This window comes from Paenibacillus sp. G2S3, assembly GCF_030123105.1.
Classification (GTDB): Bacteria; Bacillota; Bacilli; order Paenibacillales; family Paenibacillaceae; genus Paenibacillus_AQ.
Genome location: NZ_CP126095.1, coordinates 173,015 through 288,357 on the forward strand (window position 1 = coordinate 173,015; position 115,343 = coordinate 288,357).

Sequence of the window (115,343 nt, forward strand, 5' to 3'; positions counted from 1 at the left end):
ACTGGCAGGCCTTAATGTGCTCGTGGTAGATGATATGACCCCATACCGGACTCGTAAAGTAAGAATTCTAAACGGAGCTCATACCGCGTTGACCCCAGTAGCGTATTTGTACGGAATTGATACGGTTGCCGAGGCAATTGAGCACGAAGAGGTTGGGGCGTACGTAAAGTCCTTAATCTACGATGAGATCATTCCGACGCTGGATATTCCGGTAGAGGAATTGAATTCTTTTGCAGACGCGGTATTGGAAAGGTTCCTGAACCCTTATGTGCAGCATTACTTGATGAGCATCTCCCTTAATTCTATCTCGAAATTTAAGACAAGAGATCTGCCTTCTTTATTGCAATATGTAGAGTCCAAAGGACAATTACCCGAGAAGCTTGTTTTCTCATTGAGTGCATTAATTGCCTTCTATAAAGGACGTAGAGGGGAAGAAGAGATTCAGCTAGCGGATGATGCGGATATTTTGGAATGGTTCGCTTCCTTGTGGGCAGGATGGGATGGCACAGACACTGGGTTACGCGCACTGGCTGTTGAGGTATTAGCGGCGACAAATCGCTGGGGCTGTGATCTAAATGAAGTGGCTGGACTTACTGACAAGGTGACAGAAGGGCTCATTGCGATTGAGAGAACAGGTATGAAGCAAGCGCTGCAAGCGTACGTGAAGAGACCTGCACACAATTAATTCACAGGAGGTGGATAACAATATGATCAAGACTATAAAAGAGGTACTGCAGATCAACGAAGCTGATAACGTAGCAGTTGCACTTAAAGACTATCAAGCAGGCGACACCATTGTGATTGGTTCAAAAGAGATTAAAATTACGGAAGATATTGCTAGAGGTCATAAAATTGCACTAACCAGCATTAGCGAAGGCGAGAATGTGTTGAAATATGGTTATCCGATCGGTCATGCTAAAGCGCCTATTGCACCGGGAGAGTGGGTGCATACCCATAATACGAAGACAAAGCTAACAGGGGTAGAGGAATATACTTTTGAGCAGAAGCTGACACCAGATCCTTTTAAAGCAGAGAATTTGACCTTTAAAGGGTATCGTCGCTTTGACGGATCTGTAGGTATCCGCAATGAGCTATGGATCGTCCCTACGGTTGGTTGTGTAAATGGAGTGGCGGAGCAGATCATCAATATTTTTAAAGCAGAGGTTGGTGATATCACTCCGTTCGATAACGTGCTCGTACTGAAGCATAACTATGGTTGCTCCCAGCTGGGCGATGATCATGACAACACTCGTACAATACTTGCTAACGCGGTTAAACACCCGAATGCGGGCGCCGTACTTGTGCTCGGACTAGGTTGTGAGAATAACAATTTGCATATTTTTAAAGACATGCTGGGTAGTTACGATGAGGATCGAGTACGTTTTCTTGTCTCCCAAGAGGTTGGGAACGAGATTGAAGAAGGCGTAAAGCTGCTGAAGGAACTCTACAATAACGTACAGAGCGATCAACGGGAAGAAGTCTCACTCTCTGAGCTGAAGATTGGTCTGAAGTGTGGAGGCTCGGATGGTCTGTCCGGGATTACTGCGAATCCGCTTCTTGGACGTCTGTCTGACTATATGGCCGCCCAAGGCGGCACAACTGTACTCACTGAAGTGCCTGAAATGTTTGGTGCCGAAAAAATTCTGATGGAACGTGCTGCAGACGAAGCTATTTTCCACAAAATTGTTGATCTTATCAACGACTTCAAACAGTATTTCATGGACTATAAACAGCCAGTATATGAAAATCCTTCTCCAGGCAATAAAGCGGGTGGGATTACTACGCTCGAGGATAAATCTCTGGGTTGCACTCAAAAATCCGGTAATTCTACGGTAATGGATGTACTCAAGTACGGAGAGCTTATCACTAACAAAGGACTAAATCTTCTTAACGCGCCAGGAAATGATCTTGTGGCTTCGTCCGCACTTGCTGCCGCTGGCTGCCAATTGGTGATCTTTACGACCGGACGGGGTACGCCTTTTGGTACATTCGTGCCAACGATGAAGGTATCGACGAATACGCCTTTGTATGAAGGGAAACGTCATTGGATTGATTTTAATGCGGGCGTGTTGGTCGAAGACGGTTCTCCAGATGAGGTCCTGCGTGAATTCATTAACTACATTATCAGCGTGGCTAGTGGCGAATGGGTTAATAATGAGAAGAATAATTTCCGCGAGATTTCCATATTCAAAACAGGTGTAACGTTATAATAAAAGATTAATTACGAATCAGGCTGTCCCTTATGCTTTTTAAGCGTAGGGGGCAGTTTTTTTAATTTCACAGTATACATAATCCATCTTTAAAAGAACGACCCGTGCTTTCTTCTAATTTAGTGACTGCAATCACAATCGCCTTGTACGGCCTATGCTAATCTGTTGTTGAGAATAGTTCTCACATAAAAGGAGTAGAGTCCAATGGAAAAAATGCTGCGAATGGATGAGTCTATCTTCGAGATGGTATCACGGCATCCAGAGGTCGTTGAGATTATGGTAGAGCTGGGCTTTAAGGACATTGCTAAGCCAGGCATGCTGCAGACCGCTGGCCGTTTCATGACCTTATCCAAAGGAATCAAATTGAAGAAAATGGATCTCGGTACCGTGAAGTTAGCCTTTGAACTAAAAGGCTTCGAGATTATGAAATAAAGGAATCTATCATCAAAATTTCATTAAGGAGAGAGCAATAATGAGTGAACTGATAAATAACCGCGAGGTCAATGCACCGGAGCAGACCCGTCGCCAGGCCATGCTCAAAGAGATTATTAAAGAACTGCATGCAGGCAAAAGCGTTGAAGAGGTTAAGGCACGTTTCGAAGAAGCTGTAGGCGATGTTACCGTTGCGGAAATCTCTGCAATGGAGCATTCGTTAATGACTGAAGAGGGAATTCCAGTATCTGAAGTACAGCGGCTTTGTTCGGTGCATACAGCAATTTTCAAGGGCTCTATTGAACAAATTCACCGCTCCTCGAAGCCTGAAGAACAACCCGGCCACCCAGTCCACACCTTCAAGCTAGAAAACCGTGAGATTGAAAGACTTGTGAACTTCCGTTTAGATTTACATGCTACTAAATTCCAGAAGAATGACAGCGAGGAGCTGATCTTTAAGCTGCTGGAGGATTTTAGCTTACTGCTGGATTTAGATAAACACTACAGTCGAAAAGAAAATCTGTTGTTCCCTTACCTTGAAAAATACGGCATTTATGGACCAACCAAGGTAATGTGGGGCGTGGATGATCATATCCGTCGTATGATTAAAGAGGCAAAAGCAGCGCTCAGCAGCTACAGCGGAAATGTAGCAGATATTGGGGTTCAACTTACGGAGATCATCAAGGAAGTTAATGAAATGATCTTTAAGGAAGAGAATATACTGCTGCCTATGGCGCTGGATAAATTGACGGAAGACGAATGGGTCAAAATCGCTCGCGAGAGCGACGAGATTGGGTTCTGTCTAACGGCGCCGGAACAGGAGTGGATACCCGAACGTGCCGCCGAGCCGGAAGGTGCAGCATTGCAGGGTGAAGCAGTGGGAGCTGCTCCGCAAGAAGGGTTCATACGTTTTGAGACAGGGCTGTTGTCACTGCATCAGCTGGAGACCGTGCTCAATCACCTGCCGGTAGATCTGACATTCATTGATGAGAATGATGTCGTGCGATATTTTTCACACGGGAAGGAACGTATCTTTGCCCGAACTACGGCAGTTATCGGCCGTACGGTACAGAACTGTCATCCTCCGCAAAGTGTACATGTGGTAGAGAAGCTTTTGGAAGATTTTAAGGCAGGTCTTAAGGATGCTGAAGACTTCTGGATTGCCATCAAGGATAAATTCATCTATATCCGTTATTTTGCTGTCCGCGACGAGACTGGCCGGTATATGGGTACGCTGGAGTTTACGCAAAATATCGCTCCAATCCGTGCATTAGAAGGACAAAAGCGTATTTTATCAGAATAAATGCGTGTTTTGGGTTATTTTCCAAATAATAATATAGGTAGAAGACTCTCTTACTTAGCGTAAGAGGGTCTTTTTAGAATATAATAGAGTATAGTATTAAAATAAGGAATTCCCGGGTGTGTTGTCTTTCCTTGACCACAGAGGGGGCTTCTATTATAGTTGGTACTTAGGATTAACTATTTTAGTATAAAAAAAGGTGGCTTGTTACATGTCTGAGAATATCTACGTTGGCGTGGATTTGGGTGGAACTGCAATTAAGGTTGGAATCTGCAATGCTGAGGGAACGCTACTGCACACTTATGAGGGACCCACAGGAACTGCAGAAGGTGTTGATACTGTTATCGATAATATCGAGAAGTATGTACGCCAAATTGTGGAGGATTCCCCGTACTCTTGGGATCAGCTTGCAGGTGTAGGAGCGGGCGTAGCAGGGTTCACAAATATTCGTGAAGGAATCATTATCCTTGCGCCCAACATAGGATTTAAAGATGTGCCGATTCGCTCCATTTTGGAAGATCGCTGGAACAAGCCTGTCAAAATAGACAATGATGCGAACGTGGCTGCACTGGGTGAAGCCTGGAGTGGTGCAGGACGCGGGATTGAAAACTGTGTCTGCTATACGCTTGGAACAGGTGTGGGTGGCGGAATCATTATTAATGGAAAAATTTATCAAGGTTTTGCAGGTCTAGCCGGTGAGCTTGGTCATATTACTGTAGTGCCGGATCTGGAAGCTATTCAATGTGGTTGCGGCAATATGGGATGTCTGGAAACCGTTTCCTCCGCTACGGGAATTATTCGTATGGCTAATGATGCAGTAGCACGTGGTGATCGTACTTCCCTCTCTATGGTAGAGAAGATTGCTGCGAAGGAAGTCTTTGATGCGGCTAAGGCTGGCGATGAAGTAGCCATTCGCATAGTAAACCGTGCAGCATACTATCTGGGTAAATCTATGGCTTCTGTTGCAGCCGTGCTTAACCCTGAGGTCTTCATTGTTGGTGGTGGTGTGTCTAAGGCTGGAGACATTCTATTTGACGAAGTTCGTCGTGTGTTTGCAAAGCTCGCACCAGCTCCGCTTCAGACTGGTGTTACGATCATTCCTGCGGAGCTTGGTAACGATGCAGGTATTGTTGGTGCAGCAGGCCTTCTGCTTCGTTCTTAAAAGATAGGGAGTATTCATATACTAATTTAGGGAGGGGACGCTTTAATGACCGAATTGGACAATACTCCAACGGCTGGAGCCACCCTGATCATTATTACCGGAATGTCAGGTGCGGGTAAGACAATTGCTGTGCAGAGTCTGGAAGACCTAGGGTTCTTCTGTGTCGATAATTTGCCGCCGGTGCTGATCCCTAAGTTTGCAGAACTGATTGAGCAGTCGAAGGGTAAGATCGCCAAGGTAGCTCTTGTGATTGACCTACGCGGTAGGGAATTCTTCACTGCTTTGTCCGAATCTCTAGCCTATATCAAAGATGAGTCAACCATTGGCTGTGAAATCTTGTTCTTGGATGCTACGGATTCGGTACTTGTGCAGCGTTACAAGGAAAGCCGGCGTCATCATCCTCTAGCACCTAAGGGGCTTCCGCTTGATGGTATCAAGCTGGAACGTAAAATGCTTGAGGAATTAAAGAATTCAGCCACATTATGTCTGGATACTAGCAGTATGAAACCAGTGCAGCTCAAGGAGAAGATCGTTTCTCGGTTCTCGCATTTAGGAAAAAGTACGCTTTCCGTCAATATTACATCGTTCGGATTTAAGTATGGGATTCCTATTGATGCAGACCTCGTCTTCGATGTTCGCTTTTTGCCTAACCCACATTATGTGGATCACCTGCGGCCCAAAACAGGTCAGGACAGTGATGTCTATGACTATGTAATGAAGTGGCCTGAAACACAGGTGTTCCTGACCAAACTGCTCGATATGCTTCATTTCTTAATACCGCAATATCGTAGGGAAGGTAAGTCCCAGATTATTATCGGCATTGGCTGTACAGGCGGGAAACACCGTTCAGTAGCCATTTCTGAATATTTGGGTAAAATGCTGGGCGTCAGCGAAACGGAATCCGTAGCCGTGAGTCATCGGGATTCCGAGCGTGATCGGCACTAATGAGAGAAGGGGTCCATAGTGGCTGAAGAACAAAGACAGCGTCCACGTATCGTCGTTATGGGCGGTGGTACGGGGCTATCTGTCATGCTTCGCGGCTTAAAAGAAAAGCCGCTAGATATTACAGCTATAGTTACGGTGGCGGATGATGGAGGAAGCTCGGGCATTTTGCGCAGTGAACTGCAAATGCCGCCTCCTGGGGATATCCGCAACGTATTAACGGCTATGGCTGATGTGGAGCCGCTCATGGCGGATATTATGAGATATCGTTTCAACACGGGTGAAGGCTTGGCAGGCCACAGTCTTGGTAATCTAATCCTTGCTGCACTCACAGATATATCTGGCGATTTTGTCACAGCTGTTCGCGAGCTCAGCCGATTATTCGCTGTTCGCGGACGGGTATTGCCCGCTGCGGGGGATGCCGTTGTGCTGCGTGCAGAAATGTCGGATGGCACGATTATCACGGGCGAGTCTAAGATACCGGAAGCCGGCGGGATCATCAAAAGGGTATCTTTGGAGCCTGCTGATGTGGAACCGTTGCCTGAAGCGCTTGAAGCGATTCGAAATGCGGATGCGATTCTTTTGGGCCCAGGGAGTCTATATACGAGTATTCTTCCGAACCTACTTGTTCCGAAGCTAGCAGAAGCGGTTGTATCTTCTGATGCAATCAAAATCTTTGTCTGCAATGTAATGACGCAGCCTGGTGAGACAGATAATTATTCCGTGAATGACCATCTACAAGCCGTTTATGATCATATTGGGATTCATTTATTTGATTATATTATTGTGAATGATGGCGAAATTCCAGAGCAGGTGCAGACGAAGTACGCTGAGAAGGGTGCACGTCCGGTACAGCTCGACAAGGATGTATTAGAAGGTAGTAGTTATAAAGTCATAGCAGATAAGCTAGTGTTATTCCGAACTTATTTAAGACATGATACCGATAAGCTTAGTCATCATATCTATCAGCTTGTGCAAGATTGGATAAACAGAAACCCTAGGGTATAACATAAAATATAAGAAAGTATAAGTTTTACACCTATACTTTCTTATATTTCTCGCTTAAACGCTTACCGTCCTCAAAAGGACACCGAAGGCGTTTATGCTTGTATATATGAATGACGTACTTATTTCAGAAAGAGGTGAGACCCTTGTCTTTTGCGGCCCTTACCAAAAAAGAGCTGACGATGGTGGAGAGTGAGCCTTGTTGTGAGAAGGCGGAAATGTCAGCGCTTATCCGTATGAATGGATCTGTGCAGCTTTCAAGCAAAAAGGTTATTCTCGACATTTCGACGGAGAACGCCGCGATTGCAAGGCGGGTATATTCTTTACTTAAGAAATATTACCAGGTCCATATTGAGCTACTCGTGCGTAAAAAAATGCGTTTGAAGAAAAATAACGTTTATATCGTAAGGATCCCTAGCCGCGTACAGGAGATCTTAAATGATCTCAGAATTGTATCCGAAGGATTTATTTTTACCGACGGTATTGATAAAGAGATTGTTGGGAATAACTGCTGTAAGCGTGCTTATTTGCGTGGTGCCTTTCTGGCGGGTGGATCGGTTAATAATCCAGAGGGTTCCTCTTACCACTTGGAGATTTCCTCGATGTATGAGGAGCATTGTAAGGCGCTGGTCGATCTGGCTGGTGAATTTCACCTAAACGCACGCTGCATTGAACGTAAAAAAGGGTTCATTCTATACATTAAAGAAGGCGAGAAGATTATCGAATTCTTAAGTCTGATCGGAGCGCATCAAGCGTTGTTCAAATTTGAGGATGTAAGAATTATGCGTGATATGCGTAATTCCGTGAATCGGATCGTGAACTGCGAGACCGCGAACCTCAATAAAACAATAAGTGCCGCGGTGCGGCAGATTGAGAATATCAAACTGCTGCAGCGAGAAGTGGGACTGGAGAGCCTACCGGATAAACTGCGAGAAGTTGCAGAAATTCGAATGGCACATCCAGATATCAACCTTAAAGAGGTTGGTGAAATGCTGAAAGGTACGGTTAGTAAGTCCGGAGTAAATCATCGACTTCGTAAGATTGATGAACTGGCGGACAAGGTTCGAGGCGGCTAGTCACTTTTTTTCTAGTGTGGTTTACGTTATAATGATATAATAATATAAAATTAATGTGAAATTTTTGGGGAGAACTCAATTAGGGGGTAAGCGTTTCATGACAAAGCACCCGGTAGTTGTTCGGTTGAAGACAGGGCTACACGCTCGACCGGCAGCATTGTTTGTGCAAGAAGCTAACAAGTTTTCGTCGGAGATTTTCGTGGAAAAAGACGATAAAAAAGTAAACGCCAAAAGTATTATGGGTATTATGAGCCTAGCGATCAGTTCCGGCACGGAGATCTATATCAGCGCGGATGGTGCAGACGCGGATCAAGCTGTAAACGCTTTGACAAGTCTTGTCAGCAAAGAAGAGCTTGAGAACCAATAATCTTTTGAAATGACTTTTTATTGCATGACTAAAAAGCCCCTAGGGGCTTTTTTTAATACCAAAAAATAGATTTAGACGTGCAACATTTACCAAAAAGACTCGTCTAGAGGATAATAACAAATCACAAAGGATGAAAGGGGCTGGCAAATATGAAAGGTTTAGTTAAGAAGATTGGTTCAGTGTTGATTGTAGGGAGTTTGTTAATTGGAGGGATTAGCATGAGTGGCGTCTTCCAAGGTCCTGCAAAGGCTTACGCAGATGAAGTGCAGAAGAATGTTGTTAGTGTAGTAGGTAAAGGCGAATTGTCCATCAAGCCGGATATTGTATACTTGTCCATTGGTGTGGATACTACAGCTGCAACCGCGCAAGAAGCGCAAAAAACTAATGCTGCCAAAATTCAAAAGATCACCACTCTATTGAAAGGTACATGGAAAATCGCAGATAAGGATATTCAAAGTACACAGTTTTATGTGCAACCTAACTATAGCTATAGCGAAAAAGATGGACAGCAAGTGAAAGGATACAACGCCAATCATACGCTGTTAGTGTCTTATCGAGATCTGACCAAGGTTGGTGAATTGCTGGACGCTGCATCTGCGGCAGGGGCAAATAATATCGGAAATGCACGTTTTTCCGTGGAAGATACTTCTGCTTTTGAAGCTCAGGTGATTGAAAAGGCGATGGCGAACGCGGATGCTAAAGCAGGAGCTATTGCTAAGTCAGCTAAACGTAGCTTGGGTCAAGTAATCACGGTCAGCCAAAATGATGGCAATGTCACTCCGGTTTATTTTGAACAGAATCTAAAAATGGAAATGGCTGCAGCAGATGCTGGTGCAAGCACATCCGTTCAACCGGGAGTAGTTAAAGTTACAACACAGCTGAGCGTAATGTATGAATTGAAATAGTAGCAGAACAAGATGAAAGCAGGAGAGGTGATCTTCCACTAGTAATAGTGGGGGCGCCTCTTTTTTTGTGTAAATTCTCCAAGATTAGGTTTAATAAACTGGAAAGGAGTGGGAAAACAAGATGATGAATATTTCAAAAGAAACAGTACGCAAATGGGGCATAGGTTTGATGTCGGCGGGTTTATTGCTTGGTGGAGGATTATTGCCTGATGTTACTAGTTATGCAGCATCTGATCTGTCGCAGAGTAAGCCAATTGCTTCAAGTATAGCTTTAAAGGCAAACGGGAAGATTTCGAAGCAGCTAGGTATTTTGCAGGAAGGGAAGGTCTGGGTTCCGATCACTTTTATGCGAGATGTGCTGCAATTACCGCTTACTTATGATAAAAAAGAAAATGCATACACGATAGGAAAGGGAACGACTAAGACCAAGTTAACGTTATCTAGCTATGGTACTTCTATTTGGGTGAACAATTATTACATTCGAGAGTATGAAGGAAAGCTAATCAACAATCGCCTCTATGTTCCATCTGGTCTATTAAATGATTATTTGGGCTATAAAGTGGATTGGAGTCAGGGCTCTAGTAAGTTGAACGTGGTGAACAGACCACAGAATGCGTTGACGGTAACCACTGAAACCTATGCTAAGGATCGAAAAGAGGCTTTGATCCAGCTTGATTATCCGAAGATCAGTGGATTAAGCAATTCCAATGCACAGCAGGCCATGAATGATATTTTGAAAGAAAGTGCCATGAGATTCGCTGCAGGCGCAGAGAAGGATATCTCTAATCGATCCGGGTCAGAGCCCAAGTATACCTATGATATAGATTATGTGGTGACCTACAATCAGAATGGTGTGATCAGTTTGGTGATGTCACTTTATAGCGATACGGGCGGCGCTCATGGTATGACCTATCGTGAGGCTTTTACCTTTTCGCTCAGGGATGGCAAGCGTCTATTGCTGGGTGATCTGTTTGGTGCTAATCCAAACTACAAAAAAGAGTTGAACGCTAAGCTGAACAAGCTGATAAAAGCGGAGGAAAGCTATTTGGGGGGATTCAACGGATTGAATACGGAAAAGTATTTTTATCTGAAGGATGATCAGGTCGTTCTGTTCTTCCAATTGTATGAATACACAGCTTACGCTGCAGGGTTCCCGGAATATTCCTTTACTTTCAAAGAACTGTTGCCGGAAGGCGGCAGCCCATTTGCTGCTGTAAAATAAATAGAGAAGTCGTAACCGCTAGTGTCAGCACTGGACATCACCCCCTTACCAGAATCACCTCGAATTCATATGCTAAATGGAGTAACTAGTTTATGAACGGGGGAGAGCTATGAGCTATCAATACACTGCAATTGGCGATTCCTTGACGACTGGATTTGGCGCTCTGCCAGGTAACGGTTTTGTACCGGTGTACCGTAGAATGGCGGAAGGGAGACTGCGTTCTAATGTAGCCTCCACGAATTTGGGCGTGAATGGATTGACTACTTCTGAATTGGAACAGCGGCTACGCGGAAGCTCTATGACTCGTGAAGCCATTCGAGCAGCCGATATTATCACTCTATCCATTGGTGGTAATGATTTAATTCATGCTGCGAAGGCTGCAGCTAGACAACCTGAAAATTTATCCAAAGAGCTGCGAAGATCATTGCAAGAATGCAAACAGAATTTTGCTGCAATTATGAGTATCCTCTTCCAATTGAAGTCGGGAACGCGTAGACCTTATATCATTCGAATTGTGGGATTGTATAATCCCTATCCTCAGGTAGTAGGTGCTACAGAGTGGGTACGGCAATTTAACCGCTATGCCTCACAGTACAGTAGCCGAGTATGTGGATTTGCTTCTATTTATAATGAGTTTGCAGGAAACGAGAGGGGCCTTTTATCGATTGACCACTTACATCCTAATGGCCGAGGCTACCGTGTGATTGCTGAGAAACTGGATGCGCTTGGTTATGGTGGTTTGTATTAATTGAGATTCGTATGAAGTAGTGGTCTGAAAAGTAAAGAGGCTGTGCGCTAACCATCAAGTGGATAGGGCACAGCCTCTTTGTGTTGTTGTTTTATAGCTTACACACCGCTAGGCAGTGTCTTCTCGATGACTTTATCAACGATACCGTAAGCTGCCGCGTCTGCAGCAGTCATGAAGTAATCACGATCTGTATCCTTCTCAATACGTTCTAGCGGTTGACCCGTACGTTCTGCAAGAATACGATTCAACTTATCACGCAATTTCAGGATACGACGGGCACGGATTTCAATATCCGTTGCTTGACCTTGAGCACCACCCAAAGGCTGGTGAATCATGATCTCACTGTTAGGCAGCGCGAAGCGTTTGCCTTTAGCGCCAGCGTTAAGTAGGAAAGCTCCCATAGAAGCTGCCATACCCACACAGATGGTGGAAACGTCCGGTTTAATGTACTGCATTGTATCAAAAATAGCCATACCTGCAGTAATGGAACCGCCGGGGCTATTCACGTAAAGGTGAATGTCCTTCTCCGGATCTTCGGCAGCCAAGAACAGCATTTGTGCGATGATAGAATTGGCTACCACGTCATTAACCTCCGTTCCAAGGAAAATGATGCGGTCCTTCAGCAGGCGGGAATAGATGTCATAAGCGCGCTCACCGCGGTTGCTCTGTTCTACTACCATAGGAATATAACTCACGTGGAAAACCTCCTTGATATTGGTTCTTCAAATGTATTCATTTTTACTCTTGCCGTATTACCCACATGATAAACAAATTCAAACAAAAAGTCAAAGAAAGTCAAACTTATATTCAAAAAAAAGAGCCGACACGCGGCTCTTTGGTTAAGTAGTAGTATAGGCGCTACTAAATTATGTACAAAAGTGAAATTAATGGCGCGCCCGCCAAGAATCGAACTTGGATCTCAGGCTTCGGAGGCCTACGTCATATCCATTGGACCACGGGCGCAACAAAAATGATTATAATACAATTTCTGTGCAATTGCAATGGACAGGATGAAACGACGCTATCGTCCTTTATTAACGACAACCGTTTCTCGTAGAAATATAAGGATGATATATAACGTGAAACCTATAATTTCTTATATTTTTAATAATACTGTACACGGGCTCTATCCCTTGTCTTCAAGGTGGACAAGCGTACATTGTCTTTCACTCAGTGATAGAATCTGGATTGTTAATGACAGGTTTTAGGAGCTGAACCTCTTTCCCGATCTTAGAAATGTATAAGAAGACAAGCGCTTGAGAATTCTACTCTCGGAAGACTTGCACTTCGAGCAATATTTGGTTAGAATATGAGTGGGACTTAAAAAGTTTACCCGGGACATTTTGAGACCATGAACAAGGGAATAGAGGAAGACGAAGTTGCAGGAGTGAAAGTATGCGTAATTTATTAGATATCCAAAAGCAGCTTCTGCCTGATCTCATGGAAACCCTTAAGAGACGGTACACGATTCTTCATCAGATCATGCTGTCCGATATAATTGGGCGCAGAACGCTTGCCGCTTCGCTTGATATGACTGAGCGGGTGCTGCGTGCCGAGACGGATCTTCTGAAATCGCAAGGGCTCATTGAGATCGAGAGCGTTGGTATGCGTATTAGCGCTGCTGGGCGTAGACTGCTTGATTTGCTAGAGCCGGTCGTTAAGAGCCTGTTTGGTCTGGATGAGCTGGAAGAGAAAATTCGGGCAACGTATGGTCTGGATAAAGTTATTGTGGTGCCGGGTGATTGTGAGTCGTCGCCGTTCACCAAACGTGAGCTTGGCCGAGCAGGCGCAAAAGCGCTGCTCAGTGTACTTCGTACAGATGATATTGTTGCTGTCACAGGTGGATCAACGCTTGCCGATATGGCTGATCAACTGACACCGCCGTTATCCCTTTCCTATAAGAACGCTTGGTTTGTTCCGGCGCGTGGTGGATTAGGAGAGAGTATGGAGATTCAAGCCAATACGATTGCCTCAACAATGGCAAAACGGGTTGGAGCGAATTATCGGTTGCTGCATTTACCTGATTTACTTAGTGGGGATGCGTACCAGTCATTAGCACTTGACTCTAATATTGGAGAGATTGTACAAATCATCCGCAGTTCGCGTATTATTGTACATGGGATTGGGGATGCCATTGAAATGACTCGCCGCCGCAAGCTGGATGAGGCAACTGTCTCAGAAATCCAGGGTGAGGGAGCCGTGGCTGAATCCTTTGGGTATTACTTTAACGAAGATGGTCAGGTTGTCCATACGATGCTTACGATGGGGCTACGTCTAGAAGATATTGTTCGGACGGAGACAGTCATCGGTATTGCTGGAGGTAAACCAAAGGCCAAAGCCATTCATGCCATGCTGCGTTTCGGACAGGAGAATATTCTCGTCACAGACGAGGCTGCTGCTGTGGAAATCGGCAAGGAAATTGATAATCAGTTACAGATATCCTCGTAACTCACTAGAACATATATCTTGCATTATACTTAACATTGTTGTCATGACAGGCTTCACGGTCTGTTTTGAATAAATAAAACGAATTCTAGGAGGAACTATTCAATGAGTGTAAAAGTTGGAATTAACGGATTTGGACGTATTGGACGCCTTGCTTTCCGCCGTATTCAAAATGTAGAAGGTATCGAAGTGGTAGCAATCAACGACTTGACTGACGCTAAGATGCTTGCTCATTTGCTTAAATATGATACAACTCAAGGTAAATTCCAAGGTGATGTTGAAGTGCATGATGGCTTCTTCAAAGTCAATGGTAAAGAAGTTAAGGTTCTTGCTAACCGCAACCCTGAAGAATTGCCATGGGGCGACCTAGGCGTTGATATCGTACTTGAGTGCACAGGTTTCTTCACAACTAAAGAAGCAGCTGAAAAACACTTGAAAGGTGGAGCTAAGAAAGTAGTTATCTCCGCTCCGGCTACTGGCGACATGAAAACTGTCGTTTACAACGTTAACGATGACATTCTTGATGGCACTGAGACTGTTATTTCCGGCGCATCTTGCACAACTAACTGCCTAGCTCCAATGGCAAAAGTACTGAACGACAAGTTCGGTATCATTGAAGGCTTGATGACTACAATTCATGCTTACACTGGCGACCAAAATACTTTGGATGCTCCACACTCTAAAGGTGACTTCAGACGTGCTCGTGCAGCAGCTGAGAACATCATTCCTAACACTACTGGTGCTGCTAAAGCAATCGGTCTTGTTATTCCAGAACTTAAGGGTAAATTGGATGGTGCAGCTCAACGTGTTCCAGTTGCAACTGGTTCCCTGACTGAGCTTGTAACTGTTCTTGATAAGAGCGTTACTGTTGAAGAAATCAACGCAGCTATGAAAGCAGCTTCCGATCCAGACACTTATGGTTACACTGAAGATGAAATCGTATCTTCCGACATCAAAGGTATGACTTTCGGATCCCTGTTTGATGCTACACAAACTAAAGTATTGACTGTTGGCGACAAACAACTGGTTAAGACTGTTGCTTGGTATGACAATGAAATGTCCTACACTGCACAATTGGTTCGTACTTTGGAGAAATTCGCTAAAATCGCTAAGTAATTGACTTGATATAAGTAACATCTATAGAGCGGAAACAGAAGTTCCTTGTTTCCGCTCTTTCTAAATGTATTTCTTGTTTCCTGCTAGAAACAACTTTGGGTGTGGAGGAATTAATCATGAACAAAAAGAGCGTCCGTGATGTAGAAGTAAAGGGTAAACGCGTATTTGTACGCGTGGATTTCAACGTACCTGTAGAAGACGGTAAGATTACTGATGATACTCGTATTCGCGAAACCCTTCCGACCATTAAATATTTGATCGAGAACGGTGCAAAGATCATTCTTGCGAGTCACATGGGTCGTCCTAAAGGCCAATTCGTAGATTCTATGCGTTTGACTACTGCTGCTGAACGTCTGTCCGAGCTTCTCGGCAAACCAGTAGCTAAAGCTGACGAAGCTGTTGGCGAAGCTGTAAAAGCAAAAATTGCTGAGCTAGGCGAAGGCGACGTACTTGTACTTGAGAATGTTCGTTTCTACCCAGGCGAAGAAAAGAACGATCCTGAATTGGCTAAACAATTCGCTGAACTGGCTGATTTGTTCGTCAATGATGCGTTTGGTGCGGCTCACCGTGCACATGCATCGACTGAAGGTATCGCTCATTTCCTACCAGCTGTATCCGGTCTTTTGATGGAGAAAGAATTGACCGTTCTTGGTAAAGCTCTTACTAACCCAGAACGTCCTTTCACTGCGATCATCGGTGGTTCGAAGGTTAAAGACAAGATTGATGTTATTGATAACTTGTTGTCTTTGGCTGATAACGTCCTGATCGGCGGTGGATTGTCTTATACATTCACTAAAGCACAAGGCTTTGAAATCGGTAAATCACTTGTAGATAACGACAAACTTGACGTTGCTCTTGGATTCATCGAAAAAGCTAAAGCACTTGGCAAAAACTTCATGCTTCCTGTTGATGTTGTTGTTGCTGATAAATTCGGTGCTGATGCTAACACTAAGGTTGTTAATTTCAATGAAATCCCAGAAGACTGGGAAGGACTTGATATCGGTCCTAAGACTCGTGAACTTTATGCCGATATTATCAAAAACTCCAAGCTGGTTGTCTGGAATGGACCTATGGGCGTATTCGAAATTGATAAATTCGCTGAAGGTACACTTGCAGTAGCAAAAGCTTGTGCAACTACTGAAGGTTACACTGTTATTGGCGGCGGAGATTCCGCAGCAGCAGCAGAAAAATTCCACCTGGCTGACCAAATGGATCACATCTCCACTGGTGGCGGTGCATCCCTTGAGTTCATGGAAGGCAAGGCGCTTCCTGGCGTAGAAGCACTGAACGACAAGTAAGACGTATAGAAGGAGGCAACTAAATTCATGAGAACACCAATTATTGCGGGTAACTGGAAGATGTTCAAAACAGTTCCTGAAGCAGAAAGCTTTATTGCTGATATCAAAGGCAAAGCAGAAGTAGAAGGCGTTGAGACTGTAATCTGCGCTCCATTTACTAACCTGCCTGCACTTGTAGCAGCTGCAAAAGGTACAGACATCAAGATTGGCGCACAGAACCTACACTTTGAAGATAACGGTGCTTACACAGGAGAAATCAGTGGTGTAATGCTTAGCGATCTCGGCGTAGACTATGTAATCATTGGTCACTCAGAGCGTCGTGCTTATTTTGGCGAAACAGATGAAATCGTGAATAAGAAAATGCATGCTGCATTCCGTCACGGTATCACTCCAATCGTATGTGTTGGCGAAAAGCTCGAAGAGCGTGAAGCTGATCAAACTAAAGCAGTATGTAAAGTACAAACTGAAGCTGCATTCCAAGGACTTAGTGCCGAGCAAGCAGCAAAAGTTGTCATTGCATACGAACCTATCTGGGCTATTGGCACAGGTAAATCTTCCACTTCCCAAGATGCTAACGAAGTTATTGCTTACATCCGCAGTCTTGTTAAAGATTTGTATGATGCAGCAACAGCTGAAGCTGTTCGTATTCAATACGGCGGCAGCGTGAAGCCTGAGAATGTAACTGAGTACATGGGCCAAAGCGACATCGATGGTGCGCTTGTTGGCGGTGCCAGCTTGCAGCCTGCTTCCTTCGTTCAATTGGTTGAGGGGGCGAAGTAAGATGTCAGCTCCAAGACCTGTAGCTTTGATCATCATGGATGGTTTCGGTTTGCGTGGAACATCTGAAGGCAACGCCGTTGCTCAAGCTAACAAACCTAACTACGACCGTTACTTGAAACAATATCCTAATACTACCCTTACTGCTTGTGGTGAAGCTGTTGGTCTTCCAGAAGGCCAAATGGGCAACTCTGAAGTAGGGCACTTAAATATTGGTGCAGGACGGATTGTATACCAGGATTTGACTCGTATCGATAAATCGATCCGTGAGGGCGAATTCTTCGATAATGAGACACTGGTAGCCGCAGTTAGAAATGCTAAGAACACAGGTAAAAAGCTTCATCTTTACGCGCTTGTATCCGACGGAGGGGTACATAGCCATATTAACCACCTGTTTGCTATGCTTGATCTGGCTAAGAAAGAAGATATGCATGAAGTGTATATCCATGCTTTCATGGATGGTCGGGACGTACCTCCAGATAGTGGTAAAAAGTTTGTTCAAGATCTGGTAGCTAAGATTGAAGAAGTTGGAGTAGGTACAATTGCAACGGTATCCGGGCGTTATTACGCAATGGACCGTGACAAACGTTGGGATCGTGTAGAGAAAGCCTACCGCGCTATGGTTTATGGCGAAGGTCCAAAATACACTGACGCTCTGCAAGCTATCACTGCTTCTTATTCAAATTCCGTGTTCGATGAATTCGTTGAGCCTAGCGTGATTGTAGACAGTGAAGGCAAGCCGGTGACTCAGGTAGAGAGCGGCGATTCCGTCGTGTTCCTCAACTTCCGTCCTGACCGTGCTATTCAATTGTCACAAGTGTTCACGAATCAAGATTTCCGCGGTTTCGACCGGGGTCCTTTGTTCCCGCAAGATTTGCACTTCGTATGCCTGACTACTTTCAGCGAAACGGTACAAGGTTATGTAGCCTATTCACCGAAGAACCTGGACAACACATTGGGTGAAGTACTTGTGCAACAAAACAAGAAGCAACTGCGCATCGCGGAAACTGAGAAGTATCCGCACGTAACGTTCTTCTTCAGTGGTGGACGTGATGAGGAACTTCCAGGAGAAACTCGTATCTTGATCAACTCTCCTAAAGTGGCAACCTATGATCTTCAACCTGAGATGAGTGCATACGAAGTGGCTGCAGCCTGCGTAGCAGAAATCGAAGCGGAAAGACAGGATGCTATTATACTTAACTTTGCTAACCCTGATATGGTTGGGCACTCCGGTATGCTGGAGCCAACAATCAAGGCTGTAGAGGTAACGGATGAGTGTGTAGGTAAAGTAGTGGACGCAGTTGTTGCCAAGGGTGGCGTTGCGATCATTATCGCCGATCACGGTAATGCAGACATGGTATTTGATGAGAACGGTCGTCCGTTCACAGCTCATACCACTAACCCGGTTCCATTCATCCTTACGGATGAAAATGTTGTATTGCGCGATCGCGGTATCCTTGCTGATGTAGCACCAACCATTCTGGATCTGATGGGACTTCCGCAACCTGCGGAAATGACCGGTCAATCTATGATCGCTAGTCGCAAATAAGGAAACAATACCTAAGATTAAGCTTTAACAATCAAAACCAAAACATTGTTTAAAGGAGATTAACTAAAATGACTATTATTTCTGATGTATATGCTCGCGAAGTCCTTGACTCCCGTGGTAACCCTACTGTTGAGGTTGACGTTTATCTTGAATCCGGTGCTAAAGGCCGCGCTATCGTTCCTTCCGGCGCTTCCACTGGTGCTCATGAAGCTGTAGAGCTTCGTGATGGTGACAAATCCCGTTACATGGGTAAAGGCGTTCTGAAAGCTGTTGAGAACGTAAATGAAATCATCGCTCCAGAAGTTATCGGTATGGACGCTCTTGACCAAGTGGGCATCGACAAATTGATGATCACTTTGGACGGAACTCATAACAAAGGCAAATTGGGCGCTAACGCAATCCTAGCTGTATCCATGGCAGTAGCTCGTGCAGCAGCAGCAGCATTGGATATTCCTTTGTACGTATACCTGGGCGGATTCAACGCTAAAACTCTTCCAGTACCAATGATGAACATCATCAACGGTGGTGAGCATGCGGACAACAACATCGACGTTCAAGAGTTCATGGTTCTTCCTGTAGGAGCTCCAAGCTTCAAAGAAGCTCTTCGCACAGGTGCTGAAATCTTCCACAACTTGAAATCCGTACTTCAATCCAAAGGCCTTAACACAGCTGTAGGTGACGAAGGTGGTTTTGCTCCGAACCTTGGTTCGAATGAAGAAGCAATCACTACAATTATCGAAGCTATCGAAAAAGCTGGTTACAAACCAGGCGTTGACGTATTCTTGGGTATGGATGTTGCTTCCACTGAGTTCTACAAAGATGGTAAATACACACTTGCTGGCGAAGGTAAATCTTACACTTCCGCTGAGTATGTTGACCTTCTTGCTTCATGGGTTGAGAAATACCCAATTATCACAATCGAAGACGGTATGTCCGAAGACGACTGGGATGGTTGGAAATTGCTTACTGAAAAATTGGGCGACAAAGTTCAATTGGTTGGTGACGACTTGTTCGTTACAAACACTGAGCGTCTTGCAACAGGTATCGAAAAAGGTATCGGTAACTCCATCTTGGTTAAAGTTAACCAAATTGGTACATTGACTGAAACTTTCGATGCTATCGAAATGGCTAAACGTGCTGGTTACACAGCAGTTATCTCTCACCGTTCCGGTGAATCTGAAGATAGCACAATCGCTGACATCGCTGTTGCGACTAACGCTGGTCAAATCAAAACAGGTGCTCCTTCCCGTACAGACCGTGTTGCTAAATACAACCAATTGCTTCGCATCGAAGACGAGTTGGGTGAATTGGCTCAATACAACGGCCTGAAATCCTTCTACAACCTTAAAAGATAATCTGCTTTTATAGCAGAGTACGAAGACCCGCCATTATGGTGGGTCTTTTTTAAAATGTGTGTTTATCCTAATCTTTCAAGAAAAGCTACGACTTAACAGTCTAGGCGGTTGTATTACCGGCACTGCTATGATAAAATAAGAATACTGTTTATGTATCGTGATAACCTCAATTACCATAGATAGTGATGCTTAGGCGTAGGAGGTGGAAGTGAATGGATATCTTTTTGAAAGTTGTGCTCCTGATTTTTTCCGTCGGTCTTATTGCGGTCGTTCTTCTGCAAAAGGGGAAAAGCGCGGGTCTTTCCGGTGCCATCTCCGGCGGTGCTGAGCATCTCTTTGGTAAAACAAAAGCTCGTGGTATGGAACTCGTACTACAACGTGTAACAGTTGGACTTGCTGCAGGATTCTTCATTATGGCGATTCTAGCTGCTGTCTTCATTGACTAAAGTACCTACAGTAAGCCCTCGCTCTGTTCTGAATGAATGGAGCGAAGGCTTTTTTGTTATAATTAAAAGGGGATAAAGCACCTGTAGGTGCTTTTCTTTGCATAGTAGAAAGAATTAGATTCGATATGGTAGACCCGTTATAGACTGACTTTTTCTTCGTTGTGAATGAAATTTTGTACTGCGTTTACCTTTGGATGACAGTAACAGGGATGCGCAGGATTGATTTCGTGTATACTAGGGTATGAAGTAGGTAAAGGTAAAATTTACTTGGCATTACTACAGAGCAGGACAAGACATACATATTTGCCAGCGGCTTGGAGCCGCGGAGGGCTGGGGTGACGAACATGATAACACAAGAAATATTACTCGATTTCATGCGGGAGACTGCATATAAACCAATGACTTATGAAGAGCTGGTTAGTCATTTTGCTCTAGAAGATAGCACAGGGTTTAAAAAGTTCGAGGAACTACTCATTGATTTAGAGCAGGACGGAAGAATTGTACTAACTCGTAATGCACGTTATGGCGTGCCGGAACGGATGGATTTACTGCGAGGCCGGTTACAGGCTCATGCGAAAGGCTTCGCTTTTCTTATCCCGGATGATCGTGATCATCCTGACGTGTATATCCATGCGAATGATCTTAAGGGAGCTATGAATGGTGATATCGTCCTTATCCGTATTACCTCTAAAAGTCCGTCCGGCGGACGTATGGAAGGCGAAGTTGAACGTATTGTAAAACGTGGCGTATTGCAGACGGTAGGGGTGTTCCAAAACCTGGAGACCTATGGCTTTGTGCTGCCTGATGATAAACGGATTAACCGCGATATTTTTATTCCGAAGCAATCCTTTATGGGGGCTGTAGACGGTCAAAAGGTCGTTGTACGCATCGTAAATTATCCAGAAGGCCGATCAGCGGCAGAAGGTGAAATTATTGAGATTCTAGGACATAAGGATGATCCGGGAGTTGATATTTTATCTATCATTCGTAAACATCAGCTGCCAGAGGCATTTCCGGCTGAAGTGATGAACGAAGCGGACAACGCTCCGGATTCAATTACAGAAGAGGAAATTGCGGAGCAGGGACGACGCGATTTGCGCGGACTAAACATTGTCACGATTGATGGCGAAGATGCTAAGGACCTGGATGATGCGGTTAATGTTCAGCGACTGGAGAACGGACATTACAAGCTAGGCGTGCATATTGCGGATGTAGGTTATTATGTGCGTGAGAGCTCTGAGCTCGATAAAGAAGCTTATGATCGGGGCTGTAGTGTGTACTTGGTGGATAGGGTGATTCCGATGCTGCCTCACCGTTTGTCTAACGGGATTTGTAGTTTAAATCCGCAGGTAGACCGCTTAACGATGTCCTGTGAGATGGAATTTAATGAACAAATGAAGGTCGTGAAGCACGATGTCTTTACAAGTGTGATTCGCACCAAGGAAAGAATGACTTATTCCAATGTCCGCAAAATTTTGGAGGATGAAGACGCTGAATTGCTGGAGCGCTATAGTCCATTAATTGATGATTTCCGTCTTATGAAAGAATTGGCGATGAAGCTGCGTGATGCACGGATGCGGCGGGGCGCGGTTGATTTTGACTTTGAAGAAAGCAAAATCATCGTAGATGAGAACGGTAAAGCTGTAGATATTGTGAAGCGTGAGCGTTCTGTAGCTGAGCAGATTATCGAGGAGTTCATGCTCGCGGCGAATGAAACGGTTGCTGAGCATTTCCATTGGTTGAAGGTTCCGTTCCTTTACCGGATTCACGAAGATCCGGACCCTGAGAAGCTACAGAATTTTATGGCTTTTGCGGCCAATTTCGGATATCACGTGAAGGGCCGTGGCAATTCGGTTCATCCACGTGCTTTGCAGGATCTGTTGGAGCAAATCCAAGGGACTAAAGAACAGACCGTTATTAGCACAATGATGCTGCGTTCCATGAAGCAGGCGAAATATGATGCGGAGAGCACAGGCCATTTCGGACTCGCTGCAGAATACTATTCCCACTTTACTTCTCCGATTCGCCGTTACCCCGATCTGGTCATTCACCGTGTAATGCGTGAAGTGATTGAGAATGGAGGGGCGCTGAGCCAGAAACGACATGATTATTTGGCTGGTCGGATGCCTGACATTGCTCAGCAGTCCTCGGAACGTGAGCGTTTGGCAGTAGAAGCAGAACGCGATACAGAGCAGCTGAAGAAAGCTGAATACATGCAGGATAAAGTAGGCGAGGAATTCGAGGCAATGGTCAGCAGTGTGACCAGCTTCGGAATGTTCATCGAGCTGGACAATACCGTCGAAGGCCTTATTCGTCTCAGTGCGATGAGCGACGATTATTATCACTTCGACGAGGCCCATATGGCGCTCATTGGCGAGCGCACATCGCGGGTGTTCCGCATTGGCGACGAGGTTAAGATTCGAGTCGCCAAGGTAAATATGGATGACCACACGATCGATTTCGAGTTGGTCGACATGAAACCACGCGCGCCAGGTGAACATCGCGGCGGTGGTTTTGGAGGCGGCCGCGGTGGCAAAGGCGGCCGTCCAGGTGGCGGCGGCTTCAAGGCGCCAGCCGGGGGTAAAGGCGGCGGCGCGGGCAGCAAGGGCCGCGGCGGTAAAGGCAAGCCCGGCGCTGCTGTAGGCGCGGGCAAGGGTAAGCCGGGCGCTGGTGTGCGCGCCGGTGAAGGGCCGCGCGAAGCGGCCGGTGTTGGTGCACCGGGCGGACGCGGAAAGCGGAAGCGCGGGCGTGATGCCGGCGAGGATGCGAGCCGGGTAGTTGCGGCGCCGGGCGCCGAGCGCGGAGGCGAAGCTGGCGGCAACGCAGGCGCGCCACGTGAGCGCAGCGGCGGGCGAGGCCGCGGTGGAGACAACGGCGGTGCCGGTGGTGGACGCGGCATCAGCTTCGGCTTTGGCTCCGGCAAAGGCGGATATGGCGCTCCTGCGTCTGACTCTTCCGGCGGCGAAGTTCGCGGCCTGGACGGCAGCACGAAGTTCCGTAGCCGTGAGGATCGCGGGGGTAACTTTGGCGGTGGAGAAGGCCATGGCGGCGCTCCAACAGGTAAAGGTCGCCGGAAAAAGAAGAACAAAAGCGGAGTGTTCATCGGTCAATCCGTAACACCGGGCAACGTTCAGACGTCGGAACAAGCCACTTCCAAGCGTAGTGACACTACCGGCAGCAATCCAGACGGTCCTCCTCGTAAGAGAAAGAAAAAATAAATAAACGTTATTGGCCTACGTTTCGTAGCTCTATGACGCAAATTTAAGCACCGCCCCCTTTACTGGGGGCGGTGCTTTTTTCATTATTTTTCGCTGCTCAAGTGTGAAATTCTCGTTTCTGAACGAGACTATTGGTTGCCACAAGTTTGTTGAGTAATAGTCAGAAGAAGCTTTGTGCTAGCGTCGTTTTGTAACTATGACACTTGGATTGGAGCAAAGTAACCAGCGCTATCACGATGCTTATTTTTTAATTGCATAATGTGCAACTAAAGTTCCGGCGTCTCAGTAGAGGTTGAGGTTAATTGCACTTTGTACATCTAAATCTGATCAGTATCTTCAAAACGGCATGATTTCGAGTTTTTAACTGCATAAAGTACAACTAAACGACCATCGAGCGTCTAAATATGTTGAATAGATGTATAAAGTACAATTATATAGCTATAGCGTTAGCGTCTGGGTAGAGATTGATTAGAAAAGGTTAAAGGCGATTGGGGATGGGCATTATCGCAGCTTAAACTTATATTTATACATTAAATGTAATTATATATAACTATTGGGTTAACTTACTGACAAACAGTTGTCAAAATGGATGAGAAAGGAATGCCTGATCCTTCCTTGCGCTCAATCGATTCCATTTGTTACAATATAGATCAGACGTTCGATGACTATGTCGTTTAAGATTAGAGAGACATGGTTACTTTAACTTATGAATATGATTCAAGGAGTGATTCTCATGGGTAAAAAAGCAGACGGGAAAGTACTTGCCCAGAACAAAAAAGCTTCCCATGATTATTTTATCGAGGATACTTATGAAGCTGGCTTGGTGCTGACAGGAACAGAGATCAAGTCGCTGCGTAATGGCCGCGCTAATATTGGAGATGCTTTTGCTACGATCCGTAATGGCGAGATTCAGATTCACAACATGCATATCAGTCCTTTTGAACAAGGTAATCGTGCTAACCCTACTGACCCGACACGCACGCGTAAATTGCTGATGCACAAGGAGCAAATTCATAAACTGCTGGGCTTGTCCAAGCGAGATGGATTTACAATTGTGCCACTTAAGGTTTATGTGCGAAATGGCTATGCGAAGCTATTGATTGGTCTTGGTAAAGGTAAGAAAGAGTACGATAAACGTGATTCTGCTGCTAAGCGTGATGCTCAGCGTGATATCCAGCGTGTATTGCGTGAGAAGCAAAAGATCGCCAGATAATCTAGGTGTAGCAGACGATTCAAATGAGTTCCAGTTTCAACCTTCAATTCCTTTAACCCACGTGTTAAAGTATTGATAAATGTGCTATACTGAGTAAGTAAGATTATTGCTTCATTACAGACTTCTTGAAGAAGAAGCTGTGGATTGGATCTCTCTTGCTTGGAAGATCCGCTTGATCCGAAGCGCCCTTTTTAATGAGGGGCCGTTCTTGGATTCGACGGGGGTAGTTCGAGCATGAGTAGCGAGTAGTGGGGACGCGTCCGCTTCATCAACGCTAAAGCCTATTAAACGGCAAACAACAAAACAACTACGCTTTCGCAGCCTAAGAAACTGCGCGCGTGCTTCTACCCTGCATCGCCCATGTGACAGGGATAGGGGCTAACAAGTAGTGGGATACGCCGTCTGGTCTCCGCCTGGGGTCAACGGAAGAAGATAATCAGGCTGACCCAACGTATAGCCGGTTACGGGGCGATACTCGGGTGACATCAAAACTGTGACTACACTCGTAGAAGCTTATGTGCCGTTATCTTCGGACAGGGGTTCGACTCCCCTCGGCTCCATAAGAAAAACCCGCTAAAATAGCGGGTTTTTTGCTGTTTAGTGGTTGAATTGTAGACCGAATGTAGACAAGGAATTATGGGGAACTAAAAGTGTTCATTATTGTAGACATGCTGTTTACATCTAAAATTAGATCATTCACTTTAAAGTTAATTATTAGTGGCACATTTTCCGAAACTACATCTATAAGAGCTCGAACTGATATAAGATTATGGCATTAAGCATCCAAAAACAAAAATATTCGGAGGAATTACTATCATGAGCTTTACTATTGATTATGTTAAAAACAAAAACAGAATTATTGTAACATCGGACGGTATGGAAGTTGAGGATGCCCTTGCGTACGCGGAACAATTTCCGAAAGTATTGAAGAAAACTAAGCGAGGATTCACAGGTATGACTGTAATTATTGGTGGCCTGGTATTTAAGCAAGAAGTGTTGGCAATTCTTGCTCCAACTGGTGAAGATGCTGTGAAAGCTGGAATGTCTACAAAACATAAATGGGTGTATGTTGCACCTACCTCGTTCTACAAAACGCAAATGCATCGTATGTTTAAAGATATTGCAAACTTGTACGAATCGATAGAAGAAGCTGAAGCGTATCTTGATTCTGCGGGGAATTAGCAACTTCTAAAAATTAAAAAAACTTTATGTGAACCTTCTGGCTGGTTAGAATGCTTCTAGGGTGACATCAAAACTGTGACTACACTCGTAGAAGCTTATGTGCCGTTATCTTCGGACAGGGGTTCGACACCCCTCGGCCCCATATGGAGTATCAGTGAAAGACACCTTGAAGGGTGTCTTTTTCATATTTTCAGAGTATGATCTGGACTATGCGTGGCGGTTCAAAGAAACTGAGTATCGTGCTAGATCCAGTATCTTTCGTTTATGGAATTAAAGATTGTAGTGTAGAAGGCATGCTCGTCCCGTAATCAAAGATGATAAGCTTTGGAAATGCTATTCATTCAGTCTTTGAGTTGATAAGACCAAAAAAATTTAAAGTTCTATATAAGGATAAAAATGGCAAACATAGGACAGGAGGAGTTAATAGGGAGATATAAATGAAAACCAGTATACTTATGCTATAATTTAATAAAGTGTTTCTGTGCTTTTAGAATAATTGGATAAAGGATGCATTGACCAACCATGTATGAGAATCAGACTTCTATGCACCATAAGCTGTTTATTATCGGCGCAGGTGCTGCCGGACTAATGGCCGCTGTTACTGCGCGTGATATGGGTATCGATACTGCCATTCTGGAGGGTAACGACCGGATTGGAAAGAAGATATTAATGACAGGTGATGGCCGCTGTAACATTACGAATGAATCCACTGCAACGGGTACGGATGAAGCAATCGCTTTATCGCGCAAGTATCACAGTAATCAGGCCGGATTTCCACTTGCGGTATTGCAGCAATTTGGCATCCGTCAGACCATAGATTTTTTCTCCTTTCTTGGGCTTCCGCTTACAAGATTGAAGGAGGGCTTGATGTATCCAATGTCGCTGCAGGCAGCAGCGGTGCTGGATATTTTCCAGCTTGCGCTGGAGGATCGGAATGTTCCGGTATACCTCAATAACAAAGTGTTGGATGTTACTGTTTCGAAGAATCATCCGCGCTTCAAGATAAAATGCCAAACGGAGACAGAGGAGGAGGTTGTTTATACTAGCGACTATCTACTTCTATCTGCGGGTGGCCTTGCCGGTCCAAATGCGGGAAAAGAACCTCCTGGGTATACACTTGCCGAACGTCTGGGACACACCCTAATTGAGCCTTTGCCGGCCATTGTGCAATTGAAGCTGCAATATCCGAACATGAGGGCACTGTCCACTATCAAATCTCAGGGACAAGCTCATATCATTGTGAACGGTAAAGTCATCTGCAGTGAACAGGGCGAAATTGCCTTCACGGATTATGGTATTACCGGCCCGCCAATTCTTCAGCTAAGCAGGAAGGCTGCGTATCATCTTGCAAGAGGAGAACAGGTAACATTGTCGGTTGATCTGATGCCGGGCCGCACGGAGGAAGAGTTAGTTGAGTTTTTAGAAAGGCTCTGGGAGACCTTTAGACACCGGACTGTGGCGGATTGCCTTGTTGGCATCTTCAATAAGAAGCTTGTTTCTGTCCTACTAAAAGAGACTGGCTTAGATCAACAGCCAGAGCTGCTTTGCCAGGATCTATCGATGAAAACCAAGGGGAAATTTTATCGAATCTTGAAGCGTTGGGAATTTAAAGTGACGGATACCAATGGCTTTACGAATGCGCAAGTGACAGCCGGCGGCATTGATACGTCGGAACTCATCGAAGGAACGCTGGAATCCAAGCTGGTGCCTGGGCTGTATTTGGCTGGCGAAGTGATGGATGTCGACGGAGATTTCGGCGGCTATAACCTGCAATGGGCCTGGAGTTCCGGATATGTGGCCGCGATGGCGCTAGCTAAGTCAATTCAATAAATTTATTAGGAAAAGGGATGCATCAATTAACATGTATAAGGATCAGACTTCTAAGCACCACGAGCTGTTCATTATCGGTGGGGGTGCTGCAGGTCTAATGGCTGCAGTTACAGCGAGGGATCAAGGTATTGATACAGCAATTATTGAAAGCAATGACCGGCTTGGGAAGAAAATAATAACGACGGGTAACGGGCGTTGCAACATTACGAACCAATCCACCGCCACTGGTACGGATGAAGCGGCCGCTTTATCACGCAAGTATCACAGTAATCAGGAAGGATTCCCAATACATGTATTGCGGCAATTCGGTGTCCGCCAAACGATCGAATTTTTCTCCTCGCTCGGGCTTCCTTTTGTAAGCTTGGAGAATGGCCGGATGTATCCGATGTCGCTGCAGGCGGCTTCGGTGCCGGGTGTATTTAAGCTGGCGCTGGAGGATCGGAATGTTCCCGTATATTATAAACATAAAGTGTTGGATGTTACCGTTTCGGAGGGACATCCGCGGTTCGCGATAACCTGCCAGACGGAGACAGAGGAACAGGTTGTGTATACCAGCGACTATCTTTTTCTATGTGCAGGCGGCCTTACCGCTCCCAAAACGGGAACGGACGGCTCCGGTTATACGCTTGTCCAACGTCTGGGGCACACCCTGATCAACCCGGTGCCAGGCATTGTACAATTGAAGCTGGATTATCCGTATTTGAAGGAACTATCGGGCATCAAATTTGAGGGAGAGGGCCATGTTATCGTAAACAATGAAGTCATCCGCACTGAGTCTGGTGAGATTCTTTTTACGGACTATGGTATCTCGGGCCCGCCCATACTTCAGCTCAGCAGAAAGGCTGCGTATAATCTCGGAATAGGAGAATCGGTGACATTGTCGGTTGATTTAATGCCGGAGCGCACGGAGGAAGAGTTAATTGATTTTCTGGAGATCCACTGGGGGATCTTCGGACACCGGACGGTTGCCGATTCTTTTGTGGGCATCGTCAGCAAGAAACTGATTCCAGTTCTGCTGAAGGAGGCTGGAATTGATCAACAGCCGCACTTGCTTTGTATGGATTTATCATGGAAAACCAAGAAAATATTTTATCGAATCTTGAAACGTTGGGAATTTAAAGTGACCGATACCAACAGCTTCACGAATGCACAAACAACAGCCGGTGGCATCGATACGACGGAGCTAATCGAAGGAACGTTAGAATCTAAGTTAGTCCCTGGGCTGTATTTGGCAGGTGAAGTGATGGATGTCGATGGAGATTGCGGCGGCTATAACCTGCAATGGGCCTGGAGCTCCGGCTATGCTGCCGCGATGGCGCTTGCTAAACGACGTGTTAGCGCCACGTAAAAGGATAGATGGTTGCTGACTCTTGGCATGTTGCGGTGGAAATACTTGCATGCCCTAGAACACACGGCGGCTAATGGATTTGCCATGCCACGCCTCGGTTCCATATGGAGTAAATAAAAGACACCTTGAGAGGTGTCTTTTTTCAATTAATTCTTATTCCAATATTGCCAGACTGCTGCCCTTGTTGCATTCGCTGAAAGGCTTGAATGGTGTCTTGTAAGGGATACACACTGTCAATGATAGGGCGTATCGAGTGAAATTCCATAAATTCAAGCATCGCAATAAACTCTTCACTGCTTCCCATTGAGGTGCCGATGATACTGATTTGGGGGTAAAATATGGATCGTGCAGCTATTTCTATTCGATCTCCTGAGCTTGCTCCAAACGTAACAATCCGGCCATTTGGCTTAATGATATCAAAGTACTGTTGGAACGTAGCTGGCCCGATACTGTCCAAGATGAGATCCATTGTTTCTCCTTTCATACTTTCCTTCCAATTACTATGACTGTCAAAGGCATGATCTGCCCCATGTGCAAGAGCAAGTTGCCTTTTTGATTCACTTCGTGATGTGACACTGACTCGTGCACCCGCTGCTGAAGCCATAAGCATGGCATAAGTTGCCACACCGCCACCAATACCTGGAATAAGGATATGTTCGCCTTGCTGTAAGCGACCTCTCGTAAACAAAGCCCGATAGGCTGTCAAAGCAGACAAGGGCAACACGCCCGCTTCTTCCCAAGATAAATAAGCTGGCTTGCTGATGGCATTTTGCGCAGGGATGATGATAGACTCGGCAAATGTACCATTTGAAGGGCCGCCCACTATGGCCGGAACGTTCGGGACATCATGGGTGATTTCCCATCCGATACACGGATTAATAATTACATCGGTACCTACAGTAAGGGATGTTACGCCTTCACCTACCGCTTCAATTATACCCGCGCCATCGGAACCCATAATCAGGGGAGCATCCTTATTTATTCGATCTGCCATGAGAAATAAGTCTCGATGATTTAACCCTGCGGTTTTCAGCCTTACTTTTACTTCGCCGAAGCCTGGCTCTTTTTCAACAACGTCTTCATATGTCAAGCTCTTCAAGCCGTTCATCCCAGCATGTACGATTGCTTTCATTCTAACGCCTCCAGTCATTCTTATTTCGATGAATCTACCTTGAATTGTACAGAGTGGGAATCATACAGTAAAATGAACAAAACTGAATGTGAGTATCATAAATGATCATACCAAGCAGGTGACATAGAAATGGAAAGTGGAGATTTAAGAATATTTCAAGCTGTAGCTCGAGAGGGGAGCATAACCAAGGCTGCGCAAATGTTGAACTATGTACAGTCTAATGTGACGACTCGAATTCAGTATCTTGAGGCTCAGTTGAAAACCCCCCTTTTTCGGAGATCCAATCGAGGAATGATATTAACTCCGGCTGGCGAGAATTTACTGGGATATGCGGATAAAATACTGACTCTGATGGACGAAGCTGTGAAAACTACACAATACTCGGACCATCCTGCAGGGCCTCTTCGGATAGGTTCCATTGAAGCGACTGCAGTCATTCATCTGACTCCTCTATTGGCCGAGTATCAATCACGATATCCGGATGTTAATGTATCGCTCACTACGGGTGTGACACATGCGCTCTTACAAAAGGTGTTGGATTACGAGCTAGATGGAGCGTTTGTCTATGGTCCTATTGATAATCCAGATATAGAACATATCGCGGCTTTTGAAGAGGAGCTGGTGTTGATCTCTGAGCCGGGAAAAAGCGAAATGTATGAGTTACTCATGAAGCCGATGTTGTTCTTTGACGTTGGCTGTACGCACCGGGCAAAAGCAGAAAGCTTTCTGAGAGGCACTGGCCTGACCAATTATCAGATTATGGAGTTTGGCACATTAGCAGTTATTCTAGATGGGGTTTCTTCTGGACTTGGTGTGTCTATGCTGCCACAATCATCGATTGCCAAGGCGGAAGAAAGGGGCATCATCGCTTCCCACCGCTTGCCTGAAGAGTACCGAGATTTGCAGGTATGGTTTGTGCATAGACATGACTCGATATACTCAAGCGCGTTGACAAGGTTAATCCAATTAGTTGAAACAAAGTAATAATAGTTAATTCGCAACGATCGATAGCATCGAATGTTAGTGCTATTACCCTTTCATCAAACAACTAAGTAACACACAGCAGGAGGAAATGATGAATTTTATAAAAGATCAACTAGCAGGATACGGTGTAAGCGAACAAATGACAGGTTATCTTTCGAATATTATCATGGTCTTATTTATAGCACTACTCTCTATATTGGCCAATTTTTTAGTCAAAAAAATCGTGTTGAAGACAATTATTCATATCATCAATAACAATCGTTATACGTGGGATAATATCATTTTGGAGAAAAAAGTATTCCATAAGCTGTCGCATCTCGCACCAGCCTTCATCATCTATTACTCTGCGTCTATCTTTCCGCTATATCAGGCTTTTATTGAAAAATTGGCCTTAACTTATATGATTATCGTAACTATCACGGTGTTTAATGCACTACTTAACGCCATCGATGCTATTTATCGCTCGTTTGAGATCTCCAAGATTAGACCGATCAAGGGGTACATTCAGGTAGCAAAGATTATTCTATTTATCATTGGTGCTATTGTGGTGATCTCTAACCTCATTGGTCAGAATCCTCTGATTATTCTTAGTGGGTTAGGTGCCTTATCCGCTGTTTTTATGCTAATTTTCAAAGACTCTATATTGGGATTGGTGGCAGGTGTTCAATTATCATCGAATGATATGGTGCATGTAGGTGACTGGATCGAAATGCCTAAATATAATGCGGATGGTGATGTAATTGACATTACATTAAATACGGTAAAGGTTATGAATTTCGATAAAACAATTACCATGATTCCTAGCTACGCCCTCATTTCAGACTCGTTCAAAAATTGGAGGGGCATGCAAGTATCTGGCGGCAGAAGGATTAAACGAAGCGTCCATATCGATACAAGCAGCATATGCTTTTGTACAAAAGAAATGCTGGAGGAATTCCAGAAGATTCACTACCTTACCGATTTTATAAAGACAAGATTAAATGAAATTAACGTCTATAATATTGAACATCAAATCAATACCGAGAGTAAAGTAAACGGAAGACATCTTACGAATGTGGGTGTATTCAGAGAATATATCCATGAATATCTGAGGAATCATCCTAAAATTCATAAGGATATGACGCTGATTGTCAGACAGTTAGCACCAGAGGATAATGGACTGCCCTTAGAAATCTACGCGTTTAGCAATGATATTAACTGGGTGGTGTATGAATCGGTTCAGGCGGATATCTTTGATCACATTTTTTCGGTCATGCCGACATTTGGACTTCGTGCTTTTCAAAATCCAACTGGCCATGATATCGTCCATCTAAAAGAGCGTGCGCAATTTTCGCGAGAATATTGAGATACAACGGAGATAAGCTGAAGCGATTGTAAGGGGAGCACCCCCTCTTGCCTCCACCATCCTACACACCATCCGCCCGAGGATGGTGTGTTTGTATTTGCTAGTAATGCATTCCGTATACTTTCAGCGAACTTTCAGTTCCATATAAGCTTTGTTTAAGAATAGAAAGGTAAACTAAGCGTGTATTAAAATCTATTGAAAGGAAGTGATATAGTATGCTGAAGCGTACAATGTCTCTTATGCTTGTCTTAATCCTGGCAATGACTAGTGTAGTGGGGGTTGCTTCTGCTAGTACAACCACCAAGGAAACGGTTATTAATCTTTCGGATACAGCAGTAACCGTTGATGGACAGAAGGCGTCAACGAGTTCATCTGCTGCTGTGTATACGGGTGCTAGTATTGTGTATTATGAGGACGGACATGACAGTAGCTATGGAGAAGGTACAGACTCAGATGCGCACAGTGTGGAGGAAGCAGCTAAGCATACAGTTGTGACTATTACCAAGCCTGGCGTTTATCGTGTATCGGGCAAGCTATCGAAAGGACAGCTTGCAATTGATCTTGGAGAGGATGCGGCTTCTGACCCTACAGCAGTCGTGACACTTATTCTAGATGGAGCAGATATTACGAGTACAGTTGCTCCGGCAGTTATTTTCTACAATGTGTATGAACCATACACCAATACAGAGGACACAAAAGGAATTGTCGAGCTTAGCCAGGCAGGCGCACAGGTTATATTAGCAGATGGCTCTGTCAACACTATAAACGGCTCTTATGTGGCACGAATTTATAAAGAGGGTACAACGAAAAAACTGCATAAATATGATGGAGCCTTCTATTCTAAAATGTCCATGAACATTTCTGGAGAAGCTAAAGGAACAGGAGAGCTACATATTACTGCTGCAAACGAAGGGCTCGATTCTGAGCTGCATTTGGCTCTCAATGGCGGAAAGATTTATATTGAAGCCCAGGATGATGGAATCAATACGAATGAGGATGGAATATCGGTTACTAGTATCAATGGTGGATATCTACACGTGAATGCAGGTCTTGGAGCAGAAGGTGATGGGATTGACTCCAATGGCTACTTAACGATTAACGGAGGAACTATTGTTACTATGGCTAACGACCGTAGTCCTGACGGCGGTATCGATGCAGATAAGGATATTACCATTAATGGAGGTACAGTGCTTGCACTAGGAACGCGTAATGATGCGACTTCTTCTACATCCAAACAGCCGTTTATGGAGCTTTCTTTTGCTACGACACAAGCGAAGGGAAGTATAATTTCATTAAAAGACTTGGCAGGAAATGAATTGCTAAGTCATACTTCAGAAAAAAACTTTCAAAGCGTAACCTTCTCATCTGCTGACCTCAAGCTCAATACTGAATATCAGCTTTACATTAATGGAGTACAGCAGCAATATACAGGAAACTCATTTGGCATGATGGGTGGCGGCTTTGGTGGCAATCGCCCTACCGGTGATAACGGTCAAGGTACTCCTCCAACAGGAGAGCGTCCTACGACTGGTGAAAAACCAGAAGGTGGTTTTAATCCAAATGGACAAAACACAACAGACACAACAGTAAGCGGTGAAGGTTCTACGGCATTCAAAATAACGGAAGCTATTCATAGCTTTTCAGGTATTTCCGAGGCAATAAATAATAGTGGCAAAACAAAAGTTACCTTTACTGTCAACGAAGGTGCTGGCATTCAAAGTGTAGCTTCTGGGAAAAGTGTTGTATTGAACGGAGTTACAGCAAGTGCAGATGTTCCTGAGAGTGATATTCAGCTAACAGTAACGGACGTACCTTCAGAGAACTATTCCGAAACGTATCTTTTATCTGAGCTGAAAGATGATTTTTCCAAAATCATGCCTGAGGAGGATGGGCAATACCGTCTTACTATTGCGGTAGCATCCTCTAATGAAACCTACACTGGGGTATCACAATGGCAATTTGCAATTGGTATGCTGCCCTTCACGGATGTGAAGTCAAACGACGCTTCTTATAATGCCATTAAGACTTTATATGAAAAGGGAATTATGATTGGAACGAGCTCGAATCAATTTTCACCAAATTCACCAGTAACACGTGCAACTGCGATTACAACTCTGGGCAGACTTCTTAATATAGAGCAAGCTCAATCTAATGCCTTCAATGATGTTGTGAAAAATAGCTGGTATAGTGGATATGTTGGTTGGGCAGTGGAAAATGGACTTGTTATTGGCGATGGAAAAGGTAATTTCATGCCAAACGCTAATCTGACTGCTGAGCAGATGAAAGCTGTTATATCGAGATATGTAGAACTGAATGGATTAAAAATTGCGGTAGACGAGCTTTTTCCAAATACTCTTACGGGTACAATGACTCGCGCAGATCTTGCGTCTCTATTAAGCAAGCTACTATAGATATGGATAAAAACAAAAGACACCCTTTGAGGTGTCTTTTTCATTTCTAATGAAAGTTCCCGGTTTCATTTTCCGTGAATTTGCCATCGCTGTCATGCTGAGCTTGTTTGCGGCGATCATTACGGGCTTGTTGCTGCTGTTGGGCTTCCAGGCTGTTTACGGGCGTGGCTTCCAGTTCTTTTACTGTATTGATTAGATTCTTATCTGGTTGATTTGCACTCAATTGATAATTCCTCCTTGATTGTCTAATGGTTGTGAGTTTTATTATGCGCTGGCCACTATGGAGCTATTCGTATTGTATTTTCGCATGAGCCTAGGATGCATTGCTGAGAGTACGGGTGTATCAATGTTCTGTCCTATAATCATTAACTCAGAAAGCAGTCAGCTGACGGAGATATGAGAAAATGATTGTTTCGGAACTGATTTCTGTTCTGATATGTTGAGGATGTTTTAGTTCCATAAAATGTAATATTTTTAGGAGGTGAAAAGAGAAACTTTATATTTTATTGCAAGCGGTTACAATTCTATCTGCAACAAATTAGAATCAGGAGGGAATAAAATGAAAAAAAGTATTGCCAAGGTAATCAGTATTGGTGTGTTGTTTTCTCTTGCACTTTCTTTGATAGCAGGTGGATGGACAAATACAGTAGTACATGCTGCTGGTCTTTCGATAACAGGCAGTGGAGGCTGGAATGAAGCGGCATATGTGGAATGGTCACCTGTAAGTAATGCGACAGGATATAACGTATATGTTAAACAGGCAAGCGCATCAGATTCGGGATATCAACAGATTAATAATGAATTGATCCGCAAATATTCTTCCTATTGGAGAGCGGATGCTGTAGGGCTTGCAGCTGGAAGTTATGTAATGAAGGTTGAAGCTACCCTGTCAGGGGGAGGAATGGCAAGTGCGGTATCAAATACGCTATCCGTAACGTCGTATGATCGATCAGGATTTTCTTTTTCAGCAAGCTCGCCATATGGTACAGGTTCAGGTGCTTATAATGAGAATGGAACCCTCAAGAATGGTGCTCAAGTGCTGTATATAACATCTCAGAATGCGAATACCGTAACACTTGATGTGAAAATCAACAGCTCAGGCGCTCTACAAACAGGCGTTGGTCTGGGTAGCATCTTGGCTCTGAGACAAAAGGGTTATGATACAACCCCACTTGCCATCCGAATTATCGGTAAAGTTACAGCTGCTGATCTGAGTGGACAGCTTAACGGCAGTGGATATCTTGAAGTTAAAGGTAAAAACAATTATTCGGAAATGAATATTACAATCGAAGGTATCGGAAAAGATGCTTATGCATACGGTTGGGGATTGCTTCTTAGATATGTTGGTAATTTGGAAGTAAGAAATCTGGGTGTCATGTTATTTCCTGACGATGGTATTTCAATGGATACAGGCAATGCGAATGTATGGGTGCATAATAATGATATCTTCTATGGATCTGCAGGGAGCGATACGGACCAAGCCAAAGGCGACGGATCTACGGATCTCAAAAAAGGATCAACGTATATTACCATCTCGTACAACCACTACTTTGATTCCGGAAAAGCTGCTCTAGTCGGACTTAGTGAGTCTGCAGAATTCTTTGTTACCTTCCACCATAACTGGTTCGATCATTCGGACTCCCGTCATCCGCGGATCAGAGTGGCTTCTGTTCATGTCTATAATAACTTCTATGATGGAGTCTCGAAATATGGTGTCGGCGTTACAACCGGAGCTTCGGCCTTTGTGGAATCCAATGTTTTTAGAAATACTAAAGACCCAATGCTTAGTTCCTTACAGGGTACAGATGCTTTAGGTGAGGGTACGTTCTCGGGTGAAAATGGAGGTATGATTAAAGCTTATAACAATCTAATTGTTGATGCTTCAAGTCTTATCTATGCTAACTCCAATACAGGGACGGCCCCTGCTAATGCAACCTCATTTGATGCCTACTTAGCCTCGTCGAGAAATGAAACCGTCCCAACCTCATACAAAGCATTAAAGGGCGGAACAGCCTACAATAACTTCGATACAAACGTCCAAACCGGAGTGAACGTATCGAATATTGACAACGTAAGCAATGTAGAACAGGTTGTTACGGCAAAAGCCGGACGTCTAAATGGCGGAGACTTCACATGGGAATTTAATGATTCAGTGGATGACGCATCGTATGCGCTGAATACTGTACTGATGTCTGCAATCAGAAGCTACACAACGGGGCTCGTCTCTGTAGGGGGCAATTTAAACCCAACGAGCCCTACGCCGACTCCATCAGCAACACCTGTGCCAACAGCGACTCCATCTCCAACAATAACACCAACACCTGTACCGACAGCGGGAGCAACCGTTCATAACTTTACCACTGATGGAACAACGAGCAGCTTCTTCAATATCCAAGGAAATCTCTCAACAAGCAAGGGAACTGTGACATATCAGGGGTTAACCCTAACTCAATGTCTAAAAATCGAGAGTGCAACCAGTATTCAGTTCACAGCTGCCAAAGCTTCAAACCTAACCCTAGTGTTCAATACAGAAGGAACTAAAATCAAAGTGGATGGAACAAGTTATCCTATAACGAATGGCATTGCCACTGTCTCCTTTGCGGCGGGCGCACATACCATTACGAAGGATAGTACGGCAAATCTGTATTATATGAAGTTGGAATAGAGGATAAAGTGTATTATACCAAGGGGACCATTCATGAGTATGATATAGCAGAAAAAAAGCGAAATTGTGCAGGAGAGTGTTGCGAGAAGAATTGAGGCTTACGAAGAGCTTTTAAGTAGAGAAGAAGAATCAAGCCGTGAGCATCTTTTCGATGATCCACACGGTTGATTCTTTTTTTATTACAAAATGATTCAATGGAGGCAGCTCTTGAAGATGAACCCACAACTGCTACGAGATTTCCCATTCTTCGAACACCTTGACGATGAGTATTTAGCTGAAATTTCCAAGTTATGTAGCGAACGTACTTATATAAAAGGAGAGTCAATTTTTTTGAAGGTGATTTCTTTGGAGCAAGTGAAGCCGATGACGCAGGAGCTTTATTGTGAAGGCTGCGGGTCAATGTCTCCTCAGGGGACCCGTTACTGTGCACGCTGTGGCCGGGCATTAAGGATAAAATGATAATTAATTCTAACGTAGAGCCAAAAGCTCCATTCCAAGAAGAATGGAGCTTGTTTGCGTGTTCATTTAGAAGCATGTAAAGGATTGGATGGACTGCAAGCTCAATCCTGTATACACCCAAAATCTTCCGTTCCACTGAAATCCTGCAACTGAGGTGCGCCCTACGAAAACCGGGTAAAACCAGAATTGATTTCTATTTACGAGCCAAACGTACGTATTACGAAACAAACAGCCAGCAATTGCTCCCGGGTCGACAGCAAGGGGCGAGACTGCAGATTGCTGAGGGATGAGTTCCGGGGGAGGTGAACTGGGTGCCGTGAGTCCCGGTTGCCCTGGTTGTCCTGGTTGCCCGGGTTGCCCTGGCAATCCTGGGAAGCCTGGGAATCCTGAGGGGCTTGGCGGTGGTAAAAATGACATGATCTTGTCACTCCTTAATGGATAGGCTAAAACATTGTATGTAGGAGCGGAGAAAAGTGAATGGGCGCATCGAATATTCTCATAATACATTTCGCGGAGGGATGAAATTTTTCATGTGGAAGCTCTGCTTAGTCAATAGTGAGTGGAATTTAAGGATTGGAAAGAGGCAAAGAAATCATGAATGTGAGGGGATAGTTCATTGCAAGAACGAGTGGCTCCGGAAGAATAGAGGACAGGAACAACTGAATCCCTCACATTCAACGCATTGAGGATATTATTTCCTCTATAAATTAAGCGCATGAAGAAACCATGGAGGTTATAATAGATACAAAGAAGAACCGATGCTTAATAACCAACAGTACAATAGACCCCGTATCTTACGATGGGTGGGGTCTATTTTTTTTGGCATAAGGCAGTTATGAGAAAGCTGAGAAGTCGGTATTATTGAAAGGTGATTTAAATGTTAAAAGCTTATGGTTGGCTCACTTTTTGTGTAGTCGTATGGGGTAGCAATTTTGTGTTTGGAAAGATCTTAGTTGAGGACTTTTCCCCTGGTCTATTAACTTCACTGAGACTTTTATTTATAGTGTTATGTCTAGTTGGAATAACGGCTTACAAAAAGAATTTTAAGCTGGTGAGTAAATCGGATGTATTACTAATTTTATTTCTAGGTATTATTGGTGTGTTTATTAATCAATGGTCCTTTTTTAAAGGGCTGCAAACAGCTGATCCAACAACATCTGCAATCATTTTAGCTATGACTCCTATTTTAACGGGTTTGTTAGCGGCAATTTTTTTAAAGGAAAGATTAACGATCCGTATGTTGATGGGATCCACTCTAGCGATCATAGGCATTTATTTTGTCGTTGTAAAAGGTGGATCGTCCTCTTTGCAATTTGATAAAGGACTACTGTGGATTGTTGTAACGATGATAACCTTCGCAATTATGATTATTATGACTAGGGTACTCTCGCAAAGAATAGATCCGCTCACGATTACTGTATATTCGAATCTGGTGGGCTTAATTGTATCGATCCCGTTTGCCTTTATGCTAGATACACCTTTACGAATGAGCTCGAATATTACGGATTGGACTCTTCTGATCGGAACCGCCGTTGTTGTACACGGCATAGCCACACTGATTTGGAATAACAACATTCGACATGTTGATGCTTCAAAAGCATCTGTATTATCTAATTTAGAGCCTTTTGTAGCTATGATCATGGGATTGATATTACTGCACAAACCCATTACAGGTGTAGAAATATTAGGGTCGCTGTTCATTCTAGCAGGAGTTATGCTATCTACGTATCAACGAAAAATACGATATAAGCAAACACTGGGCTGATTTTCTAAGTCTTTTGATGTTCTGAAGTTAATCAAGCAAATAAAACCATTTTATGGTATGTTTTTTGCGATGGATGTTATAACTTGGGAGCTGCATAAGGATGATAGGGAATACGACAGGGAAAGAACGGACGATATTTGATCATATCGGAAATACGATCAAGACGGAAGATCGAGAGATTCGAATTCTTGCCAAGTATGAGGAACCGCTGGTTGTCTTGCTAGGAAATGTGCTTAGCGATGAGGAATGCAATGAGCTAATTGAATATTCTAGGGAACGTTTGCAACGTTCAAGGATAGGCGAAGACCATGCGGTTAATTCAATTAGAACGAGCAGTGGTGTGTTCTGTGAGGAGAATGAGACGGTTACAAGAATTGAGAAACGATTCTCTCAAATTATGAATATTCCTATCGAGCATGGTGATGGCCTGCAAGTTCTGCAGTATATCCCTGGCCAAGAGTATCTACCCCATCATGATTTCTTCACACAAACGAGTCGAGCAAGTAGCAATAATCGAATTAGTACACTTGTGATGTATTTGAATGATGTGGAGGAAGGTGGAGAAACAGCTTTCCCTATGCTTAATTTAACAGTGAGTCCTAACAAAGGTATGGCGGTCTACTTTGAATATTTTTACGATAATCATGAATTAAACGATTCCACCTTGCATGCAGGTACACCAGTGATCAAAGGCGAAAAGTGGGTTGCAACGATGTGGATGAGAAGACAAGTCCTTCGCTCATCATAGAGGTATGAACATGTACTAAGTTCCACATGGAGTATCAGAAAAGACACCTTAAAGGGTGTCTTTTTTCGTTTAACTGCTATGTCTACTCTACCAAAACACCATTAATGAACGTCATAGTTTTATCTTTGAATTCAAGGATAAACTTGTTTGGAAAATCCAGATCGGTTTGAATCTCCGTCCCCAACATAACTTTTTTTCCTACATCATCAAAGGGATTGTGAATCAAGCCTCTAGGGGTATATCTTGTTTCGGAACCGATCACATTATTATTTTCATCGCGGATAAATTTACTTTTCCCTGAGAACACCAAGTCCTTGCCATTTTCCAAAGTTAGATGAATCTCCAGACGAGTCTTTGTCTTCTGATAATCGATGCTCACATCTTTAGAGGATATAGGGAAACCAATCACAAAAAGTCCAATAAGAGCTGCCGCCAGTATGATTACCGATAAGATGGAAAGAACGATAATCTTTATATTTGTTGTTTTCACCTTTTTAAAATAATTAAGTTTATTAACCTCTTCTTTATCAACAATAGGCACAATTAGATCTGCTGTTGCGGTCATTTCTTTATATGACTGAAGGCAGCTTTCGCAAGTTTGCAGATGTTTCTCAATCTCTTCGTTGCTATGTAAAGAGGTTAGCTTTTCGATATAGGAGGGCAATAAATCTTGAATAATCTCGCATTTCATGAAGATCTTCCTTTCATTAATTTTTGTTTTCCACGGTAAAAGGTAACTCTTGCCCAGGTCTCATCTCTTCCGAGAATTTCGCCAATTTCCCGAAAGCTGAATTCTCCGGTCAAACGCAGATACAATACTTCCTTGGTATTAGGATCAAGTAAATGAAGCTGTTTAAATAACTCCATTTTGTCTTGAGCTAAAATGAACTCAGTTTCTGTTGAATTTTCGTTAGAAAAAGGAGGGTCTTCTAATTCACAAGTTTTCCTTTTGTTCTGCTTGTCCAGTTCCTGATACCACACATGCTTAGCAATCTGACAAAGCCATACATATACTTTACAGGTTCCATCATATTTGTGTATGGACTTTATAGCTCTATAAAAGGTCTCTTGGGTGATTTCTTCTGCCAGTATATGATTATGACAAAAACTAAATACGAATTTATATACTTGGGTTGAATATTCCCTGTATAATTCCTCGTTGTCCTGCATCCGTTCACCTCCTCAAGTTATATATCCTTAAAATGCTATAAACGTTACAGCCTATAGTAAAAAGAACGGACATCATTGGATGTCCGTTCTTTCGTTCGTTCTTTCTATTTTCCACTTGGCAGTAGTTTATTCAATAAGATCGCTGCTAATGAAGCAGCTAGAATAGGTGAGCCTAATAAATATTGCACGAATGAAGGTAAGGAATGCAAGTAGTCGCCAGGAATGAGTACCAAAGCTAATGTGATAATCATCGGTATTGCGATAATATACATTTCTTTTTCGCCAATCGTTACATTCTTCATCACCTGCACACCATTAATTGCGATGATCCCGCACACGATAGCGAAGACGCCGCCAATTACAGCGGATGGAATGGAAGAGATCAGAGCAGCTAATTTACCAGAACAACCGAAGAGGACAAACCATCCTCCTACAGCGAGGAAAACTCGACGGCTGGCTACACCTGTGATGGAGATAATACCGGCATTGGTTGAATAGCCTGTAACAGGCGTCGATCCGAGAGCAGAAGCGATAAGACAGCCAATCCCCTCACCAATAACCCCTTTGTTAATATTTTCGTCTGTTAAAGGCTTATTGATTACGTTGCTGACAGCAAACCAGGTACCTGTTGTTTCAGCTAGCAGTACGAGATAAATAATGACCATGGTGATAATAGCAGAAAAGTTGAAAGAGAATCCGAAATCTACAAAAGCGATACGCGGCATGCTAAACCAGTTCGCTTTGCTAATCGCTGAGAAATCTAACACACCCATCATATTAGCAGAAATACATCCAACTACTAATGCCATCATGACGGAAATAATTCGGAAGATCGAACCCTTATTACGGAACATAGAACCGAGAATTACGAATAAAAGGAGTGTACCCGCTGAAATAAGGGCTAACAAAACGTTCTGATTGATTGAAGCGCCTGAAGCTCCATAGATATTGTCTCTTATAGCAACAGGTAATAAAGAAAGACCAACTATGAATATGATCGTACCACCTACAATGGGTGGGATAAAGTTCTTAACGATTTTATTAAAGATCCCGACATAGCCCAAAATAATAACTAGAACCGCACCGATTAAGCTGGCACCTAACACGGAGCTCCAACCCAGCTCCCCGCCGCCACTAGCGGCATAAATACTGACAATCGCACCAAGCGGAACATAAGATGGACCTTGCGCGATAGGAAGCTTCATACAGAAATAAGTCTGCACAATCGTTGCAAGTCCAGCAGCAATAAATGTGGATTGAATTAACGCGCTTGACTGATTCGGTTGTAAGCCGATTAACATGGCAATCAGGAAAGGAACCACATAAACGTCCATTGCCAAAACATGTTGAAAGCCTAGGATGATGGATTTACTGAATGATACTTTTTCATCGGGATGAACGGTTAATAGTTGTGACTTTAATGGCGCTTGATCCTGCACGTTTGCTTGTGTTTCCACTCAGATGCCCACCTTATATTTTCTAGTTTTATCGATCCTTAACGTGAATGAACCCTTTCACCCTGTACCCAGACTTCACGGATATTCTCAGGTCGAGCTAGATACATCATTTTTTGAAACACGTCCTCTAAATCTTCATTTCCATCAAAGAGTGGCAATCTAGCCGATGGTATTTTCGTATCAATAATTTGTACATCCCATGCATAGTTTTCTTGGATACGACCGATAGGTAAGCTTAGACTTTCACCACCGCCAGCAGTAGCAAGATAGAAGGATTCATCAATCGTAATCCGTGATCCTAGTAATCCGCGTTCTTGTGCAGGAAGGGAAGGATTAACGCCATCCTCTAGCATTCTTGAAGACATTACAGCCTGTCTTATGTTATCGAAGAGACTAGGTGAAAAACCTCCGGAAATATCAGACCCTAAGCCAATCTCCACACCCTTGGAGTGGAAATGAGCGATAGGGATGACACTATTGGCAAAATAAGCGTTCGATATCGGACAATGCGCAATAGCCGTTCCTGTCTCCGCAAATAAAGCTACATCGTCTTCCTCTAAAAAATTGCAATGTGCCATTACAGATTTATCACGGAGCAGACCGAAATCATGTAAGGCAAAAGCATCGTTCTTCTGGAATCGTTCTTGTACATATCCGTGCGCCCAATCACTTTCACTACAGTGCGATTGAATATGAGTATCATATTTGGCGGCTAAGTCTCCTAAACCTTGCAAAGCCTCATTTGTACAGCTAGGAATGAACCTAGGTGTCACTACTGGATAAACGCCTTGCTTAGTAGATTTGGCGAGTTCTTTTACCGCTAGGATAAATTCTTCCGTATCTTTAAGGGCGGTGTCAGTGTCAGTGTCGCGATAATTTTCTGGATTTCCTTGAGGATCGTCCATTACCACTTTTCCAACGAGTCCGCGTTGCCCTTTATACGCACAGATTTGGGCTAATAATAAACTGGCTTCCTTATGCACCGTTGCAAAATAAAGTGCTGTAGTGGTTCCGTTTGCGAGTAAGGTATCAACCACATCATCGTAGACTTTTTTGGCAAAATCCAGGTCTGAAAATTTAGACTCCAATGGGAAGGTGTACGTATTTAACCAATCATAGAGTGGAATATCTAATGCAGTTCCAGATTGAGCCCACTGCGGGGCGTGAACATGCAAGTCGATAAAGCCAGGCAAAAAATACTGGCCTTCAGCTAATCGATGGAAGTTGTCTTGGTCTTGATAAGTATCTAATAGAGGCTGATAGTCGGGCTCTTCTGGTGAAACGATCTTTTCTATCATTCCATCTGTATTAATGCAGTAGAGGTGGTCTTTTAAAATTTGAATTTCCTTCGGTGATTTGCTTGAAAATGAAGTGCCTAGGAATATTTGCATATATTCAGTCATTATATCCACCTTAATGTTCGTCTTTTGGTGTTCTTTTGTTATTATAATCTGTAAAAAATGATAAGTCCATACCTAAAGTCGAACAAAGACGGACGTTGGGCGTTAAGTTATGCTCTAAATAGATCGAAAGGTATGAGTATACATACTCTCTTCGGCAAGCTAATTTAGACACTTCGAGGATAATGTCCTTTTTCGCCTGTTATCCTTACGTAAAATGTATGCGGTTACTTACTTATGCTATAATACTTGTAGATTAATTAGGTTACGCGTTTAAGAAAAATGGGTTAGGAGTGTTACTGAAATGAGAAGATATAACATTTGGCGTCCGATCATGCTAATTATTGTCGCGCTGCTTACGAGAAGCTTGGTTACTAACTTATGTATTTTGTTTGGTATGCAGACTGAAGTAGCGAGTAGTATAGGTACGCTGGGCATGGTTATCGCCGGTTTAGTGATGTATAATCGCATGAACATTCGTCGTCGAAAGTAACGAAACTTAGAGTCGAAAATTAGATCCTGGTGGTTTGTCTGACGAGAAGTTTGATCAAATTTTCACAAATAGTAAACCAGTTATCTTCGCTTTCCACGTATGAATGGCGACATCGATTTAAAGCATATTGTAATGAGTGGAGTAAAGTAGAGGACATCTTGGGGTGTCTTTTATTTTTGTTTTACGGTTGTTTGAATATCGACCATTCTAACCAGTGGAAATGGCTCCCGCATACTCCTATTCATGCAAATTATTACCTTTGACAGAATGAATACGATTTCATATAATATGTGTAACCGGTTACCGAAGGTTTGAAAATTATAAAATCACATCTTGTATCCCAACGTATGGAAAGTAGGTCTCTTGATTTGACGACAATTTATGACGTTGCAAAATATGCAAAGGTTTCAGTAGCTACGGTCTCTAGAGTCCTGAATAATCAAGGTTACGTGGGAGCGGATAGTCGGGCAAAAGTGGAACAGGCAATAGAAGCTTTAAATTATAGTCCCAATGCCGTAGCTAGGAGTCTCTATAAAAAGCAGTCGAAATCTATTGGCTTTATTATTCCAGACATTACAAATCCGTTTTTTCCACAATTATTTAGAGCTGTTGAAAAAACGCTAATTAGTCAAGGGTATTCTGCTTTGTTGTTCAATAGTGATGACCAATTGGACCGTGTCTCTGATTTTATTGAAACGATGAAAACAGGATATGCAGCTGGTCTTATTATCGTATCTGACAAGATTAAGGAAGAACATTTAGCAAAGTTATCGATGCCAATTGTCGCGATCGATAGAATTATCAGTGACAATATTCCATCTATTACAGTCAACAATTATAAGAATGCTCGCGAGGCGGTAAGCTACCTAGTTCAGCAAGGCTGCTCAAAGATTGCTCATGTAAAGGGACCAGATGGTGTTTACACCTCTGAAGAACGGCTCCGCGGCTATTGCGATGAAACATCTGCGCAAGGATTATCACAAATTATAGCGTATGGTAATTATGAATTAATGACTTCGTTTCAGGCCATCATAGATTTATTAGCTGAGAATCCAGACATTGATGGGATTTTCGCAGGAAATGACATAATGGCCGTGGGTATCATAAAAGCTTTAGCCAAACTAAGAATTAAAATTCCAAAACAAATTAAAGTCATTGGCTTTGATGGAATCGAATGGGGTACAACAATTACTCCTGAACTAACCACCATGGAGCAACCGATTGAGCAGATTGGTATTAAAAGCGGTGAACTACTGCTTGATATTATTGAGGGGAATACCAAAGGCCCACAACACTTTAGTTTTGATGCAAAACTTATTGTAAGGGATTCAACATAAAAGGAGACAAAAATAATGATTACAGTAATTGGTAGTTTGAATATGGATTTCACATCTATTGTAGATCGATATCCGGGACTTGGCGAAACCGTTATCGGCCGGGAATTTCATCATCAATTTGGTGGTAAAGGAGCAAATCAAGCGGTAGCGGCTTCTAGATTGGGCGGCTCGGTTCATATGATTGGCCGTGTAGGTGGGGATAGTTTTGGTGAACAATACTTGTCGCACCTTAAAGAAGAATCTATTTTTTTCAAGAATGTGGAACCGGTTACACATTCATCTACAGGAGTTTCATCCGTCATTATTTCAGAAGGGGATAATTTAATTATTGTTGTTCCGGGAGCTAACTACGAGCTGACCCCCCAAGACATTGAAGCTTGTAGAGAGCAGATCGAGAATAGCGATGTAGTTGTACTTCAATTAGAAATTCCGATGAATAGTGTTGAGAAGGCTTTAGAGATTGCTTCCAATAAAGGGATAACTACGATACTTAACCCTGCTCCATATCATGAGTTTCCATCCGAATGGTGGCCAATGATAACATATCTGACTCCGAATGAGCATGAAGCAGAACTGCTTATGAAGTCCCCTGGTTTCCGCGAAGAGTACAAAGAAAAGCTAATTATCACAAACGGAAAAGATGGAATTGCTTATTACAAAAATGGGGAAAGTACTTTTATCAAAGCTCCAAAGGTTCAAGCAGTAGATACTACGGGTGCAGGGGATACATTTAATGGCGCCTTAAGCTATTTTCTTGATAAAGGGTATGACTTTCATGATGCTTGTTATCATGCGACTTATGCAGCCAGCCTTTCTGTAACGAAATTTGGTGCTCAAGGAGGGATGCCCTCATTAGAAGAGCTGAAACAATTCATGGACTGAGGGTATACAAGGAGGCGATTCTTGAATGCTTAGGAAAGAACCAAACGCATTAACACCCCAGATGTATGCTGAGCTACGCCAAAAAGTCGATTTCCAAGAATATTCATTAGAAGATGTTGCACAGGCATTAGAAAAAACGCTATTTTCAGTTGTTATATTTGATGATGATAAACCAATTGGAATTGGTCGAATTGTAGGAGACGATAGAATTGTGTTCTTCATTAAGGATGTAGTAGTTGATCCTGAGTACCAGAAACAATCGATAGGTTATACTATCATGCATTCCTTAATGACTTACATTCAGGAAAAAGCGTGTGAGAATGCCTATATAGGTTTAATGGCTACTCCGAATACGGAGAAATTCTACGAGAAATTCGGATTTATTCAACGTCCTAATAAGGATTTTGGCCACGGAATGGTTAAATTTGTGAATTGATTATATAAAATTGAGAACCAATTGGAGGATGAATTATATGTTGAAAAGACCGATTATTATTGATACTGATCCTGGGATTGATGATGCAGTCGCCATAGCCATTGCTTTGTACAGTGAAGAGCTTGATGTCAAGCTGATCACAACTGTAGCAGGGAATGTAGGAGTAGACAAAGTAACAAATAATGCATTAAAGCTGCTGAAATATTATAAAAAGGAAGTTCCGGTTGCTATGGGAGCGGCTTCCCCGCTGATTAAACCACTGAAAGATGCTAGTAATGTGCACGGTGTTAGCGGAATGGAAGGTTTTGATTTTGAAGAGCCTACAAATGATCTTCTGCTTGAAGATAATGCGGTCAACGCAATGTATAAAGTGATTAAAGAAAGTACAACCCCGATTACGCTGGTTCCGATTGGACCGCTTACTAATATCGCGTTACTGTTTAAAATTTACCCAGAAGTGAAAAATAACATTCAAGAAATCGTTCTAATGGGGGGATCAGCTACAAGAGGGAATATGGGTGTAATGTCTGAATTTAATATTCATGTGGATCCGGAAGCTGCGAAAATTGTTTTTGATAGTGGACTTCCGATTGTTATGGCTGGTTTAGACGTTGGATGGAAAGCGCTTGTATTACCAGAGGACTCTGCTCAATTAGAAAATATGAACGATGTCGGAAAAATGATCCACAGCCTCTTTAAGCGGTACCGTGGCGGCAGTATGAAGACGGGATTGAAAATGTATGATAGCTGTGCAATTGCCTATTTGTTAAAGCCAGAAATGTTTGAAACGGTTGATACCCACGTGGATATAGAACTGAACGGTAGTATGACAGCAGGAACTACAATTGTTGATTTGAAGGGATATTTAGGTAAGCCTAATAATGCCAAAGTATGTCTTGATATCGATCAACAATTATTTCGAGAATGGCTACTAGATAGCTTGAGAAAATGTAACTAAAGAATTAACCAACTAACCAATTAGATGGGGGACACTGTGATGGACATAATCATGTACGGCTCAGCGATTCTGGCGATTTTTATTATTGTATATATGTTAATTAAGCAAATGGATATTAAAATTACACTATTCTTTATCGGTATTGTACTAATGTTCATTGCGATACTAATGGGTAATGGAATTAGTGCTAAAGGTTTTGAATCTTCGGGTGCGCTATGGTTAGATCCATTAGTAGCCATTGCAGACCAGTTTAAATCGTCACTCACTTCTGCTGGTTTCATCATTCTTATTCTTGGTGGATATACAGCATACATGTCCTATATTAATGCGAATGATGTGACCGTCAATGTATTAACGAAACCACTGGGCAAAATTAAATCGGTATATATTCTTGTGCCTGTGGTTTTCTTACTAGGAAATCTGTTGTCTCTTGTTATACCTAGTGCCTCAAATCTAGCTATAATTTTACTTGCAACCTTATTCCCTGTATTGAAAAAAGCAGGAATGACAACGTTATCCGCAGCAGCGATCATTGCTACATCCGCGACTATCGTACCAACCCCAATGGGTGGGGATAACGTTGCAGTAGCAACTGAATTAGCACAGTATGCTAACTATGCCGGTATGACCGTAACTGATTATGTATTCCGTTACCATGCGTTAGTGTCCATCCCTACTTTATTAGTAATGGCTGTTGTACATTATTTCTGGCAAAAACGTATGGATAAAAAGATGGGTGTCGACACAGAACATGCAGAAGTTGAATTAAAGGATGTTAAGCTAGTGGAAGGTGGAAAACTGTTTACAACGGTTTACGCTTTGTTGCCAGTGCTTCCTATTCTGTTTCTAATCGTAGTATTTATACTTCAATCTGCCTCCAGTATGACTATCAATATAAGCGTTGAGGTAGTAGCCTTATTATCTTTCGCTATTGCAATTGTTTGTGAATTAATCCGTAAAAAGAATACAAAGCAAGTGTTGGATGGTACAGAGCATTTCTTTAAAGGTATGGGCAGCGCAGTTCCAATTGTTGTTCTGTTGGTTGCGGCATCTGTATTCGTTACAGGCTTGAAATCGATTGGACTTATCGAATCCTTGGAAACAGCGATGACTGGTATTCACGGCTCCAGCCTTGGATTTATTCTTCCACTCATTCTCGTTGGTTTGACTGCACTAATCGTTATTTTGAGTGGTAGCGGTACGGCGCTCTTCTATTCGATGATTCCTCTATTGGTTCCTCTCGCTAATGCTGCGGGTATTAACCCAATTGCAGTTACAGTACCAATGGGTCTTGCAGGTAACCTGTTTAGAGCGGTATCTCCAGTCGCGGCCGTTGTTCTTATTGTAGCTGGCTCCGTTAAGAAGAATCCGATTGAGATTGTAAAACGCACATCAGTACCAATGATTGTAGGTGTAGTATTTATGTTCATCCTTTCCATGATCGTATTTTTGTAATCAGGAATTCCGGTGTAGCATAGGTGCTGCTATTCAGTTCCATTGAGTGTTCAGAAGGGGATGTCCAATAGTCATTTTTCATGGCTATTAGGACATCCCCTTTTGCTATTTTTCATACGTTAAGTTGGAATTCCTTATGTTGCTGTTGAATTTTTTGGCGTTTGGATGATACGAAATCTGTAACTATACTCCCATAGATTGTGGTAATATATTACAATTAGATCATTACCATATGGGAGGTATGTGAGTGAAACATAAATGGATGAACTCGCCGTACACCTTTGCTTTAGGGATGTTTGCGATGATGGTTCCCAGTCAGGCTTTTAGTTCTTTTTACAGTTATTTTTATGTGGAGAAATTGGGCTTGGGCATTGGACTTGCTACACTGGCCAGAACAATCTTTCTGATCTGGGATGCGGTGAATAATCCGCTGTTTGGATACTGGTCAGACCGCACAAATACCCGCTATGGTCGGCGTAGACCCTGGGTGTTCGGCTCGATTCCGTTATTTATGCTGGCGTTTGTGCTAGTGTTTTCCCCACCGGGCGGATTATCGGAGAATGGACTTTTCACTTGGTTTTTAGTGACACTTATTTTCTATGAGGCCGTGGCTACGGTCTTGTGGGTGAACTATGGTGCACTGCTTCCAGAGCTTTTCCGTGGAGATCGTATTCGGGCAAAAGCCTCTGCGATTCAGCAAGGGTATCAAGTGGTTGCCCTGTTAATTGGTACTGCTTTAACGCCAATTCTTTTCGCAGCGATTAACTTCTCTAATATGGCTATCGTGTATGCCTGTGTCTTCGGTGTGTTTATGTTTTTATGTATGATGAATGTCCAAGAGAAGAAAGAGACCACTAAGACTGAACCGTTGAAGCTCATCCCGGCTTTTCGGGAAACGATTCGGAATAAGAAGTTCTGGGTGTTTAATATTTCGAACTCTTTTGCCCAAACGGTTAATGGACTTGTAAGCTCGATGATTCCCTTTTATGCAAAATATGTTCTACATATTTCAGAAGCACAGGTATCTATTATGCTCGCGGCTGTCTTTGTGTCGGTCATTCCATTAGTGTTCGTGTGGTATTGGATTATTCGTAAGATGGATGGGGTCAAGGCATGGCGGCTATCGCTTATCCTATATGCTTTATCTGTCATTCCGCTATGGTTCGGTTATGATCTTGTAAGTGGTGTGGCCGCTGGCATTGTTGTTGGTTTCGGACTAGCAGGATTTCTAGTAACCCCGGCAATCGTAGGTGGAAAAATTATTGATGAGGATGCGGAGAAGACAGGTCTGAGAAGAGAAGGCATCTATACCGCGGTAAGTGGATTCATCACTCGCTCGAGCGGATTAATCTCGGCGCTGGCTTTTTTCATTGTAGGGATGATCTTTGGTTACAAGGGTGGCGATGACCCAGGGTCTGATCCAGAAGCAACGTTCCGATATTTAATAAGCGTGGTGCCGTTATGTCTGCTAGCGATATCTGTTGTCATATCTTTTACTATTAAATTTACATTTACGGGGCAACTGAGAGGTGATGCTGACTATGAGCAAAAGATTAATCATCAATTGTGATGATTTTGGGCAAAGCCCTGCCATGAATCAGGCGATTATGCATCTATTAGAAGAGGGAAAAGTATCTTCAGCGACGATCATGGCGGTGGCCCCTGGATTCGAGGAGGCTGCTGCATGGTGTAGCCGTAGGCAACAACGAAATGTGGGCCTTCATTTGACAATGACCAGTGAGTTTGAGGCTTTACGCTGGAGCAGCCTGACGGGGGACTCTTCATTACATGACGATGGCGGGCATCAGTATAAGACGGTAAAAGAGTTCGAGCAGGGAGCGCAGACAAAAGCTGTGCTAAAGGAGATTGTTGCGCAGTACGAACGAGTGAAGCAAGCCGGAATAATGATTAGTCATGTAGACAACCATATGGGAAGTTTATATGGCATGGAAACGGGACGTAGCCTGCTTCCGCAGACGTTGTGGAGAATTTCACGCTGGGGATTGCCATCACGATTCTTTCGATACATCCATCCAGAGGATCCCCTTCTAGGATCACTGAAAAATATTGAACGTCCTGTTGCACTTGGATCTGGGCTGGCCGATACACTGGGAGTCCCGATTCCTGATTATTTGTTGTCCCATCCTTTTGGTGTGGAGGAAGGTGAGACGTATGATCGTTTTAAACAATCCATCATCGCCAAGCTGTATTCGCTACCTGATGGCGTTAGTGAAACCTATATTCATCCCGGAATCGACGATCCATGGATGCTTGCAAATATACCACATTGGGAGAAGCGAGTCTGGGAATATCGCCTACCCTTTGATAATGATTTTGCCTATGCGATCCGTGATGCTAGAGTTGAATTGACGGATTATCGCTATGTACAGGAGCATTTAAAGCGCCCACGAATAAGATCTGCGGGGAGACTTTTGAAGAAACTGATAAGTTCATGAGAGAAAATAAAAAGACACCTTGAGGGGTGTCTTTTGACTATCCCATTAAACCTTTTAGTCCATTCAGGAAGGGGGATATAGATTTAATCATGTTGTAGCCCATCTTCATAACCGGCATAGTTTTTTGTATCATCCCTACAAAACCCATAATTCCACCGAATCCTGAAGAACCTGGACTTGCGGCTCCGGCAGCCCCCGCGGCTCCAGCGGCCCCGCCTCCCAGTCCGAACAGTGAGCCAAATAGCGGCATGAGTCCAGATACATTCGCTTTCCGGGAGTGAGAAGAAGAGTGTTTTTTTGATTTTTTGTTTTTATTTTTACGTGGTTTGGAAAGGGTCAATCCATCCTTATCGAGGCCAGTTATCCATCCTACATACGTGCGTCCATCATGAAGCGTAACGCACACAGGTCTACCCTTGAGCTGTTCAGCTCGCTTGCGAATCTTTGCTCTGTTTGACATTTGTGGATCACCTCATTGGTCTATTTAATTCTATATTACTCAGATATTCTGGTGTTGCTTGTGCGGGTTCATCATTAATATGAAAAGAAAGTCCAAAAATTGATGGGGAGAGGTTATACGATTCGAATACCAATTAGTGAAGGGGGTGGAAGGATGTTATCTGCATGGATTGGGAGCATTGCTTTTGCGGGAGCGGTGATTCTTTACATATTACTGTCTTTAGGAATACCTTAAGGTGAATTTGCAATGGGTGGGAAACATAAAATCATGCCTTCACAAATGAGAGTGACGTGTGCGATTTGTTTTGGGTTTACTGCCATCATGAGTGGGTCTTGAGAGAGTTATCATCAGATAAAGATTCGACGTGTTTTGACCTTATGTATGCGCTTTCTTAGGGCACATCTGTATAAGATGTGTTTTTTGTATGTCTAGAGACTATTGATCTAATAAAAATAGAATATGACCTAGGTCTTTCTTCATACGTTAATATATTTAACATAGATTTATATTAATTTTACAATACTATACTTTTTCGTCATGTTTGTGTGATATAATATCACCGAAATTATGTGAAAATACTAGGGGGAATAAATCTTTATGGGATGGAAGACACGATGGAACAAGCCTCTCGCTTCTGTACTAGCAACTGCAGTGCTTTCAGCACAGGTACTAGGTGGAGTCGTTTTGGGTACGGTTTGGAGTCCGGACAAAGTAGCTGCTGCACCTGCTACACCTGCTTCTGGAGCCAAGGTTGAGCTCCGTTTGATGAGCACAACGGATGTGCACACTAATGTGTATGGTTGGGATTATTTTAAGGGTGCACCATCTGTAACCGTCGGTCTTGACCGCACGTCAAGTCTGGTGAAACAAGCGAGAGCTGAAGAACCCAACAACCTCCTGCTTGATAATGGTGACTTGATTCAAGGAACTCCGCTGGGTACGTACGTGGCGAAGAAATCGGAACTGAAAGATCCGAATGAGATTCATCCGATGATTGCGGCTATGAATGCTATGGGATATAACGCTGCGACTTTTGGAAATCATGAATTCAATTATGGTTTGCAATTTTTAGATCGTACTATAAATGGTAGCGATGGTAATGAGTCAACTACCGGTGCAAATTTTGATTATGTGAATGCGAACATTTATAAAACAGATGGCACGAATGCCTTTGAACCCTTTGTTATCATACCTAAAACAATAAAAGACAGTAATGGTCAAGAACAAACGATTCAAGTCGGTCTAATTGGCCTTGTTACCCCCCAAATCATGGAGTGGGATAAGGTTAATCTGGAGGGCAAAGTAGTCGTTGAAGATATTGCTGCAACGGCAGAGAAATTTGTTCCTAAAATGCAAGCTAAAGGAGCAGATGTCATTGTTGCTATGGCCCATACAGGGTTTGATATCAACGCTGTTATAGGTGATGGTTCTGAGAATGACATTAACGCCTTGAGTAAGGTTCCGGGTATCGATGCGATCACATTCTCACATACCCATAAGGTATTTCCAACGGGAAATGACAGCACACTGGATGCTTTGTTCAAAGATCCGGATACTAAAAAGCCTTACAATAACGATAAGGCTGTGATCGATAATGTGAATGGTCACATTAATGGTACGCCTGCTGTACAAGCTGGCTACGGCGGTGCTTATTTAGGTCTAATTGATCTGGATATTGTATACGGTGATAAAGGCTGGGAAGTAGATAAGAAGAGCTCAAATGCTTCAACTCGTTCTATCTATAAGACAGAGAATAAAGTGAATTATCCAACGGTCGAACCTGATCCAGCTGTAGATGATGCTGTTGCGGCAGCGCATAAAGCTACTATTGCTTATACTGAACAGAAGCTGGGTGTTACAACGGCTCCAATGAACAGTTATTTTGCAATGGTTCAGGATGATCCTACGGTTCAGCTCGTAACGTATGCACAGAAGTGGTATGTTCAGAAGTATATTGATGTCAATGTTCCTCAATATAAGGACCTGCCGATTCTGAGTGTCGGCGCTCCATTTAAAGCAGGACGTAACGGCCCAGAAGAATACACTAGTATTGATGAAGGCAACTTGACTATCCGTAGCGCAAGCGACCTCTATCTATACGATAACACGCTCAAAGCGATCAAGGTTAAGGGTTCTGTTGTTAAAGAGTGGTTGGAGATGAGCGCGGGTGCATTTAACCGCATCAAACTTGGAATCTCGACTCCGCAGTCTCTGTTGAATCCGGAGTTCCAAGTCTTTAATTTTGATGTGATTGATGGGGTCCAATATAAAATTGATGTAACGAAAAACGCGAAGTACAATCCGGATGGCTCCATTAATGATGCTTCGTCGAGTCGTGTGACGGAAGTGACTTACAATGATCAGCCTTTAGATCTTGATCAGGATTTCATTGTTGTCACTAACAATTACCGTGCAAGCGGTGGTGGTAACTTCCCGGGTGTTAAAGGCTCAGAGTTGGTAGTGGACTCTCAAGATGAAAATCGTCAGGTCTTGATGGACTATATCAGTGAAGCTGGAACGATTGATCCTACTGCTGATGGTAACTGGTCCTTGGCACCTATTAAGGGTAGTGTGAAAGTAACGTTCACTACAACGCCTAAAGCAGCGAGTGTACTTCCGGCGAACATATCCGATACGGGTCAGCAAAATGATAAAGGCTTCGGAATTTTCGAACTGGATCTAAGTGTGAAAACTCCTGCGCCAACTGCAGATGTTGAAGTTCACCTTATTGGAATTAATGACTTCCATGGTCAACTAGACACAGTTTCTACAGTGAGCAATAAGTCTGTAGGCACAGCAGCTTACCTCGCGACTTACTTGAAACAGGCTCGTGCAAAGTACGAGAACTCCTTGCTCTTCCATAACGGTGACTCCGTAGGAGCATCGGCACCTGTATCTTCGCTTGAGCGCGATGAGCCGACTCATGCTTGGATGAATATGATGAAATTTGATGTAGGTTCCTTGGGTAACCATGAGTTCGACCAAGGTGTTGATGCGCTAATGACACAGCTTTATGGTGGTGCTGATCCAAAGAACAAAAAAATTATCCATGCTGGCTCTGATTTTGATTATGTCAATGCCAATGCAGTGTATGCCAAAAACGGCGAGCCCATTATCAATCCTTATGTAATCAAAGAAGTCGGTGGTGTGAAGATCGGGTTTATAGGTCTTGTAACCAAATCTACACCAAGTAAAGTTGCACCTTCCGGAACGGTTGGCGTAAAATTCCTTTCGGCTGATGAAGAAGTAACGGCTGTTGAGACATATGCCAAAGAGCTGCAAGAGAAGGGCGTAGAAACGATCATCGTGCTTGCGCATGATCCAGCCTCTACTAAAGATGGCGTAACTACAGGTGAAGCGGCTGATCTGGCCAAAGCGCTTCCTGCGGATTCCCCAGTTGACGTTATTGTTGCTGGTGATAACCATGCGCTGGCAAACGGAACGGTAAACGGAAAGTTGATTGTACAAGCATACTCTTACGGCATGGCATTTGAAGATATTAAGCTGATCATTGATCCTAAAACAGGTGATGTGAAGAGTAAATCTGCTGTAGTAACGTCCACCTTCCATGACGGTGTAACACCGGATCCGGAGAGTGTGGCACTGGTAAATGCTTACCTTGAGAAGCATCCTGAACTTACCCAACCAGTGGGTACAACTGATGGAACTGTAACTCGTACGGATGCTTATACCAAAGAAGCTGCCCTCGGTAACCTAATTGCTGATTCTATGCGTGCTGCTGATTTTGGTGATGGCGCAAAGTCTGCTGATTTTGCCTTTATGAATCCGGGTGGTATCCGTGCGGATCTTCCGAAGGGTGATGTAACCTTTGGCGATTTGGCTAAAGTTCAGCCGTTCGGCAACACACTTGTGAAGCTGACACTAACTGGAGATCAGATCAAAACGTTACTTCAGCAGCAATGGAATGTAAAGGTTGACGGAACAGCAGATATCAAAACGTTGCAAATTTCTGGACTGAAATATACAGCGATTATGAATCTACCAGTGAAAGATCGCATTACGAGCCTTACGCTAACTAATGGTACACCAATTAATCCTAATCAGAAATATACGGCAGTAGTGAATAACTTTATGGCTGCGGGTGGGGATAACTACACGGTTCTGACTCAAGCGAGTGATTCACTGGCTGGTCCTATTGATTTGGATGTATTCTACGATTACATTGTGAAGACGTTTGATCGCAAAGAGATCAAGGCGGCAATTGAAGGTCGTATTACTAACAAAGAGAAGGCTGATGAAACGGGATCAGGCAGTGGCAGTGGAGGTTCTAATGTTGTAACTCCAACACCTACTCCAACTGTAAAACCATCAGCAACGCCAGCTCCAACAGCAACACCAGCACCAACTACTGCCCCAGCAGCAAGCTTCAAAGATCTGGGTAAGGTAGTCTGGGCACAAGAGGCTATTCAAGCATTGGCTGCTAAGGGCATTATTAAAGGATTGGATGCAAATACTTTTGCACCAACCAAAACAGTGACTAGAGCAGAGTTTATTACAATGCTGGTACGTGCACTGAATCTGACGGGTTCGGCAACAACCAGTTCATTCAGCGATGTTAAACAAGGAGTTTGGTACACGGATTCTATCGCCCTTGCGGTGAAGGCTGGACTTGTACAAGGCTCTGGAAATGGTAAATTTGAACCGGGTCGTGAAGTGACTCGTGAAGAAATGGCCATTATGATTGCTAATGCATTGAAAGATAAACTACAGCCGATTGATAAGAATGCAGCGCTGGGCAAGTTTGCAGACAAGTCCAGTATTGCTCCTTACGCACAGGACGCTATAGCACAACTGACCCAATTGGGAATCGTTAACGGTGTTGAGGGTGGCAAATTTGCACCTAAGGGTATAGCTAACCGTGCTCAAGCGGCAGTCATTATCTACCGTATGCTTGAACAAGCTTCATAATCCGATAGTTCTTCTAAAAAGTGTATCGATGATCCCTAATAGGGACTCGGTACACTTTTTCTTTTTGCATTAGGTATTGCCCTTTGCGCTAATATATGATAATTTAGTTCTGCACTGCATGAGTCTTTTATATTTTGTGCGGTCGTGGCGGAATTGGCAGACGCGCACGGTTCAGGTCCGTGTGGGTTAATCCCCGTGGAGGTTCGAGTCCTCTCGACCGCATACCTAAGTGCATATAAATTAGCTGTACTTTTGAATTGCTCTTCAACCTGAAGAGCCTTTTTCTATTTATAAGGATATTTCAAATTTGGATAACTCTAATGTAAAAGAAGTGAAGCGAAGATGGAACCTAATGTAAATGTCAATACGAAGCGAAGTGTGCGGTTTCTTGAGAAATATTTTTCAGGAGAATCGTTAGACTATCGCCATATGATTGCTTTATTCATCCCTATTCTGGTAGATCAGGCCTTTATAGTGGGGTTAAATCTAGTAAATACAGCGATGATCAGTTCGTCCGGGGTGGCGGCTATCAGTGCGGTGAATATGATCGATTCCCTCAATCTTTTTCTCATTAGTGTGTTTATCGCGGTATCAACGGGTGGTACGGTTGTCGTAGCGCAGTACAAAGGAAGCGGCAATAGTCTTATGGTGTCAAAGGCTACCGCAGGCGCGACTTCGTCGGTTTCCCTAATGGCTTTTATTATTGGTATGTTTGGTATTCTTTTTCACAAGCCGCTGTTGAACGTACTATTTGGAGCGGCCTCACCAGAGGTAATGCACAACGCCCGAACCTATCTGATTGGGAGCTGCATCTCCTATCTTGGTATAGCTGTAGTAGAGGCAGTGTGTGGTGCTCTTCGGGGAATCGGAAGGACGAGAGCCTCGCTTGCGCTATCGCTCATTATGAATTTAGTTTACGTCCTCTTGAATCTCGTATTTATTAACCTTTTGCATATGGGCGTTCTAGGGATGACCATTTCTATAAATATAGCTCGATATTTGGGCGCGATATGCGCTCTGTATTATCTGTTCCGGATGGACAATGAGCTGCATATTCGAATTCGTGACTTATTGGTGGTTCAATTCTCCATGCTCAAAAAAATAATGTTCATAGGTATGCCGTTTGCGGCGGAGCAAATGTTCTTTAATGGTGGTAAGATTCTGACACAAGTCTTTATCGTCAGTCTCGGTACCTACGCGCTTGCTACTAACGCTATTGCCTCTTCCTTTGCAGGGATTATGCAAATTCCGGGTAATGCGCTGTCTTTGACGATTATCACAGTAGTTGGACAATGTATGGGAAGCAATAATGTTAAGGATGCTCGGAAATTTATTAAATCGTTCCTAGTAGCATCTTCCCTTTCCTTTGTGGTGATGGGATTGTTAGTTATGCCTTTCTTCAATCCGCTAGTTTCGATGTTCCATCCACCTGCGGAGATAGTGAGAGATATCTTCATAATTGTACTTATCAATACAATCGTACAAATACCGCTGTGGTCTATTAGCTTCATAACACCGTCAGCGCTTAGAGCAGCGGGTGATTCCAAGTTTACATCCATGGTGTCAATGCTGAGTATGTGGTTGTTCCGCGTAGTACTCGGGTATATCTTAGGTATTGTTCTGGATTTCGGTCTTCTTGGGGTTTGGTTAGCTATGAACTGTGAGTGGGGAATCAGAGGATTCATATTTCTACGGCGCTTCATGGGTAAGAAGTGGGTTCAGCATCGTGTTATATAGTAAAACAAAAAGACACCCCGATGGGGTGTCTTCAGAGTGTCGAGAAACCCAGGTTATTTTAATATCTTGGGTTTCTTTTCATGTTTAGGTGGCTGTAAAATCGGGAAAGTAGGGGGATTACCCCTGCTTTTCCAGGCGATCCAGGTGGATCGCCATCTTCTTCATGTTCTGCACGGCTGCCGTCATCAGTGCTTGTTCCCTGACGTTCCGGAGTCCGCGCAAACGGCAATAGCGAAACCCATGGAGCTCTTTAGCATCCGCGAAGCTTCGCTCAATCGTTACTTTTCGTTTGCGGTACAGCTGTTTGCCAGACTTGCTGAGCCTGTTGTTCCGAACCCAATCTTTACTGTCCTCCCAAACGTGCCGGGTTACCACCTTTCGATGATTTCGGGACTGTGTACATTGACCCAGCAACGGGCAACTCTTGCAATACTCCGGATTGGAAGCATACTGTCGGTAACCTTTGCGGTCTGTGGTTCTGTATTTCAATTCGTGACTCGCTGGACAAACATATAGATTACGTTCGGGATCAAAGGTAAACTTCCACTTTGGAAACAAGCCTTGCTTGGGGTGAAACCTCCGGTGAGCAATCACGGCAAAAATCTTTCGACTTTGTAGCCCCCGACAAATCGGTGTAGTCAAATATCCTGAATCGAGTGTAACAGCCTCAACTGCAAACCCAAAACGATCTTGCTGGCGATCTAAACGCGACAAATAGGGCACGGAATCATGGACATTTCCGGGCGTTACGTGCACATCGATAATGAGGTTGTACTTGGTATCGACCGTACGGTGGTCCAAATAAAAGAAGCCTTCTGGTTTGCCATCACGAATCATATATCCACTGTCTGGATCAGTTGTGCTCACTTTAATTTCTTTCTCTTCGTTCACTTCCTCTCTGGGTTTTAGGGCTTTTTTCCATGTTCTTTCCGGTCATCAGCCACGGCGATATTGAGTTCGTCAATGTAATCTTTGGTATTTTGTAGTACTTGTTGTTTGGTATAGTGATGTTTATTCGCATTGGCTTTCACATGGGTCGAATCGGTCACGAGAACACGTCCGCCAATCATTCGGTGCGAAATACCTTGGAGAACAATCTCATCGAAAATATCATGAAAAATCGTTGTATCTTTAAACCGGGTCCGCCGGTTCCAGCTAATCGTTGTATGGTCAGGAACCTTGTCGCTAAGCCCTAGACCCAAAAACCAACGATAGGCCAAGTTGGTTTGGATTTCTCGTTCCAATTGACGTTCGGAACGAATACCGTAAAAGTATCCAAGAAAAATCATCTTAAATAAAATAACTGGATCTATAGCTGGGCGTCCGTTATCGGCGCAGTATAGCGGTCGAACCATTTCATCAATAAAAGAAAAATCGATATATTTATCCACCTTACGAAGCAAGTGGTCTTCGGGGACCAAATCTTCTATGGAAACAAATTCGTAAGATTGTTGTCTTTCTCGGTTGGAACGTAACATTCAACACACCATCCGTTCTATAAATAGTTACATATATTATACAACATTAACGCGGTGTCGTCTTAAATAATTAGGGCATAAAGAAGGCTGTCGAGACTTTCTCGACAGCCTGAAGACACCCCGATGGGGTGTCTTTTTGTTTGCTCTGCATGTAATGTTATTCTTTGATCTGTGAGAACAAATCATTCAAAGCTTCACTCATTGTAGGGTGAGTAAAGATATGATCTCTCAAAAAGGTAAAATCTTGCCCTGTTTGTATAGCCATGCTTACGATATTAATCACTTCACTGGACTCCGCACAGAATAATGTAGCTCCGAGGATTTTATTGGTTTTTGCATCCACAATTGCTTTTAGGAAGCCCTCGGTTTCGTTAATTAAGCGGGCACGTGGAATAGCTGCAGCAGGCAACTTAGCGACTTTAATTTCAAGTCCTTGCTCGACGGCTTCCTCTTCACTTATTCCTACTCTGGATAGTGGGGGATCAATAAATACACAATATGGAACAGCGTCACGGTCATTTGCGGTATAGGAATGCTCGCCGAAAAGATCATTTCGTACAATTCTATAATCATCTAATGAGATGTAGGTAAACTGTAATCCGCCTTTGACATCTCCAAGGGCCCATATATGTGGAACAGTAGTTTTTAGGGAAGGGTCCACCTTAATAGCGCCCCGATCTGTCACTTTTACACCGGCTGCTTCTAAATTTAATCCCTCAATGTTTGGTTTTCTACCTGTAGCAACTAGAACGGCATCGACTTTCAACTCTTGAATAGCACCATCTATAGTGTAGGAGATGACTGTTCCATCATTAGCATCCTTCAGTCCTGTTACCTTTGCCTTCAGCTTGACCTCAATGTTCTTCTCGGTAAAGGATTGGAGGACGGCGTCCGCGACATCGCGGTCTTCTTTAGGAATGAATTTCGAGGAACCCTCCAGCACCGTAACCTGTGAGCCGAATTGACTGTAGATCGACGCGAATTCCAATCCAATATAACCACCACCAATGATAGCTAGTTTAGTTGGGAGCTCCTTAAGATCCATAATGGATGTGCTGGTATATACGAACTTACTATCTTGTATCCCATCAATCGTAGGAATGATTGTCTCAGCGCCCGTATTAATGAAGATTTTGTTCGCGGCTATGATCCTAGTCTCCCCGGCATCTTTTACTTGAACTTCGTGGTCGGATAAGAAGGAAGCTTCTCCATTGATGATTTCTATATTTTCGTTCTGATTTAGATTATCGAAATTTTTCTGGCGTAAAGTTGAAATGAGTTGATCCTTGTTATGAACCGCTTCTTTATAATTTTTGCCTTGATGGGCTTGATAAGCTAAGGATTTCGTTGGGATACAGGCGATGTTAATGCAAGTCCCACCGTACATTTCCTTAGAGCGTTCAATCACGGCTACTTTCCATTTTCGATTAGCTAGTTCTGTGGCAAGGGTCTTTCCGCCTTTACCGAAACCAATAATAATAGCGTCGAACTTGTTCATTGAAATACCTCCGAGTCACACAGGATGTTATAAATTATGCGTTAAATAGCATGTTACTTTAGTATTACCCTAATTCCGAAGGCCATTATACGAATGATAAAGAGATTTGAAGACAAAAAAGAGATCTCCTATAAAGGAAATCTCTTGATAATCCACATGATAGCGTATAAATTAACGTAATTTAATCGATCCGCCATCGACCATGATGGTTTGACCCGTAATATAGTCGGAGTCTTCGCTAGCCAAGAATACTGCAACACGGCCGATATCACTTTCCAGCTCGCCCAGTCTTCTCAAAGGAATCTTTGAAATCATACTTTGGTAGTACTCTGGGTTTGCTTCTGCCCATTGAATCATGCCAGGCGAATTAGCGATTGGAGAGATAATGTTTACATTGATACCAAATGGACCAAATTCATTAGCGGCTACGCGAGTAATTCCGCGGATGGCTTCTTTTGCAGCAGCATAGGAGCCTTGATTCACATCGCCATTGATCCCAGCGCCTGAAGAAAAGTTAATGATTTTTCCTTTAGTTTCTTTCAAATAAGGCAGTGCAGCTTGCATGAAATAGAAGGTAGGATAGAATCCAGTGTTAAAAGATAAATCCAAATCTTCTGGTGTCATTTCTTCGATCGAACTCATTCTAGATGCGTGTGCGTTGTTGACTAAAATATCAATTTTTCCAAACTTTTCAGCCACCTGCTGTGTAATGCCTGCCAGTTTATCGTGCTCCATTAGATTGGCTTGAATGAAGATCGATTCGGGTTGATAAGCTTGTAATTCCTTAATCGTTTGGTTACCAGCTTCTTCGTTGAGGTCGATAATAGCTACCTTGGCGCCTTCTTTAACAAATGCCATGGCCATTCCTTTACCGATACCGCCAGCTCCGCCTGTAATGATTGCAATTTTTCCTTCGAGTCTGTTCATGGTGTGTGGTCTCCTTTGGTGTAATTTATAGCAGATATATTTTAGTGAGTAACTTATATACTTATGGTAATTCTTATGATGAATTGTGTCAACGTTGTGAATAAACGAACTAGATGTTCGCTCGACCTAAGACTGTCTAGGTAGGAGAGAGTGTAGGGAATCCCATAGTGATCACTGCACCGCCATCTTTACGGTTCCCTGCTGTAATCAGACCTCCGGAGCGCTCGACGATCGCACGGGATATGGCTAGTCCTAATCCTGATTCACCATCTTTTCCTTTTACAAATCGGTGGAACAGGTATGGAAGCAGGTCTTCTGAAATGCCAGGACCATCATCGCTAACCGAGAGCAGAACCTGGTCATCTTTAACCGAGGCATGAATGTAGATATGCTGGTTGGCATAACGAGTTGCATTAGAAACTACATTAAGAAGTGCTTGCAACAGCTTATCTCTATCGGCCCGGACCGTAAGTGGCTCGCAATCATCGTAGGATACATGTAGGGTCAGCCCTTTTTTCATCAAAAGAGGGTTCATGCGTTCAATCGTTTCTACGACTAAATCGTCCAGTGAGATCTCGCTAGTTCTGAATATATCTTCTTCACTATCCAGCTTCGCAAGCAGGGTCATTTCCGTAACAAGCTTCTTCAGACGCCCACTCTCACTCATAATAATATCCAGACCTTTATCGATGCCCTCCCCCTCGAAGATACCATCCTTAATCCCTTCAGCATAACCAGAGATAGACATTAGTGGGGTCTTTAATTCGTGTGAGGCATTCTGAAAAAATTGCTTCTGCACGTGATTGAATCGATTCAATTCGCCAGCCATGTCATATACCGATTGCGCGACAGCGCCAATCTCTCCACCAGCTTTGATCAGCCTAACGTCTGAAAAGTGGCGTTCCTTTACCTTTTTCAGCTCTTGCTGCAGCTTCATTAGAGGTTGGATTAGCTTTTTCGTGATAAATAGTCCAAACAGGAGCATAAATGCGCCTGCTGCACCGAAAACGATTAGTAGTCTTTTGAACAGAGCTTGTTCAATGGTTGTTACTGCGCTCATAGGTGTAAGCAGAGTTAGCGTGCCTATTGGCGTAACATTCACTTCTGTTATATATCTTGCATCTGTTCCATTCCATATATTCTGGAGGTCAGAGGTTTGATCTGCGACAAACTGCGTATTGGAGTTTATCGAGATTGAACTCATATTCGATGTGGTGGACAATACTTTTCCTGTCTCATCGCTAAGAATGGCCTCGACGCTTGCCGTGCCTACAGAAGGCATGATCGCGGGCAGCGCATGGAGCTCAGTTTCGAAGTTTGCCTTGGATGCGGTTCCCTGAATCATAGTGGCTGACATGGCAGAACTAATGGTTCGTAATTCCGCCTTTTGTGTTCCGACAAAATGATTGAGCAGCACAAAGTGGATCACAACAGCGGTAATCGACAGGAGTAATACCAAGGCAATACTAAAGGCTAAATTAATCTGATGTGCTAGCTTCATCGATCTCCACGCCCCCCTCTATACGCATACGATAGCCATGTCCCCATACAGCTTCTATCGGCAGCAGGTCTAGCTTTTTCCGCATTCGTTTAATTAAATGGTCCACGGCACGGTCGCTCCCGAAATAGTCATCTCCCCAAACATAGGTTAACAGCTCATCTCTTGTAAATGCGCGGTTGGGAGAAGCTGCGAATACTTTTAGAAGGGTGAATTCTTTGCTGGTGAGTTCAATCTCATTCCCGTGCCAGAACACACGTCTTTCCTCCAATAATAACTGTAGATGGCTAACTTCAATATGCGTCGATGTGTGTGGGCTACTACTTGCGGGTTCCACTGGATTACTCATTTTATACCAGCGTTGTAACTGGCGCTTAATGCGAGCAACTAACTCCCGGGGGCTAAATGGCTTGACCAGATAATCATCGCTGCCTAGCTCCAATCCTAATATTTTATCCACTTCATTATCTCTTGCAGAGATCATAATAATCGGTACCTCGGCTTCATTGCGAATCCGCCGACAAAACTCGTACCCGTCCATGCCGGGCAGCATTACATCGAGCACCCACATATCCGGTGGATTTGTCTGCCATAAGGTCCATGCTTCCTCAGCGCTGCTAAGGCCGATCGTGCGATAATTTTCTTTTTGTAAATAAGCTTCTACAAGATTACGTATATGTTGATCATCGTCTACTACGGCAATGAGATAGTTGGTATTCATTTAGTTACCTCCAGATTATTCTTTTACAAGTATATCAATCCACAGATGGGTATAGGGGTCTGCCATCGTTTTTCCACAAATTAACCAATGTTATGCCACACCCATTTTGTAAGCTTGGACTTGTAAGATCATTCAAATCGACGAGGAGTGTTGTATTTATGAATCAACAGATGATATTTAAAAAGTTAGCGTTGTCCGCCCTACTGGTGTCCGCAGTTGCCGCACCCACTGCAGTGAACGCAGCTAGTGGAGCTAACGATCAAAGCGCGAAAGCCACAGCTGCAGCCGTGGTTACTCCAGCAAATAGTGGATCACTTTCTGCAAGCTTAATAAGCTTTGATTGGGCAGATCCCCTTGAACTGGCTAAAACATACGCGCCGAATACGCTAGAAGACTGGAAGAAGACTTTGGATCAATATTACAAGGCTGCTGGATTTAGTATAACCGCGGTTTCCGAGCTAGTACCTTCTGAGCAGGCGGAGGGAGTTCAATTATCGAAAGAAATTGTATCAGCTGAAGCTCTGCCCGTCAGTTACATTGAAGCGGGTCGCAACGTTGATATCCAATTACCTGAAGCTCAGAAGATGGAGAGTGTTGTTTCTACTTCAATTAAAGGTGTAGCGGCAATTGCGGCTGTAGAAGCGACTGGAGCTACGATTTCAGTTCAAGAACTTAGTGAGGCTGATAAAGCTTTCTTCAAAGCCCAAGAGGATCTGAATAGTGCGGCTAAAACCAAAGATTCCACTGTGATTAAGGAAGCTTTAACTAAACTGTTGGATCAATATAAAGAGAAGATTAAGGCGTTAGAAGCAACGAAGTAACAGGCTTAGTGCGCGGTTTCTTACAGAAAAGAGATATTGAAAAGGCAAAAAATAAAAAGACACCTCGAGGGGTGTCTTTTTGTGTTCTTGTATTATTGTTGTTCTCTAGTCCAACCCAATCTCTTTTTTTGCTTGAATCCTTGCTCTTTTTCGCCAATTCACTCCGATTACCCCAGCGATGATCATCACCGTACCGGTCCAATGATACCATTCCAGCTGTTCATTCAGCAGGAGTACACCACCAAGAATAGAGACAACCGTCGAAAGACTGCCGAAGATGCTCACGCGTGAAGCCTCCATTCGAGATAAAGCGTAGTTGGAGAGGAAAGAGGTCACGAGGGAAGAAAGCACACCGAGATAAATCATGGAGAATATGAATTTTGGCTCCTGAAAAGGTGTGAAATATTGATTCAAGGTTCCTGCCGAACCATGCTTAATGATCGACAATCCATTAAAAAATATGAATCCGAATAAAGTGATCATATAGGTAAGTTCCTTGGGGCTCCAGGTACGTGTTAGCTTCCGCGCCGCGACATTATAACCGGCAAGGGATAGCGCTGAGATTAGGATGAGTAAGACGCCCCACAGACTAGAGGAGGAAATACTCACACCCGGAATGGCAAAGATAAGAATGATGCCTGCAACCGAGATTAAGGTGGAGATCTTCTGGAAGCCGCTCGTGGTTTCCTTCAAGAACATTGCCGCCAAAATGATGGTGAAGATAGGCATGGTCGCCTGAATAATGCCCGCTACAGCAGATGTTGTATGCAGAAGCCCAAAGGCTTGAAGCGTAAAGTACAACGATGGGTATAGTAGAGCAAGTGGGATTACCACTGCTGCTTTGGATAGTCCAAACTTCACCCGCCCCCACCCAGGAAAAGTAAATACCGAAGCGGCCAGGAAAGATAACGTGAAGCGGTGGGCTAACGTATCGAATGGGTCCGAGACGGTTAAAGCCATTTTTACAAATATAAAAGAAAACCCGACAATAATAGCATTCAAGACAGCGGCTACTATCGCTTTTTGAGTAGAAGATGTATTCATCTATAAGACCTCCAAAGTGTTGCGCGCATTTAGGACCGGTCCTGTTATGCTCTTTATTCTAAGGCTAGAATAGCTGTGCTACAATGTAATTATTGTTCATCTGTACCGGTACAAAATAGACTTGGGGGAAGGTGAAGGCTATATATAAGTATTCGGAGTTAATCAACGATCTGGAATTACAAATCGCTGAAGACACATATCGTGAGGGCGACAAGTTACCCTCTATTCGAGAGCTAGCGCTACGTTATGACTGCAATAAGAGCACGGTTATTCGTGCACTCCAAGACCTTCAGGATAAACACCTAATCTACGCGGCTTCAAAGAGCGGATATTATGTCATGAAACGCAGTGGGGAGCGAAAAGAAGAGGGGGCGCACTGGATTGATTTTACGGCATCTGCACCGGACCCGGATATTTTTCCGTATCTGGATTTTCAACATTGTATTAATAAAGCGATCGATATGTACCGTAAGGATTTGTTTATCTATGGAACGCCGCAGGGGTTGCCGTCTCTGATCCGTGAAATGCAGCGACAATTGGCGTCTTATCAGGTATTTGCTGATCCGAAGCAGATATTTATTACCTCTGGTGTACAGCAGGCACTTGGACTCTTAACCCGTATTCCTTTTCCGAATGGCAGGGAGCGTGTGTTGATTGAACAGCCGAGTTACCCACTGTTTATGGAGTATTTGAAGACGTACGACATCGAGACAGAGGGGATACAGCGTTCGGATGACGGGGTGGATTTGAATGAATTAGAGCGGTTATTTAAGACGGGCGAGTTCAAATTCTTCTATACCGTACCACGGTTTCACAACCCGCTAGGCGTTTCCTATACCCGCAACCAGAAGAAGGCGATAGCCCAGCTTGCAGCTAAATACGATGTGTATATTGTTGAGGATGACTACATGGCAGATCTGGAGCAAGATACGAAGCAAGATCCGATTTATGCCTATGACAATACATCACATGTGATCTATTTAAAAAGCTTCTCCAAGATTATATTCCCGGGTCTGCGCGTTGGTGTGGCTGTACTTCCTGAGGCGCTCTGTGAGTCCTTTAACCGATTTAAAAGACTGATGGATATAGATAGCTCTATGCTATCTCAAGCTGCTCTGGAGTTGTATTTGAAAAGTGGGATGTTTGAGCGCCACCGTAAAAAGATGCGTTCCTGCTACGGAAAAAGATCAAGGCTCCTCCATGATTCGATTATGAGGGAAGCAAATGCAGCGTCTGAACAGCATTATTCCTATGTTCCTGCCAGTCAGTTAGGCGTGCATACGTATCTGAAATTAGAGGATAACCTTAGAGCAGAGCAGATGATCAAACGGCTGCAAAAAAAGTCCATTCGAGTGGAGATGGCGGATAGCGGATACCTGCCCTATTTTGCTAAAAAAGAGAGAATTCTAAAGCTCAACGTATCTAGTGTAAAAGAACCTGATATCTCCTCTGGCATTGAACAGGTGATTCGAGAAATTCGATGAAGTAGCAGGAATAGTGGGGGTAATCATTTAATACTCCTCTAAGTCATTACTCATATAATAGGACAATAGCTTTCGTGAGTAACGTTCAATGGCATAGATCTCTTCCGGTGCTTTGAAAGTGTGGAAGAGCGTCGTTGGATTAAATCATGCTTGTACTTATGAGACTGCTATAGGACACAGCTGACCTTATGCGCAGCTTTTTCCCGTATTTGGAGTACTATCGGACCCAAATGCAGCTATTAGCAAGAAAAACACCTAATATGAACCACTACCTATGGAATAGCGCCGCTGGAGTCCGAAACCCTGCCCCCAAAGGCTAAAAACGAGCGAATAACGTCATCTGGGTCCGTAAGAGGGCGTAAAGGCTCCGTAAAGGCTCCATGAATGACTGAGCTGGAAGTCGCGTTGGATAATGATAGAGGAACCGGAATCTGATTTTCCGCCATTGCTGAGAGAATAGCCATTACCTAGAACACAAAAGAGCGATCCGCCAATGATGGCGGATCGCTTTTTGTACCACAAGACGTACTATCTATTCAGTAGGTATGAATTATACCGTCTTATTGATCTTCTACTATCTCTGACTGCCAGCCTAGCTGTCTGCACATCTCGCTCATTTTGCGAATATTCAGCCTAGCCTCAATCCGGGTTAAGCCCAGTCTGATTGAAGTATCCGCGGCCCAGCGAAGTAAGTATACCAAGGTATCAGCCTGCGCTTCTTTAGCTGCATAGTCTAATAATACAAGGGTATTGTCTACGACACCGGCGCGTACATATCCCCAATAGCTGCCATCAAATTGTCGTATGGTAAACAACTCACGATCCTCTGTAACCTGAGCCTCTTCTAGCGGACTTTCCAGATGCTCCAGCCACTCCTTTTCAGAAGTGAAATGCAGTGTATATTGCGGAATGTTCCACTCGGTAGTCTGGGTCGCGAGGTCGGCCAGCTGCTTACTATTTTCTAAAGGCACCCATTTTTCCACGGGATGATCTAACTCCGCAGGAACGTCTACGACTATTTTCCAAGGTCTGTAGTTTACTTCTGCGCCAATGGATCCTAGGATCTCAGGTACGCCGACACTTTCCAAGCCTCTTTGCTTGGCGATCTGAATAAGTGTTCTCAGTGCATCCGGTGAACCCTTTGCAACATCATTACTATGCATGACTACAATGGTTCCATTCTCAAGCGTAGGTTCAACTCTGGCAACGATCTCTTCTGCAGAAATACCTGACCAATCTCCGCAATCAACGCCTTCAATATCCAGATAACCGCCCCATTCTATCAGCCAATCGAGATTCTCTTCCCGGTAGGAGCAGTATGGAAACCGCATGAAATTGGGAGAAGGAAGACCCGTTGCATCCTGATAGGCCAGCTCAGTCAGCTTCAGCTGCTCTAAGAATACCCCCTTTGGCACTTGGGCCATTCGCCGATGATGATACGTATGCGGAGCAAGCACATGACCCCGGGACAGGATTAATCTTGCCTTCTCTGGATACCGATCCATCCATTCCCCAGTGAAGAAGAAGGTGCCTACAGCATCTTCCTCCTCCAAAACATCAAGCCATAATTCAACGGGAAGCTGAGAAGGCCCATCATCAAATGTAAAGGCGCATAGTGCTTGGTTGATATCGCCTTTCCAAACTGCTTTAGATGACATATTGACGCCTCATTTCTATGGTTATTTGACAAAGAAGTTCGGTAAGAAGTCCTTATTGGCTTCCAGCATTTCATCCAGCATACGAACCGCCACATCTACAGATGGAACGAGTGGATGATGTACCATTGCCTGAAGAGCAAGCGCGCGATCACCGGTTACAGCGGCATCAATAGCTAGCTGCTCATAAGTTTTGACCGCATGAATGAGTCCTTTAGCCATCGTTGGAATCTTGGTCAGTGGTAGAGGCAGTGGGCCGTTCTTGGTGACAACACAGTTGACTTCGATGCTTGCGTCATCTGGCAGGAAGTCCAGTATGCCTCGGTTAGCAACATTGAGGGTCTGGATGTCGTTTGATCCGTTATGGAGCGATCTCATGAGATTAACTGCTGCTTCTGAATAGAAAGCACCACCGCGTTGCTCAAGTTGTTTTGGTTTCTCGCTCAGCTCTAAGTTGGCGTATAGCTCAAATAGCTCTTCTTCTACGCGTTTGACGACTTCAGCACGGTTGATGCCTTGCTTAAACGATTCCATCTGCTCTTCGAGCATGGCATCTGTCATATAGAAATATTTCAAATAGTAGGAAGGCACGGCGCGAAGCGATTGTAGGAATTCTGGATTCCACTCTCTAGCGGGTACATTCTTGGCACTGTAACCATCTGTGAGCATGTCATCCAGCTTATCTTCACCTTCAACATCGATTCGAGTAATCCAGTGCAAGTGATTCAGACCAACAAATTCGGCATAAACACGGTCAGCAGCTACGTTATACTTGGCAGATACTTGCTTGATCAGGCCGATAGGTGCATTACAGAGACCGATACTCTTTACTTTGGAGTATTTCAGAACAGCCTCAGTGACCATTCCTGCAGGGTTAGTGAAATTGAGCAGCCATGCGTTAGGAGCCAGCTCTTCAATATCACGGCACACATCTAGAATGACAGGGATCGTACGCAGTGCTTTCATCATTCCGCCAGGGCCCGTCGTTTCTTGACCAATAACACCATATTTAAGAGGAATCGATTCATCACGTGCGCGGGCATCAAGCATGCCGACACGCATCTGAGTACTGACAAAGTCCGCACCTTCGATAGCCTTCCGTCGGTCTGTAGTGAGATGAACCTCAATTGGAAGCCCGGATTTCTCAACCATACGCTTAGCGAGGTTTCCGACGATATTCAGTTTGCGTAGTCCAGGCTCAATGTCTACAAGCCATAGTTCACGAACAGGAAGCTCCTTGTAATGAAGAATAAATCCCTCTACCAATTCGGGTGTATACGAAGAACCCCCACCGATAACTGCGATCTTTAATCCTTGATTAGTTGCCAAGATCAATCACTCCTGTCTTATTTGTTTGTTTGATAGATTCATAATCTTGAAACTGCCGCATTCTATCATAGACTTCACTACTAAGGGTCAAACCGTCTTGATCCATCGCGGACCATACGGCCCCTACTACAGGCTCTGTAGCAAGGGTTACCACAGTTGCTTGTGGAGCCGCGGCTTGTACAGCCTTCTCAATAGGTCCGCGAATCCAGCCGCGATCCCCACGGGTTAGCAGACTTCCCGCCAAAACCACATCGAAGGTATCCTGCTCCATGCCAAGCTTGTGTATGACTGCAGCAGCCGACTTTCCTAACTCAACGCCTTGCCGATTTAGAATCTCTAAGGCTACGGCATCTCCCTCAGCTGCCGCTTCAAAGAGTAGGCGGGCAGCGTGTACGGGCACTTGTTTCCAGTGATCGAGGAAATCGTGAAACATTTGTCCAACTTCCTCATAACCTAGTAAATTGAGCAAAAGCCCGGTTAAGAGAGTAGGCTGCTCTCGTCCGTCCCAAGCTCTTATGACAGAGCGAAAGACTTCAATGTTGAGTGCGCCGCCCCCGCCGAAGTCACCGTACATGTAGTCGAAGCCGCCACATTGATAGTGCTCTCCATGCGTGTTTCTGCCTGCCGAATTGGTGCCCGTGCCGCAGATTAGTGCAACTCCATAAGGGCGAGTCGTCCCTGCGCGTAATCCGATCATAGTGTCACAGTTAATGGTGTAATTGATAAATCCGATTTCGCGTATCATTGGGTGGAGTATGGCATAATCGGCCTCGCGATCGGCACCGGCAAGCCCTAGATAGGCATGCTTGATGTCCTCCAATCGGAGCCCAGCTTCTGTCAGTGCTCCGAATGTGGCCTCTCGAATGCTGTTGGCTGCCTCCAGGGCGCCAGTCTGGTGGTTACCGTTACCACTCTTACCTTTACCGAGAACATTACCAAGTTCATCGCATAGCAGAGCATAGGTTTTGGTACCTCCACCATCGATCCCTAAGTAGTAAGTCAATGGTCTTCACTCCTAGTGTATGGTATTTAATCTACTTGGCTGCGGTAGATTCACGTACGATAAGCTCTGGATCAATCCGCATCCCGGCCCCGCGCTTCATCTTGCCAGAGATGCGTTTGAGCAGCATATCTACCGCTGCGAGCCCTATTTTGTCCGCAGGCTGACGTATCGTTGTCAGATGTGGATGAAGCTGTGAAGCAATATAATGATCGTCATAGCCGACCACCGCTACCTGTTCAGGGACTTGAATGCCCGCTTCCATCAAGGCATTGATGACCCCGAGGGCGATATTGTCATCGCCGGCGAAGACGGCGGTGGGCAGCTTTCCTTCTTTCAGCCAACGCTTGCAGGTATCGTAGCCCATCTCAATATCGAAATCCCCATGCACGACCTCAAATGGGGTTAGTCCTTGTTCCTGAAGCGCTTGTAGAAATCCGCTGCGCCGCTCCCGCGTACTCCGGAACATTTCCTGTCCGCAGAGATGAGCAATTGAAGTATGTCCTTGCTCTAGCAGATGACGCGTAGCTGAATATCCGCCCTTGAAGTTGTCGATTGTGATGGAATAGTTGTCATTCTCGGGCTGCTGATTATCTATTAGCACATAAGGGATACCCCGCCGTTTTAATTCCACAATATAATTATCCTCTTCCATCGGAGAGAGCAGAAACAAACCGTCTACACGATCCTCCTGAATTAAATAATGGCTGTCATCCGATTCGATGCCTGTTGAGATGGAGATGGCTAAAAAATAACCATGCATTGCTAAGACTTCATTCAGCTCTTTGACCACTGCGTCAAAAAAGGAATCCTGCAGGGTCGTGACAATAATCCCGATAATGCCCGTCTTACCGCTTGCCAGACTGCGTGCCGCTGCATTAGGGCGGTAATCCAGCTCTTTAATGGCCTCCAGCACCTTCTGGCGATTATTCTCACGTACGGATTCGGCCCCGTTTAAGACCCGGGATACGGTTACCACCGATAATCCTGATTTTTTGGCTACATCAAAAATACTCACTTTCATCTCTAGTTCTCCTCGCGGCAGATTTTCCGATCCTGTTTGCTACCTTCAGTATACAGGGTTGGCAGACTGTCCGCTAAACGTATGATTTCATGCAGGCATACCGTCCCTAAAGGGACGGCATAGCTGCCAAACATTAACGATGAATGATCTCCGTAACTTTTTTCTGAATCGTCGTCATCACCTCTTCCACCGTCTTATGTCCGGTTTCTACAGGCTGCAATTCATTAATGAACATGTCATTAATTTGCGAGTAGTTGGTGATCAAATGGTTGTAGGATTCGAAGCCATACTTCACAGCCCCCTCGTAGACATTTTTGATATCCTGTGGATCGATACCGTCAAAATGTTTATAGTAAGCTTCAGCAGCTTCTGTGTTGACTGGTGGATTACCGCCACTAAGCTCAATGGATTTCTCCTGTACTTCGGTTGTGATCAAGTATTTGATCCATTCAAAAGCTTCCTTCGGATGCTTGGAATCCTTCAAGATCAGCAGTGGATCGACGTAAAGTGTGCTGCGTACCTTATCGTTGCCTCCCCAAGGCACAGCGGCTACGCCGATTTTGAAGGGGAAGTCATTCGCACCTGCAAGGTTCCATGAGCCGCCGATAGACATGCCGATTTTGCCTGCAACAAACGGATCACCGTTCTGTCCCGCTACGCTTTTGCTCCACTCGGAGGAAGGAGAGACTTTATCTTTGAAGACGAGATCAAAGAGCTTGTTGTAGGCGGCAATCACTTCAGGCGAATCAAAATAAGTCTCGGAAGGCACGCCGCCATTAGTCCATGTATCTTCTGAATAAGGCTGCGCTCCAAAAAATAATGGCCGCATATCGCGTTCGGACCAGGTGAAGTCTACGCCATATTGTGTTTTGGCAATATCGTCGGAGACGAGAGTCATTTGTTTAGCCTGGTCGACCATCTTTTCAAACGTCCAGTTCTTATCTTCATAATCACTTGTTGGGTAAGTCAGGTTGGCAGCGTCAAACATGTCTTTGTTATAGAGCATCAAGGTGACATACATATTGACTGGGATACCATAAGTGTGATCCTTAACCTTATAGATGTTCATCAGATTCTCTGGAATGTTGTAATCCGCTGCCTTGAAACCATCCTCTTTTATTAGATCGGTCAAATCGAGCAGCATATCCTTGTTGTAGTATTCTGCGAAACCTCCATAACCCCAGTGACTTGTCACATCGGGTGATTTGCCACCGGCAATTAGCGTTTGCAGCTTGCTGTCGAACTGCTCATAAGGTGCCTTTTCCACTTTTACTTTAATGCTTGGATGCTGCTTCTCGAAATCAGGGATTAATTTCTCAACAAATGTCCGGTCTTCTGAATCTATTGTGTAATGGGTGATGGTTACCGTTTCTGCTTTGCCTCCTGAATTGGTCGAGCCACCGTTTCCTTCAGATAGCGCGTTACCCGCCGATTTGCCGCCACTACAGCCTGACAATGCCAGAACAACGAGCATGGTTGTTGCAAGGACAAGCGCACTACTTTTTCTGTTCTTGTTCATTAGCTAAACCCTCCATGATTTCAAGTTTATTTGGCCGCTCGGGTGGCGGATTATTACTTAATCCCTGTAAGTACAATCCCTTCGACGAACTGTTTCTGAGCTACAGCGAACAGTGTAACGATTGGAACCATAGCCAGAACCGAAGCGACCATCAGCAGATGCCAAGGTGGAATACGGAACCTCGATGAGGTGAGAGAAGCCATCCCGACGGGTAGTGTGAACTTCTCTGATGAGCTTAGATAAAGCACCGGTGTAAGCAGATCATTCCAATTGTAGATAAAAGCAAAAATAGCTACAGTTGCAAGGGCAGGTTTGGAGAGTGGGAGTGCTATAGTAGCCCACATCCGTATTTCGCCGCATCCATCAATGCGCCCGGCATCAAACAGCTCTTCAGGCAACGTGGAGAAGAATTGCCGCAGCAGGAAAATATTATAGGCTGAACCGAAGAAAGCAGGCACGATCAAGGGTAAAAAGGTGTCGATCCAGTTCATTTGCGAAAAGAGTACAAATTGCGGAATCATAATGGCCGGATAAGGCAACATCATAGTGCTCAGTAGCAGGATGAACCACAGCTGATTACCTTTGCCTCTGAAACGGGCGAAGCCATAGGCGACCAGCGCCGAAGAGATCAAGGTGCCTACAACGCTGAGACCGGCGATAATTAAACTGTTTTTGTAAAGCGTACCGAACTGCAGGGTATCAAATATTTCTGTGTAATTGCTCCACTGCCAGCTCTCTGGAAGAAAGGTGGGTGGGAACTTCAGCATCTCACGTTTGGACTTAAGTGAAGTGGAGACCATGAAGAACAAAGGAAGCAGCATCAGAAATGTTGTAACTACTAAAGTAATGAAACTGAAAATCTTAACAGGCTCCACTTTCCGGCGGCGTCTTGTTCCTTTAGTCTGGGGGCTTAGCGTTGGAAGAGTACTCATTTTCGTCCGCCTCCTTCGTAGTGAACATAACGGTTAGATAATTTCATGATTAGTGCGGTGCACAGCATAACTACGATGAGGAGCACCCATGCCAAGGCGGAGGAATAACCGGCACGATATTCTTTAAAAGCACTGGTGTAGAGATTATAGACATAGAACCAGGTAGAGTAATTCGGACCTCCTTGAGTCATGACAAACGCTTGGGTAAAGACTTGGAAGGAATCGATCAGTCCCATAATTAGTTGAAAGAGCAGCACGGGAGAGATCATCGGTAAGGTAATGTTCAAGAAAATTCTAAAGCGTCCAGCGCCGTCAAGATTAGCGGCTTCGATCAAGCTGGCTGGTACGCCTTGCAGTCCTGCGAGGAATAAAATCATTCCTGAGCCTGCTGTCCAAAAGGTCATGATGATTAAGGCGTATAGTGCGGTGTCGGGGTTCATCAGCCAAGCCGGTCCATGAATGCCGAACCAGGAAAGGATGTAATTGAAAAGCCCGATTTGTGGATTGAAGATCCAGTACCAGAGCAGGGACATGGCCACGCCGGATACCATACTTGGAAAATACATTGCCGTTCGGAAGAAGCCGCGCAGAGGAATGGTCTGGTGAAGCAATAGTGCAAATCCGAGACCAAGTACAAGCTGGATAGGTACACCGATGAAGGTATATCTCAGCGTGACAACCACCGATTTCCAAAATAGCTCATTGTGAAACATCTCTGTGTAGTTAGCGAGCCCGATGAACTTGGGTGGGTGAATAATGTCATAATCAGTAAAGCTGAAATAAAGCGATGACAAGATAGGATAAAGGGCGAATACAAGGAAGCCGATAATCCAAGGAGAAATGAACAGATACATGTAGAACGTCTGCCGCCTGTTCTCGCGATTGATCATGACACACCAACCTTTCAGTTTAAAAGTATAAGCGCTTTAACTTTTGGACATGCCAACACTACTTAATAGCAGTAATACTAGAAACTCAAGTATAAAAGTTAAACCGCTTTAACTTTTAGGTTCGCTTGTTAAGTATATCATAGAGGATGATTAGTAAATAATCAATACTTATTTTTATCTATAAAAGCGCTATCAGTCACTAAACATAACATAATATCTAAATTTTTATAATAAATACCCATTTAATAGGATTATTGTGTTAATTATAATGACATATAAATAATATTTTCGATTGATATTTCTCATGCTATGATTAGGCTTGGTTATATTTTGCTTGAAATGAGGAAACTGCATGACGACTAGACCCTACTTAACAATGCTCCAGCAATCCGTTACAGCTTCAGGGATTACCTTTGAGGAAATCACCTCCAATTTTGTATATAGAGCGACTGATGGAGTGAAATCATTTTTGATGGTAGACGCTGAAATTGGGCTGAACAACAGTGCATCTACGATCATTGCCATGAGTAAATCTCTAACTTATGATGTTTTGCATAAGGCGAATATCCCGGCGGTGGAACATATTTATTTACCTCATCCGGACTCCAAATTTAGCAATTTAGACCCTTACCCATTAGCTGAGCGTTCTTTTTATAAGTTCAATGAGCAGATAGTTGTGAAGCAGGATAACGGGGCGCAGGGGAATCATGTGTACAAGGTCAATGAGATCGGTGATCTGCAAGAGAAGCTGGAAGTATTATTTTCTTTGCAGCTTAATGGGGCGGTAGGTCCTTATTATGAAGCGGAAATTGAGTATAGAATCGTAACCTTTAATCATGAGGCGCGTGTGTTCCTTGGCAAAAAAAGAGTTCATTCCTGGAAGCACAATTTGATTAACGGGGCTGTTGCGATTGAGGTTAGCGATCAGGCCAAACGAGCGGCACTTGCGGCGCTTGCTTCCGAGACCTCTAAAGCGATGGGCCTTGATTTTTGCTCCGTGGATATTTTGGAGACAGATCAAGGCCTCAGGGTGATCGAAGTGAATCATAAGGTTATGCTAGATGAGTATTGTAAGCAGAATCCAAGCGAGGTGCCAGCCCTATCTGATCTTTATCAGGAAGTCATTCTCCAGCGCTTTGAGAAGCTATAAGCCGATATCGAGCAGCGATTGCCCGAATAATCTTTTGGCATTTCCGATAAAGGTTTGCGTGCCGACAATTACAATAATCTCGGAAGACGAGCCAGTTTGTATGTGCGTTAGAGCGTCCTCTAAATAGGGAAAATCGTAACTTTTTTCGATAAAACGCTTGGCAATATGGAGTGCATCTGTAGGAAAAGAAAGATGACTGATATCAGGTCTTGTGACGATTAATTGATCTGAGACCGTACTCATCACTTCGATAACCCCTGGGTAATCTTTATCTTTAGGGACAGCGATAATTGAAGTTACAGCTCGGCTGCGGTCAGGATTCACTAGTTGAATAAGCTCAGCCAAGTAGCTTGCAGATTCTTTATGGATAGCTCCGTCAATAATCGTTAATGGATCATGGCAGATGACTTCACAGCGACCTGGCCATTGCAGTTTTGCAAAACAATTGACTACGAGCTCCCTATTCAAGGGACCGCCTGTAATATCCTCACATAGTGCGACTGCGGTGGCTGCATTTAGAGCTTGAAATTGTCCCAATAACGGAATCGTTAAGGACGGGTAAATCGTTTGATTTGTCTGAACATCAAAAGTAGTGCCAACGGGTGTTATTGTAATAGAGTCCGCCCAGAACTGCTCCTCATAATACTGCACAGAATTGGAAGTGAGGTTCGCTTTTATAGTCGTAAGTACGCTCGATTTCTGTGTGCTGATATAGACGTTAGTAGCCTTGTTTTTGACGATGCCCAGTTTATGTAGTGTAATGCTGTTCAGGTCAGGTCCTAAATTAGCTACATGTTCTTCCATAATCGGAGTAATGACAGCCCAATCATTCTTCAGGACATTCGTGTCATCAAACCTTCCGCCTCTTCCACATTCAATCACATTGAAATCGGTATGATTCTCCTTGAAGTACAACGTCGCAATAGCCAGACCTATCCCAACAGGACCCTGGTACTCATCGGCGGCAAGCTGATCTTCAATCGTTTGAAATCCCTCGCGAACTACATTTCCTAATCGTACAAAATCGTCTGTGGATATGGCACGCCCATCAATCCGTATTCTTTCGTTGAAATCCACCAGATGAGGGGAGGTGAACAAGCCTACTTTATATCCTAGGTGACTTAACAAAGAGGAAATAAATCTAGAGGTGGAGCCTTTACCTTTACTACCTGTGACTAGTATGTATTGTTGCTCTCGATCTGGACTTCCGACTAGATCCAGCAATGCTCTGGTTAATTCCGGTCTTCTAACTTGTTCATCCAAAGTTTCTGTGATGTTATTGATGGCTCTTAGATAAGAGCTGTAGATCATATCTTCTACCTGGGATTGTGAAGTGAATTCCACGATCATCGCTCCATTTAGTTAATTTTTGCTCGTTCTTCAGATAGCGTCGTATAGATGATTATCGGAAGTAGTACCAGAGAAATAGCAACGGTCAAAGCGATACTCCAGTTCAAATCCTTATATAGCTGTATTACGGTGAACAATAAAGCGATAACGGGTAAGACCAGCTTGTTTAAGTGCTTTAGGAATAAGGAGTACATACTTCTTTTTACGGTAACCGATGTGCCAATGCCCGGGAGTTCTAGCTTGTTACGCGATAAGGCGGTGATCCCGATAAATAAGTGGCTGTCGATAAATTTAAGCTGCTCATTCTCCTCATTTAGCTTGATCAACTGGGCAATATGCTCAGTGTCTATATCTAAGATGGGGACGGTGATTTCTTTGTTGTTATAGGTGATGACGATTTTGTCGGTCTCTTCCATGCCCAGCAGTTTTCTAACATTGGGATGAATTCGGCATAGATTCTGGTGTTCGTCAAAAGGGTAAGGATGTCCCACTCTAAGGGTAAGTTCTCTTTTGCCGATAAAAAGGTTTCCTAATGCGCTTAACGGCCGTTTGATCAGAGAATTTATAAGTTTATGTATGCTTGGCTTGGGCTGGGGAAGCGTCCTAGCGCGAGTGATGATTAATGGGTCCTGCTCCACCGAATGGGTTTCAAGCAATAACATGATATATCTGTTGAAATACAGTGTATTCGGCTTGGCTGTGTCATCTTCTTTTAGAGTTAAGTTTACCCGAAAGCCATTCTTAGGATTGATCAGCTCAACATGGTTCGAATATTTATGGACGAGCGTTGGGCATGCTTTGACATAAGGTTTGGCAATCTCGTCCACTTTAGGAATTCCCCGAAGGATCGTGTTGTACTCAGGTTTAGTGATGGTTAGTCCTGTTAGGGGGCAGTCGCCCAGCTTGTCCTTTGCTCTTTTTGATAGTTGAATACTCCCTCTGGGGATATCACTTTTAGATAAAAGTAAACAGCTAACCTGAGCGCCATTCTCTGCGTTAAGCTCGACAAAGATATGGTGGACTAAGCCTAATTCGACCAGCTCATCGGGGTTCATCGTGATCTCTTCCCGAGCGGTATAGCTTTGTATGTCCAATAAGATGAAGGTCTGCTCGATATTTATGTTAGGCGCCTCCCAATTGATTGATAATTTGTTCGAGGGAATGAATGGTTTTTTGGAATAAATCAAAGGACTTCGGGTTACGATAATTTCGATTAATTTCAACCTGAATAGCTTGAACTAACAACTCTTTAGCGGAATACGATGTGATCGTTCCGGGATGAGATGCGGAAAATGTATGGTTTTGCTGAACATTGGTAATACCATTATTGAAAAAAATACGTACGACTTCATTTATATTATTTTCTCGTATGGATGTTCCGTGTAATGTGCCTAAATCAATATCGAATTCTCTATCCTTAGATGCACCATGCAAGTCTATAACAAAGTTAAGTTGATGTTCTTTGACAATTGTTCCAAGTGCAGCTTTATATTCTCCGCCAAGGATGTAATTAGGGTCTTCTTTGGAGAAGCTATTGGAATAGATACAATGGCAATTGGTGAGCTTTTGTAACAGCAGCGCAAGAGAGCCTGTATACATGTCCGCAGGTTTTACTGCATGTTCTCTATAGTGGTTAATAGCATGTGGAGCAGACACAAGTACAGGAACAGTACCTTCTACGATGGAATAGGAGGGCTCTACCCCGATATCGCCAAAATAATTATTATTAGAGAATTGTAACTCATACTTTTCGATCCGAGATAAGATATGCAATCACCTATTCATAGTTATTTTTATAAATATAAGAAAGTATAAGTTTCACGCTAGCTTAAACGCTCACCTCTATTATAACGTTTGGAAATTTGCAATGGCGAGTTTCTGCAATAAAATGGTTATTGAAATGTTCCAATCGGTGTGCTAATATTTCAATTGAAAACGTTACCGATAAGGATACCGGAAAAAAGCGGGGGATTATTTAAGTGATATGAAAACGCTGACATTATTCTCGGTGAGCAAGCTCGGAGACGTCTTTAAGAGAAGTAATTTAATAAAAAAGTACGAGGGGGAAGAAAAATGAAGAACATTAAAAAATATCTAGGGCTCATGTTGGTAATGTCTATGGTTGTAGTCTTGGCAGCAGGGTGCGGGAATAAAGAGAACAATACTGCAACCAATGGCGGAAACGCTTCATCTGGTAAAAATGGATCGGTTTACTTTTTAAATTTCAAGCCTGAAATTGCAGAAACTTATGAAAAAATCGCCAAGGATTATGAAGCGGAGACAGGCGTTAAAGTAAAAGTCGTAACGGCTGCTGCAGGTACTTATGAAACCAAATTGAAATCCGAGATTTCTAAGTCCCAAGCCCCTACAATTTTCCAAATCAACGGACCTGTTGGTTTCCAAGCATGGAAAGATTACACCTTGGATTTGAAAGATACTAAGTTGTACAGCTACCTGTCCGACAAAAGCTTGGCTGTAACTGAAGGCGAAGGTGTATATGGTATTCCTTACGTAGTTGAAGGCTACGGTATCATCTACAACGATGCAATCATGAAGAAATACTTTGCCTTGGCTGATAAAGCTGTTTCCATCTCTTCCACAACTGAAATCAATAACTTCGAGACTTTGAAAGCAGTAGTAGAAGATATGACCGCTAAAAAAGATCAACTGGGCATTAAAGGTGTATTTGCTTCCACTTCCCTTGCTGCTGGTGAGCAATGGAGATGGCAGACTCACTTGGCTAACTTGCCGCTGTACTATGAATTTAAAGACAACACTGAGTTTGATAACACGGTGCTTGCCGGTCTAGCTTCTAAAGAAGTTCAATTCAAATATAACGATAAATTCAAAAATATCTTCGATCTTTACATCAAGAACTCTGTGACTAAAGAAGCGCTTCTAGGTAGTAAATCTGTAGCTGATTCCATGGCTGAGTTCGCACTGGGTAATGCAGCTATGGTCCAAAACGGTAACTGGGCTTGGTCACAAATCAATGATGTAGATGGTAACGTAGTTAAAGCTGAAGACATCAAATTCTTGCCGATTTATACAGGTATGGAAGGCGAAGAAAAACAAGGTCTGGCTGTAGGTACAGAAAACTATTTCGCAATCAACAGCAAAGCCTCTGCTGAGAACCAACAAGCTTCTATCGCTTTCTTGGAATGGTTGTTCTCCAGTGAAAAAGGTAAAGCCTATGTAACTAACGATCTAGGGTTCATCGCTCCATTCAACACGTTTGAAGAAAGCGAAAAACCAGCAGATCCACTAGCTAAAGAAGTATCCGCTTGGATGGAAAAAGATCTGACTTCCGTAGCTTGGACATTTGCGGCATTCCCAAGTGAAGAATTCAAAAACGTCTTTGGTGATGCGCTCTTGCAATACGCTCAAGGCAATAAAACTTGGGATGAAGTTGTAACGATCTTCAAGGACACTTGGAAGGCTGAAAAGGCAAAATAATAAATGCATGGAAAAATGATTGAATAACTCTCAGTTGTCATAAAGATACAAGCTTAGTGCCACTGGACTCCTTCGGAATTTCAGTGGCACTAAGCAACAATTCGAGTGAATTCATCGATTTCATCATTTTCCATACTGAGATAGGAGAAGACTCCATGGAAAAATCGATAAGAAAATATTTTGCTCTTTTTGCATTACCGACCATAATAGCCTTTGGGATCGCGTTTGTTGTACCCTTTCTGCTAGGTATATATTTATCCTTTACAGAGTTTACTACAGTCAATGATGCAACATGGATAGGGTTTGGCAATTACGCTAAAGCATTTTCAAATCAAGAATTTCTAAATGCACTAGGCTTTACGGTTAAATTTACAGTTCTATCTGTTCTTACGATTAATGTATTTGCCTTCATACTGGCGATGTTGTTAACTAGAAAGCTAAAAGGGACTAACGTATTTAGAACTATTTTTTTCATGCCTAACTTAATAGGCGGTATCGTATTAGGGTACATCTGGCAGTTGATCTTTAACGGAATCCTGTATAAATTTGGAGTTACTTTGACCTCTGACGCAACTTATGGATTTTGGGGATTAATCATCCTTATGAATTGGCAATTGATAGGTTACATGATGATTATCTATGTTGCAGGTATTCAAAATGTGCCTAAGGATATAGTAGAAGCCGCAAGAATTGATGGAGCTTCACGTTCTAAGATTTTACGTAATGTTACGATCCCACTCGTAATGCCGTCTATTACCATTTGTTTATTCTTAACGTTATCGAATTCATTCAAATTGTTTGACCAGAACTTAGCGTTAACCGCTGGTGCTCCTTCTAAGCAGACCTCGATGTTAGCACTGGATATCTACAATACCTTCTACGGAAAAACAGGATGGGAAGGTGTCGGTCAAGCGAAAGCCGTCGTATTCTTTGCACTGGTTGCCTTAATCGCCTTAGTACAACTTGTCATTACTAGAAGAAAGGAGGTTGAGAACTAATGCAACAGACTAGAGCAAAAGACTATTCCATTTTCACTATTTTGTTGGTCTTGGCCATTGCGTTCTTATCTCCGATCTTTATTGTTCTGATGAACTCCTTCAAAGGGAAGTTCTACATTAGTGATACACCGTTCTTATTTCCTAATGGAACAACTTTTGTTGGTTTGAAGAACTATACCAGCGGTATAGCGAAGATTGATTTCTTCAGTGCTTTCGGAATGTCCTTGTTTATCACGGTGTGTTCGGTTGCTGTAATCGTGTTATTCACTTCCATGACCGCATGGTATATTACTCGGGTGAAATCAAAATTTACGAACTTGATGTATTACGCATTTGTGTTCTCAATGATTGTACCTTTCCAGATGGTGATGTTCACAATGACTAAGACAGCCAATGTGCTGCATCTCGACAATCCGATTGGGATAATCTTGATCTATCTGGGATTTGGTTCAGGGCTATCGGTATTTATGTTTAGTGGATTTGTGAAGTCCATCCCACTGGAGGTTGAAGAGGCGGTTATGATTGATGGATGTAATCCACCGCAAGCCTTCTTCAAAGTGGTATTGCCCATCCTTAAGCCTATAGCTGTAACTGTGGCTATCCTTAATGTAATGTGGGTATGGAACGACTTCCTGTTGCCAGACCTGTTGATCGGTACTGAATATAAAACCATTCCTATTGCGATACAATACCTAAAAGGTGGCTACGGTTCGATTGATATGGGAGCGATGATGGCGATGCTAGTTCTAGCTATTGTACCAATCATCATTTTCTACCTCACCTGCCAAAAATACATTATTGAAGGTGTCGTTGCAGGAGCTGTGAAGGGTTAAATAGAATATGTATGTAAAAGCGAGTAGGGTGCTTTTCTTGTTGAGTCTTCTCTTCAAGAATCCCCTACTTTCTTATTTAACATGTAAAGGAAAGGTAGAAATGGAGAGATTGACTATCATAGATATCGCCAAGTTATGTGGGGTTGGCGTGACTACAGTATCTAGAGCTATAAATAATCATCCGGATATTAATGAAGAAACAAAAGCGATGGTTATGAAAGTCATCAAAGAAAACCATTATGTACCGAATAATAGTGCCAGAAATTTAAAACGGTCCGATTCGAAAACGATTGCAGTATTGATCAAAGGGATATCTAATCCATTTTTTAGCCCGATGATTAAAGTATTTGAAAAAGAGATCCAACGAAAGAAGTACTCCTTTATCCTACAGCGAGTCGATGAGAATCAAGATGAGATCGAAGTGGCGATTGAGCTGGAGAAAGAAAAGCGTCTGAAAGGAATTGTGTTCCTGGGGGGATTATTCTCACACTCTCAAGAAAAATTACAGCAATTAACGGTTCCATTTGTCCTCAGCACGATCGGGATGACGGAAGAGTTTGATCTAAGTAACTATTCTTCTGTATCTGTAGATGACTTTAATGAGAGCTATAAAATTGTAGACTATTTATGTAATCTGGGACATGAGAAAATCGCAGTCATTACCGCGCCAGAGGATGATGTGAGTATCGGTAAGTTGAGATATGAAGGGTATAAGAAGGCTCTTTCTGATCATGGAATAGTTTATAATGAACGGCTAGTACGGCGGATGAAAGAAGATATTGATAGCTATAGTATGGAAAATGGGTATGCGGTTACAAAAGAACTACTGGATTCAGGAGAAGAGTTTACTGCTATTTTCACCTTATCGGATAGTATGGCCATCGGTGCTTGTAAAGCAATATTTGAAGCAGGCAAGCGAGTTCCTGAAGATTACTCTGTAGCTGGTTATGACGGACTGGATATTTCCTTCTATTATAATCCCTCTATCACTACCATCAAACAGCCAGTAGTAGAAATTGCGGAGGCGACGATTAAGATTCTGTTTGATCTCATTAATAAGAAGGTCAATCATGCGCATCAGATTTTCCCCGCAGAATTAATGGCTAGAGAATCTACGAGATCTATATTGTAGTTTCAAAAAGTTCATATGTTTAAGTTTATTTACGAATCGGGGTGGGGAGATAGAACCGCAAGAGATTAAACTTAATGATATCAGCAGCATCACACGGTTTCTCACCGCATTTGGTGACCCTACTCGGATTCGGATTGTTACGTTATTAGGTAATAAAGGCCGCTCCTATTTAATTCCGAAATTTCAAGTCTTTGCTCAGTGCGCTTCGAAACATCCCCACACTTAACAATACCAAGGGTAGAAATAACCCGAAGGTTATAATGTAGTAAACCCAATAATTATCAAACACCGCGTTGTAATAGGTGTAATTCGGAGCAATGAGAGGTGCTAGCGCGATTAGGATCATCCCAGTAGGCAGAGTTAGCACCCGAAACTCTTTTAAGTTTAATAATTGGGATAACCCCAGAACGAAAGCATAGAAGTATAATGTTACTTCTATAAACAAGGTTAACATCCACATTAGAGCTATCATGGCTTCAACCCGCTCAAAGATCCCACCAACCGATATGCGTCTTGCTATGTTATAACTGGGATATATATCTCTGGTCGTTAAATCCGGACCTAGTACTAATACGGAAACAGTGACTGTCAGGAAGATGATAATCCCACCTAGGAAACAGCCTTGTAGTAAGGCTTTTGTTATTTTATTTTGTTGATTTACATAAGGGAGGAACATTAGAAAGACAACGGGTTCTAAGAAGGTGTAAGCCGAAATGGAGATGGACCCTCTTAGCACTGGCTTTATTCCGTCCTCCAATATGGGCAGCATTCTGACTATTTCCATCTGAGGAATAATGGCGACCGTTAGGATTAGAAATAGGACTATAACCATGGGAGTAAAGATCTCACCCGTTCGTCCGATAACCTCAATACCGAGTCGTGTTGCCATAATGACAATCAGTATAAATAAGATTAGAATGGCCGGAATAGGGGTTCCGGGTAACATTTCCGAGATCACGAAATCAGCGACTTCCCGCATACTTCCTACGGTAACGATGAGAAAATACATTAAGGTCAAAAGAGATAGAATAGTCCCTATCCATTTCCCAAAAACCTTCTGAATCACTTGGATAAGCGATAGGTTGGGGTATAACTTTGCGAATTTGCTGTACAAAAAAATGGCTAGTAAGCCTACAATCATTCCAATTAAGGAGGAAATCCAGGCATTTTGTTTGGCGTAGTGTGTAGTGGAAGGGGGGATTACAAGAATGGAATCCCCAATGGTAAGAAGCATAACAAGAATGGTAAGTTGACGAATACTTAATTTACCCTTTTCGAGCATGGCTTTTTTCCCTCCAATTTTTCACTTCGTCTCTTCCAAGAAAGAGTTAGTTACTTTCCCTAACTGGCGAATCTCTATGTTCATCTTTACGTTTACTGGCAAGTTAACAAAGGTTTGATCCCAATTATCCTTCAGTTTCTTCCACGCCTGTGGGTTAGAGCGATGGATGACCTCGCCAAATCCAAAAATATCGGATTTGTATTCTTGTTGTACTTTTTTAATCGTAGTCTGGAATAAATGGTCTATTTTCACGTTAGCGATTTGTTCTAATTCGGTGATGGTCTTTGGATTGGTGAGGTCTAGATCTCTACATTGAACCTCTCCTAAATCTGTTTCTATATGTTGCTCGATACTGATTTCTGGGTTGTTGCCATTCATGCTGCCTTTTACTTTTGATTCGGCCTCAAATATATCAAGAGATATCTTTTTACCTTTATCTTGGGGACAATTAATGAAGGAAATCGTACTCTTTACCTTATTCGTTAAGTAGTTATACACTTTTGATTCCTCTTGGTTTAGCCAACCGATCAATTTGTCCTCTTTGAATACGGCCAATCCAGAGTATTTCAATTCTGTTGGAGAATCTACGGTTTCTACATTCTTCGGAGTTTCTCCTGCATCTACATTTCCATTGATGACAACCCCTGTTAAGACTGGATTCTTACCCTTACTCACAAGTTCTGTAATCAGTGTTCCTAATGTCACAGTAGATGTAGGTGCCCATTTTTTCTCCGATGTTTCTAGGCTGGAAAACAATCGCACAGCAGGAATCTTTTCGAGGCTAGTTAATATTTTCAAAGTATCTTCTGCCCGGGCATCCTTTGCCACCACAATAAAGTAATCATTTCGCGCTTCGGTATCTCTTGACATGAAATCAAGAACGTCATTGATTCCCTCTTTAGCCAGAGCCTCGCTAAGGACTAAGATCCGCAGATGAGAGATGTAAATTTTACGTGGACTAATGGTTGTGATCTTCCTAAGCGCTTCATATACAGTATTTCCTGTCTCTTTGTAAAGGTTAACGGGTGATTGAGGACTTCCCCCTTTTGAGCCAGCGATTTGACTGGGTAAAACCACTTGTGCAGAAACTTGATATTGATCTCCGACCTTATCGATGCCGATCCCTACGGCAATCGCGAGATCATTCATTTCCTGTCGACTCCAGCAACCAGTTAACCCAATTTGTATGAGAACAAGAAGACAAAGTAGAAGTGATCTTCGTTTCATGGTGTATTCCTCCGTTAGATCTCTCGGGTTTAGTCCCATTATTTTTAAGATAACCAGGCATTTACCATGTCGGCTACAGGTTTATAGATGAACACCATCCAGGCTAACGGATCTGAGATCGAGATATTCATGACGTAAATCAGACTAAAAAAAGTTCCCAGCAACAGAAGAAATAAAAAAACCCAAAATTCCTTGATTAAATTTTTCCTCAGCATAAGAGGCACTTCGATGGCTATAATAACGGCTACAATGATGAGGATCACTACTATACCCAATGTTCACAACCTCCCAAACAATCTTTAGTTCCGAGATGTTAAGTCTTTGCTGAGTGCTCTACGAAATATGCCCATACTTAATAACACAAACGGTACAAAAATCCCGAAGGTTATAACATAGTACACCCAATAATTATCAAAAATAGCGTTATAATAAGTGAAATTCGGAGCAATGATTGGAGCGAGTGCCACTAAAATCATCCCTGTGGGTAAGGATAACACGCGATAATCTTTTAATTTTAATAATTGGGACAACCCCAGAACGAAAGCATAGAAGTACAAAGTTACTTTTATAAACAAAGTTAACATCCATTGTAGAGCTATCATGGCTTCAACCCGTTCGAAGAATCCGCCAACTGATATACGCCTTGCGATGTTATAACTGGGATAGACATCTCTAGTCGTCAGATCCGGACCTAACACCAGGATGGAGACGGTGAGCGTAATAAAAATTACAATACCGCCTAGAAGCGTACCCAGTAAGAAACTCTTTGTTATCATTTTTTGTTGATTTACATAAGGAAGTATCATGAGAAAGACAACTGTTTCTAAAAAGGTGTAAGTAGTGATGGAGATAGCCCCTCTTAGAACAGGCTTTATTCCGTTTTCCAATATGGGCAGTATTCTGACAATTTCCATCTGGGGAATAATAGCACTCGTCTGGATTAGGAATAAGACAATGAACATAGGAATGAAGAGCTCGCTAGCTCGCCCTATAACCTCAATACCCAGTCGTGTTGCCATAATCACAATCAGTATAAACAAGATTAGAGTGGCCGGAATAGGGGTTCCAGGTAACATTTCTGAGGTCACAAAATCACCGATTTCTCGCATACTTCCCACGGAAACCATAAGAAAATACATTAAAAATGTAAGGGATATAATAGTTCCTATCCATTTTCCAAAAGCCTTTTGAATCACTTGAATAAGTGTTAAATTGGGATATGACTTTGCGAACTTACTGTACATATAGACTGCTAATAAACCTGTTACCATCCCAATTAAAGTGGAAATCCAGGCATTTTGTCTGGCGTATTCTGTAGTGGAAGAGGGAATTATAAGGATAGAATCGCCAATAGTAAGGAGCATGACAAGAATGGTTAGCTGACGGGCACTTATTTTCCCCTTTTCTAACATGGTTTCGTTCACTCCTAATGATTACTTCATTTCTTCCAAGAAAGAGTTAGTTACTTTCCCCAACAAGCGAATTTTACAAAGATTTTCGTTTCAAGATTTATTCCTCCGTTAGATCTCCCGGTTTTTCTGGTGGTGTACTCTTTACCCTAACCATATTTTTTTGATTGATTAGCTTAGGGCGGGTAAACATAGCCCAACGGGGCATTCGGAAAAAGGTGTCCTTTTGATCAGCAAGATTAAACGGAGCTAACGGGCTCATATAAGGAACTCCAAAGGAGCGTAAGCTACACATATGAAGCACTATCGCGATAACCCCAATAATGATTCCGAACAATCCAAAGGAAGCAGCTAGAAACATCATTGGGAAACGAAGCATTCTGACCGTCAAGGCGAGATCAAAGGCTGGTAGAACAAAGCTGGAAATAGCCGTGATTGCGACAACAATGAGCATGGCGGCAGAAACAATACCGGCATCAACTGCTGCAGTCCCAATCACTAGAGTTCCCACAATAGAGACAGATTGGGCTATGGTTTGAGGCATTCTTACACTAGCTTCTCTTATAATCTCAAAGGCAAGCTCCATTAAAAGTGCTTCAATAAATGCTGGAAGCGGCACGCCTTCCCGTTGAGCAGCTAAACTAATGAGCAGCGTTGTGGGCAACATCTCTTGATGGAAGGTAGTAATAGCTACATATAAAGATGGGGCTAGTAGGGATATGAATATACAGAAATAACGGAGCATCCGAACTAGGGTGCTGACATCCGCACGTTGGTAATAATCCTCTGCGGTCTGCATAAAGGAAACGAACGTGGTAGGAACCATCATTACTTCAGGAGTGCCATCTACTAATATGGCTACTTTCCCTTCCAGTAGAGCAGAAGCGATCACATCAGGTCGTTCGGTATGATGAATGGTTGGAAATGGAGTATAGGTTTCATCCTCGATTAATTCCTCGATATAACCACTCTCCAAGATGCCATCGATGTCGATTCGATCTAAACGTGAATGTACTTCTTGCACCACCCCGTCATCTACAATTCCTTTGATATACATAATAGCTACATCGGTTTGGGTCACGCGTCCGATTTGTTGTGTTTCTAACCACAGATTAGGGTCTTTTATTTTCCGCCGGATTAAGGCGGTGTTGGTACGCATGCTTTCTGTGAAAGCTTCCTTGGGACCACGGATCACTGTTTCTGTAGCACTTTCCGTGACACCACGGTCTTTCCAACCACGCATACCAATCGTGAAGCCCTTGATGTATCCATCTAGTAAGAGAATCACATCTCCTGATAATAGGGAGGTTAACAAAGGATGGAACTCCGTCGCATCTTTGATGTCCCCAACGGTAAGCATGTGATTTCTTAATAAGGAATAATTGTCACTCTCAGGTTCTAAGCTCAAATCTGGAATTTCTAAGACAAGAGACTCCAGAATGAAATCCTGAATAGCTTTACTGTCAGCAAGTCCATCCGTATAAAAAATAGCGGCTTTCATTTGTTGCTTGGAGCCAATGAAGAAATCTCTGACCACAAGGTCTGTGCTATTGCCGAGTGCTGTTTTTATATGTTCAATATTATCTTGAAGGTTTTCCTTGAGAGGCTCTTTAGGTAATTCTTTAGTGGGGTTGGGGTGCCCTAATGTAGGGTTTTTGAATATTTTAGTGATGGTTCTGTTCAGAAATCCCATAGTTGTTATCCCTCTTCCGCAAGCTGCTGTGAAATTAGCTATTACCAAAATGAGGTGGGATTATTCTTTGAATAATCTACTGCGGATTTGGGGATGAGCATGCAAAAAAGCCGTCGAGAGAATCTCGACAGCTAGGGTAGAACTACATATTTAACATCTTTAGGACGTCCAGTCGTTCGTCAGATGCTTCTCAGTTAATATGGACAGCAACTGGATACCCACCTCATTATGGCCACCTTCTGGGATGATCAAATCGGCGTATTTTTTGGATGGCTCAATAAAAGCTTCGTGCATCGGTTTAACCGTGCTCAAATATTGGTGATGGATCGACTGGATGCTCCGACCACGTTCCTCGATATCACGGAGTACCCGGCGGAGGATGCGTACATCCGGATCAGCATCAACAAAGACTTTGATATCAAGCATATCGCGGAGGTTCTCGTCGGATAGAACATGGAGTCCCTCGATGATTACAATATTGTTGGGTTTCAGTTCTACGGTCTCCGTAGTGGAGCGGGCATGAACTGTGAAGTCATACACCGGTGCATATGCGGCCCTATCTTCTCGCAGACATTTAAGATGCTCAATAAGCAGCTCGTTGTCGAAGGCGAAAGGATGATCGTAATTGATGGATTCACGTTCAGCGAAGCTGAGGTGTGAATGATCTTTATAGTAGTTATCTTGAGATATGAAAGTTACCTTTCCCGTTCCAAGACGGTCAATGACGGAGCGGGCTACGGTTGTTTTTCCCGAGCCGGTGCCGCCGGCGATACCAATTATGAGCATGTGATTCAATAACCCTCCCTAAGATTGCCGTTGCAATTCCAATATTGTAGCACAGCGTTCATGTTTTTTCACCTTAGATCGGGTAAAATTAAGATGGGATTTTTTGAAATTCGTCTATATTAGGGACAAGGCAAACACGGAAGGGGCAATTCTACCAATGAACGGAAAAAAATTAGTGCAAGAGGCCTTTAATGAAACAACTTATCGAATCGTAGGACATGGGAATCGAGATGTTCAAGTCTTGAAGGAAGCCTTTGAAGCTGTAGAAGATAGTACACCATCTGATATTTATGGATCGGGAAAGGTGATTGAGGATTTCCAGTCGGAGATGGCGAAGCTTCTGGGAAAAGAAACAGCAGTCTTCTTTCCGAGTGGAACGATGGCACAGCAAATCGCCTTAAGAATATGGTGTGATGAAAAGGGACTTAAAAGCGTCGCCTATCATCCTTTATGTCATTTGGAGATCCATGAGCAGGATGGGTTGAAGGAATTGCATCATATCGAGCCTGTCCTACTTGCGGACAAGGATCGACTAATCACCTTGGATGATGTATTACAATTGAAGGAAGATATTGCTTGTCTGCTGCTTGAATTGCCGCAGCGTGAGATTGGCGGACAGTTACCAGAGTATAAGGAGCTTGAAGCGATTTCCGCACATTGCCGTGCTCACGGAATTAAGCTGCATTTGGATGGCGCAAGATTGCTTGAGACGCTTCCCTATTATGGCAAGACAGCTGCTGAGATCTGCGCCCTCTTTGATAGTGTCTATATCTCACTGTATAAAGGAATCGGTGGGATTGCTGGCGCGATTCTTGCAGGCGGTGAGGAGTTTACGAAGCAATCGAAGATATGGAAACGGCGGCATGGTGGCGACCTAATCAGTCTGTATCCATACATTATTTCCTCTGATTATTACTACCAGCAAAGAGTAAATAAGATGCAGCAGTATTATGAAGGGGCTAAGGAGCTTGCTGCTTTAGTTAATCAATGTCATGCGGTGACTACGTTACCTGCTGAGCCTGTCTCCAACATGTTTCATATGCATTTTCAAATATCTAGGGAGAGCATTGAACCGATCCTATCTTCTGTATATGAGGCAACAGGAATCGGCTTAAGCGCAGCGATAAGACCAACGGGAGAACATAGTTCTTATTGCGAGATCAGTATTGGAGACAAGTACGCAGACATCCCTAAAGAAGAGGTAAAAGGCTTCTTACTGCTGCTCGATAAGCTAATGCGTGAATCATCTTCCGAGCAGCGCTCGAAGTAACGAGATCCGTAATAATTGTTTTTTAATAAGCTTTGTACGGAATTCATTTCTTAATGGATTGTAGATCGGCGGGCAATGGTTAAGGGCCCAATGATACATGAATTTAAAGTCTGTAGCGTCTTTCGCAGAATTTAATAAATAGTATGAGATTGTATCATAAGCATTATGGTTAAACCATTCCGTCATTTCCTGCTCACTATATCCATATTTCTGAACGGCCATATTCTTAATCAACAGCTTCTCCTCCAGATTCTCAATTAAGAATCGCTGACTCAAATTAAAAGTAATGTTGTCCCCGTGTAATCTGTATACACCGGCGAGGGTATCTATGAAGCCAGCATCACCGACCAACAAGGAGCGCAGATAAATAGAAGCATCGTTGACCATGTTCATATGCAGGATATCCATAGCCATTAAAGCCTCGCGCTTAAAGACAGTTGTTAAGGTGGAGGAGGGCTTTGGATATCCTTTTTTCTCGAAATTCATGAAATAATCCTGCTTCTTAATAATCCTGCTTAGCTGTAGGCTACTGATCTTCAGTTGCTTGGCCTTTGAAAATTCAAGAAACACATTAGCAGCTACGAATGATATATCGGGATGATGATTGTGAAAGTCCACAGCCTTACTTAAATAATTCATGTCAATCAGATAGTCATCATCATCGAGAAAAAGAACATATTCACCATCACCATGAGCAGCGAAAGCTTTACGGCGATTGTTTCCCGGCCCGCTATTCTTTTCGTTCTGCATGTAGATTACCCGTGACTCGCCTCCGAAGCTTTGATGCATTAACTCTTCCGTGCCATCTGTAGAGCAATCATCAATAACTGTGATTTCTATATATGGATAGTCTTGCTTTAAGATGCTTTGGATCGCTTGATATAGGAATGCCTTTCTATTGTAAGTAGTGATAATGACACTGACCTTGGGATAATCGGCAAAGGCAAGAAGTGCCGGGTGCGAAGTATCCGTATGTGGGGACTGATGTTTGAGTGCAACTAACCCATGGATTAACCCGTCGATCTCTTCGTTCACGATACTGAATTGCTCTGACAGATAGAACCTTAATGCATCCTCTGAAGCTCTCTCTGTGAGATAAGCATGGATCACCTCAGATAAGGTTTCCAGAAAGGTTCTAACTTGCGGATTTTGTTCTTTATCTATGATCAGACGGCATCTTTGGAATATTTCTTTATCATCCAATTGAAGGGTAGATGAAGGGCTGATTTCATCATTAAGGTCATTTAGAAAGACGTAACAGGCTTGCTGTAAAACCTCGCTATGATCCATTTGGGGGCCTCCTGCTGTGTTATTTGGATAAACCACTTACCTTAGGTCTAGCTGCAATTTTACTTTTGAGTTTATATCGATACGTTTTGAGATGTCCCCATGTATACAGGAAAACTTCCCGTTCCATTAAGGAGGCAATTACGAAATATACGGGTAGGATCACAAGCCCTAACAGTACACCCCACAACATAATTCCTGCATAGGAATGGATAGGGATGTCGATGGCGCTGGAGATTAGAATAATGCCAACAAAAACGACTGCATTCGTAAGCCATCTTCTAAAAGTGACCCAAGGGCTCCGCTCCAGCAAATGTCTGCTAGCATAGACCACGATATCTATGGAGCGATACAAGAGAGCGGCTATCGTTCCCATCAATACACCGTAAATCCCCATAAAGATAACGAAGACAATAGAAGCGACTAGATTGATGGCGGATTCTAGAATGGAACGGTTCTGTGTGTTCTTGAAATGTCCGGCGATCGTAATCACATTATTGGAGGAAGCTCTGGCATTGGTTAATAATTTGATGACTACGAACAGGATCGGCAGCCACATATCGATATAATTCACGTCATTTACCCCAGCGGTATACAGTTTCATAAAAGGTAGAATTAGAATGTAAGCTACCGTTAGAATCGAGAAAATGAGCCCCATAAAATACACTTCGTAAGCATCATAAAATTTAATAAAGGCTTCTTTACTCTCATGAAAGCTCTGACCTAGAGCAGCTTTCACGCTTCCGTTTATGGTTTGGACAATGTTATCTACAATTGTAAAAATCATGTTGTACATGACATAAATGCTGACGATCTTTAAGTTCGTAAATATAGTCAGGATTAGCACGTCAGTATTTCTAAACACTAAGTAGGAGATCTCATGGACTAACACGGAATTTTTTTGACCAATGGCTTCATAGTCTGGTTTGAGATTAAGGTTGATCCATTTGTAATGCTTATTGATATAGATATAGAAGACGACGATTTGAAGTATGGTCAATATGAAATAGGAAGCTTGCACAGCGATGATGTTAACGCCTTGAAGTAATAACAGAATCCGAACCACATTGTTCAGAATATTAGCCACGGTGACTATAGAAGTCTCTACATAGCTTTTTCCCTCTGCAGCGAGAAGGACTTTGAATTTTCCTTGAAAATAATAATTGATCGCTCCACCCATTCCTGTAAGTAAAATAATGAGCATAACCGATAATCGATCGATGTCAGAAGTGATCACTAATGGATACAGGGTGGCGAGTAGAAGGACGGCGAAGAAATAATAAATGCCTGTTTTTTTATAATAGCTAGAGGTGGCGGCCAGAATAGAGTTGATGTGGTTCTTATCATCCGAAGCTACTGGCTTGTATAGGGCTTGGATCGAAGCGGCGCCTACGCCGGCTTCCAGCAGGGCCAAATAACTAATGATCTGTACAATAGAAGCGATTAATCCGTTTGCTTCAGAGCCATAGTTGACCATAATCAGTCGGGGGATGAAAAATCCGAGGATGATCGTGATGAGCTGACTCCCGAGTCCAAAGGATAAGTTAAGAATGCTCCGCTTGGCTCTCATAACGTATCCTCCTTTCGTAAAGCGATAAATACGTATCCAGCTGCTCAAAATGTCTTTCGGCATGTTTCGCTTGCAGCGTGACATCCATGTAGTGAGCAGTCATGCTTTCAAAAACCTGCGCAGGCTGGAGCTGCTCCAGTGTAGTGAAATCGGTATATAACCCATTGAACTGGGCATCTTCCATTACGTTGATCATTTTTTTGCTGTAAGCTACGGGAAACACTGGTTTACCCAATACCCAGCCCAGAATCATCGCATGGAATCTTGAAGCTACGATAAAGCTGGAATGGGCTAGAACGGCCAAGACCTCTTCCATATTCGTTTTGTATAAATGCACTTGGATGGAATCCTCATAAGAGGGGCCCATAAGACTCTGGATTTCCTCAATCGCCAGCTGATCGCCTTCGTGTTCACAAAATGACATGAAATGAACAGCGTAGCCTTTTTCAATGAAATAAATTGCGAGTTCTTTCATTTTTTCATAATAGAGGTTGTCAAAACCGTTCAGACCTTTAGCAGAAGGCTTAATGACGGATAAGACGATATAATCCTTTGATTCGGTTTGAAGATCTAGCGGGTCAAGCTGAAAAATAATATCGGGTGCTAAACGGACATGATCCAGATCCTCGAATAAATCATAAGAGTACTTTTCTCTAAAGCAGATGTCTGTATAGTCCTTAAAAATCCGCTTGTGTTCCTCATAATATTCATTATCTGTATAAGGGCCAAAATTGGCTCCTAATAAATAGTAGGGTTTATTCTTATTCCGGATGGCTTCTGCGTTCTTAAAATGCTCCTCCCAATGCTCTGCCTGCATAAAGATCGAGCCACCGATATGAACAACGCCGTCGGAGCGATTGGCCATATATTTTTGCGCCAGATTATGTATCTTTAACCTTCTGCAAATAGAGGCAATGCCTCTTAAGAAAAGGGAATCAGAAGGATACACTTTGAGGTTCTTGATCTCTTTGAAGCATAGCTTGTATAAGCGTGGAGCGCAGATTCTGAATTCGGTATCCGGATATCTCTCACATAGCACCTTAATGAATAAATCATCGCCCAAATTAAATTCGGTATAGGCATAGATCAGCATCTTTTTCATAGTCTAGATTCCTTTCGCTTGAACCTGGATAAGCCTCTCTCCACAGAAATGAATCTGTGATATAGAAGCGGGGAGATTAAGAATGCTCGGATATAAAGGGCTAATCTTCGATCATTCCCTCTATAACGTCTTATGAGTTCATACATTTCTTGATTTAGTTCAGGATAGGTATGGTCGATGTCGCGAAGTAACTCTTGAATGCTTACGCCTTCTGTCTCATTTAGACAGGTCTTTAGGTTGAAAAAGTAGTTCTCGATCAGCTCACGATTTCTTATATAAGGGGATATCGTATCTAACTGCTCAAAGGGATGGGCCTCGAAATAGGCATCGACCCGTTTGAATACATCGACGACATCAAATTTTTTCACATTATAGCTGTTGGAAATCGACGTGTTTCTTTGTAAATAAAACGATAATATATCCGGTAACGTGATGACTCTTGCGGCTCTGGATAAGGCTTTGTAAATAAACTCCTGATCTTCTCCATTCACACAGCGCTCCGTATATTTGAGCCCATGAAGGAGTAGTAATTCCCGTTTGTACGCAATGCTCCCTGTCCATATTCGTAAGCTTTTGTTCACGAGAATATGAGTCAGCGCTTCACTACCTGTGATGCCGCTATAAGCAGAGGCGTAGCTCAAAATAGTAACTCCATCCTCTGAAACATGGTTATATCCCCAGCAAATAATCTCAGGGTCTGATGCTTGAGTATTGTTATGAATGGTTCGTACTAAGTCTGTAGAGATATAATCATCTCCATCTAGAAACAACACATATTTCCCTGTGGCTTCTGCTAAGCCTGTATTTCTAGCCGCACTTACCCCTTGATTCTCTGTTCGAATAACTTTGCAGAAAAGTTTGGGGTTAAGTGAAAGTATCGATTCTATAACGTTGTAGGTGTTATCCGTAGATCCATCATCTACGATAATGACCTCGAATTGCTGTTCGTTTTGGTCAAGGAGTGAATTAAACATAGGGGTTATATATTGTTCGATATTGTATACAGGGACCACAATGCTTAAATTCATGTGCTCGCTCCTTTCCTGTGTAAAACTGGATGATAAGCTAACTTAAGCTTACTATTCATAAGAAAAGGTTGTATATACTACTTTAGTTTACTTATTACTGGCTCTATTCGTTGTAGTATCATGTGAATAATAATTATTACAGTATGTAAAATGAAAATCATATGGATTGGTATAACATATATAGAAAGCCATTAAAATCATGAACGCTCGAAGTGGAGGGGCCTACGATGCAATTGCAAAAAATATTCGTGAACGGTGAGAGATTAAAGAATACGATTGAGGCATTTGCGGATTTTGGGCGTACAGATAACAACGGCGTGACCCGCTTATCGCTGACGGAAGAGGATGGTAAGGTTCGGAATTATTTTTGCGCTTGCTGTGAAGAGCTGGGGATGTCTGTGAAGGTGGATGACATGGGTACGATGTACGCTACGCTTGCGGGTGTAGCATCTGGGCCTCCTATTGTAATCGGTTCGCATATGGATACCGTGAAAAAAGGCGGCAGATTCGATGGCGTATTAGGCGTGATCGCTGGACTAGAGGTGGTGCGCACACTCGTGGATCACGGAATAAAGCCGAAGCTACCAGTGACCATTATGAATTTCACAAATGAAGAAGGAGCTCGCTTCGAGCCTTCGATGATGGCCTCTGGTGTGCTGTCCGGGAAGTTCGATAAGACGACAATGCTGAATAAAAAAGATCCGGAGGGCATTACTTTTGGAGAAGCGCTCGAGAAAAGTGGGTATAAGGGAGAAACGAGCAATCGTATTACCGAAGCCACTGCTTATTTAGAGCTTCATATCGAGCAAGGTCCTGTGCTAGAACAAGAAGAAGTGTCGATTGGTCTGGTGGACTGTGTAGTTGGCATGGCCTGTTATGAGATTGAGGTGACGGGGGAATCGGATCACGCAGGCACCACGCCTATGGCGATGCGTAAGGATGCCTTGTTCGCAGCCACGGATCTGATCACGGAACTGCGAAGCAAGCTGAGTGTGCTCGACTCCGAGCTGGTGTATACCATGGGCAGAATGAATGTGCTTCCTAATATTCATACCGTCATTCCCAATAAAGTGATCTTCACGATTGAGGCTAGACATAAAGATATGGAGCTTGTCCGTGAGGTGGAAGCCATTATCCATGGTTTGCCGGAGAGTCTGGTGGACTGCGAAGTGAGTAAGACCAAGCTTTGGGGCAGAGAGACTGTTTGGTTTGATCGGGGCGTGTGTGATTTAGTGGAGCAAGCGACACAAGTCTTGGGCTATTCTAATCGGAAGATCGCAAGTGGCGCAGGGCATGATGCTCAGTTCGTAGCCAGCTTTCTACCATCGGCTATGGTGTTTGTACCTAGTGTGAAGGGCAAAAGTCATTGTGAAGAGGAGCTTACCTCCTATGAAGACTGTGAAAAAGGGGTAAATGTAATCTTAGAAACGGTGATGTTATTGCTGTCAAAATAGTACGCGTCACTTAATATGACATTCCGTAATGGTAGTAGTGCTTTAATTTCATACAAAATCGTCAAAAAGACATTCTAAGGGGTGTCTTTTTTTATGAGATAATAAAGAGGGTTGTGTTGGGTACCAAATGAACCTGAATTTGATGGGCGGTTTAAGGGAAATCCTTTGTGTAAAAACACAATGATGATAGATAATATTTTAATTTTTTACCAAATTGGGAATACTAAACGTATGTTATCATTCTTTACATAAGGGATCTACATTAGACGGGAGAGATGAATGATGATTATCGCAGTGCCTAAAGAAATTAAAAATAATGAGAATCGTGTAGCCATAACACCTGCGGGTGTAGTTAGCCTTATTAAAGAAGGACATCAAGTGCTGGTGGAAGCAGGGGCTGGTGTGGGAAGTGGGTTTCCAAACGAAGAGTATGCTTCTGCTGGAGCACAGCTGATTCAGGATGCAGCTACGGTTTGGAGCTCCGCAGAAATGGTGATGAAAGTGAAAGAACCGCTGGAAAGCGAGTACCCCTATTTCCGTCCAGGCCTTATTTTGTTCACGTATCTGCATCTTGCACCAGAGCCTTCTTTGGCCGCTGCGCTCAAAGACAAGGGTGTCTTTGCCATCGGATATGAGACGGTCGTTCATGAACGTACCTTGCCACTATTAACACCGATGAGTGAAGTTGCGGGCCGGATGTCTGTTCAGCTGGGCGCTCAGTTCTTGCAAAAAAACTATGGCGGACAAGGGATTCTTCTCTCCGGTGTTCCCGGGGTTAGTCGTGGCAAAGTTAGCATTATCGGTGGTGGAGTAGTAGGTACAAACGCTGCAAAAATGGCTATCGGTTTGGGTGCTGATGTTACAATTGTTGACCTTAGTGCGGAAAGATTGCGTCAATTAGATGATATTTTTGGGGCACAGATTAACACGCTGATCTCGAACCCTTACAATATTGCCAAAGTGGTAGCTGAGGCAGATCTGTTGGTAGGTGCGGTGTTGATTCCGGGTGCAAAAGCACCGAAGCTGGTTACAGAAGAAATGGTCAAGACTATGAAGCCGGGATCGGTGATTGTCGATGTGGCCATTGACCAAGGTGGTATCGTAGAAACGATTGACAGAGTGACAACACATGATAATCCTGTATTTATCAAGCACGGCGTGCTGCATTATTCTGTAGCTAATATGCCGGGGGCTGTTGCTAAAACCTCGACGATCGCTTTAACTAATGTCACCGTGCCATACGCCCTTCAAATTGCCAAAAAAGGCGTGATCAAGGCGATTCAAGATAATGCTGGCCTAAGAAGCGGTGTGAATGTGGCTAATGGCAAGATCACCTGCCAAGCCGTGGCTGAAGCACTTGGCGAGCAACATTTTACGGTAGAACAAGCCATGGAGCAGACGTTCACGATGAGCTAAATAGAGCTAAATTGAGATGAATAGATGCGTTCCAAATGAGTGGTGATATTTAGGGACAATAGACAGCGAATTCCCGCTTTGGGAGTTTGCTGTTTGTTGTTTCTGGGAGTAATATTTTCGGCTCAGTTCGATGTGGGGAGGATCTGGCAGAAGTCTGCTAGTTTGATCTAGGAGGTAGCTAGGAGTGGCCTCAGTGTGCTAGATCCAGCAGAGATCTACTAGTTCGGTGTTAAAGGCTGTAGGACTGCGTTATGAAGATCGTTGGATCGGGTGGATGTGTGTTGGTGGGTGTTAAAAGTAGCTGAGTTGTATAGTGGTGTGCCTAGATACAGTGGATGTTACTAGCGCTGTGCTAAAGGTGGATAGACAACGTAGAAGTTGGTTGGAATTCGATCAAAACCAGCTAGTTTCAACTATGTGCAGCTTGATTTGGCTAGTTACTGCTTAATTTAGTTAGTATTTGGTTTTTTGTTACGGTGAGAGATTTGTTGAAGATGATTTTTAGGGAAATCCCCCCTATAAATTACGCGAAAAAAGCTTGAAACGCTATTTTTAGGAAATTTCTCCCTATAAATACGAAGAATATACCCAATAATAACCTGATCGGTTGAATATTAGGGAGTTTTTCCCTGATTAGTAGTAAACCAAGTCTAAAATACAGAATTTTAGGGAGGAATTCCCTAAAAACTCTAAAGGGGCTCTATCAAGTAGCGGTTTATGTACTGTCGCGCCACTCCGTCACGCCGTAACCCGCATCAACGAAGACGGCAACTCCGTCCCACGCCACTCCATAACCCCCGCCATTCCGCAACCAACGTAACCTGTACTCAGCAAAGACGCCCCCACGCAACTCTATAACCTCGTAACTCCTCCACCCGGCGATCTCAAGGTCCCGCCAGCTCGCCCCCATCCCATTATCTTATAGTCAGCTAGGAGCACGCATACTATAATAAAATCACTCTAGAGTACAAGGTTCGGCTATTTTTTCAGGCAGGGGTGGGGCTAGTGACGGAAAAGGATCCATTGTTTGATCGTTTCTTCGATAGTATGGAATCGTTGGCGGATGCGATTAGTGAATCTCTTCAATCCCAAGTTACGATTGAGGACAGCAATCATCATGTGATCGGATACAGCTCCCATCAATTTGAGAGTGATTCCGCGAGAATTTCGACCATTATTGGAAAGCGCGTGCCTAACGCTGTCATTATTGGCTTGCGCAAGAAGGGGATTATGCAGCAGCTTGAGAGCGCTACACGTCCGATTCGGATTCCTGCGGTCATGGAGGTAGGTCTTGGCCCCCGACTCGCTATTTGCATCAAACATCAGAAGGAAATACTCGGGTACATATGGGTAGTGGATGCAGGCAATCTAGTTGAAGGACACGCAGAGAATATTGTAGAGAAAGCGGCGGCCATTGTTGGTCGTTATATATTGAAGCAACGGGGTTGGAAGACGAAGCAGGAGAAAACGCAGGAGGATTTTTTCTGGAAGCTGCTCACCTCCCATTACGACAATGAAGCGAATATCAAGCAGGATGCGGAAGTTTGGTCGATTCTTTTGCCGGACAAATTTTATATTAGCGTGTTTGAGAGTGACAAGGTCATCAATGACCACTTCGTACTTCGGTTTCGGCAAACTATGACCTCCTATCCGGGGCTGAAATTATTGTTTCTGACTGCTGAGCACAATCGGTTAATTATATTGTTTTCATTCAGCTTTCGCATGGAAGGGACGGGTGGTCTGTATTCGTTCATGCACAAAATTATCGAGGATATGCGTAAGAGTGAGAACTGTATGCTGGCTGCAGGCTGTAGCCTGGATTACACTGAATATATGTCGGCAGCCATTGCGTACTGGGAAGCGGGTTCCATTCTGGAAATCAAGAAGCTGCTGCCTTTTCATGGCCGAGAGTTACTATTGTATGAGGATATTGGATTTTGGGCGTATGTTCCGGCTATTATAGAGCAAAAACGTAGTCGGACCCGTAAAAGTCCTTTACTGTATCCGCTAAAAGAGCATGATCGCGAGCATAAAAGTGATTTTCTAAAAACGATTGCCGTTTATTTATCACTCAGTGGAAACTTGAAGGAATCCGCCGCTTTTTTACATATTCATACCAACACATTGCTGTACAGATTAAATCGCATAGCAGAGATTACGGGAAAAAGCTTAAAGGATACGGGATACCGCACTTCTATATATTTGGATATTTTGACGGAAGAGACCAGGCAGCTCAATCAGTGGTTTGTTGAGTCAGGGGAATAAAATGAATTAAGCACCAACTGGGCAGCGAACACGTACAATAACCTATATTTAGAACCTATAATATTGGAGGGACTAAGCATGGTGAAGGAAGTTCGTTCACCCGATGCCCTTGACTTTGAACGGAAAATGAGAGACAGCATCGTGGAATCGGCGGAAGCTTTAAATAACAGTGGAGCGGATTTTGCAACATTTGATGAGTCGCGCTGCAACCCGCAGTTTTGGACGCGTACAGATATTGGAGGACTACAGCTGAACGCTGGTGTGGCGCCTTCGGTGGGGATTAAAGACATTTTTCAGAACGGACATTTATATGCCTTCGAATGCGCAACAGCCATGGTCATTGTTATGTACAGAGCGACAATTGAGGCTATAGGTGAAGAAGACTTTAATAAGTATTTTAAGGATTTATTTTTATGGGACTGGAACTACGACGAGAATCTACGCTTAATTACGAACTATAATAAGGATCAGATGCTGCGGGGAGATATTGTGTATTTCAGGAATCCAGATCATGCGCCTAGCAAGCCAGAATGGCAGGGTGAGAATGCTGTTAAGCTTGAAGAAGACCTGTTCTATGGCCACGGCATTGGGATCACCACTGTTGAAGTCATCATAGCCTCTCTTAATGAGGAAAGATCGCCCGGAAGCAATACCTCAGCTTTTCTTACGAATGAGTCGATACATCCTGATTTTAATTATTTACAGCAACTATCTACAGGTTCTGTCTTACCCATGGCGGAAAATAGAGGCTCCCAGTGTACTGTTTTTTCAAGAATAGGGACTAGAAGCTATATTTATAAGATCTAGCAGCTAAGAGGGTGCTAAGAAGAGCTATCTTCCTGAAAAAAAATCCCGGACCTCCGATAAGGTCCGGGATTTACTGTGTCCAATAGCCTAAAGCTCAACAAAGTCGTTGCGGAATTTCTCGAAATCAGATTTTCTGCATTCTAGCGCAAGCCGTGTGCCTGTTTCTTCATAGCTAGTGGATTGAACATGGGCATGCTCGTTGAAATAGGAGACCACATTGCCACGATCGAATGGAATCAGAATTTCACACTGTACATAATCCGTAAACACATGGCTGCGAATCAGACTTGTAAGTTCAGCCATTCCACTATTTTGTTTGGCAGAGAGATAGACGTTGTCACCCTCAAGGTGAGGGTAAGGCAAGTCAGTTAGGTCAGCTTTGTTGTAAGCATAAACCGTTGGAATTTGGTCTGCGCCGAGTGCTTTTAACGTCTCATCGGTAACGGCCATATGCTGCTCATGCTGCGGATCGGAAATATCGACTACGTGAATCAATAAGTCCGCTTCGGTCACCTCTTCGAGCGTGGAGCGGAAGGCTTTGACCAGGTGATGGGGAAGCTGGCTGACGAATCCGACGGTATCTGTTAATAAAAAGGTTTTGTGATCCGGTAGCTCAATGCTCCGAACGGATGTCTCCAGCGTAGCAAATAACATATCCTTGGCGAACACCTGCTTATTAGAGCCGGGATGATACATCTCCACCATCACATTCATTAAGCTGGACTTGCCGGTGTTCGTATAGCCGACGAGGCAGACAACAGGAACCTCATTCTTATGCCGCTGCTTCCGCTGAATTTGGCGTCTGGCCACTTGCTGTTGAAGCTCAACCTGTAGCGCTGAAATCCGTTCTTCAATTCTTCTGCGATCCAGCTCCAGCTTGGTTTCACCAGCGCCTCTGTTCTTCAGACCAGAACCACCGCCCTGTCTGCCGAGGGATTCTCGAAGACCTGTCAAGCGGGGCAGCATATACTGCAGCTTGGCTACTTCTACTTGCAGCTGTGCTTCTTTGGTCTTTGCTCTTTCCGCGAAAATATTCAGAATCAGAATCGTCCGGTCGATGACTTGACGGTCCAAAGAGGATTCCAAATTGCGAATCTGTGAAGGGGATAGCTCATCGTTAAAAATAACAATAGGAGCATCATGCGCTTCTAGAAGCGCCGATAATTCTTGAATTTTGCCTGTTCCGATATAGTGGGAAGGGTTGATTCGACTCGCTTTTTGAGTAAGCTCTCCTACAACTTCTAGGTCACAGGCCGCAGCCAGATTAGTGAGTTCTTCCATCGAATAAGCGAAGTTTGTTTCGTTTTGTAGCTGGACACCGACTATAATAGCTTTTTCTCGTAGTTGTTCCATATATTTATTAATCCTCCAGTAGTAAATAGTAAACGCAAAAAACACAGGCCATCTGCCTGTGCTTACGGTTCGTTAGAGGACGTCAGAACAAATGTATAAGGAGAAGTCTCCGTTACAACATTTGGGTCTTCCATAGATATATCGAAGCAAACAACGGCTCGGTCATAGGGGAATGATAAATTAATCCCTTACGAGTAGTAGTTGGTTTAAATTATAAGAAAGTATAAGTTTCACGATATACTTTATCCTTATAATTCTCACATAAACGCTACCGTCCTTATAAGGACGCCGAAGGCGTTTTAGTTTGTTGGCTTCTATGGAGTTAAATGGGTAGACCAATCCTGAGTCCTCTGCACATGGGCAGAGCTTTAGCGCTATTCAATTAGCCGCGCAAAGTTCTAACTCGGATAAAGTCTATCACACGTAACCCTCCGTTCATAAAAAGTTAAGTCGAGTTTACCACATCCTTTATTTGGTGGCAAATCGGGGGTGGGGGTTACATCCAAGAATTCTAAAAATTGATTTCATAACATATAGATATAATTTGATATGAATAGGAGGTGTGAAGACATTGCCTGTCCTCTCTACAAACACCATCATTAATTTACCTGTCGACGGTACTCGTCCAATAAATCAAGTTGTGATCAAAGTAGTTAACAATGGATCAGCTGGCGCGGCTTGTTATTTAACGGGTTTAGCCAATAGTGCAAGTCCTCAGACAGTCTTTATTGAAGAATTATTTGAGCTGCAATATCGGGAAACGTTAAGCAAGACCTACCCTATTGTAGAGGATTTATTCCAATTTAATTTTGTGTATTCACAGGAGCAATTAAAGATTCAGGTTTTTCTTGTGGATGTGAACGGTGTATGGACGGCCGTTAATCTGGAAGTGTTTCAAGTAAGCCGTATAACCTCGGAAATACGTGATAACGTATCGGTTACATCGTCCGACTTCGCAGCGATCAGCTTTATGAGGAGTCCTACCTTTACTATTCCACAAGGTCTTGCGGCTGAAATTAGACCGGCTGCTTTAGATATCCTATCCAAAAGACCTGTGCGTTATATGGTCGTTGCAGGTGGAACTCTGGATGGGACATTCGAGAATTTCCCTACACCAACTACGGATATTCCTGTCACGGACACAGCACTGCTAGTCAATTACACTTGCACTACGGTCACGGGTGGAAAGGTAATTATGCAAGGTACAGGATCAGGGATCTCTGGTGCGTATGCAAATTTGGCCGTTAACTTGCTTAACGAGCGACTCTCTTACGAGCTTCAGGATGAGCCGGTTACCCTGGTAGTGAACTCACTCTCAGGTGATGATGATCTCGCAGTCACCTTTAAGATGTCCGAGCAATGGTGAGCATTGCCGCGATAGGGATACCCAGGAAACGAAAATCATATTGTAAAAAGTTTACTTATGATATAAGTTATAGGAAGTTGAATCGCAATAAACGGGTGCTTGATGAAGTCAGGCTGAGATAGCGGCCTTATGCCGCTGACCGTCGATCTGATCTGGGTAATGCCAGCGTAGAGACGTTATTGTCGAGCATCCTTTTTTTTGATGCCATGCGCAAGCCTACCCATTAATGGGTAGGCTTTTTAAAATTACTCACATCATGCGAGCAACGAATCCAAGAACCTAGAAGGGAAGTTGTTGAAGCATGGAACAAGCTAATCAAGGACAAAGGCAAGGACAACAAGACAAAGGGACGAGGTCACGGGGATTGAAGCTGACTGATATTCTGGTAACCATCGTGATCGCGGTCGTATTCGGCATTATCTATAAAATCTGGGGACCGATGTACGACGTGGTCAAACCACTGGGTACCCATGCGGAACAAACGATATACGGCATGTGGTTCATTGCCGGGACGTTCGCGTTTCTCATCATCCGCAAGCCGGGAGTGGCGCTTCTGGCTGAGATTGCGGCGGCTTCCGTAAGTGCGCTATTGGGCAGCGAATGGGGGATTTCGACCTTGTATTACGGCGCGTTGCAGGGATTGGGCGCGGAGTTAGTCTTCGCGATTTTCCTCTATCGCAACGCGAACGTCTGGGTCACGTCGTTGGCAGCGCTCGCGGCGGCGGCGGGCTCGTTGGTGCTGGATTTCGGCTACGGTTACATTGAATCGTTGTCCGCTTGGAACTATACGCTGCTGATCGGATTGAGGGGACTCGGAAGTATCGTCATCGCCGGTATCTTCGCCTTCGGACTGTCCAAAGCGCTTGAGCTCACAGGCGTAACCAATGTGTTGAGACCGGCGTCCAAGGCGGACTACGACGCTTTGACACGACTATGACGGAGCCCGGAGTCCCCATAGCTGCGGGAGTTAAGAACTTAAAGCTTAAGTTTGCCGGAGAGGACTCCTTGTTGTTCAAGGGCGTTTCTCTTTCCTTCCACCAGGGGGAGAAGACGCTGCTGCTCGGCCCGAGCGGATGCGGAAAGTCGACGCTGCTGCAGGTGTTGAGCGGTTTGATTCCCGGTTCGATCGAAGTTCCGATGATCGCCGAAGAGACGTTTGTTCCCGAGAGATGGGGATACGTATTCCAAGATCCGGATACGCAGTTCTGTATGCCGTATGTGGACGAGGAGATGGCTTTCGTTCTCGAGAACATGCGCGTCCCCCGCGAAGAGATGGCAGGTCTGATCCGCCTTTATCTCGCTCAAGTCGGCTTGGATATTCCCGATATCCATATCGCAATCCAATCGTTATCGCAAGGGATGAAACAGCGATTAGCCATAGCATCCGTTCTGGCTATGGAGCCGGAAGTGATTTTCCTGGACGAACCGACGGCGCTGTTGGATAGTGAGGGTACGGAGCTGGTATGGTCTGCGATCAGAAGCCTGTCCGAAGGCATTACCTTGATCGTAATTGAGCATAAGATCGAAGGCGTTATCGATTTTTTCGATCGGATCGTCGTGTTATCCCGTGAAGGAGTAGTTATTGCTGACGGATCGCCGACGGAAATCTTTTCAGCTAAAAGGAGAGAGCTACAAGAATACGGAATTTGGTATCCGGGCGTCTGGGAGGACTATATCGAGAATAAATCCCGGAGGTCAGACTGCATTACTCGTTATTCAAACGCAAACGATCGGGAAGATATCTATCTGGAAATGGACAGGTTTCGCGGCAAACGAGGGAACAGGGCGGTCATCGAAGTAGGGAGGGCAATCGTCACCCCTGGTCAATGGATCGGGATCATCGGTCATAACGGAGCGGGCAAGAGCTCCTTGCTGCTCTCGATCATGCGACTGATCAAGACCGAAGGGATATGCAAGATAGCGGGCCGGGAAGCGGAGCATGTTGCGCAAGCGGTCGAGCATATCGCATTCGTTTTTCAAAACCCCGAATTTCAATTTGTTACACATTCGGTACGGGAAGAGATCGAGTATTCGTTGATGCTGGATGGCGTTAATTGCGAAATTCGGCGTGCGACGGCGTATAAGCTAATGGAAGAACTTTATTTAGAGGACGTTGCCTCGCGGCATCCGTATCAGCTGTCGATGGGACAAAAGAGACGATTAAGCGTCGCGACGGCGATCGTAAAAGGGCAACACATATTGCTGCTAGACGAGCCGACCTTTGGGCTGGATGCACGGAATACGTTCTCTTTGCTTGAGAAGTTTGAGCGGCTGCTTTCGGCGGGAGCCTCGATTATTATGGTCACGCATGATGCGCGGATCGTAGAAAATTTCTGCACAGCGTCATGGAGAATCGAAGACGGGAGACTTACTGATGTTATTGACCTTTCCCCACCGGGAAACCTGGCTACACCGCGTCAATCCCACGCTTAAGATCGTTCTGTTCTCTCTCTGGTTCGCGGCAATTATTCTCATCCACGACTTTAACGTCATGGTGAACGTAGCCATCGGCTCGATGCTGCTGCTTCCATGGTCCGGGCACCCATTGCGCAGATTGCTGCTATACACCTCCCCTTTCTTGCTGATGTTCGTGTCCACATCTACGGGGATGATGTTCTTCGGCAAGGGAGAGACGGAGTGGGTCCGATGGGGATTAGTGAACATTACGGAAGAAAGCTTCTACAGAGGGCTGCATCTGGGGTTCAGGGCGCTGAGCATGGCAGCGGTCGGGCTTCTGTTCGGTCTGACGACGAGGCCGGTAAACCTCTTCTACTCCTTAATGCAGCAGGGGAGATTACCGGCCAAGTATGCATACAGCTTCTTGGCCGCGATGCGGCTGGTGCCTATTCTGGCAGAAGAATTCCAGACCTTGCGCCACGCATTGAAAGTCAGGGGAATACGCAAACGAGGGAGGATATTTAACTTCTACCAGCTGTTGCACCGATACGCGATCCCTTTGCTTGCCCAAAGCATACGACGCGCCCATAGAGTCGCGGTGGCTATGGAAGCGAAGCGGTTTTCCGGGCAGGCCAAGAGAACTTATTATTATGTTATTGGCTTTACGTACCGCGACGTCCTCTTCACCGCATATGCGGTCGGCGTATTCTGGTTGGCGTTCCTGGCCGGAATCGAATGGCCTTACGCAGACATTACCGATGTTCGTTAAGCCATAAAAGGATGACATGCACAGATTCGTTGGTGGTTAGAGAATGATTCTGATCTTACGCCATCGTTCAGTAACAAAAAAAGCAGAAACTCCGATATAAAGAGTTTCTGCTTTTTATTGGATTAAACCAAATCTTTCGCTACACTATCCAGCACCTTCTTAAATATCTGAAAGCGGCAGAATTAGTCTGTTAAGCCTCGCCGCAATGTAAATAGGTCTGTCAAAGCCTCAGTAGACAGCTCGGTAATCCAGCCTTCAGAGCTGGAGATGACATTATCGCTTAGCTGCTGCTTACTCTCCAGCATCTCATCAATTTTTTCTTCGAGCGTCCCGAGGGCGATGAATTTATGCACCTGTACATCACGCGTCTGGCCCATCCGATAAGCGCGGTCCGTCGCCTGATTCTCAACGGCTGGATTCCACCATCGGTCGAAGTGGAATACGTGGTTAGCTGCTGTTAAGTTCAGACCAACACCTCCAGCTTTGAGTGAAAGAATGAATACATTCGGCTGATCGGACGGTGGTGCATCTGAACGTTTAGACCCTTCGTCCGCAGAAGGTGCGGGCGTCTGAAATCGCTCAATCATTCGGTCACGCGCCTGTTTGGAGGTGCTTCCGTTCAAATAAAGGACAGGCTCCCCCAGCTCCTGCTGTAGAACAGCCTGAAGCATTTTTCCCATCCCGACATATTGCGTAAAGATAAGACAGCGCTCATCCTCTGCACGCAGTTCCTTAACCATATCCAGCAGTCTTTCAAGTTTAGAGGAACGGTTAATGAGTAGACTGGTATCCAGTTTGTTGTCCGAATCGGTTTCAGGGAGGGCCTCCTTGGTCACCAGCATCGGGTGATCACATAGCTGCTTAAGTCCGGTCAAAGCCCCAAGAATGGCGCCCTTACGCTCAATACCCTCCAGCTTCTGCATACGGTCGAGCAGTCCGTTTACGGTCTGATCATAGAGCGCAGCTTGTTCAGCTGTCAGGTGAACATAGGTTTTCATCTCGTTTTTATCGGGCAGATCGAGCTGGATGTTAGGATCCTTTTTCTTACGGCGCAGCATGAACGGCTTCACGAGATTCTGTAGATCCGCTGTACGCTTCTCGTCACGTTCCTTCTCGATGGCATTGCTGAATCGGTCGCTAAAGGATTTGGCGCTGCCTAGATAACCTGGGGTTATAAAATCATAAATGGACCACAGCTCGGATAATCTGTTCTCTATAGGTGTTCCTGTTAGCGCAATTCGGTGTAAAGCCGGGAAGCTGCGTACAGCTACCGACTGCTTCGTTTGAGCATTCTTGATGTTCTGTGCTTCATCAAGACAAATCGCCGCCCAAGTGAATTCTTTCAGTAATTCCTGATCAAGCGCCGCAGTCGCATAAGAGGTTAGTACCACGTCGGCTTGGGAAGCAGCACCATAGAAGAATCCTGCGTCCAGACGGCGACTTCCGTAGTGAAGCATCACATTCAAAGAAGGTGCGAAGCGCTGCAGTTCCTTCTGCCAGTTGCCCAGCACGGAGGTTGGACAGATGATCAGCGCAGGCCAACCCGGTGGGTCAGTCTGGCGACGGGATGAGCTTGGATCGGTATTTTCTTTGATGTGAAGTAAATATGCGATGAGCTGGACGGTCTTACCAAGTCCCATATCATCGGCTAGACAAGCGCCCAAACCGAATTGACGCAGGAAAGTCAGCCAAGCATATCCTTCATGCTGATAGGTGCGCAGCTCTGCCTGAAGTCCTGCGGGTACCGGAGGCTTTGGCCACTGTGAGCGCTGCCCGAGCTGACCAATGAGGCTGATCAAATGCTCGTTTAGCTCTACCTCGAGACGCAGGCGGGCCGCATCCTCTTGAAGCTGCTCTTCTGTAGCCTCAGCGTCAGCTTCCTCACTCGCTTGTAGCAAATGAAGCTGAAGCACATCTTGGAAGGATAAGCCTTGCGACTTGTCCATACCGGCCATGGCTCTTTGGATTTGCGCCAGCAGCGCGGGATCGAGCGAGACCCATTTGCCCTTGAAACGGACGAGTCGTTCCCCTCTTGCGACCAGCTCGGCAAATTCAGCTTCGGTGAGGTCGACGTCACCGATGGAGATTCGCCAATCGAAATCGATGATCGAATCGAGGCCGAACAGCGACTCGCCGCCGCTGCGTTTGTCCTCGCCGGAGCTGATCTTGGCGCGCAGGCGCGGTTTTTTCCGGCTGGCGGCTTCCCACCACGCCGGCAGCAGCACTTGCCAGCCTGCTTCTAGCAGCCGCTGGCTCTCGGCCGTCAAGAACCGCCAAGCGATGGCATCGCTGAGCGGTTCGGCCAGTACGTCGCCGCCCGCCGCGAAGCGCTCGGGCGGCAGACTACCGCGGAGGCGCTCCAGCCATCCCGCGGCGCGCTCATGCACGTGGGCCGACCATGCTGTCGGCCACAAGCCGTGCGGCTCGCCGTCATCGGCGAGCCTGATGGGAACAAGCGCGGATTCATCGCGCTTGTCCTGAAGGATCAGCTGCAGCCGCCAAGGGGATTCATCCCCTTCCGGCTCCAGCAGCTGAAGTGCAGGCCGGAAAGGCGCGGTATCCGCCTTCCAGCCAATGGCGATAAGCCATGCAGCGGTATCCATACCCGCTGCAAGGGCCCCGCTTCTATCGAATAGAAGCGGGAATTCGCTCCGGAGGTCGCCTGCTTCGGCTTCCGTGCTGTAATACCTCTGCGATACGGCGGCGGAGAACGCCGCGCGTAACCCGCGGCTAAATTCGCTGCCGCCATTTAGCGCCTCAAGGGCCCCTTTGGCAGTGTCATTCTCCACTGCCACCTGCGCCAAAGCCCCCTCATCCCAGGTCCATTGCAACCTCCCGGCACGATAAGCGGAGATATCGGGAATGTACTGTTTGTGCTCCAGACATATAGCCAGAAGTGGCGCAAGTTCTATCAGGTGGGCTGCATCGCCCTCCCAGCTCCATTCGATATGCGCCAGAAGCTTCTGCTCGGCAAAGAAGGGGATGACCTGCTCAGTAGGAAGAATCACTAGCTCCACACCTTCGCCGGCTGGCTGTACGGTTAACTCCGTACCATAAAAAGATGCCTCATGCCAGGCGAATAACCGCTGCTTAAGCTGTAAGCCGGGCACGAGATCTTCTCTTTCATTCATTCCATATATTAAAGCGTCGCCATACTGGCTTAATGCAAGCCGGATGGTCAGCGTGCGTAAATGCATGTTCATGGTATTAGCTTTCCTTTCCGAAGCTCCTCTTGCAGCGCACGGAGTCTGCTGTGCTTTGTGGTGAAGGCAATGAGGAACTCTTCCCACCGTTCTTCTTGTTTCATTTTTTTATATAGCTTGGATAATCGCTTCAATAGTTTCACAGCCGCTTTGTAGCTATGTCTATTCTTATCCAGCACAAATCTTTCGACGGCCTGATGGTAGAAGGGTAGCAGAACTTCGGGTGCGTTTTTCTCCATAGGCTGGAGGTCTGTAACACGAAATTCGGAAGGCAGCTTACCGATGGACAGTTGATAATCCATCCATGTCTGCCATTTTTCATAGGTAATTAACTTCTCTTCATATACTTCTCCAGAGATAGGTAACATGGTGGCTAATGTATTCCACATCTTCGGCTCAGCTTCAGGAAGGTGGCGAACGGCCTCTTCCCAGCTGTTCGAATAGTTATTTAGATTATAGAGTCTGCTGCTCAGCAGCGGACCGATCTGAGCAAGCCAGCCCACCAAGCGTGACCATTCACCTGCATCCAGAAGCGGGGAGGTGAAGCTCATAAGCTCATCAGGATGGAGACCTGGGCGCTCGGCAGCCTTATTCAGTAATTCCCAAGCCTTTGGGTCATCCTTCAGATAAAAATACATGCGGCTCTGGGCTAACAGCCACGCATGGCGTGACAGGGAAGCGCCTAATTCACTTTCTGCCTGCTGAAGCTGTTTGATTTCATCCAGATAAAGCTTAGTTCCACCGGTATTCGGATAAATCCAGTTTCTCCACAGCAGGTCATAGCACAGTGAAAAAGAGGGCTGATCCCGCAAGCGATCGCGCGACTCCGTCAACATCTCACGCCGCAAGTAGGAGAGGGTCTCGACGATATGCGGCCACAGATCGTATTCCTGCGCTTGCTCGGGAGACAGCGGGAGTGTGCTTTTTAACAGACGTGTGATTGCTTCCTGTAGCTCTGAGACCGCTACTTGCGTGTAATAGCCGAGTGATGAGGTGAAGGCGACCTGACCGGGTAGATTAGCGGAAGGCTTAGCCAGCTTTTCTAGAAGAAAAAGATGAGCATGCAGGGTAAATAGCTTGTCCATTTCCGGTGAT

General features: G+C 44.0%; 96 protein-coding genes, 2 tRNA genes, 1 other RNA gene, 1 pseudogene and 1 riboswitch (2 of these 101 running past the window's edge). Of the genes and pseudogenes, 59 read left to right on the forward strand and 41 right to left on the reverse strand.

From position 1 onward, the window contains the following. The 12 genes from QNH28_RS00845 to QNH28_RS00900 form a co-directional block, all read left to right on the forward strand. Window positions 1-685: the end of a tagaturonate reductase gene (locus QNH28_RS00845; RefSeq protein ID WP_283909769.1), read on the forward strand. The gene continues 785 nt to the left of window position 1, outside the view; the window shows 685 of its 1,470 coding nt (coding positions 786-1,470); its start codon lies off the left edge, out of view; its stop codon occupies window positions 683-685. A gap of 34 nt (window positions 686-719) precedes the next feature. After that, window positions 720-2,210 (forward strand): UxaA family hydrolase, encoded by a 1,491-nt coding sequence (locus QNH28_RS00850; RefSeq protein ID WP_283912002.1) that lies wholly within the window; start codon window positions 720-722, stop codon window positions 2,208-2,210. Between the two features lie 204 nt (window positions 2,211-2,414). After that, on the forward strand, window positions 2,415-2,642 hold the full coding sequence (locus tag QNH28_RS00855; RefSeq protein ID WP_283909770.1) for a DUF1858 domain-containing protein: 228 nt from the start codon (window positions 2,415-2,417) through the stop codon (window positions 2,640-2,642). 40 nt (window positions 2,643-2,682) lie between these two features. After that, window positions 2,683-3,945, forward strand: a complete 1,263-nt coding sequence (locus QNH28_RS00860) for a DUF438 domain-containing protein (RefSeq protein ID WP_283909771.1) — start codon at window positions 2,683-2,685, stop codon at window positions 3,943-3,945. 208 nt (window positions 3,946-4,153) lie between these two features. Beyond that, a complete protein-coding gene (locus QNH28_RS00865) occupies window positions 4,154-5,104 on the forward strand; it encodes an ROK family glucokinase (RefSeq protein ID WP_060626459.1) in 951 nt (316 codons plus the stop codon). A 45-nt stretch (window positions 5,105-5,149) separates the two neighbouring features. Further along, window positions 5,150-6,049: an RNase adapter RapZ gene (gene rapZ, locus QNH28_RS00870; RefSeq protein WP_042123306.1), complete on the forward strand. Its 900-nt coding sequence runs from the start codon at window positions 5,150-5,152 to the stop codon at window positions 6,047-6,049. A 57-nt stretch (window positions 6,050-6,106) separates the two neighbouring features. Then, complete coding sequence (locus tag QNH28_RS00875; RefSeq protein ID WP_283912003.1) at window positions 6,107-7,054, forward strand: gluconeogenesis factor YvcK family protein; 948 nt, start codon at window positions 6,107-6,109, stop codon at window positions 7,052-7,054. Window positions 7,055-7,197: 143 nt separating this feature from the next. After that, window positions 7,198-8,127, forward strand: a complete 930-nt coding sequence (gene whiA / locus QNH28_RS00880) for a DNA-binding protein WhiA (RefSeq protein WP_042123310.1) — start codon at window positions 7,198-7,200, stop codon at window positions 8,125-8,127. A 97-nt stretch (window positions 8,128-8,224) separates the two neighbouring features. Beyond that, on the forward strand, window positions 8,225-8,494 hold the full coding sequence (locus QNH28_RS00885; RefSeq protein ID WP_036687106.1) for an HPr family phosphocarrier protein: 270 nt from the start codon (window positions 8,225-8,227) through the stop codon (window positions 8,492-8,494). A 149-nt stretch (window positions 8,495-8,643) separates the two neighbouring features. Next, window positions 8,644-9,399: an SIMPL domain-containing protein gene (locus tag QNH28_RS00890; protein ID WP_283909772.1), complete on the forward strand. Its 756-nt coding sequence runs from the start codon at window positions 8,644-8,646 to the stop codon at window positions 9,397-9,399. A gap of 121 nt (window positions 9,400-9,520) precedes the next feature. Beyond that, window positions 9,521-10,621: a PdaC/SigV domain-containing protein gene (locus QNH28_RS00895; protein WP_283909773.1), complete on the forward strand. Its 1,101-nt coding sequence runs from the start codon at window positions 9,521-9,523 to the stop codon at window positions 10,619-10,621. 109 nt (window positions 10,622-10,730) lie between these two features. Then, entirely contained in the window at window positions 10,731-11,369 is a 639-nt protein-coding gene (locus QNH28_RS00900; RefSeq protein WP_283909774.1) for a GDSL-type esterase/lipase family protein, read from the forward strand. Between the two features lie 98 nt (window positions 11,370-11,467). Here the strand turns inward: QNH28_RS00900 and clpP are convergent, their stop codons facing one another. Beyond that, complete coding sequence (gene clpP, locus QNH28_RS00905) at window positions 11,468-12,064, reverse strand: ATP-dependent Clp endopeptidase proteolytic subunit ClpP (protein ID WP_042184034.1); 597 nt, start codon at window positions 12,062-12,064, stop codon at window positions 11,468-11,470. Window positions 12,065-12,257: 193 nt separating this feature from the next. Continuing rightward, window positions 12,258-12,332 (reverse strand) — tRNA-Arg (locus QNH28_RS00910). A gap of 432 nt (window positions 12,333-12,764) precedes the next feature. Between QNH28_RS00910 and QNH28_RS00915 the strand changes: the two genes are divergently transcribed. From QNH28_RS00915 to QNH28_RS00975, 13 genes are all read left to right on the forward strand, one after another. Further along, window positions 12,765-13,817 (forward strand): sugar-binding transcriptional regulator, encoded by a 1,053-nt coding sequence (locus QNH28_RS00915; RefSeq protein ID WP_283909775.1) that lies wholly within the window; start codon window positions 12,765-12,767, stop codon window positions 13,815-13,817. 102 nt (window positions 13,818-13,919) lie between these two features. Further along, window positions 13,920-14,930, forward strand: a complete 1,011-nt coding sequence (gap, locus tag QNH28_RS00920; RefSeq protein ID WP_283909776.1) for a type I glyceraldehyde-3-phosphate dehydrogenase — start codon at window positions 13,920-13,922, stop codon at window positions 14,928-14,930. A gap of 116 nt (window positions 14,931-15,046) precedes the next feature. Then, a complete protein-coding gene (locus QNH28_RS00925) occupies window positions 15,047-16,228 on the forward strand; it encodes a phosphoglycerate kinase (protein WP_283909777.1) in 1,182 nt (393 codons plus the stop codon). 27 nt (window positions 16,229-16,255) lie between these two features. After that, on the forward strand, window positions 16,256-17,008 hold the full coding sequence (gene tpiA, locus QNH28_RS00930) for a triose-phosphate isomerase (protein WP_060626476.1): 753 nt from the start codon (window positions 16,256-16,258) through the stop codon (window positions 17,006-17,008). Window position 17,009: 1 nt separating this feature from the next. Then, window positions 17,010-18,554 carry a 2,3-bisphosphoglycerate-independent phosphoglycerate mutase gene (gene gpmI / locus QNH28_RS00935; protein ID WP_283909778.1) on the forward strand — a complete coding sequence of 515 codons (1,545 nt, stop codon included), beginning with the start codon at window positions 17,010-17,012 and terminating at the stop codon, window positions 18,552-18,554. Window positions 18,555-18,622: 68 nt separating this feature from the next. After that, window positions 18,623-19,909, forward strand: a complete 1,287-nt coding sequence (eno, locus tag QNH28_RS00940; RefSeq protein WP_042123330.1) for a phosphopyruvate hydratase — start codon at window positions 18,623-18,625, stop codon at window positions 19,907-19,909. Between the two features lie 212 nt (window positions 19,910-20,121). Next, window positions 20,122-20,355 carry a preprotein translocase subunit SecG gene (gene secG, locus QNH28_RS00945; RefSeq protein ID WP_042123332.1) on the forward strand — a complete coding sequence of 78 codons (234 nt, stop codon included), beginning with the start codon at window positions 20,122-20,124 and terminating at the stop codon, window positions 20,353-20,355. Between the two features lie 344 nt (window positions 20,356-20,699). Beyond that, the gene (gene rnr, locus QNH28_RS00950) at window positions 20,700-23,573 is read left to right on the forward strand and encodes a ribonuclease R (protein WP_283912004.1); all 2,874 of its coding nucleotides are present in this window, start codon (window positions 20,700-20,702) and stop codon (window positions 23,571-23,573) included. A 733-nt stretch (window positions 23,574-24,306) separates the two neighbouring features. Beyond that, complete coding sequence (smpB, locus tag QNH28_RS00955) at window positions 24,307-24,786, forward strand: SsrA-binding protein SmpB (protein WP_060626483.1); 480 nt, start codon at window positions 24,307-24,309, stop codon at window positions 24,784-24,786. A 198-nt stretch (window positions 24,787-24,984) separates the two neighbouring features. After that, window positions 24,985-25,349: a transfer-messenger RNA gene (gene ssrA, locus QNH28_RS00960) on the forward strand. A gap of 253 nt (window positions 25,350-25,602) precedes the next feature. Beyond that, window positions 25,603-25,968, forward strand: coding sequence for a hypothetical protein (locus tag QNH28_RS00965; protein WP_283909779.1), 366 nt, complete (start codon window positions 25,603-25,605; stop codon window positions 25,966-25,968). Between the two features lie 522 nt (window positions 25,969-26,490). Continuing rightward, complete coding sequence (locus QNH28_RS00970) at window positions 26,491-27,798, forward strand: aminoacetone oxidase family FAD-binding enzyme (protein WP_283909780.1); 1,308 nt, start codon at window positions 26,491-26,493, stop codon at window positions 27,796-27,798. Between the two features lie 31 nt (window positions 27,799-27,829). After that, window positions 27,830-29,146 carry a BaiN/RdsA family NAD(P)/FAD-dependent oxidoreductase gene (locus QNH28_RS00975; RefSeq protein WP_283909781.1) on the forward strand — a complete coding sequence of 439 codons (1,317 nt, stop codon included), beginning with the start codon at window positions 27,830-27,832 and terminating at the stop codon, window positions 29,144-29,146. A 142-nt stretch (window positions 29,147-29,288) separates the two neighbouring features. Here QNH28_RS00975 and QNH28_RS00980 read toward each other — a convergent pair whose 3' ends face one another. Next, a complete protein-coding gene (locus QNH28_RS00980) occupies window positions 29,289-30,278 on the reverse strand; it encodes a zinc-binding dehydrogenase (protein WP_283909782.1) in 990 nt (329 codons plus the stop codon). 129 nt (window positions 30,279-30,407) lie between these two features. Here QNH28_RS00980 and QNH28_RS00985 point away from each other — a divergent pair, with 129 nt between their 5' ends. The 3 genes from QNH28_RS00985 (at window position 30,408) to QNH28_RS00995 (ending at window position 35,018) form a co-directional block, all read left to right on the forward strand. Beyond that, a complete protein-coding gene (locus QNH28_RS00985) occupies window positions 30,408-31,262 on the forward strand; it encodes a LysR family transcriptional regulator (RefSeq protein WP_283909783.1) in 855 nt (284 codons plus the stop codon). A 91-nt stretch (window positions 31,263-31,353) separates the two neighbouring features. Next, window positions 31,354-32,607 carry a mechanosensitive ion channel family protein gene (locus QNH28_RS00990; RefSeq protein ID WP_283912005.1) on the forward strand — a complete coding sequence of 418 codons (1,254 nt, stop codon included), beginning with the start codon at window positions 31,354-31,356 and terminating at the stop codon, window positions 32,605-32,607. Window positions 32,608-32,822: 215 nt separating this feature from the next. Beyond that, on the forward strand, window positions 32,823-35,018 hold the full coding sequence (locus tag QNH28_RS00995) for a carbohydrate-binding domain-containing protein (RefSeq protein ID WP_283909784.1): 2,196 nt from the start codon (window positions 32,823-32,825) through the stop codon (window positions 35,016-35,018). 46 nt (window positions 35,019-35,064) lie between these two features. Here QNH28_RS00995 and QNH28_RS01000 read toward each other — a convergent pair whose 3' ends face one another. Beyond that, window positions 35,065-35,241, reverse strand: a complete 177-nt coding sequence (locus QNH28_RS01000) for a hypothetical protein (protein WP_283909785.1) — start codon at window positions 35,239-35,241, stop codon at window positions 35,065-35,067. 336 nt (window positions 35,242-35,577) lie between these two features. Here QNH28_RS01000 and QNH28_RS01005 point away from each other — a divergent pair, with 336 nt between their 5' ends. Beyond that, window positions 35,578-37,683, forward strand: a complete 2,106-nt coding sequence (locus QNH28_RS01005) for a pectate lyase family protein (RefSeq protein WP_283909786.1) — start codon at window positions 35,578-35,580, stop codon at window positions 37,681-37,683. A 31-nt stretch (window positions 37,684-37,714) separates the two neighbouring features. Here QNH28_RS01005 and QNH28_RS01010 read toward each other — a convergent pair whose 3' ends face one another. Then, window positions 37,715-38,278 carry a hypothetical protein gene (locus QNH28_RS01010; RefSeq protein ID WP_283912299.1) on the reverse strand — a complete coding sequence of 188 codons (564 nt, stop codon included), beginning with the start codon at window positions 38,276-38,278 and terminating at the stop codon, window positions 37,715-37,717. Further along, window positions 38,209-38,559, reverse strand: a complete 351-nt coding sequence (locus tag QNH28_RS01015; protein ID WP_283909787.1) for a collagen-like protein — start codon at window positions 38,557-38,559, stop codon at window positions 38,209-38,211. Before QNH28_RS01015 ends, QNH28_RS01010 begins: the two co-directional genes overlap by 70 nt. Window positions 38,560-39,019: 460 nt before the next feature. Here QNH28_RS01015 and QNH28_RS01020 point away from each other — a divergent pair, with 460 nt between their 5' ends. Together QNH28_RS01020 and QNH28_RS01025 are read left to right on the forward strand one after the other, a co-directional pair. Further along, window positions 39,020-39,907 (forward strand): DMT family transporter, encoded by an 888-nt coding sequence (locus tag QNH28_RS01020; RefSeq protein WP_283909788.1) that lies wholly within the window; start codon window positions 39,020-39,022, stop codon window positions 39,905-39,907. A gap of 100 nt (window positions 39,908-40,007) precedes the next feature. Continuing rightward, on the forward strand, window positions 40,008-40,655 hold the full coding sequence (locus QNH28_RS01025; protein WP_283909789.1) for a 2OG-Fe(II) oxygenase: 648 nt from the start codon (window positions 40,008-40,010) through the stop codon (window positions 40,653-40,655). Between the two features lie 82 nt (window positions 40,656-40,737). Here the strand turns inward: QNH28_RS01025 and QNH28_RS01030 are convergent, their stop codons facing one another. The 4 genes from QNH28_RS01030 to guaD form a co-directional block, all read right to left on the reverse strand. After that, on the reverse strand, window positions 40,738-41,346 hold the full coding sequence (locus tag QNH28_RS01030; protein ID WP_283909790.1) for a zf-HC2 domain-containing protein: 609 nt from the start codon (window positions 41,344-41,346) through the stop codon (window positions 40,738-40,740). Then, entirely contained in the window at window positions 41,343-41,825 is a 483-nt protein-coding gene (locus tag QNH28_RS01035) for an RNA polymerase sigma factor (RefSeq protein WP_283909791.1), read from the reverse strand. Before QNH28_RS01035 ends, QNH28_RS01030 begins: the two co-directional genes overlap by 4 nt. Before the next feature lie 104 nt (window positions 41,826-41,929). Further along, the gene (locus tag QNH28_RS01040) at window positions 41,930-43,282 is read right to left on the reverse strand and encodes a uracil-xanthine permease family protein (protein ID WP_283909792.1); all 1,353 of its coding nucleotides are present in this window, start codon (window positions 43,280-43,282) and stop codon (window positions 41,930-41,932) included. A 38-nt stretch (window positions 43,283-43,320) separates the two neighbouring features. Next, window positions 43,321-44,685, reverse strand: coding sequence for a guanine deaminase (guaD, locus tag QNH28_RS01045; RefSeq protein ID WP_283909793.1), 1,365 nt, complete (start codon window positions 44,683-44,685; stop codon window positions 43,321-43,323). Between the two features lie 301 nt (window positions 44,686-44,986). On the opposite strand from guaD, the gene QNH28_RS01050 reads away from it, so the two are divergent. From QNH28_RS01050 to QNH28_RS01085, 9 genes and pseudogenes are all read left to right on the forward strand, one after another. Further along, window positions 44,987-45,175, forward strand: a complete 189-nt coding sequence (locus tag QNH28_RS01050) for a hypothetical protein (RefSeq protein ID WP_283909794.1) — start codon at window positions 44,987-44,989, stop codon at window positions 45,173-45,175. Between the two features lie 28 nt (window positions 45,176-45,203). After that, a pseudogene (locus QNH28_RS29710) lies at window positions 45,204-45,278 on the forward strand (phosphoketolase family protein); the annotation flags it as partial. Between the two features lie 208 nt (window positions 45,279-45,486). Beyond that, the gene (locus QNH28_RS01055) at window positions 45,487-46,512 is read left to right on the forward strand and encodes a LacI family DNA-binding transcriptional regulator (protein WP_283909795.1); all 1,026 of its coding nucleotides are present in this window, start codon (window positions 45,487-45,489) and stop codon (window positions 46,510-46,512) included. Between the two features lie 15 nt (window positions 46,513-46,527). Continuing rightward, entirely contained in the window at window positions 46,528-47,394 is an 867-nt protein-coding gene (rbsK, locus tag QNH28_RS01060; protein ID WP_283909796.1) for a ribokinase, read from the forward strand. A 25-nt stretch (window positions 47,395-47,419) separates the two neighbouring features. Continuing rightward, window positions 47,420-47,830 carry a GNAT family N-acetyltransferase gene (locus QNH28_RS01065; RefSeq protein ID WP_283909797.1) on the forward strand — a complete coding sequence of 137 codons (411 nt, stop codon included), beginning with the start codon at window positions 47,420-47,422 and terminating at the stop codon, window positions 47,828-47,830. Window positions 47,831-47,867: 37 nt separating this feature from the next. Further along, the gene (gene rihC, locus QNH28_RS01070; RefSeq protein ID WP_283909798.1) at window positions 47,868-48,788 is read left to right on the forward strand and encodes a ribonucleoside hydrolase RihC; all 921 of its coding nucleotides are present in this window, start codon (window positions 47,868-47,870) and stop codon (window positions 48,786-48,788) included. Window positions 48,789-48,827: 39 nt separating this feature from the next. Beyond that, a complete protein-coding gene (gene dcuC / locus QNH28_RS01075; protein ID WP_283909799.1) occupies window positions 48,828-50,243 on the forward strand; it encodes a C4-dicarboxylate transporter DcuC in 1,416 nt (471 codons plus the stop codon). 247 nt (window positions 50,244-50,490) lie between these two features. Next, entirely contained in the window at window positions 50,491-51,813 is a 1,323-nt protein-coding gene (locus tag QNH28_RS01080) for an MFS transporter (RefSeq protein WP_283909800.1), read from the forward strand. Continuing rightward, window positions 51,785-52,699 (forward strand): polysaccharide deacetylase family protein, encoded by a 915-nt coding sequence (locus tag QNH28_RS01085; RefSeq protein WP_283909801.1) that lies wholly within the window; start codon window positions 51,785-51,787, stop codon window positions 52,697-52,699. Before QNH28_RS01080 ends, QNH28_RS01085 begins: the two co-directional genes overlap by 29 nt. 37 nt (window positions 52,700-52,736) lie before the next feature. Here the strand turns inward: QNH28_RS01085 and QNH28_RS01090 are convergent, their stop codons facing one another. Further along, a complete protein-coding gene (locus QNH28_RS01090; RefSeq protein ID WP_283909802.1) occupies window positions 52,737-53,159 on the reverse strand; it encodes an LSm family protein in 423 nt (140 codons plus the stop codon). Between the two features lie 597 nt (window positions 53,160-53,756). Between QNH28_RS01090 and QNH28_RS01095 the strand changes: the two genes are divergently transcribed. The 3 genes from QNH28_RS01095 to QNH28_RS01105 all read left to right on the forward strand — a co-directional run bounded on the left by QNH28_RS01095 (window position 53,757) and on the right by QNH28_RS01105 (window position 59,825). Continuing rightward, the gene (locus tag QNH28_RS01095; protein WP_283909803.1) at window positions 53,757-58,088 is read left to right on the forward strand and encodes a bifunctional 2',3'-cyclic-nucleotide 2'-phosphodiesterase/3'-nucleotidase; all 4,332 of its coding nucleotides are present in this window, start codon (window positions 53,757-53,759) and stop codon (window positions 58,086-58,088) included. A 138-nt stretch (window positions 58,089-58,226) separates the two neighbouring features. Then, window positions 58,227-58,310: transfer RNA gene (locus QNH28_RS01100), tRNA-Leu, on the forward strand. 120 nt (window positions 58,311-58,430) lie between these two features. Further along, window positions 58,431-59,825 (forward strand): MATE family efflux transporter, encoded by a 1,395-nt coding sequence (locus QNH28_RS01105; RefSeq protein WP_283909804.1) that lies wholly within the window; start codon window positions 58,431-58,433, stop codon window positions 59,823-59,825. 117 nt (window positions 59,826-59,942) lie between these two features. Here QNH28_RS01105 and QNH28_RS01110 read toward each other — a convergent pair. From QNH28_RS01110 to QNH28_RS01130, 5 genes are all read right to left on the reverse strand, one after another. Further along, a protein-coding gene (locus QNH28_RS01110; RefSeq protein WP_283909805.1) for an IS1182 family transposase occupies window positions 59,943-61,303 on the reverse strand; the annotation gives its coding sequence in 2 pieces (ribosomal slippage) (window positions 59,943-60,736 and window positions 60,736-61,303; 1,362 coding nt in all). A 157-nt stretch (window positions 61,304-61,460) separates the two neighbouring features. Beyond that, window positions 61,461-62,801 (reverse strand): FAD-dependent oxidoreductase, encoded by a 1,341-nt coding sequence (locus QNH28_RS01115; RefSeq protein ID WP_283909806.1) that lies wholly within the window; start codon window positions 62,799-62,801, stop codon window positions 61,461-61,463. Between the two features lie 171 nt (window positions 62,802-62,972). Continuing rightward, window positions 62,973-63,728, reverse strand: a complete 756-nt coding sequence (locus QNH28_RS01120; RefSeq protein WP_283909807.1) for an SDR family NAD(P)-dependent oxidoreductase — start codon at window positions 63,726-63,728, stop codon at window positions 62,973-62,975. Window positions 63,729-63,864: 136 nt separating this feature from the next. Continuing rightward, window positions 63,865-65,229 (reverse strand): sensor histidine kinase, encoded by a 1,365-nt coding sequence (locus QNH28_RS01125; protein ID WP_283909808.1) that lies wholly within the window; start codon window positions 65,227-65,229, stop codon window positions 63,865-63,867. Continuing rightward, window positions 65,207-65,947, reverse strand: coding sequence for a response regulator transcription factor (locus QNH28_RS01130; protein WP_283909809.1), 741 nt, complete (start codon window positions 65,945-65,947; stop codon window positions 65,207-65,209). Before QNH28_RS01130 ends, QNH28_RS01125 begins: the two co-directional genes overlap by 23 nt. A gap of 158 nt (window positions 65,948-66,105) precedes the next feature. Between QNH28_RS01130 and QNH28_RS01135 the strand changes: the two genes are divergently transcribed. Continuing rightward, complete coding sequence (locus QNH28_RS01135; RefSeq protein WP_283909810.1) at window positions 66,106-66,768, forward strand: hypothetical protein; 663 nt, start codon at window positions 66,106-66,108, stop codon at window positions 66,766-66,768. Window positions 66,769-66,873: 105 nt separating this feature from the next. On the opposite strand, the gene QNH28_RS01140 is transcribed toward QNH28_RS01135, so the two are convergent. Next, window positions 66,874-67,812: a DMT family transporter gene (locus QNH28_RS01140; RefSeq protein ID WP_283909811.1), complete on the reverse strand. Its 939-nt coding sequence runs from the start codon at window positions 67,810-67,812 to the stop codon at window positions 66,874-66,876. Between the two features lie 140 nt (window positions 67,813-67,952). Between QNH28_RS01140 and QNH28_RS01145 the strand changes: the two genes are divergently transcribed. After that, on the forward strand, window positions 67,953-69,296 hold the full coding sequence (locus QNH28_RS01145) for an aminotransferase-like domain-containing protein (RefSeq protein ID WP_283912006.1): 1,344 nt from the start codon (window positions 67,953-67,955) through the stop codon (window positions 69,294-69,296). 560 nt (window positions 69,297-69,856) lie between these two features. Here the strand turns inward: QNH28_RS01145 and QNH28_RS01150 are convergent. From QNH28_RS01150 to QNH28_RS01180, 7 genes are all read right to left on the reverse strand, one after another. Continuing rightward, window positions 69,857-70,954 carry a polysaccharide deacetylase family protein gene (locus QNH28_RS01150; protein ID WP_283909812.1) on the reverse strand — a complete coding sequence of 366 codons (1,098 nt, stop codon included), beginning with the start codon at window positions 70,952-70,954 and terminating at the stop codon, window positions 69,857-69,859. Between the two features lie 21 nt (window positions 70,955-70,975). Next, entirely contained in the window at window positions 70,976-72,280 is a 1,305-nt protein-coding gene (locus QNH28_RS01155; RefSeq protein ID WP_283909813.1) for a 6-phospho-beta-glucosidase, read from the reverse strand. Continuing rightward, window positions 72,270-73,283 (reverse strand): N-acetylglucosamine kinase, encoded by a 1,014-nt coding sequence (locus QNH28_RS01160; RefSeq protein ID WP_283909814.1) that lies wholly within the window; start codon window positions 73,281-73,283, stop codon window positions 72,270-72,272. Before QNH28_RS01160 ends, QNH28_RS01155 begins: the two co-directional genes overlap by 11 nt. A gap of 31 nt (window positions 73,284-73,314) precedes the next feature. Continuing rightward, the gene (locus tag QNH28_RS01165; RefSeq protein ID WP_283909815.1) at window positions 73,315-74,304 is read right to left on the reverse strand and encodes a LacI family DNA-binding transcriptional regulator; all 990 of its coding nucleotides are present in this window, start codon (window positions 74,302-74,304) and stop codon (window positions 73,315-73,317) included. Window positions 74,305-74,437: 133 nt separating this feature from the next. Further along, window positions 74,438-75,823, reverse strand: coding sequence for an ABC transporter substrate-binding protein (locus QNH28_RS01170; protein WP_283909816.1), 1,386 nt, complete (start codon window positions 75,821-75,823; stop codon window positions 74,438-74,440). Between the two features lie 53 nt (window positions 75,824-75,876). Further along, a complete protein-coding gene (locus tag QNH28_RS01175; RefSeq protein ID WP_283909817.1) occupies window positions 75,877-76,755 on the reverse strand; it encodes a carbohydrate ABC transporter permease in 879 nt (292 codons plus the stop codon). Beyond that, on the reverse strand, window positions 76,752-77,645 hold the full coding sequence (locus QNH28_RS01180; protein ID WP_283909818.1) for a carbohydrate ABC transporter permease: 894 nt from the start codon (window positions 77,643-77,645) through the stop codon (window positions 76,752-76,754). Before QNH28_RS01180 ends, QNH28_RS01175 begins: the two co-directional genes overlap by 4 nt. A gap of 352 nt (window positions 77,646-77,997) precedes the next feature. Between QNH28_RS01180 and QNH28_RS01185 the strand changes: the two genes are divergently transcribed. Continuing rightward, a complete protein-coding gene (locus QNH28_RS01185; protein ID WP_283909819.1) occupies window positions 77,998-78,795 on the forward strand; it encodes an ATP-grasp domain-containing protein in 798 nt (265 codons plus the stop codon). Here the strand turns inward: QNH28_RS01185 and QNH28_RS01190 are convergent. Genes QNH28_RS01190 through QNH28_RS01200 form a run of 3 tightly spaced genes read right to left on the reverse strand, consistent with a single transcriptional unit; the run spans window position 78,790 to window position 81,918 of the window. Further along, window positions 78,790-80,139: a bifunctional folylpolyglutamate synthase/dihydrofolate synthase gene (locus QNH28_RS01190; RefSeq protein WP_283909820.1), complete on the reverse strand. Its 1,350-nt coding sequence runs from the start codon at window positions 80,137-80,139 to the stop codon at window positions 78,790-78,792. The two genes, QNH28_RS01185 and QNH28_RS01190, sit on opposite strands and share 6 nt — an antisense overlap. Before the next feature lie 14 nt (window positions 80,140-80,153). Beyond that, complete coding sequence (locus QNH28_RS01195; RefSeq protein WP_283909821.1) at window positions 80,154-81,239, reverse strand: hypothetical protein; 1,086 nt, start codon at window positions 81,237-81,239, stop codon at window positions 80,154-80,156. Window positions 81,240-81,267: 28 nt separating this feature from the next. Further along, entirely contained in the window at window positions 81,268-81,918 is a 651-nt protein-coding gene (locus QNH28_RS01200) for a hypothetical protein (protein WP_283909822.1), read from the reverse strand. A gap of 300 nt (window positions 81,919-82,218) precedes the next feature. Between QNH28_RS01200 and QNH28_RS01205 the strand changes: the two genes are divergently transcribed. The 4 genes from QNH28_RS01205 to QNH28_RS01220 all read left to right on the forward strand — a co-directional run bounded on the left by QNH28_RS01205 (window position 82,219) and on the right by QNH28_RS01220 (window position 86,564). After that, window positions 82,219-83,601 (forward strand): ABC transporter substrate-binding protein, encoded by a 1,383-nt coding sequence (locus QNH28_RS01205; RefSeq protein WP_283909823.1) that lies wholly within the window; start codon window positions 82,219-82,221, stop codon window positions 83,599-83,601. 155 nt (window positions 83,602-83,756) lie between these two features. Then, a complete protein-coding gene (locus tag QNH28_RS01210) occupies window positions 83,757-84,599 on the forward strand; it encodes a carbohydrate ABC transporter permease (protein WP_060626540.1) in 843 nt (280 codons plus the stop codon). After that, window positions 84,599-85,432, forward strand: a complete 834-nt coding sequence (locus QNH28_RS01215; protein ID WP_042184128.1) for a carbohydrate ABC transporter permease — start codon at window positions 84,599-84,601, stop codon at window positions 85,430-85,432. Before QNH28_RS01210 ends, QNH28_RS01215 begins: the two co-directional genes overlap by 1 nt. A 100-nt stretch (window positions 85,433-85,532) precedes the next feature. Next, entirely contained in the window at window positions 85,533-86,564 is a 1,032-nt protein-coding gene (locus QNH28_RS01220) for a LacI family DNA-binding transcriptional regulator (protein ID WP_283909824.1), read from the forward strand. A 169-nt stretch (window positions 86,565-86,733) separates the two neighbouring features. Here the strand turns inward: QNH28_RS01220 and QNH28_RS01225 are convergent, their stop codons facing one another. The 6 genes from QNH28_RS01225 to udk all read right to left on the reverse strand — a co-directional run bounded on the left by QNH28_RS01225 (window position 86,734) and on the right by udk (window position 92,961). Next, window positions 86,734-87,846, reverse strand: a complete 1,113-nt coding sequence (locus QNH28_RS01225; RefSeq protein ID WP_283909825.1) for a GerAB/ArcD/ProY family transporter — start codon at window positions 87,844-87,846, stop codon at window positions 86,734-86,736. A gap of 21 nt (window positions 87,847-87,867) precedes the next feature. Beyond that, a complete protein-coding gene (locus QNH28_RS01230) occupies window positions 87,868-89,073 on the reverse strand; it encodes a Ger(x)C family spore germination protein (protein ID WP_283909826.1) in 1,206 nt (401 codons plus the stop codon). 44 nt (window positions 89,074-89,117) lie between these two features. After that, on the reverse strand, window positions 89,118-89,348 hold the full coding sequence (locus QNH28_RS01235; protein ID WP_076286654.1) for a hypothetical protein: 231 nt from the start codon (window positions 89,346-89,348) through the stop codon (window positions 89,118-89,120). Window positions 89,349-89,372: 24 nt separating this feature from the next. Continuing rightward, the gene (locus QNH28_RS01240) at window positions 89,373-90,485 is read right to left on the reverse strand and encodes a GerAB/ArcD/ProY family transporter (RefSeq protein ID WP_283909827.1); all 1,113 of its coding nucleotides are present in this window, start codon (window positions 90,483-90,485) and stop codon (window positions 89,373-89,375) included. A gap of 97 nt (window positions 90,486-90,582) precedes the next feature. Beyond that, the gene (locus QNH28_RS01245) at window positions 90,583-92,175 is read right to left on the reverse strand and encodes a spore germination protein (RefSeq protein ID WP_283909828.1); all 1,593 of its coding nucleotides are present in this window, start codon (window positions 92,173-92,175) and stop codon (window positions 90,583-90,585) included. A 159-nt stretch (window positions 92,176-92,334) separates the two neighbouring features. Next, a complete protein-coding gene (udk, locus tag QNH28_RS01250; protein WP_283909829.1) occupies window positions 92,335-92,961 on the reverse strand; it encodes a uridine kinase in 627 nt (208 codons plus the stop codon). A 157-nt stretch (window positions 92,962-93,118) separates the two neighbouring features. Between udk and QNH28_RS01255 the strand changes: the two genes are divergently transcribed. Continuing rightward, window positions 93,119-94,231 (forward strand): threonine aldolase family protein, encoded by a 1,113-nt coding sequence (locus tag QNH28_RS01255; protein ID WP_283909830.1) that lies wholly within the window; start codon window positions 93,119-93,121, stop codon window positions 94,229-94,231. On the opposite strand, the gene QNH28_RS01260 is transcribed toward QNH28_RS01255, so the two are convergent. From QNH28_RS01260 to QNH28_RS01275, 4 genes are read right to left on the reverse strand one after another with little or no spacing between them, the layout of a single operon-like run. Then, a complete protein-coding gene (locus tag QNH28_RS01260; RefSeq protein ID WP_283909831.1) occupies window positions 94,205-95,521 on the reverse strand; it encodes a glycosyltransferase family 2 protein in 1,317 nt (438 codons plus the stop codon). The genes QNH28_RS01255 and QNH28_RS01260 overlap by 27 nt on opposite strands. Before the next feature lie 19 nt (window positions 95,522-95,540). Further along, the gene (locus tag QNH28_RS01265) at window positions 95,541-97,088 is read right to left on the reverse strand and encodes an MATE family efflux transporter (protein WP_283909832.1); all 1,548 of its coding nucleotides are present in this window, start codon (window positions 97,086-97,088) and stop codon (window positions 95,541-95,543) included. Continuing rightward, complete coding sequence (locus QNH28_RS01270) at window positions 97,063-98,190, reverse strand: polysaccharide pyruvyl transferase family protein (RefSeq protein ID WP_283909833.1); 1,128 nt, start codon at window positions 98,188-98,190, stop codon at window positions 97,063-97,065. The genes QNH28_RS01265 and QNH28_RS01270 overlap by 26 nt, the downstream gene beginning before the upstream one ends. Beyond that, window positions 98,187-99,218: a glycosyltransferase family 2 protein gene (locus tag QNH28_RS01275; protein WP_283909834.1), complete on the reverse strand. Its 1,032-nt coding sequence runs from the start codon at window positions 99,216-99,218 to the stop codon at window positions 98,187-98,189. The genes QNH28_RS01270 and QNH28_RS01275 overlap by 4 nt, the downstream gene beginning before the upstream one ends. Before the next feature lie 227 nt (window positions 99,219-99,445). On the opposite strand from QNH28_RS01275, the gene QNH28_RS01280 reads away from it, so the two are divergent. Further along, complete coding sequence (locus tag QNH28_RS01280) at window positions 99,446-100,672, forward strand: Zn-dependent hydrolase (RefSeq protein ID WP_283909835.1); 1,227 nt, start codon at window positions 99,446-99,448, stop codon at window positions 100,670-100,672. Between the two features lie 282 nt (window positions 100,673-100,954). Continuing rightward, entirely contained in the window at window positions 100,955-102,088 is a 1,134-nt protein-coding gene (gene ald / locus QNH28_RS01285) for an alanine dehydrogenase (RefSeq protein ID WP_283912007.1), read from the forward strand. A 715-nt stretch (window positions 102,089-102,803) separates the two neighbouring features. Here the strand turns inward: ald and QNH28_RS01290 are convergent. Next, window positions 102,804-102,938 (reverse strand): hypothetical protein, encoded by a 135-nt coding sequence (locus QNH28_RS01290; protein ID WP_283909836.1) that lies wholly within the window; start codon window positions 102,936-102,938, stop codon window positions 102,804-102,806. Between the two features lie 155 nt (window positions 102,939-103,093). Here QNH28_RS01290 and QNH28_RS01295 point away from each other — a divergent pair, with 155 nt between their 5' ends. Both QNH28_RS01295 and QNH28_RS01300 read left to right on the forward strand, forming a co-directional pair. Beyond that, window positions 103,094-104,353, forward strand: a complete 1,260-nt coding sequence (locus QNH28_RS01295; protein WP_283909837.1) for a PucR family transcriptional regulator — start codon at window positions 103,094-103,096, stop codon at window positions 104,351-104,353. Between the two features lie 78 nt (window positions 104,354-104,431). Further along, window positions 104,432-105,160 (forward strand): protein-glutamine gamma-glutamyltransferase, encoded by a 729-nt coding sequence (locus QNH28_RS01300; protein WP_283909838.1) that lies wholly within the window; start codon window positions 104,432-104,434, stop codon window positions 105,158-105,160. An 87-nt stretch (window positions 105,161-105,247) separates the two neighbouring features. Here the strand turns inward: QNH28_RS01300 and hflX are convergent, their stop codons facing one another. Beyond that, window positions 105,248-106,513, reverse strand: coding sequence for a GTPase HflX (gene hflX / locus QNH28_RS01305; RefSeq protein ID WP_283909839.1), 1,266 nt, complete (start codon window positions 106,511-106,513; stop codon window positions 105,248-105,250). Between the two features lie 562 nt (window positions 106,514-107,075). Here hflX and QNH28_RS01310 point away from each other — a divergent pair. The 4 genes from QNH28_RS01310 to QNH28_RS01325 all read left to right on the forward strand — a co-directional run bounded on the left by QNH28_RS01310 (window position 107,076) and on the right by QNH28_RS01325 (window position 111,045). Further along, window positions 107,076-107,879, forward strand: coding sequence for a hypothetical protein (locus QNH28_RS01310; RefSeq protein WP_283909840.1), 804 nt, complete (start codon window positions 107,076-107,078; stop codon window positions 107,877-107,879). A gap of 81 nt (window positions 107,880-107,960) precedes the next feature. Beyond that, window positions 107,961-108,072: riboswitch (TPP riboswitch) on the forward strand. A 108-nt stretch (window positions 108,073-108,180) separates the two neighbouring features. Beyond that, entirely contained in the window at window positions 108,181-108,816 is a 636-nt protein-coding gene (locus QNH28_RS01315) for an ECF transporter S component (protein ID WP_283909841.1), read from the forward strand. Then, window positions 108,813-110,312, forward strand: a complete 1,500-nt coding sequence (locus QNH28_RS01320) for an ABC transporter ATP-binding protein (RefSeq protein WP_283909842.1) — start codon at window positions 108,813-108,815, stop codon at window positions 110,310-110,312. The genes QNH28_RS01315 and QNH28_RS01320 overlap by 4 nt, the downstream gene beginning before the upstream one ends. Then, the gene (locus tag QNH28_RS01325; protein WP_283909843.1) at window positions 110,254-111,045 is read left to right on the forward strand and encodes an energy-coupling factor transporter transmembrane component T family protein; all 792 of its coding nucleotides are present in this window, start codon (window positions 110,254-110,256) and stop codon (window positions 111,043-111,045) included. Before QNH28_RS01320 ends, QNH28_RS01325 begins: the two co-directional genes overlap by 59 nt. A gap of 182 nt (window positions 111,046-111,227) precedes the next feature. Here the strand turns inward: QNH28_RS01325 and QNH28_RS01330 are convergent, their stop codons facing one another. Beyond that, window positions 111,228-114,248, reverse strand: coding sequence for a DEAD/DEAH box helicase (locus QNH28_RS01330; protein WP_283909844.1), 3,021 nt, complete (start codon window positions 114,246-114,248; stop codon window positions 111,228-111,230). Further along, on the reverse strand, window positions 114,245-115,343 hold the 3' portion of the coding sequence (locus tag QNH28_RS01335) for an SWIM zinc finger family protein (RefSeq protein WP_283909845.1). Its footprint extends 545 nt past the window's final position; the window shows 1,099 of its 1,644 coding nt (coding positions 546-1,644); its start codon lies beyond the right edge, outside the window; its stop codon occupies window positions 114,245-114,247. Before QNH28_RS01335 ends, QNH28_RS01330 begins: the two co-directional genes overlap by 4 nt.

Bases quoted from the DNA above. Each gene is read 5' to 3' on its own strand.
- QNH28_RS01185 (WP_283909819.1), top strand. From the start codon at position 77,998: ATGACGACTAGACCCTACTTAACAATGCTCCAGCAATCCGTTACAGCT.
- QNH28_RS01095 (WP_283909803.1), top strand. From the start codon at position 53,757: ATGGGATGGAAGACACGATGGAACAAGCCTCTCGCTTCTGTACTAGCA.
- QNH28_RS00985 (WP_283909783.1), top strand. From the start codon at position 30,408: ATGGAAAGTGGAGATTTAAGAATATTTCAAGCTGTAGCTCGAGAGGGG.
- QNH28_RS00980 (WP_283909782.1), bottom strand. From the start codon at position 30,278: ATGAAAGCAATCGTACATGCTGGGATGAACGGCTTGAAGAGCTTGACA.
- rbsK (WP_283909796.1), top strand. From the start codon at position 46,528: ATGATTACAGTAATTGGTAGTTTGAATATGGATTTCACATCTATTGTA.
- QNH28_RS01270 (WP_283909833.1), bottom strand. From the start codon at position 98,190: ATGAAAAAGATGCTGATCTATGCCTATACCGAATTTAATTTGGGCGAT.
- gap (WP_283909776.1), top strand. From the start codon at position 13,920: ATGAGTGTAAAAGTTGGAATTAACGGATTTGGACGTATTGGACGCCTT.
- ald (WP_283912007.1), top strand. From the start codon at position 100,955: ATGATTATCGCAGTGCCTAAAGAAATTAAAAATAATGAGAATCGTGTA.
- QNH28_RS00855 (WP_283909770.1), top strand. From the start codon at position 2,415: ATGGAAAAAATGCTGCGAATGGATGAGTCTATCTTCGAGATGGTATCA.
- QNH28_RS01315 (WP_283909841.1), top strand. From the start codon at position 108,181: ATGGAACAAGCTAATCAAGGACAAAGGCAAGGACAACAAGACAAAGGG.
- QNH28_RS01220 (WP_283909824.1), top strand. From the start codon at position 85,533: ATGGAGAGATTGACTATCATAGATATCGCCAAGTTATGTGGGGTTGGC.
- QNH28_RS01225 (WP_283909825.1), bottom strand. From the start codon at position 87,846: ATGCTCGAAAAGGGTAAATTAAGTATTCGTCAACTTACCATTCTTGTT.
- eno (WP_042123330.1), top strand. From the start codon at position 18,623: ATGACTATTATTTCTGATGTATATGCTCGCGAAGTCCTTGACTCCCGT.
- QNH28_RS01330 (WP_283909844.1), bottom strand. From the start codon at position 114,248: ATGAACATGCATTTACGCACGCTGACCATCCGGCTTGCATTAAGCCAG.
- QNH28_RS01005 (WP_283909786.1), top strand. From the start codon at position 35,578: ATGAAAAAAAGTATTGCCAAGGTAATCAGTATTGGTGTGTTGTTTTCT.
- QNH28_RS00900 (WP_283909774.1), top strand. From the start codon at position 10,731: ATGAGCTATCAATACACTGCAATTGGCGATTCCTTGACGACTGGATTT.
- QNH28_RS01050 (WP_283909794.1), top strand. From the start codon at position 44,987: ATGAGAAGATATAACATTTGGCGTCCGATCATGCTAATTATTGTCGCG.
- dcuC (WP_283909799.1), top strand. From the start codon at position 48,828: ATGGACATAATCATGTACGGCTCAGCGATTCTGGCGATTTTTATTATT.
- secG (WP_042123332.1), top strand. From the start codon at position 20,122: ATGGATATCTTTTTGAAAGTTGTGCTCCTGATTTTTTCCGTCGGTCTT.
- QNH28_RS00865 (WP_060626459.1), top strand. From the start codon at position 4,154: ATGTCTGAGAATATCTACGTTGGCGTGGATTTGGGTGGAACTGCAATT.
- QNH28_RS01260 (WP_283909831.1), bottom strand. From the start codon at position 95,521: ATGGATCATAGCGAGGTTTTACAGCAAGCCTGTTACGTCTTTCTAAAT.
- QNH28_RS01085 (WP_283909801.1), top strand. From the start codon at position 51,785: ATGAGCAAAAGATTAATCATCAATTGTGATGATTTTGGGCAAAGCCCT.
- QNH28_RS01210 (WP_060626540.1), top strand. From the start codon at position 83,757: ATGGAAAAATCGATAAGAAAATATTTTGCTCTTTTTGCATTACCGACC.
- QNH28_RS01165 (WP_283909815.1), bottom strand. From the start codon at position 74,304: ATGAAAGTGAGTATTTTTGATGTAGCCAAAAAATCAGGATTATCGGTG.
- QNH28_RS00895 (WP_283909773.1), top strand. From the start codon at position 9,521: ATGATGAATATTTCAAAAGAAACAGTACGCAAATGGGGCATAGGTTTG.
- QNH28_RS00885 (WP_036687106.1), top strand. From the start codon at position 8,225: ATGACAAAGCACCCGGTAGTTGTTCGGTTGAAGACAGGGCTACACGCT.
- QNH28_RS01170 (WP_283909816.1), bottom strand. From the start codon at position 75,823: ATGAACAAGAACAGAAAAAGTAGTGCGCTTGTCCTTGCAACAACCATG.
- tpiA (WP_060626476.1), top strand. From the start codon at position 16,256: ATGAGAACACCAATTATTGCGGGTAACTGGAAGATGTTCAAAACAGTT.
- QNH28_RS01230 (WP_283909826.1), bottom strand. From the start codon at position 89,073: ATGAAACGAAGATCACTTCTACTTTGTCTTCTTGTTCTCATACAAATT.
- QNH28_RS01320 (WP_283909842.1), top strand. From the start codon at position 108,813: ATGACGGAGCCCGGAGTCCCCATAGCTGCGGGAGTTAAGAACTTAAAG.
- QNH28_RS01265 (WP_283909832.1), bottom strand. From the start codon at position 97,088: ATGAGAGCCAAGCGGAGCATTCTTAACTTATCCTTTGGACTCGGGAGT.
- QNH28_RS00970 (WP_283909780.1), top strand. From the start codon at position 26,491: ATGTATGAGAATCAGACTTCTATGCACCATAAGCTGTTTATTATCGGC.
- rnr (WP_283912004.1), top strand. From the start codon at position 20,700: ATGATAACACAAGAAATATTACTCGATTTCATGCGGGAGACTGCATAT.
- QNH28_RS01115 (WP_283909806.1), bottom strand. From the start codon at position 62,801: ATGAACAAGTTCGACGCTATTATTATTGGTTTCGGTAAAGGCGGAAAG.
- rihC (WP_283909798.1), top strand. From the start codon at position 47,868: ATGTTGAAAAGACCGATTATTATTGATACTGATCCTGGGATTGATGAT.
- smpB (WP_060626483.1), top strand. From the start codon at position 24,307: ATGGGTAAAAAAGCAGACGGGAAAGTACTTGCCCAGAACAAAAAAGCT.
- QNH28_RS01135 (WP_283909810.1), top strand. From the start codon at position 66,106: ATGAATCAACAGATGATATTTAAAAAGTTAGCGTTGTCCGCCCTACTG.
- gpmI (WP_283909778.1), top strand. From the start codon at position 17,010: ATGTCAGCTCCAAGACCTGTAGCTTTGATCATCATGGATGGTTTCGGT.
- QNH28_RS01065 (WP_283909797.1), top strand. From the start codon at position 47,420: ATGCTTAGGAAAGAACCAAACGCATTAACACCCCAGATGTATGCTGAG.
- QNH28_RS01025 (WP_283909789.1), top strand. From the start codon at position 40,008: ATGATAGGGAATACGACAGGGAAAGAACGGACGATATTTGATCATATC.
- QNH28_RS00875 (WP_283912003.1), top strand. From the start codon at position 6,107: ATGGGCGGTGGTACGGGGCTATCTGTCATGCTTCGCGGCTTAAAAGAA.
- QNH28_RS01015 (WP_283909787.1), bottom strand. From the start codon at position 38,559: ATGTCATTTTTACCACCGCCAAGCCCCTCAGGATTCCCAGGCTTCCCA.
- QNH28_RS00965 (WP_283909779.1), top strand. From the start codon at position 25,603: ATGAGCTTTACTATTGATTATGTTAAAAACAAAAACAGAATTATTGTA.
- QNH28_RS00890 (WP_283909772.1), top strand. From the start codon at position 8,644: ATGAAAGGTTTAGTTAAGAAGATTGGTTCAGTGTTGATTGTAGGGAGT.
- QNH28_RS01035 (WP_283909791.1), bottom strand. From the start codon at position 41,825: ATGCAGGACAACGAGGAATTATACAGGGAATATTCAACCCAAGTATAT.
- QNH28_RS00990 (WP_283912005.1), top strand. From the start codon at position 31,354: ATGAATTTTATAAAAGATCAACTAGCAGGATACGGTGTAAGCGAACAA.
- QNH28_RS01130 (WP_283909809.1), bottom strand. From the start codon at position 65,947: ATGAATACCAACTATCTCATTGCCGTAGTAGACGATGATCAACATATA.
- QNH28_RS01125 (WP_283909808.1), bottom strand. From the start codon at position 65,229: ATGAAGCTAGCACATCAGATTAATTTAGCCTTTAGTATTGCCTTGGTA.
- QNH28_RS01300 (WP_283909838.1), top strand. From the start codon at position 104,432: ATGGTGAAGGAAGTTCGTTCACCCGATGCCCTTGACTTTGAACGGAAA.
- QNH28_RS00860 (WP_283909771.1), top strand. From the start codon at position 2,683: ATGAGTGAACTGATAAATAACCGCGAGGTCAATGCACCGGAGCAGACC.
- QNH28_RS01280 (WP_283909835.1), top strand. From the start codon at position 99,446: ATGCAATTGCAAAAAATATTCGTGAACGGTGAGAGATTAAAGAATACG.
- QNH28_RS01325 (WP_283909843.1), top strand. From the start codon at position 110,254: ATGTTATTGACCTTTCCCCACCGGGAAACCTGGCTACACCGCGTCAAT.
- guaD (WP_283909793.1), bottom strand. From the start codon at position 44,685: ATGACTGAATATATGCAAATATTCCTAGGCACTTCATTTTCAAGCAAA.
- QNH28_RS01120 (WP_283909807.1), bottom strand. From the start codon at position 63,728: ATGAACAGACTCGAAGGAAAAATTGCAATCATTACAGGCGGAGCTGGC.
- QNH28_RS01205 (WP_283909823.1), top strand. From the start codon at position 82,219: ATGAAGAACATTAAAAAATATCTAGGGCTCATGTTGGTAATGTCTATG.
- QNH28_RS01240 (WP_283909827.1), bottom strand. From the start codon at position 90,485: ATGTTAGAAAAGGGGAAAATAAGTGCCCGTCAGCTAACCATTCTTGTC.
- QNH28_RS01105 (WP_283909804.1), top strand. From the start codon at position 58,431: ATGGAACCTAATGTAAATGTCAATACGAAGCGAAGTGTGCGGTTTCTT.
- QNH28_RS01090 (WP_283909802.1), bottom strand. From the start codon at position 53,159: ATGTCAAACAGAGCAAAGATTCGCAAGCGAGCTGAACAGCTCAAGGGT.
- QNH28_RS00915 (WP_283909775.1), top strand. From the start codon at position 12,765: ATGCGTAATTTATTAGATATCCAAAAGCAGCTTCTGCCTGATCTCATG.
- QNH28_RS00925 (WP_283909777.1), top strand. From the start codon at position 15,047: ATGAACAAAAAGAGCGTCCGTGATGTAGAAGTAAAGGGTAAACGCGTA.
- QNH28_RS01020 (WP_283909788.1), top strand. From the start codon at position 39,020: ATGTTAAAAGCTTATGGTTGGCTCACTTTTTGTGTAGTCGTATGGGGT.
- QNH28_RS01140 (WP_283909811.1), bottom strand. From the start codon at position 67,812: ATGAATACATCTTCTACTCAAAAAGCGATAGTAGCCGCTGTCTTGAAT.
- udk (WP_283909829.1), bottom strand. From the start codon at position 92,961: ATGCTCATAATTGGTATCGCCGGCGGCACCGGCTCGGGAAAAACAACC.
- rapZ (WP_042123306.1), top strand. From the start codon at position 5,150: ATGACCGAATTGGACAATACTCCAACGGCTGGAGCCACCCTGATCATT.
- QNH28_RS01175 (WP_283909817.1), bottom strand. From the start codon at position 76,755: ATGAGTACTCTTCCAACGCTAAGCCCCCAGACTAAAGGAACAAGACGC.
- QNH28_RS01030 (WP_283909790.1), bottom strand. From the start codon at position 41,346: ATGAAATGCGAGATTATTCAAGATTTATTGCCCTCCTATATCGAAAAG.
- QNH28_RS01150 (WP_283909812.1), bottom strand. From the start codon at position 70,954: ATGTCATCTAAAGCAGTTTGGAAAGGCGATATCAACCAAGCACTATGC.
- hflX (WP_283909839.1), bottom strand. From the start codon at position 106,513: ATGGAACAACTACGAGAAAAAGCTATTATAGTCGGTGTCCAGCTACAA.
- QNH28_RS00995 (WP_283909784.1), top strand. From the start codon at position 32,823: ATGCTGAAGCGTACAATGTCTCTTATGCTTGTCTTAATCCTGGCAATG.
- QNH28_RS01215 (WP_042184128.1), top strand. From the start codon at position 84,599: ATGCAACAGACTAGAGCAAAAGACTATTCCATTTTCACTATTTTGTTG.
- QNH28_RS01255 (WP_283909830.1), top strand. From the start codon at position 93,119: ATGAACGGAAAAAAATTAGTGCAAGAGGCCTTTAATGAAACAACTTAT.
- QNH28_RS00975 (WP_283909781.1), top strand. From the start codon at position 27,830: ATGTATAAGGATCAGACTTCTAAGCACCACGAGCTGTTCATTATCGGT.
- QNH28_RS01245 (WP_283909828.1), bottom strand. From the start codon at position 92,175: ATGGGATTTCTGAACAGAACCATCACTAAAATATTCAAAAACCCTACA.
- QNH28_RS01275 (WP_283909834.1), bottom strand. From the start codon at position 99,218: ATGAATTTAAGCATTGTGGTCCCTGTATACAATATCGAACAATATATA.
- QNH28_RS01180 (WP_283909818.1), bottom strand. From the start codon at position 77,645: ATGATCAATCGCGAGAACAGGCGGCAGACGTTCTACATGTATCTGTTC.